Origin of the sequence: Aquitalea aquatica, from assembly GCF_013911085.1 — a bacterium.
GTDB classification, from domain to species: domain Bacteria; phylum Pseudomonadota; class Gammaproteobacteria; order Burkholderiales; family Chromobacteriaceae; genus Aquitalea; species Aquitalea aquatica.
Map to the genome: position 1 here is coordinate 228,750 of NZ_JACERN010000033.1, position 113,219 is coordinate 341,968.

Annotated in this window: 108 protein-coding genes and 1 other RNA gene (2 of these 109 cut by a window edge); 44 read left to right on the forward strand and 65 right to left on the reverse strand. The window is 59.2% G+C overall.

The window, feature by feature from the left end; all coding sequences use genetic code 11:
• On the forward strand, nt 1–778 hold the 3' portion of the coding sequence (locus H2Z84_RS13465) for an Hsp70 family protein (RefSeq protein ID WP_181836428.1). 488 nt of this gene lie to the left of the window's left edge; 778 of the gene's 1,266 nt are visible here — the last part of the coding sequence; its start codon lies off the left edge, out of view; the stop codon is at nt 776–778.
• A 70-nt stretch (nt 779–848) separates the two neighbouring features.
• Here H2Z84_RS13465 and H2Z84_RS13470 read toward each other — a convergent pair whose 3' ends face one another.
• The 8 genes from H2Z84_RS13470 to H2Z84_RS13505 all read right to left on the reverse strand — a co-directional run bounded on the left by H2Z84_RS13470 (nt 849) and on the right by H2Z84_RS13505 (nt 6,706).
• A complete protein-coding gene (locus H2Z84_RS13470) occupies nt 849–1,199 on the reverse strand; it encodes a hypothetical protein (RefSeq protein ID WP_103524561.1) in 351 nt (116 codons plus the stop codon).
• Between the two features lie 120 nt (nt 1,200–1,319).
• On the reverse strand, nt 1,320–2,204 hold the full coding sequence (gene ypfJ / locus H2Z84_RS13475) for a KPN_02809 family neutral zinc metallopeptidase (RefSeq protein ID WP_181836429.1): 885 nt from the start codon (nt 2,202–2,204) through the stop codon (nt 1,320–1,322).
• A 21-nt stretch (nt 2,205–2,225) separates the two neighbouring features.
• Nucleotides 2,226–2,741, reverse strand: coding sequence for a phosphatidylglycerophosphatase A family protein (locus H2Z84_RS13480; protein WP_181836430.1), 516 nt, complete (start codon nt 2,739–2,741; stop codon nt 2,226–2,228).
• The gene (gene thiL, locus H2Z84_RS13485) at nt 2,725–3,681 is read right to left on the reverse strand and encodes a thiamine-phosphate kinase (protein ID WP_181836431.1); all 957 of its coding nucleotides are present in this window, start codon (nt 3,679–3,681) and stop codon (nt 2,725–2,727) included. The genes H2Z84_RS13480 and thiL overlap by 17 nt, the downstream gene beginning before the upstream one ends.
• Nucleotides 3,682–3,749: 68 nt before the next feature.
• Complete coding sequence (gene nusB, locus H2Z84_RS13490; protein ID WP_059287032.1) at nt 3,750–4,196, reverse strand: transcription antitermination factor NusB; 447 nt, start codon at nt 4,194–4,196, stop codon at nt 3,750–3,752.
• Between the two features lie 49 nt (nt 4,197–4,245).
• On the reverse strand, nt 4,246–4,713 hold the full coding sequence (ribH, locus tag H2Z84_RS13495) for a 6,7-dimethyl-8-ribityllumazine synthase (protein ID WP_103523180.1): 468 nt from the start codon (nt 4,711–4,713) through the stop codon (nt 4,246–4,248).
• 95 nt (nt 4,714–4,808) lie between these two features.
• On the reverse strand, nt 4,809–5,915 hold the full coding sequence (gene ribBA, locus H2Z84_RS13500) for a bifunctional 3,4-dihydroxy-2-butanone-4-phosphate synthase/GTP cyclohydrolase II (protein ID WP_103523179.1): 1,107 nt from the start codon (nt 5,913–5,915) through the stop codon (nt 4,809–4,811).
• A gap of 167 nt (nt 5,916–6,082) precedes the next feature.
• Nucleotides 6,083–6,706, reverse strand: coding sequence for a riboflavin synthase subunit alpha (locus H2Z84_RS13505; RefSeq protein ID WP_103523178.1), 624 nt, complete (start codon nt 6,704–6,706; stop codon nt 6,083–6,085).
• Here H2Z84_RS13505 and H2Z84_RS21155 point away from each other — a divergent pair.
• Genes H2Z84_RS21155 through H2Z84_RS13520 form a run of 4 tightly spaced genes read left to right on the forward strand, consistent with a single transcriptional unit; the run spans nt 6,705 to nt 10,144 of the window.
• Entirely contained in the window at nt 6,705–6,923 is a 219-nt protein-coding gene (locus tag H2Z84_RS21155) for a hypothetical protein (RefSeq protein ID WP_220272838.1), read from the forward strand. The two genes, H2Z84_RS13505 and H2Z84_RS21155, sit on opposite strands and share 2 nt — an antisense overlap.
• Nucleotides 6,924–6,960: 37 nt before the next feature.
• Entirely contained in the window at nt 6,961–8,571 is a 1,611-nt protein-coding gene (locus H2Z84_RS13510) for a peptide chain release factor 3 (protein ID WP_181836432.1), read from the forward strand.
• A 16-nt stretch (nt 8,572–8,587) separates the two neighbouring features.
• Nucleotides 8,588–9,436 (forward strand): mechanosensitive ion channel domain-containing protein, encoded by an 849-nt coding sequence (locus tag H2Z84_RS13515; RefSeq protein ID WP_181836433.1) that lies wholly within the window; start codon nt 8,588–8,590, stop codon nt 9,434–9,436.
• Nucleotides 9,437–9,496: 60 nt separating this feature from the next.
• On the forward strand, nt 9,497–10,144 hold the full coding sequence (locus H2Z84_RS13520; RefSeq protein WP_103523175.1) for a TetR/AcrR family transcriptional regulator: 648 nt from the start codon (nt 9,497–9,499) through the stop codon (nt 10,142–10,144).
• A gap of 84 nt (nt 10,145–10,228) precedes the next feature.
• Here H2Z84_RS13520 and H2Z84_RS13525 read toward each other — a convergent pair whose 3' ends face one another.
• From H2Z84_RS13525 to H2Z84_RS13565, 9 genes are all read right to left on the reverse strand, one after another.
• Complete coding sequence (locus tag H2Z84_RS13525; RefSeq protein WP_181836434.1) at nt 10,229–11,326, reverse strand: NAD(P)-dependent alcohol dehydrogenase; 1,098 nt, start codon at nt 11,324–11,326, stop codon at nt 10,229–10,231.
• Between the two features lie 159 nt (nt 11,327–11,485).
• A complete protein-coding gene (locus tag H2Z84_RS13530) occupies nt 11,486–12,637 on the reverse strand; it encodes an ABC transporter permease (RefSeq protein WP_181836435.1) in 1,152 nt (383 codons plus the stop codon).
• The gene (locus H2Z84_RS13535) at nt 12,634–13,788 is read right to left on the reverse strand and encodes an ABC transporter permease (protein ID WP_181836436.1); all 1,155 of its coding nucleotides are present in this window, start codon (nt 13,786–13,788) and stop codon (nt 12,634–12,636) included. The genes H2Z84_RS13530 and H2Z84_RS13535 overlap by 4 nt, the downstream gene beginning before the upstream one ends.
• Nucleotides 13,785–15,812: an ATP-binding cassette domain-containing protein gene (locus H2Z84_RS13540; RefSeq protein WP_220272839.1), complete on the reverse strand. Its 2,028-nt coding sequence runs from the start codon at nt 15,810–15,812 to the stop codon at nt 13,785–13,787. Before H2Z84_RS13540 ends, H2Z84_RS13535 begins: the two co-directional genes overlap by 4 nt.
• Nucleotides 15,731–16,642: an HlyD family secretion protein gene (locus tag H2Z84_RS13545; RefSeq protein WP_181836437.1), complete on the reverse strand. Its 912-nt coding sequence runs from the start codon at nt 16,640–16,642 to the stop codon at nt 15,731–15,733. The genes H2Z84_RS13540 and H2Z84_RS13545 overlap by 82 nt, the downstream gene beginning before the upstream one ends.
• Nucleotide 16,643: 1 nt before the next feature.
• Nucleotides 16,644–17,966, reverse strand: a complete 1,323-nt coding sequence (locus tag H2Z84_RS13550) for a TolC family protein (RefSeq protein WP_181836438.1) — start codon at nt 17,964–17,966, stop codon at nt 16,644–16,646.
• Nucleotides 17,967–18,118: 152 nt separating this feature from the next.
• A complete protein-coding gene (locus H2Z84_RS13555) occupies nt 18,119–19,711 on the reverse strand; it encodes a GMC family oxidoreductase (protein WP_258869401.1) in 1,593 nt (530 codons plus the stop codon).
• Between the two features lie 8 nt (nt 19,712–19,719).
• Nucleotides 19,720–20,235 (reverse strand): twin-arginine translocation pathway signal protein, encoded by a 516-nt coding sequence (locus tag H2Z84_RS13560; protein ID WP_181836440.1) that lies wholly within the window; start codon nt 20,233–20,235, stop codon nt 19,720–19,722.
• Nucleotide 20,236: 1 nt separating this feature from the next.
• On the reverse strand, nt 20,237–21,667 hold the full coding sequence (locus tag H2Z84_RS13565) for a coniferyl aldehyde dehydrogenase (protein WP_181836441.1): 1,431 nt from the start codon (nt 21,665–21,667) through the stop codon (nt 20,237–20,239).
• Between the two features lie 106 nt (nt 21,668–21,773).
• Here H2Z84_RS13565 and H2Z84_RS13570 point away from each other — a divergent pair, with 106 nt between their 5' ends.
• Nucleotides 21,774–22,979: a vWA domain-containing protein gene (locus tag H2Z84_RS13570; protein ID WP_181836442.1), complete on the forward strand. Its 1,206-nt coding sequence runs from the start codon at nt 21,774–21,776 to the stop codon at nt 22,977–22,979.
• Here the strand turns inward: H2Z84_RS13570 and H2Z84_RS13575 are convergent.
• Complete coding sequence (locus tag H2Z84_RS13575) at nt 22,976–25,837, reverse strand: PAS domain S-box protein (protein WP_181836443.1); 2,862 nt, start codon at nt 25,835–25,837, stop codon at nt 22,976–22,978. The genes H2Z84_RS13570 and H2Z84_RS13575 overlap by 4 nt on opposite strands.
• Before the next feature lie 227 nt (nt 25,838–26,064).
• On the opposite strand from H2Z84_RS13575, the gene H2Z84_RS21335 reads away from it, so the two are divergent.
• Nucleotides 26,065–26,196: a hypothetical protein gene (locus H2Z84_RS21335; protein WP_258869402.1), complete on the forward strand. Its 132-nt coding sequence runs from the start codon at nt 26,065–26,067 to the stop codon at nt 26,194–26,196.
• A gap of 61 nt (nt 26,197–26,257) precedes the next feature.
• On the opposite strand, the gene H2Z84_RS13580 is transcribed toward H2Z84_RS21335, so the two are convergent.
• Both H2Z84_RS13580 and acnB read right to left on the reverse strand, forming a co-directional pair.
• On the reverse strand, nt 26,258–29,437 hold the full coding sequence (locus H2Z84_RS13580; protein WP_309545477.1) for a DNA translocase FtsK: 3,180 nt from the start codon (nt 29,435–29,437) through the stop codon (nt 26,258–26,260).
• Between the two features lie 199 nt (nt 29,438–29,636).
• Complete coding sequence (gene acnB, locus H2Z84_RS13585) at nt 29,637–32,231, reverse strand: bifunctional aconitate hydratase 2/2-methylisocitrate dehydratase (RefSeq protein WP_181836444.1); 2,595 nt, start codon at nt 32,229–32,231, stop codon at nt 29,637–29,639.
• 180 nt (nt 32,232–32,411) lie between these two features.
• Here acnB and gcvA point away from each other — a divergent pair, with 180 nt between their 5' ends.
• Entirely contained in the window at nt 32,412–33,356 is a 945-nt protein-coding gene (gene gcvA, locus H2Z84_RS13590; protein WP_181836445.1) for a transcriptional regulator GcvA, read from the forward strand.
• Between the two features lie 17 nt (nt 33,357–33,373).
• On the opposite strand, the gene H2Z84_RS13595 is transcribed toward gcvA, so the two are convergent.
• A complete protein-coding gene (locus H2Z84_RS13595) occupies nt 33,374–34,141 on the reverse strand; it encodes a substrate-binding periplasmic protein (protein WP_181836446.1) in 768 nt (255 codons plus the stop codon).
• 145 nt (nt 34,142–34,286) lie between these two features.
• On the opposite strand from H2Z84_RS13595, the gene H2Z84_RS13600 reads away from it, so the two are divergent.
• Complete coding sequence (locus tag H2Z84_RS13600; protein WP_181836447.1) at nt 34,287–35,291, forward strand: class 1 fructose-bisphosphatase; 1,005 nt, start codon at nt 34,287–34,289, stop codon at nt 35,289–35,291.
• A gap of 105 nt (nt 35,292–35,396) precedes the next feature.
• Entirely contained in the window at nt 35,397–36,194 is a 798-nt protein-coding gene (locus tag H2Z84_RS13605; protein WP_181836448.1) for a response regulator, read from the forward strand.
• On the opposite strand, the gene H2Z84_RS13610 is transcribed toward H2Z84_RS13605, so the two are convergent.
• The 3 genes from H2Z84_RS13610 to ppnP all read right to left on the reverse strand — a co-directional run bounded on the left by H2Z84_RS13610 (nt 36,195) and on the right by ppnP (nt 39,626).
• The gene (locus H2Z84_RS13610) at nt 36,195–37,034 is read right to left on the reverse strand and encodes a hypothetical protein (protein ID WP_181836449.1); all 840 of its coding nucleotides are present in this window, start codon (nt 37,032–37,034) and stop codon (nt 36,195–36,197) included.
• Between the two features lie 151 nt (nt 37,035–37,185).
• A complete protein-coding gene (locus tag H2Z84_RS21340; protein ID WP_258869403.1) occupies nt 37,186–38,775 on the reverse strand; it encodes an EAL domain-containing protein in 1,590 nt (529 codons plus the stop codon).
• A 539-nt stretch (nt 38,776–39,314) separates the two neighbouring features.
• The gene (gene ppnP / locus H2Z84_RS13620; protein WP_124643947.1) at nt 39,315–39,626 is read right to left on the reverse strand and encodes a pyrimidine/purine nucleoside phosphorylase; all 312 of its coding nucleotides are present in this window, start codon (nt 39,624–39,626) and stop codon (nt 39,315–39,317) included.
• Between the two features lie 166 nt (nt 39,627–39,792).
• On the opposite strand from ppnP, the gene H2Z84_RS13625 reads away from it, so the two are divergent.
• Complete coding sequence (locus H2Z84_RS13625; RefSeq protein ID WP_181836450.1) at nt 39,793–40,389, forward strand: hypothetical protein; 597 nt, start codon at nt 39,793–39,795, stop codon at nt 40,387–40,389.
• Nucleotides 40,390–40,400: 11 nt separating this feature from the next.
• Here H2Z84_RS13625 and H2Z84_RS13630 read toward each other — a convergent pair whose 3' ends face one another.
• Nucleotides 40,401–41,549, reverse strand: a complete 1,149-nt coding sequence (locus H2Z84_RS13630; protein WP_181836451.1) for an HD-GYP domain-containing protein — start codon at nt 41,547–41,549, stop codon at nt 40,401–40,403.
• 167 nt (nt 41,550–41,716) lie between these two features.
• Between H2Z84_RS13630 and H2Z84_RS13635 the strand changes: the two genes are divergently transcribed.
• Nucleotides 41,717–42,577, forward strand: a complete 861-nt coding sequence (locus tag H2Z84_RS13635; protein ID WP_181836452.1) for a dienelactone hydrolase family protein — start codon at nt 41,717–41,719, stop codon at nt 42,575–42,577.
• Here H2Z84_RS13635 and H2Z84_RS13640 read toward each other — a convergent pair.
• The gene (locus H2Z84_RS13640; protein WP_181836453.1) at nt 42,574–43,674 is read right to left on the reverse strand and encodes an HD-GYP domain-containing protein; all 1,101 of its coding nucleotides are present in this window, start codon (nt 43,672–43,674) and stop codon (nt 42,574–42,576) included. The two genes, H2Z84_RS13635 and H2Z84_RS13640, sit on opposite strands and share 4 nt — an antisense overlap.
• Nucleotides 43,675–43,813: 139 nt before the next feature.
• Here H2Z84_RS13640 and H2Z84_RS13645 point away from each other — a divergent pair, with 139 nt between their 5' ends.
• From H2Z84_RS13645 to H2Z84_RS13660, 4 genes are all read left to right on the forward strand, one after another.
• Nucleotides 43,814–44,440: an HD domain-containing protein gene (locus H2Z84_RS13645; protein WP_309545478.1), complete on the forward strand. Its 627-nt coding sequence runs from the start codon at nt 43,814–43,816 to the stop codon at nt 44,438–44,440.
• A 217-nt stretch (nt 44,441–44,657) separates the two neighbouring features.
• Complete coding sequence (locus H2Z84_RS13650) at nt 44,658–44,861, forward strand: cold-shock protein (RefSeq protein ID WP_045845074.1); 204 nt, start codon at nt 44,658–44,660, stop codon at nt 44,859–44,861.
• 136 nt (nt 44,862–44,997) lie between these two features.
• On the forward strand, nt 44,998–45,552 hold the full coding sequence (locus H2Z84_RS13655) for a DUF1415 domain-containing protein (protein ID WP_181836455.1): 555 nt from the start codon (nt 44,998–45,000) through the stop codon (nt 45,550–45,552).
• Between the two features lie 79 nt (nt 45,553–45,631).
• The gene (locus tag H2Z84_RS13660; RefSeq protein WP_181836456.1) at nt 45,632–46,384 is read left to right on the forward strand and encodes a hypothetical protein; all 753 of its coding nucleotides are present in this window, start codon (nt 45,632–45,634) and stop codon (nt 46,382–46,384) included.
• 78 nt (nt 46,385–46,462) lie between these two features.
• Here H2Z84_RS13660 and H2Z84_RS13665 read toward each other — a convergent pair whose 3' ends face one another.
• From H2Z84_RS13665 to pflB, 4 genes are all read right to left on the reverse strand, one after another.
• Entirely contained in the window at nt 46,463–47,038 is a 576-nt protein-coding gene (locus H2Z84_RS13665) for a lysophospholipid acyltransferase family protein (protein ID WP_181836457.1), read from the reverse strand.
• Between the two features lie 149 nt (nt 47,039–47,187).
• Nucleotides 47,188–47,457: a hypothetical protein gene (locus H2Z84_RS13670; protein ID WP_124643939.1), complete on the reverse strand. Its 270-nt coding sequence runs from the start codon at nt 47,455–47,457 to the stop codon at nt 47,188–47,190.
• A 127-nt stretch (nt 47,458–47,584) separates the two neighbouring features.
• Nucleotides 47,585–48,358: a pyruvate formate-lyase-activating protein gene (gene pflA / locus H2Z84_RS13675; protein ID WP_181836458.1), complete on the reverse strand. Its 774-nt coding sequence runs from the start codon at nt 48,356–48,358 to the stop codon at nt 47,585–47,587.
• Nucleotides 48,359–48,422: 64 nt separating this feature from the next.
• The gene (pflB, locus tag H2Z84_RS13680) at nt 48,423–50,681 is read right to left on the reverse strand and encodes a formate C-acetyltransferase (RefSeq protein ID WP_181836459.1); all 2,259 of its coding nucleotides are present in this window, start codon (nt 50,679–50,681) and stop codon (nt 48,423–48,425) included.
• Nucleotides 50,682–51,241: 560 nt separating this feature from the next.
• Here pflB and H2Z84_RS13685 point away from each other — a divergent pair.
• On the forward strand, nt 51,242–51,880 hold the full coding sequence (locus H2Z84_RS13685; protein WP_181836460.1) for an Ivy family c-type lysozyme inhibitor: 639 nt from the start codon (nt 51,242–51,244) through the stop codon (nt 51,878–51,880).
• A 13-nt stretch (nt 51,881–51,893) separates the two neighbouring features.
• Here the strand turns inward: H2Z84_RS13685 and H2Z84_RS13690 are convergent, their stop codons facing one another.
• Entirely contained in the window at nt 51,894–52,439 is a 546-nt protein-coding gene (locus H2Z84_RS13690; RefSeq protein ID WP_181836461.1) for a hypothetical protein, read from the reverse strand.
• A gap of 206 nt (nt 52,440–52,645) precedes the next feature.
• On the opposite strand from H2Z84_RS13690, the gene H2Z84_RS13695 reads away from it, so the two are divergent.
• The 4 genes from H2Z84_RS13695 to msrB all read left to right on the forward strand — a co-directional run bounded on the left by H2Z84_RS13695 (nt 52,646) and on the right by msrB (nt 56,396).
• Nucleotides 52,646–53,815 (forward strand): PQQ-dependent sugar dehydrogenase, encoded by a 1,170-nt coding sequence (locus H2Z84_RS13695; protein WP_181836462.1) that lies wholly within the window; start codon nt 52,646–52,648, stop codon nt 53,813–53,815.
• 89 nt (nt 53,816–53,904) lie between these two features.
• A complete protein-coding gene (locus tag H2Z84_RS13700) occupies nt 53,905–55,272 on the forward strand; it encodes a deoxyguanosinetriphosphate triphosphohydrolase (RefSeq protein ID WP_181836463.1) in 1,368 nt (455 codons plus the stop codon).
• 22 nt (nt 55,273–55,294) lie between these two features.
• Nucleotides 55,295–55,930, forward strand: a complete 636-nt coding sequence (locus H2Z84_RS13705) for a histidine phosphatase family protein (RefSeq protein WP_181836464.1) — start codon at nt 55,295–55,297, stop codon at nt 55,928–55,930.
• Nucleotides 55,931–55,997: 67 nt separating this feature from the next.
• Nucleotides 55,998–56,396 carry a peptide-methionine (R)-S-oxide reductase MsrB gene (gene msrB, locus H2Z84_RS13710; protein WP_103523146.1) on the forward strand — a complete coding sequence of 133 codons (399 nt, stop codon included), beginning with the start codon at nt 55,998–56,000 and terminating at the stop codon, nt 56,394–56,396.
• 299 nt (nt 56,397–56,695) lie between these two features.
• On the opposite strand, the gene H2Z84_RS13715 is transcribed toward msrB, so the two are convergent.
• The 6 genes from H2Z84_RS13715 to H2Z84_RS13740 are packed head-to-tail and all read right to left on the reverse strand — an operon-like array spanning nt 56,696 to nt 60,771.
• Nucleotides 56,696–57,583, reverse strand: coding sequence for a metal ABC transporter substrate-binding protein (locus H2Z84_RS13715; protein ID WP_181836465.1), 888 nt, complete (start codon nt 57,581–57,583; stop codon nt 56,696–56,698).
• 9 nt (nt 57,584–57,592) lie between these two features.
• Complete coding sequence (locus H2Z84_RS13720; RefSeq protein ID WP_181836466.1) at nt 57,593–58,468, reverse strand: metal ABC transporter permease; 876 nt, start codon at nt 58,466–58,468, stop codon at nt 57,593–57,595.
• Nucleotides 58,468–59,211, reverse strand: a complete 744-nt coding sequence (locus H2Z84_RS13725; protein ID WP_181836467.1) for a metal ABC transporter ATP-binding protein — start codon at nt 59,209–59,211, stop codon at nt 58,468–58,470. Before H2Z84_RS13725 ends, H2Z84_RS13720 begins: the two co-directional genes overlap by 1 nt.
• Entirely contained in the window at nt 59,208–59,414 is a 207-nt protein-coding gene (locus H2Z84_RS13730; protein ID WP_181836625.1) for a hypothetical protein, read from the reverse strand. The genes H2Z84_RS13725 and H2Z84_RS13730 overlap by 4 nt, the downstream gene beginning before the upstream one ends.
• A gap of 8 nt (nt 59,415–59,422) precedes the next feature.
• Nucleotides 59,423–60,349, reverse strand: a complete 927-nt coding sequence (locus H2Z84_RS13735) for a CobW family GTP-binding protein (RefSeq protein WP_181836468.1) — start codon at nt 60,347–60,349, stop codon at nt 59,423–59,425.
• The gene (locus tag H2Z84_RS13740; protein ID WP_181836469.1) at nt 60,337–60,771 is read right to left on the reverse strand and encodes a Fur family transcriptional regulator; all 435 of its coding nucleotides are present in this window, start codon (nt 60,769–60,771) and stop codon (nt 60,337–60,339) included. The genes H2Z84_RS13735 and H2Z84_RS13740 overlap by 13 nt, the downstream gene beginning before the upstream one ends.
• 151 nt (nt 60,772–60,922) lie before the next feature.
• On the opposite strand from H2Z84_RS13740, the gene H2Z84_RS13745 reads away from it, so the two are divergent.
• Together H2Z84_RS13745 and H2Z84_RS13750 are read left to right on the forward strand one after the other, a co-directional pair.
• Nucleotides 60,923–61,363: a c-type cytochrome gene (locus tag H2Z84_RS13745; RefSeq protein WP_181836470.1), complete on the forward strand. Its 441-nt coding sequence runs from the start codon at nt 60,923–60,925 to the stop codon at nt 61,361–61,363.
• 95 nt (nt 61,364–61,458) lie between these two features.
• Complete coding sequence (locus tag H2Z84_RS13750) at nt 61,459–61,896, forward strand: c-type cytochrome (RefSeq protein WP_181836471.1); 438 nt, start codon at nt 61,459–61,461, stop codon at nt 61,894–61,896.
• Nucleotides 61,897–61,960: 64 nt separating this feature from the next.
• Here H2Z84_RS13750 and H2Z84_RS13755 read toward each other — a convergent pair whose 3' ends face one another.
• On the reverse strand, nt 61,961–62,614 hold the full coding sequence (locus H2Z84_RS13755; protein ID WP_181836472.1) for a cytochrome b/b6 domain-containing protein: 654 nt from the start codon (nt 62,612–62,614) through the stop codon (nt 61,961–61,963).
• A gap of 277 nt (nt 62,615–62,891) precedes the next feature.
• Here H2Z84_RS13755 and tyrS point away from each other — a divergent pair, with 277 nt between their 5' ends.
• The 5 genes from tyrS to H2Z84_RS13780 all read left to right on the forward strand — a co-directional run bounded on the left by tyrS (nt 62,892) and on the right by H2Z84_RS13780 (nt 69,669).
• Nucleotides 62,892–64,169, forward strand: coding sequence for a tyrosine--tRNA ligase (gene tyrS / locus H2Z84_RS13760; RefSeq protein WP_181836473.1), 1,278 nt, complete (start codon nt 62,892–62,894; stop codon nt 64,167–64,169).
• 29 nt (nt 64,170–64,198) lie between these two features.
• Nucleotides 64,199–65,203, forward strand: coding sequence for an NAD(P)-dependent oxidoreductase (locus tag H2Z84_RS13765; RefSeq protein ID WP_181836474.1), 1,005 nt, complete (start codon nt 64,199–64,201; stop codon nt 65,201–65,203).
• A complete protein-coding gene (locus H2Z84_RS13770; RefSeq protein ID WP_181836475.1) occupies nt 65,197–65,985 on the forward strand; it encodes a hydroxypyruvate isomerase family protein in 789 nt (262 codons plus the stop codon). The genes H2Z84_RS13765 and H2Z84_RS13770 overlap by 7 nt, the downstream gene beginning before the upstream one ends.
• A gap of 363 nt (nt 65,986–66,348) precedes the next feature.
• Nucleotides 66,349–67,710, forward strand: a complete 1,362-nt coding sequence (locus H2Z84_RS13775) for a DEAD/DEAH box helicase (RefSeq protein ID WP_113023977.1) — start codon at nt 66,349–66,351, stop codon at nt 67,708–67,710.
• 162 nt (nt 67,711–67,872) lie between these two features.
• Nucleotides 67,873–69,669: an aminopeptidase P family protein gene (locus H2Z84_RS13780; protein WP_181836476.1), complete on the forward strand. Its 1,797-nt coding sequence runs from the start codon at nt 67,873–67,875 to the stop codon at nt 69,667–69,669.
• Nucleotides 69,670–69,741: 72 nt separating this feature from the next.
• On the opposite strand, the gene argS is transcribed toward H2Z84_RS13780, so the two are convergent.
• From argS to H2Z84_RS13830, 10 genes are all read right to left on the reverse strand, one after another.
• On the reverse strand, nt 69,742–71,460 hold the full coding sequence (gene argS / locus H2Z84_RS13785) for an arginine--tRNA ligase (protein ID WP_181836477.1): 1,719 nt from the start codon (nt 71,458–71,460) through the stop codon (nt 69,742–69,744).
• Between the two features lie 173 nt (nt 71,461–71,633).
• Nucleotides 71,634–72,671: an MBL fold metallo-hydrolase gene (locus H2Z84_RS13790; protein WP_181836478.1), complete on the reverse strand. Its 1,038-nt coding sequence runs from the start codon at nt 72,669–72,671 to the stop codon at nt 71,634–71,636.
• Nucleotides 72,672–72,803: 132 nt separating this feature from the next.
• A complete protein-coding gene (locus H2Z84_RS13795; protein WP_181836479.1) occupies nt 72,804–74,297 on the reverse strand; it encodes a DUF3138 family protein in 1,494 nt (497 codons plus the stop codon).
• 129 nt (nt 74,298–74,426) lie between these two features.
• A complete protein-coding gene (locus H2Z84_RS13800) occupies nt 74,427–75,263 on the reverse strand; it encodes an ABC transporter permease subunit (protein ID WP_181836613.1) in 837 nt (278 codons plus the stop codon).
• A gap of 5 nt (nt 75,264–75,268) precedes the next feature.
• Entirely contained in the window at nt 75,269–76,177 is a 909-nt protein-coding gene (locus H2Z84_RS13805; RefSeq protein WP_181836480.1) for an ABC transporter permease subunit, read from the reverse strand.
• Between the two features lie 288 nt (nt 76,178–76,465).
• Nucleotides 76,466–77,566, reverse strand: a complete 1,101-nt coding sequence (locus H2Z84_RS13810; protein WP_181836481.1) for a polyamine ABC transporter substrate-binding protein — start codon at nt 77,564–77,566, stop codon at nt 76,466–76,468.
• 913 nt (nt 77,567–78,479) lie between these two features.
• Nucleotides 78,480–79,823: a prephenate-dependent tRNA uridine(34) hydroxylase TrhP gene (gene trhP, locus H2Z84_RS13815; RefSeq protein WP_181836614.1), complete on the reverse strand. Its 1,344-nt coding sequence runs from the start codon at nt 79,821–79,823 to the stop codon at nt 78,480–78,482.
• Nucleotides 79,824–79,841: 18 nt separating this feature from the next.
• A complete protein-coding gene (locus H2Z84_RS13820; RefSeq protein ID WP_181836482.1) occupies nt 79,842–80,261 on the reverse strand; it encodes a hypothetical protein in 420 nt (139 codons plus the stop codon).
• Between the two features lie 164 nt (nt 80,262–80,425).
• Nucleotides 80,426–80,641 (reverse strand): hypothetical protein, encoded by a 216-nt coding sequence (locus H2Z84_RS13825; protein WP_181836483.1) that lies wholly within the window; start codon nt 80,639–80,641, stop codon nt 80,426–80,428.
• Between the two features lie 40 nt (nt 80,642–80,681).
• Nucleotides 80,682–81,488: a ferritin-like domain-containing protein gene (locus H2Z84_RS13830; RefSeq protein ID WP_309545479.1), complete on the reverse strand. Its 807-nt coding sequence runs from the start codon at nt 81,486–81,488 to the stop codon at nt 80,682–80,684.
• A 182-nt stretch (nt 81,489–81,670) separates the two neighbouring features.
• On the opposite strand from H2Z84_RS13830, the gene fliW reads away from it, so the two are divergent.
• Both fliW and H2Z84_RS13840 read left to right on the forward strand, forming a co-directional pair.
• Nucleotides 81,671–82,114, forward strand: a complete 444-nt coding sequence (fliW, locus tag H2Z84_RS13835) for a flagellar assembly protein FliW (RefSeq protein WP_103525025.1) — start codon at nt 81,671–81,673, stop codon at nt 82,112–82,114.
• Between the two features lie 43 nt (nt 82,115–82,157).
• The gene (locus H2Z84_RS13840; protein ID WP_181836484.1) at nt 82,158–82,736 is read left to right on the forward strand and encodes a DNA-3-methyladenine glycosylase I; all 579 of its coding nucleotides are present in this window, start codon (nt 82,158–82,160) and stop codon (nt 82,734–82,736) included.
• Nucleotides 82,737–82,741: 5 nt separating this feature from the next.
• Here the strand turns inward: H2Z84_RS13840 and H2Z84_RS13845 are convergent, their stop codons facing one another.
• The 3 genes from H2Z84_RS13845 to argE all read right to left on the reverse strand — a co-directional run bounded on the left by H2Z84_RS13845 (nt 82,742) and on the right by argE (nt 85,886).
• Nucleotides 82,742–82,999 carry a hypothetical protein gene (locus tag H2Z84_RS13845; RefSeq protein ID WP_181836485.1) on the reverse strand — a complete coding sequence of 86 codons (258 nt, stop codon included), beginning with the start codon at nt 82,997–82,999 and terminating at the stop codon, nt 82,742–82,744.
• A 193-nt stretch (nt 83,000–83,192) separates the two neighbouring features.
• Nucleotides 83,193–84,581, reverse strand: a complete 1,389-nt coding sequence (locus H2Z84_RS13850; RefSeq protein WP_181836486.1) for a sodium-dependent transporter — start codon at nt 84,579–84,581, stop codon at nt 83,193–83,195.
• 123 nt (nt 84,582–84,704) lie between these two features.
• Complete coding sequence (argE, locus tag H2Z84_RS13855; protein ID WP_181836487.1) at nt 84,705–85,886, reverse strand: acetylornithine deacetylase; 1,182 nt, start codon at nt 85,884–85,886, stop codon at nt 84,705–84,707.
• A 180-nt stretch (nt 85,887–86,066) separates the two neighbouring features.
• On the opposite strand from argE, the gene ffs reads away from it, so the two are divergent.
• Both ffs and H2Z84_RS13865 read left to right on the forward strand, forming a co-directional pair.
• Nucleotides 86,067–86,165, forward strand: an RNA gene (ffs, locus tag H2Z84_RS13860) — signal recognition particle sRNA small type.
• 259 nt (nt 86,166–86,424) lie between these two features.
• On the forward strand, nt 86,425–86,748 hold the full coding sequence (locus H2Z84_RS13865) for a helix-turn-helix domain-containing protein (protein ID WP_059285001.1): 324 nt from the start codon (nt 86,425–86,427) through the stop codon (nt 86,746–86,748).
• A 99-nt stretch (nt 86,749–86,847) separates the two neighbouring features.
• On the opposite strand, the gene H2Z84_RS13870 is transcribed toward H2Z84_RS13865, so the two are convergent.
• Nucleotides 86,848–87,297: a universal stress protein gene (locus tag H2Z84_RS13870; RefSeq protein ID WP_103525019.1), complete on the reverse strand. Its 450-nt coding sequence runs from the start codon at nt 87,295–87,297 to the stop codon at nt 86,848–86,850.
• Nucleotides 87,298–87,416: 119 nt separating this feature from the next.
• Between H2Z84_RS13870 and H2Z84_RS13875 the strand changes: the two genes are divergently transcribed.
• The 4 genes from H2Z84_RS13875 (at nt 87,417) to xerC (ending at nt 90,137) form a co-directional block, all read left to right on the forward strand.
• Nucleotides 87,417–87,845 carry a thioesterase family protein gene (locus H2Z84_RS13875; RefSeq protein ID WP_181836488.1) on the forward strand — a complete coding sequence of 143 codons (429 nt, stop codon included), beginning with the start codon at nt 87,417–87,419 and terminating at the stop codon, nt 87,843–87,845.
• 17 nt (nt 87,846–87,862) lie between these two features.
• On the forward strand, nt 87,863–88,276 hold the full coding sequence (locus tag H2Z84_RS13880; RefSeq protein WP_181836489.1) for a TerB family tellurite resistance protein: 414 nt from the start codon (nt 87,863–87,865) through the stop codon (nt 88,274–88,276).
• A 132-nt stretch (nt 88,277–88,408) separates the two neighbouring features.
• Entirely contained in the window at nt 88,409–89,260 is an 852-nt protein-coding gene (locus H2Z84_RS13885) for an AAA family ATPase (protein ID WP_103525016.1), read from the forward strand.
• Nucleotides 89,253–90,137 (forward strand): tyrosine recombinase XerC, encoded by an 885-nt coding sequence (gene xerC, locus H2Z84_RS13890; protein WP_439823307.1) that lies wholly within the window; start codon nt 89,253–89,255, stop codon nt 90,135–90,137. Before H2Z84_RS13885 ends, xerC begins: the two co-directional genes overlap by 8 nt.
• 67 nt (nt 90,138–90,204) lie before the next feature.
• Here the strand turns inward: xerC and H2Z84_RS13895 are convergent, their stop codons facing one another.
• From H2Z84_RS13895 to apaG, 5 genes are all read right to left on the reverse strand, one after another.
• The gene (locus tag H2Z84_RS13895) at nt 90,205–91,740 is read right to left on the reverse strand and encodes an aminoacyl-histidine dipeptidase (RefSeq protein WP_181836490.1); all 1,536 of its coding nucleotides are present in this window, start codon (nt 91,738–91,740) and stop codon (nt 90,205–90,207) included.
• Nucleotides 91,741–91,960: 220 nt separating this feature from the next.
• Nucleotides 91,961–92,746 carry an iron-containing redox enzyme family protein gene (locus H2Z84_RS13900; RefSeq protein ID WP_181836491.1) on the reverse strand — a complete coding sequence of 262 codons (786 nt, stop codon included), beginning with the start codon at nt 92,744–92,746 and terminating at the stop codon, nt 91,961–91,963.
• A gap of 31 nt (nt 92,747–92,777) precedes the next feature.
• On the reverse strand, nt 92,778–95,225 hold the full coding sequence (locus H2Z84_RS13905) for an EAL domain-containing protein (protein WP_181836492.1): 2,448 nt from the start codon (nt 95,223–95,225) through the stop codon (nt 92,778–92,780).
• A gap of 395 nt (nt 95,226–95,620) precedes the next feature.
• Nucleotides 95,621–97,414 (reverse strand): ABCB family ABC transporter ATP-binding protein/permease, encoded by a 1,794-nt coding sequence (locus H2Z84_RS13910; RefSeq protein ID WP_181836493.1) that lies wholly within the window; start codon nt 97,412–97,414, stop codon nt 95,621–95,623.
• A gap of 99 nt (nt 97,415–97,513) precedes the next feature.
• On the reverse strand, nt 97,514–97,894 hold the full coding sequence (apaG, locus tag H2Z84_RS13915) for a Co2+/Mg2+ efflux facilitator ApaG/CorD (RefSeq protein ID WP_181836494.1): 381 nt from the start codon (nt 97,892–97,894) through the stop codon (nt 97,514–97,516).
• A 105-nt stretch (nt 97,895–97,999) separates the two neighbouring features.
• On the opposite strand from apaG, the gene rpe reads away from it, so the two are divergent.
• The 4 genes from rpe to trpE all read left to right on the forward strand — a co-directional run bounded on the left by rpe (nt 98,000) and on the right by trpE (nt 101,737).
• Nucleotides 98,000–98,680 carry a ribulose-phosphate 3-epimerase gene (gene rpe / locus H2Z84_RS13920; RefSeq protein ID WP_103523611.1) on the forward strand — a complete coding sequence of 227 codons (681 nt, stop codon included), beginning with the start codon at nt 98,000–98,002 and terminating at the stop codon, nt 98,678–98,680.
• Entirely contained in the window at nt 98,680–99,450 is a 771-nt protein-coding gene (locus H2Z84_RS13925; RefSeq protein WP_258869404.1) for an SDR family NAD(P)-dependent oxidoreductase, read from the forward strand. The genes rpe and H2Z84_RS13925 overlap by 1 nt, the downstream gene beginning before the upstream one ends.
• A gap of 20 nt (nt 99,451–99,470) precedes the next feature.
• Entirely contained in the window at nt 99,471–100,139 is a 669-nt protein-coding gene (locus tag H2Z84_RS13930; protein ID WP_181836495.1) for a phosphoglycolate phosphatase, read from the forward strand.
• A gap of 134 nt (nt 100,140–100,273) precedes the next feature.
• The gene (gene trpE, locus H2Z84_RS13935) at nt 100,274–101,737 is read left to right on the forward strand and encodes an anthranilate synthase component I (protein WP_181836496.1); all 1,464 of its coding nucleotides are present in this window, start codon (nt 100,274–100,276) and stop codon (nt 101,735–101,737) included.
• A 72-nt stretch (nt 101,738–101,809) separates the two neighbouring features.
• Here the strand turns inward: trpE and H2Z84_RS13940 are convergent, their stop codons facing one another.
• Together H2Z84_RS13940 and H2Z84_RS13945 are read right to left on the reverse strand one after the other, a co-directional pair.
• A complete protein-coding gene (locus H2Z84_RS13940) occupies nt 101,810–102,634 on the reverse strand; it encodes a hypothetical protein (RefSeq protein WP_181836497.1) in 825 nt (274 codons plus the stop codon).
• 67 nt (nt 102,635–102,701) lie between these two features.
• Nucleotides 102,702–103,406: a hypothetical protein gene (locus H2Z84_RS13945; protein WP_181836498.1), complete on the reverse strand. Its 705-nt coding sequence runs from the start codon at nt 103,404–103,406 to the stop codon at nt 102,702–102,704.
• A gap of 391 nt (nt 103,407–103,797) precedes the next feature.
• Here H2Z84_RS13945 and H2Z84_RS13950 point away from each other — a divergent pair, with 391 nt between their 5' ends.
• From H2Z84_RS13950 to H2Z84_RS13965, 4 genes are read left to right on the forward strand one after another with little or no spacing between them, the layout of a single operon-like run.
• Nucleotides 103,798–105,687 (forward strand): lytic transglycosylase domain-containing protein, encoded by a 1,890-nt coding sequence (locus H2Z84_RS13950; RefSeq protein ID WP_181836499.1) that lies wholly within the window; start codon nt 103,798–103,800, stop codon nt 105,685–105,687.
• Between the two features lie 25 nt (nt 105,688–105,712).
• Nucleotides 105,713–106,660 carry a complex I NDUFA9 subunit family protein gene (locus H2Z84_RS13955; RefSeq protein WP_181836500.1) on the forward strand — a complete coding sequence of 316 codons (948 nt, stop codon included), beginning with the start codon at nt 105,713–105,715 and terminating at the stop codon, nt 106,658–106,660.
• On the forward strand, nt 106,660–107,892 hold the full coding sequence (locus H2Z84_RS13960; RefSeq protein WP_181836501.1) for a multifunctional CCA addition/repair protein: 1,233 nt from the start codon (nt 106,660–106,662) through the stop codon (nt 107,890–107,892). The genes H2Z84_RS13955 and H2Z84_RS13960 overlap by 1 nt, the downstream gene beginning before the upstream one ends.
• Nucleotides 107,893–107,935: 43 nt before the next feature.
• Nucleotides 107,936–108,310 (forward strand): lysozyme inhibitor LprI family protein, encoded by a 375-nt coding sequence (locus tag H2Z84_RS13965; RefSeq protein WP_181836502.1) that lies wholly within the window; start codon nt 107,936–107,938, stop codon nt 108,308–108,310.
• Between the two features lie 41 nt (nt 108,311–108,351).
• Here the strand turns inward: H2Z84_RS13965 and H2Z84_RS13970 are convergent, their stop codons facing one another.
• From H2Z84_RS13970 to motA, 6 genes are all read right to left on the reverse strand, one after another.
• A complete protein-coding gene (locus H2Z84_RS13970; RefSeq protein WP_220272840.1) occupies nt 108,352–109,041 on the reverse strand; it encodes an N-acetylmuramoyl-L-alanine amidase family protein in 690 nt (229 codons plus the stop codon).
• A gap of 110 nt (nt 109,042–109,151) precedes the next feature.
• Nucleotides 109,152–109,955: a TrmH family RNA methyltransferase gene (locus tag H2Z84_RS13975; protein ID WP_181836503.1), complete on the reverse strand. Its 804-nt coding sequence runs from the start codon at nt 109,953–109,955 to the stop codon at nt 109,152–109,154.
• A 3-nt stretch (nt 109,956–109,958) separates the two neighbouring features.
• The gene (locus H2Z84_RS13980; RefSeq protein WP_181836504.1) at nt 109,959–111,281 is read right to left on the reverse strand and encodes an HDOD domain-containing protein; all 1,323 of its coding nucleotides are present in this window, start codon (nt 111,279–111,281) and stop codon (nt 109,959–109,961) included.
• Complete coding sequence (locus H2Z84_RS13985; RefSeq protein WP_181836505.1) at nt 111,268–112,014, reverse strand: class I SAM-dependent methyltransferase; 747 nt, start codon at nt 112,012–112,014, stop codon at nt 111,268–111,270. The genes H2Z84_RS13980 and H2Z84_RS13985 overlap by 14 nt, the downstream gene beginning before the upstream one ends.
• A 6-nt stretch (nt 112,015–112,020) precedes the next feature.
• Nucleotides 112,021–112,929, reverse strand: a complete 909-nt coding sequence (motB, locus tag H2Z84_RS13990; RefSeq protein ID WP_181836506.1) for a flagellar motor protein MotB — start codon at nt 112,927–112,929, stop codon at nt 112,021–112,023.
• An 18-nt stretch (nt 112,930–112,947) separates the two neighbouring features.
• A protein-coding gene (gene motA, locus H2Z84_RS13995) for a flagellar motor stator protein MotA (RefSeq protein WP_181836507.1) crosses the window boundary here: on the reverse strand, nt 112,948–113,219 show its final stretch. It continues 586 nt past the right edge of the window; only the last 272 of its 858 coding nucleotides appear in the window; the start codon falls outside the window, past its right edge; its stop codon occupies nt 112,948–112,950.

Here is a 113,219-nt window from a genome sequence, read left to right on the forward strand (position 1 = left end):
CGAGCCGCTGGCTGCCGCCTTCGATTACGAATCCTCCATCACCCGCGAAGAGCTGGTGCTGATCGTCGACATTGGCGGCGGCACTTCGGACTTTTCGCTGGTGCGCCTGTCGCCGGAACGCCGCGAACTGGACGACCGTCGTGCCGACATCCTAGCCACCGGCGGTGTGCACATTGGCGGTACGGACTTCGACAAGCAGCTGAGCCTGCACGGCGTGATGCCACTGTTCGGCTTCAAGAGCCGCCTGCGCAACAATGCCGAAATGCCGTCGGCGCAGTACTTCAACCTCGCCACCTGGCACACCATCAACTTTGCCTACACCCGCAAGGCGTGGATGGATCTGCAGGATATTCATCGCGACGTGGAAGACCCGCGCGCTTTCGACCGCCTGTTCAAGCTGATCCAGGAACGCGCCGGCCACTGGCTGGCCATGCAGGTGGAAGAAGCCAAGATCGCCCTCTCCGGCAGCGACAACCATCGCCTGGACCTGGAGCTGATCGAGGACGGACTGTACGCCGAGCTGCTGCGCGAGCAGTTCAACCAGACCATCGATGGCATGCTGGGGCAGATCGGCAAGACCATCGGCAGCCTGCTGGCTGATGCCGGCATCAGCGCCAGCCAGATCGACACCGTGTTCTTCACTGGCGGCTCCAGCGGCGTTCCCGCGCTGCGCCAATGCGTGCAGCAACTGCTGCCCAATGCCCACCATGTCGAGGGCAATCTGTTCGGCAGCATCGGCAGCGGCCTGGCCATCGAAGCGAAAAAACGCTACGGCTGATAACGGCTGGTGAATGCAAAAAGGGCTGCCCAAGTGGAGCAGCCCTTTGACAGATTAAGGTGTCGTGAACTCAGCCTTGGCGCTTGCGCGGGGCTTTTTTTGTGGCCGCTGGCGGCAGGTCGAGATCAAACAGCATGCCGGTGCGCCCGGTCTGCGACTGGCAGGCAATCTGCAACGCACGGTTGATCGCTTCCTTCTTGCTCACCCCCCACCACTCGATCATCTTGTCCAGCGACTTCTGGGCATCGCGACTCAATTCCACCGTCACCGACAGCTCCTGCAAGCGGTTGCGGCGCTGTTCGCGGCTGCGGCGCTTGCGCTCGGCCACCGTCATGGCGCGCTCGCCCAGCGGCTTGCGTCCGGGCTTTTTCTGCACGCCGCCAATCAGGTCGAAAGTGTAGTGATCGCAGGGATCTTTCATGGATGGGTGACGGGTCACAATCAAGAGGGGCGCAAGAATACCACAAAGCCGCGCCAGATGGGGCATACAGACCTGTCACCGCATTAATTAGTCGCTCCGCATAACCTGCACCATTGCTGATTACAGCGGATTGGCGCTGAAGGTATCGCACTGTGCGATATCCCCACCATCGAAGCCACGGCGGAACCAGCGCACGCGCTGCTCGCTGCTGCCATGGGTAAAGGAATCCGGCACCACCGCCTGCCCGGCAGAGCGCTGCAGGGTATCATCGCCGATCTTGGAAGCCGCATTCAGCGCTGATTCCAGATCACCCCCCTCAAGGATATGCCTTGCCTTGTCAGCATGGTTGCCCCACACCCCGGCAAAGCAGTCGGCCTGCAACTCCAGCCGCACCGACAGCGCATTGGCCTTGCGCTCGCTGGACTTGCGCCGCAAGGCATCCACCTTATCGGAAATACCCAGCAGGTTTTGCACATGGTGCCCCACCTCGTGCGCAATCACATAGGCCTCGGCAAACTCGCCAGGCGCACCCAGCTGCTGGTTCAGCGTGCGGTAGAAAGCCAGATCGATATACACCTTGCGGTCGGCCGGACAATAAAACGGCCCCATGGCTGACTGGCCCTGACCGCAGGCAGTCGGCGTGCTATTGCTGAACAGCACCAGCTTGGGCTGCTGGTAGCTGGCTCCGCGCTGCTGGAAAATCTGCCCCCATACATCCTCGGTATCCGCCAGCACTACCCGCACCAGCTTGGCCTCGCGCTCCTCTTCCGCCGAATGCACCTTGGGCTGCTGCGGCTGGGTCTGCACTTGCTGATGGCCACCACCACTGAGTGCCGAAATCACCTGCAGCGGGTTGGCACCAAACACCAGCCAGGCCACCAGGCCGATGGCAATCGTTCCCAGACCGATTCCGCCGCCACCCAGCCTGAATCCGGGCAAGCCACCACCGCCCTCATCGCGGCGATCTTCAACATTGTCACTTTCACGGTTGCCATCCCAACGCATGCCAGCTCTCCCTTTATCAAATCAGGCCGGCAGATAGCCAGCCAGCAGCGCCTGCACCAGCAAGGCGAACAGCGCCGCGATGATGTCATCCAGCATCACACCAAAGCCGCCATGTACCCGGCGGTCAAACCAGCCGATTGGCCAGGGCTTCACAATATCAAACAGGCGGAACAGGGCAAAGGCCAGCAGCCAACCAGCCCAACTGGCCGGCGCCCAGGCCAGCACCAGCAGCATGGCCACCACCTCGTCCCACACGATGCCGCCATAATCGTGCACTCCCAGTGCATCACCCGTTACCTGACACACCCACACCCCCAGCACAAACAAGGGCAGGCACAGCAAGGTCAACCCCAGACTACCCATTCCCAGTGCATGCAACAGGAAAAACAAGGGGTAAGCCACCAGCGTGCCCCAGGTTCCCGGAGCCTGGCGCGCCAGACCGCTGCCAAAACCGAAAGCCAGCAAATGCGCCGGGTGACGGGTAAGAAAAGCCCAGTCCGGACGAAATGCCGGCGCCTGTTTATGCGAAGTGATCATAACCTGCCTTGTCCAATGCAATTGCCTGGCCGGTGGCATCCAGCAAACGTGCGCCACTGCCCGCCACGATACGGCCGATACGTGTCACCCGGCAGCCCGCCTGCGCCGCCGCAGCCAACACCGCCTGCCGTGCCGCCAGTGGCGCGGTGAAGCACAATTCGTAATCATCGCCACCAGCCGCCAGAAACTCCAGCCAGCGCGGTCGCTCCGCCTCCAGTGGCGGCAAGGATGGCAGGCTGTCAGCCCAGATTTCCGCCGCCACGCCCGAGGCTGCCAGGATATGCCCGAGATCTGCCAGCAGTCCGTCTGACACATCAGCTGCCGCATGCGCCACACCCAGCAAGGCCTGACCCAGCTCCAGCCGTGGCACCGGGAAATCCAGCCGGCACTGGCAGGCTGCCAACACATCATCCGACAAGCCAGCAGCTGGCAGCCGTCCCAGCCGCTGCGCCACCGCCAGTGCTCCCAGGCCCAGTTCGCCACTAACCCAGACATCATCCCCCTCCCGCGCCGCATCACGCCGCAGCGCCTGGCCTTGCGGGGTTTCACCCATGATGGTGATGGACAGGGTCAACGGCCCACGGGTGGTATCCCCGCCAGCCAGCTCCACGCCATACTGCTCGGCCAAGGCGAACAGCCCACAGCTGAAACCCTGCGCCCAGGCTTCATCCACCTCGGGCAGGGCCAGCGCCAGAAAAGCCCAGCGCGGGCGGGCACCCATGGCAGCCATGTCGGACAGATTGACCGCCAGCGTCTTGTGCCCCAGCGCTTGCGGGCTGACATCGGCAAAAAAATGTCGTCCTTCCACCAGCATGTCTACCGACACATGCAGCTCCTGCCCCGGAGTGGGACGCAGGATGGCGGCATCGTCACCCACGCCCAGCACGGCGGAAGGAGCCGGGCGGGTGAAGTAGTGGCGGATCAGTTCAAATTCGTTCATCGCGTCAACTCCGGGCCCTCATGCAAAAACACCCGCCGTAGCGGGTGTTGATCGGTTCAGTGCCAGGCTCAGCCCTGACGACGCGAACGCTGCGAGGCAACCTCGTCGGCGCGTACATCGGCAGCCAGCTTGTCCAGCACGCCGTTGACGAATTTGTGGCCGTCAGTACCACCGAAAGTCTTGGTGATCTCGATGGCTTCATTGATGATCACCGGGTACGGCGTTTCCGGGTGCTGGGTCAGTTCCAGCGCCGCCATCAGCAGCACGGCACGTTCCACCGGGCTGACTTCTTCTTCGTTGCGCTCGTAGTAGGGACGAATGCGACCGGACAGCACGGCAACGTCTTTCAGTACACCGTACAGCACGGCGCGAAACAGGGTTTCGTCCGCCTTGGCGAAGTATTCGTTTTCGCGCAGGTGTTTTTCAATCAGCGAAGCCGGACGATCCGGATTCAATTCCCATTCATAGATGCCCTGAACGGCAAATTCGCGGGCACGGCGACGGGCGGTTTTCATGTCGGTTTCCTAAAAAGAACAAGTGAGCGGCATCATCCCCAAGGGATGATCAACCGCGCAGCGTTTTATGCAGATTGGCCATTTCCACCGCAACGCGTGCTGCGTCACGGCCTTTTTCCAGCATGCGCACTTCGGCTTGCTCGTCGTTCTCGGTGGTGAGGATGGCGTTGGCAATGGGGATGTCAAAATCCAGACCCACGCGGGTGACACCGGCGCCGGACTCATTGGAAACCAGCTCAAAGTGGTAGGTTTCGCCACGGATGATGGCACCCAGCGCCACCAGCGCATCGAACTTGCCGCTCTTGGCCATGGTTTGCAGCACCAGCGGCACTTCCAGCGCCCCCGGCACGGTAGCCAGCACCACGTCATCCGCGGCCACACCCAGCACCTTCAGCTCGGCCAGGCAGGCGTCGCGCAGCCCGTGGCACACTTCCTCGGTAAAACGCGCCTGGACGATGCCGACCTTGAGGCCGCGACCGTTAAAATCGGAAGAAATGCGCTGGATAGCTTCAAGCATGGGAGTCCTCGCTGCTGAAATTCGGATCAGATAAGCCCCTGCGCGACCGGCAACTACCGGCCCCCAGGGGGAGTCATGACGGAAAACCGGCTATTTTAACCGATTTCGATATGAAAGTGTTCCGGCTGGCAAAAGCCGGTGACTTCAAGATTAAAACCAGCCATCGACGGTACGTTCAGCGGTGGCGACATCAGCTTCATCTTGCCCACACCCAGCGCCTTGAGCATTTGCGCACCGACGCCGAAGGTTTTGCCGTCCCACGGCGAGCGCTTCACATTCTGTCCCAGCGCACGTTGCAGCAGATCATCGCCGGTTTCATCGCGATACAGCAGGATAACCACGCCCTTGCCGGCTTCATCGATGGCTTCCAGCGCACCCGGCACGGTCCAGGAGTGCGGGCGCGAAGTCGGGTCCAGCACATCCATGATGGACAGCGGCTCATGCACGCGCACCAGCGTTTCCTCCGCCTCATCCAGCTGGCCCTTGACCAGAGCCAGATGGGTTTCGCGGGTGGTGACATCACGGAAGACATGCAGCTCGAACGCGCCAAACGGGGTTTCCACCGGGCGCTGGCCCACTTCTTCCACCAGCGATTCGGTACGGCTGCGGTAGTGGATCAGATCGGCAATGGTACCCACCTTCAGGCCGTGGGTCTTGGCGAACTCCAGCAGCTCCGGCATGCGCGCCATGGTGCCGTCGTCGTTCATGATTTCGCAGATCACCCCGGCCGGCTCCAGCCCGGCCAGCATCGGCAGATCGCAAGCCGCTTCGGTATGACCGGCACGGATCAACACGCCGCCATTCTGCGCCTTGAGCGGGAAAATATGGCCGGGCTGCACCAGATCGCTGGCCTTGGCGTTACGTGCCACCGCCGCCTGTACGGTCTTGGCACGGTCGGCAGCGGAGATGCCGGTGGTGACGCCCTCGGCGGCTTCGATGGACACGGTGAAATTGGTACCAAAAGAGGTGCCGTTATTGGCCGCCATCATCGGCAGCTCCAGCAGCTTGCAGCGCTGCTCGGTCAGGGTCAGGCAGATCAGGCCACGCGCATGCTTGGCCATGAAATTGATGGCTTCAGGCGTGACGAACTCGGCCGCCATCACGATATCACCTTCGTTTTCGCGATCTTCCGCATCAGCCAGCACCACCATTTTGCCGGCCTTGATGTCGGCAATGATGTCCTGCACCGGAGAAATAACCATTTGCTACATCCTTTATATAGAGGCGCTGCGCGGCTGGGCCGGGCAGACTGCGAATTCTGACGGCTGGCGGTAACCCTGCCCAGACCGTGAACGGGGCATCCGCCCCGCGCTGTATTTTCACAACATGGAGGCAATCGGCACCCTATCAAGCCGATTCGCCATTTTTTTCAGGCCAATCCCGCGCCATGGCGCTGTGCCAGCACCCGCTCCACGGTATCGACAATGGCCTGGGTTTGCGGATCGACCTCGATATTGATGGCGTCGCCCACCTGGCGGAACTGGATGATGGTGCGCTCCAGCGTTTCCGGAATCAGGTGCACGCAAAAACGGCTGCCTTCGACGCTGCCAATGGTCAGACTGCAGCCATCAATACCGATATAGCCCTTGGCAAACAGATATTTGCCGAACTCTGCCGGCAGCGTGAACCACACCGTGCAATTGTTCGGTGTACGGATCACCTCATCCACCCGAGCCAGGCAGATGATGTGGCCGGACATGGCATGACCACCGATTTCGTCGCCAAACTTCGCCGCCCGCTCCACATTGACCTTATCGCCCACTTGCAGCCCACCCAGATTGGTCAGGCGCAGGGTTTCGGCCATCAGATCGAAAGCCACCCGGTCGTCCTGCACCTCGGTCACCGTCAGGCAGCAGCCGTTGTGAGCAATCGACGCACCCAGTTCGATGCCACCCAGCATGGATGGCGGCAGCCGCAGCACATGGCGACGGAAATCCTGTTTTTCCTCGATGGCCACCACCTCGGCCATACCCTGCACGATACCGGTAAACATGCTTGCTCCTGTTCTGGCCCGCCCGGCCGCCGCGGCAGCCGACAAAACACTCATGATAACCAAATCGCCGCCCAGTGCCGACCCGCTTTCAAGCCTTGGTACAAGACCCAGTCACAACAGCAAAGCTATCTTGCTGATGTCAAAAGAAAAGCTTTTGTCAAAACGACGGCAGAAATTTGCTGCCTGCGAGGTTTTGTTGCGCGCCGCTATCCTGTAAAATCACCGCCTTCTTAAGTCAAGCCTGTTCCTACTCCATGTCCGCAGAATTATCCCGCATTGCCGAGGAAGTGGCGCGCCGCCGCACCTTCGCCATTATTTCCCACCCTGACGCCGGTAAAACCACGCTAACCGAAAAGCTGCTGCTATTTTCGGGCGCCATTCAGATGGCCGGCACGGTAAAAGGCAAAAAGGGCGGCAAGTTTGCCACTTCGGACTGGATGGAAATCGAAAAGCAGCGCGGCATTTCCGTGGCGTCCTCGGTGATGCAGTTCGATTACCGCGAACACACGGTCAACCTGCTGGACACCCCGGGTCACCAGGACTTCTCGGAAGATACCTATCGCGTGCTCACCGCCGTGGACAGCGCCCTGATGGTGATCGACGCCGCCAAGGGCGTGGAAGAGCAGACCATCAAGCTGCTGAACGTCTGCCGCCTGCGCAACACGCCCATCGTCACCTTCATGAACAAGTACGACCGTGAAGTGCGCGATTCGCTGGAATTGCTGGACGAAGTGGAAAACGTGCTGAAGATCCGCTGCGCGCCAATCACCTGGCCTATCGGCATGGGCAAGACCTTCCGTGGCGTGTACAGCCTGCTGAGCGATGAGGTCATCCTGTTCGAAGCCGGCAGCGAAAAGCTGATCACTGACATCGAAGTGATCAAGGGCATCGACAATCCGCGCCTGGACGAGCTGTTTCCGCTGGAAATGGACAATCTGCGCATGGAGATCGAACTGGTCAAGGGTGCTTCCAATGAATGGAATCTGGAAGAATTCCTGGCCGGTGAACTCACCCCGGTATTCTTCGGCTCGGCCATCAATAACTTTGGCGTGCGCGAGATTCTGGATGCTCTGATCAACTGGGCACCGGCACCGCAACTGCGTGATGCCACCGTGCGTGACGTGGCCCCGACCGAGGGCAAGTTCTCCGGCTTCGTGTTCAAGATCCAGGCCAATATGGACCCCAAACACCGCGACCGCATTGCCTTCCTGCGCGTGTGCTCCGGCCAGTTTGAACGCGGCATGAAGATGAAACATCTGCGGCTGAACCGGGAAATCTCGGCCTCCAGCGTGGTGACCTTCATGTCGCACGACCGTGAAATCGTGGAAGAAGCCTTTGCCGGCGACATCATCGGCATCCCGAACCACGGCAATATCCAGATTGGCGACAGCTTTTCCTCGGGCGAAGAACTGGCCTTTACCGGCATTCCCTTCTTTGCGCCGGAGCTGTTCCGCTCGGTACGCATCAAGAACCCGCTCAAGCTGAAGCAGCTGCAAAAGGGTCTGCAACAACTGGGCGAAGAAGGCGCGGTACAGGTATTCAAGCCGCACAGCGGCGGCGACCTCATTCTGGGCGCGGTCGGCGTACTGCAGTACGAAGTGGTGGCCAGCCGCCTGGCCGCCGAGTACGGCGTGGATGCCATGTTCGAATCCGCCAGTATCTGGTCGGCGCGCTGGTTTACCTGCGACGACCGCAAAAAGCTGGACGAATTCATCAAGACCCTGCAGATGAACATCGCCACCGATGCCGGTGGCAATCTGGCCTACCTCGCCCCCAATCGCGTCAACCTGCAACTGACGCAGGAGCGCTGGCCGGACATCGTGTTCCACGAAACCCGTGAGCACGCCGTCAAGCTGAACGACTAGAAAGGCCACTGCCACCATGCAAGATCTGCTCGAGCTGATCCATCAGCTGCGTAACGATTACTCCCACGAGATCGTGCGCTCGCTGATGCTGATCGCCGTATTGCTGCTGATCCGCGTGGTGGTGGGCCGCATCCTGTCCAGCAATGTGAGCGTACCGGTGGAGGAAAGACGTCGCTGGTCGATTTCCACCCGCAACTTCCTGTTCATTACCGGCCTGGCCGGCATCGGCATGATCTGGGCCAACGAGCTGCAAACCATCGCAGTCTCGATGCTGGCCTTTGCCGCCGCGCTGATCCTGGCCACCAAGGAGCTGATCCTGTGCGTATCCGGCTTTGTGGTGCGCCACGCTTCCAACAGCTATAGCCTGGGCGATCATATCGAGGTCGGCACGATACGTGGCCGGGTGGTGGACATCGGCCTCTTGTCGACCACGGTGATGGAGATCGGCCCGCAGCACAATGCGCACCAGATGACCGGGCGCGCCCTGACCTTTCCCAACAGCCTGTTGCTGTCCAATGCGGTGATCCGGGAAAACTACATGGGCGATTATGTGATGCACATCATCAACATCCCCATGGGCTATCACATCCCGCCAGCCCGCGCTCAGCGTCTGCTACTGGAAGCCGCCGAACAGCATTGCCAGCAGCATGTGGAGGCCGCGCGCGAACACATGGAACGCATGGCCGAGCGCTATCTGGTGGATACGCCATCGGTGGAGCCGCGCATCGGCATGCAGGCAGCGGATGAAAAGCGCTACCAGTTGATCTTGCGCATCGCCATTCCGGCCAAGGAAAGGCAACGTATCGAGCAGGCCATCATTCACCAGTTCATGGAACAGTGCTATCCGGACATTCCGGCCAAATAATTAGAGCTGAAACTCCAAACAGCAGTTATAATTCCGACTCGCCCCATCGTCCGGTGCCCCATGAGCAAACCTCGCATCAAAACCTACGACCGCATCATTCTGGAAAGCCTGAAACTGTTCAATGAACAGGGCGAGCGCAACATCACCACCAACCATATCGCCGCTCACCTGGGCATCAGCCCGGGCAATCTGTACTACCACTTCCGCAACAAGGAAGAGATCGTCTACCAGATTTTCCTGATGTACCGCGACTTCATCAACGAACGGCTGGCGGTACCGGAAGCGCGCGACATGACAGTGGCCGACCTGGTCAACTACCTGGACACCGCCTTTCTGGCGATGTGGCAGTTCCGTTTCATGTTCTACGACCTGCCGGGCATGCTGGCGCGCAGCCCGCAGTTGCAGTCGGAGTATCACCAGTTCGTCAATACCGAACTCAAGGGCATTCTGGGCGAACACTTCCGCGAATTCATCCGCCTGGGCCTGCTGAAGATGGACGAAGACGACATCGAAGCGGTCAGCATCAATATCTGGCTGGTGGTGAAGTTCTGGTTTGCCTTCGAGCAGACCTCGCGCCCCAAATCGCCCATTACCGAAGCCTCCGGTCATCGCGGCGTGCGCCAGGTGATGGCCTTGCTCAAGCCCTATGTACAGCCGGATTTCATGGCGGCCTTCCAGCAGCTGAGCGAACGCCACGCTGGCCGCTAACCGCCGCCTGCACAAGAAAAAGGCCGCCGCCCCACGGGACGACGGCCTTTGTTGTTTCAGCCAGCCGGACTGGCCGGCCCATGCTCAGGGACGGATGGCGATCTTCAGCACGCCGTCGCGCTGGTGAGCAAACAGATCGTAAGCAGCTTCGATATCATCCAGCGCATACTGGTGGGTCACCAGCGGCCCCAGATCCACCCGGCCCGAGGCAATCACCCCCATCAGCCGGCGCATGCGCTCCTTGCCACCCGGACACAGCGCGGTGTTGATCTTGTGGTCGCCCAGGCCTGCGGCAAACGCCCCCAATGGAATGGTCAGGTCGCTGGAGTACACCCCCAGGCTGGACAAGGTGCCGCCAGGCTTGAGCACCCGCAAGGCCGAGGCAAAGGTTTGCTGCGTCCCCAGCGCCTCGATGGCCGAATCTGCCCCGCGCCCGCCGGTCAGTTTCATCACCTCGTCCACCACATCGCACTGGGTGAAATTGAGGGTGACATCCGCCCCCATCAGCCGCGAGATCCCCAGGCGGTGATCATTGCCATCCACCGCGATGATGGTGGTGGCCCCCAGCAGGCGCGCGCCGGCCGTGGCACACAGGCCGATCGGCCCTTGGGCAAACACCACCATGGTGTCGCCAATGCGGATATTGGCGTTTTCTGCGCCCTTGAATCCGGTGGACATGATGTCCGGACACATCAGCACCTGCTCGTCGGTCAGCCCATCCGGAATCGGCGACAGATTGGCCTGGGCATCCGGCACCAGTACGTACTCGGCCTGGGTGCCGTCGATAAGGTTGCCAAAGCGCCAGCCCGCCGTGGCCTTGTAGCCGTGGCAGCCACATTTGCCGGAGGCAATCAGATAGCTGCCATCCTGCGAAGCCACGCCATCCTGCGCGGCGTAAGAATTGAAGTTGGGGCAGATGGCCCCGGCAATCACCCGCTGACCTTCCTGATAACCACTGACCGCGCTACCCAGCTTTTCGATGATGCCCACCGGCTCATGGCCGATAGTCAGGCCCGGCGCCACCGGGTATTCACCCTTGAGGATATGCACATCGGTACCGCAGATGGTGGTGGTGGTGATGCGGATCAGTGCATCGTTGGGGCCTACATCCGGGATGGGTTTCTCGGCGATTTCAATCCGGCCGGGGGCGACGAAAACTGCTGCTTTCATCATGCTGCTCATAGTGATCTCCTGTGTGAGAGATGCAATGCACGCAGTACCGCAGCGTGGCAAGGCTGCCAGCGCGCGGCAACATCACCGTCCGTTGCCGGACGGGTATCACACTGAGGCAGCACCATCCGCCAATGGTTTCCCCTACCCCAGCAAAACAGCCTGCCTGGCTCAGCCAAACTGCCTTCTGAACAACAGCAGGCCGCTGCCAAACACCAGCAGGCCGATGCCGCTCATGCCCAGAATGGCTGGCTGCAGTTCTGCCAAGCCCTGTCCCTTTAGCAGCACGCCAAAGGCAATGTCCAGATAGTAGTGCAAGGGCGAGGCATACATCAGCCCGCGCAACCACACCGGCATGGCTTCCGGCGGCGTCCAGGCGCCGGACAGAAACAGCATGGGCGCCAGAATCAGGATAGACAACATCCCTGCCTGTGCCAGATTGCGCGCAATGGTGGCGGCAAACAGCCCCAGCCCGGCGGTGGTGAATACATAGAGGCCGGACAAGGCAAAAAACAGCAGCAAGCTGCCCTTTACCGGAATGGCAAACAGCGGAATCAGGATCAGGAACAAGCTGAGCGCCACGCCACACAAGATGACGCCGGTCATCGACACCACCTTGGGAAACAGGATGCCAAACGGTGACAGCGGCGACACGATCAGCTGTTCCACCGTGCCACGCTCCTTCTCGCGCACCAGCGCGGCAGCCGGCAGCAGCACGGCAAATACGGTGGCGATATTGAGCATCTCGGCCACGCCCATGAACCAGCTGTCCTGCTGGTTCGGGTTGTACCAGACGCGGATGTCGTTCTGCACTGTCGGCAAGCTGGCCGCAGCCTTGTCGTCCAGCCCCAGCCGCCGCATGGCGGACTCCAGTCCGTACTGGCTGACAATCTGCTGGGCATGGCTGGTGGCCAGAAATCCCAACACCGAATTGGTGGTATCCACTTGCATGGCGATGCTGGTGGGCTGGCCGCCAGCCAGCTGCTTGCCGAATTGCGGCGGCACCGACAACACCAGCATGGCACGGCCCTGATCCAGCGCCGCCAGTGCCGCCGTATCCTGCCCCACCGAGCCATCCATGCGGAAATAAGGTGACTGGAAGCGGGACAACAGTTCGCGCGACTGCGGGCTATGGTCCATGTCCTGCACCAGGGTGGCCGCATGATTCAGCGACAGCGACACGCCAGAGGCTGCCAGAAAGATATCGGCGGTAAAGGCATAGACAATGAAGGCCAGCAAGACCCGGTCGCGGCCCAGTTGCTTCAGCTCTTTCACCAGCATCACGGCGAAGCGCCGCCAGGCCAGTTGCCAATCTGCTTTCATGTATTTGGCCTCTTGCTGAATAGTCGATAACCGATGGCAAACAACAGGCAGGCATAGACCGCCAGAATGGCCAGCGGTCGCCACAGCGACAACAACCCCACCCCCTTGAGGAAGCAGCCCACCACGATGTCGGTGTAATACATGGCAGGCATCAGCTGCGCTACCAGCCGCGCACCAGAGCCCAGCGATACGATAGGAATAATCAGCCCGGAGTACAGCACCGCCGGAATCATGGTCACCACCATGGTGACGATCATCGCCGCCACCTGCGTGCGCACCAGCACCGACACCAAGAGGCCGATGCCGGTGGTGCACAGCACGTACACCAGCGTGGCTGGCAGGAAAAACAGCAGGCTGCCCTTGAACGGCACCTGGTATAGCAATACCGCCAGCAGCCACAGCAACAGGATGTTGACGCTGGAAATGGCCACATAGGGCGCCAGCTTGCCTACCAGAAATTCGCCACGGCTGACATTGGAGGCGTAGATATTGAAGATAGAGCCATTTTCCTTTTCCCGCACCACACCCAGCGCCGTCAGGAAGGGCGGCGACAGCATCAGGATCACCATGATCAGCTTGGGGGCCAGCGACCAGATGCTGGACACGCTCTGGTTGTAGAGATAGCGCGACTCCAGCGCGATGGGCGTGAGCTGCGCCAGTGCGTCCTGCTGCGACAGGCCCGTGGCATGCGATACCGCCTGCGCCACGGCTGCCAGGCTGAAGGCGGCATTGATGGCGGTGACATAGCCCTTGGTGGTCATGGCCCGACTGGGAAAGCTGCCATCCACCAGCGTCTGAATGGCGGCCGGCCGCCCCTGCGCCAGGCTCTTGCCAAACTGCGGCGGAATCACCAACACCACCCGCACCTCGCCCGAGCCAATCAACTGCCCGGCCATGCGTTCGTCGCCGGCATAGCCGTGAAAACGGAAATAACGCGAGTCAATAAAGCGGTAAGCATAATCACGGCTGGCGGCACTGCGATCGTGATCCACCACGGCAAACGGGATGTTTTCCACATCCAGCGACAAGCCATAACCGAATAGCAGCATCAACAGCGCCGGCACCACAAAAGCCAGCGAGAAGAACAACCGGTCGCGCACGATTTCGCGCCACTCTTTGGCGGCGATGGCCAAGATACGCTGCAGATTCATGGGCTCCCTTTCTGTGCGGCTTTCTGCGCCTCCAGCTGGCCGACCCGCTGCACGAACACATCTTCCATGCTGATCGGGCGCACTTGCGGCGGCTGCCCCACCCCGAGCCCGCGCAATACCATCCCCAGCCGCTCGGTCTCCAGCGTCAACACATGCAAGGCAGTGCCATATGGCGAGACATTGGCAAAACCAGCCTGGCGCAATGGAGCCACCAGTGCGGCGGCGTTATCCGCGCGAACCTGATAAAGCTGGCCAAGCTCGGTGAGCAACTGCTGCTTCATGGCATGGGGCGAGGCATCCGCCACCACGCGCCCGGCGAACATCAAGGCCAGATGGTCGCAATGTTCGGCTTCACTCATGTAATGGGTAGTCACCAGCATGGCCACGCCATCCAGCCGCGACAGCCGGAACAGGATGTCCCAGAAGGCGCGGCGGCCCAGCGGATCCACCCCGCTGGTGGGCTCATCCAGAAACAGCACCCGCGGCTGATGTACCAGGGCGCAGCCCAGTGCCAGACGCTGACGCAGGCCCATCGGCAAGGTGCTGGCCAGATCGTTTTCGTGACCATGCAGGCCAGCCATGTCCAGAATCCATGCCAGCCGTAGCGCGGTTTGCTGGCGATTCAGCCCGTAGATACCGGCATACAGGCGGATGTTTTCCACCACGCTCAGGTCCAGATACAGCGAAAACGCCTGCGACATATAACCGATACGCGCCTTGATCAGCGCCCCGGCCTGCTTCATGTCGGCTCCGGCCACCATCCCGCTGCCACTGCTGGGTGGCAGAATGCCAGTCAGCATCTTGATAGCCGTGGTCTTGCCAGCACCGTTGGCACCCAGCAAGCCGAAAATTTCACCCTGCCGCACCTGGAAACTGACATCACCCACAGCAACAAAATCGCCAAAACGCTTGCTCAGCCCCTTGGCCTCGATAGCCAGCGCGCTGCTATCCAGTGCTTGGCGTGGTGCGGCCAGCGCGGCCAGAGTCTGCGCCTGCTGGCCGTTAGCACCCGGTGTGGCCAGCAGAGCCACGAATACGTCTTCCAGCTCCGGCTCCAGCACATCCAGCTGCTGGCAGTCCAGCCCAGCCAGCACGGTGCTCACCCGGCCACGGGCCTGCTCTGCCGACATATCGGGCAGAAACAGTCGAATGGCGGGACCCATCGCCTCGCATTGTCCGGCGATGGCACTCAGGCGGCGCATGGCTTCCAGTTGCGGTTCGGCACGGCACAGCACGATGCTACCCGGCGCACGCTGCAGAATCTCCGCCGGGCTGCCCTCGGCCAGTTTCTGCCCCTGATGCAGCACACTCATGCGGGTAAAGCGGCTGGCTTCATCCATATAGGCGGTGGACACCAGCGCGGTCAGCCCCTGGCTGGCGATCAGTTCGGCCAGAATGGCCCAGAAATCGCGCCGGGATACCGGATCGACCCCGGTGGTGGGTTCATCCAGAATGATCAGCTGCGGCGCGTGGATCAGCGTGCACACCAAGCCCAGCTTCTGCTTCATGCCGCCGGACAATTGTTTCATCGGTCGCTGGCGGAAGGCGGCCAGCCGGGTGATGGTCAGCAGTTGCTCCTTGCGCGCGGCCGCCTCTGCGCGTGGTACCAGCCGCAACCGGGCGAAGAAATCAACATTTTCTTCTACAGACAGATCACCATACAGGTTCTGTCCCAGACCTTGCGGCATCAGGCCGATGCGGTCCTTGATGGCCTCGGCGCTACGCTCGCTGTCGAGCAACTGGCCAAATACCTCCAGCTGGCCTTGCTCGTAGGACAAGACACCGGCCACCGCCTTCATCAGGCTGGATTTGCCGGCACCATCGGGGCCGATCAGCCCGTACAGCTCGCCGCGCTGCACGGCCAGGTCAAGGCCGCTGACTGCCAGATGGCCGGCATAGCGCTTGCCAAAGCCACTGGCGCGGATGATGGTGTCAGCCATGGCTACCAGCGCGGCGCTTGCCAGGCCACGCCGTCCTTCCAGCGGATGACTGCATCGGCTGGCAAGCCGGGAGTCAGTCGCCATGCCGGGTTGTTGGCCAGAGCCAGTTTGACCGCATACACCAGCTTGACCCGCTCATCCGGTGTCTGCACCTCCTTGGGGGTGAATTCGGCACGGGCGGCAATATGGCTGACCGTGGCGGCAAAGGCTTGTTGCGGGAAGGCATCGGTATAGATCTGTGCCGGCAAGCCCAGCCGGACCTTGCCGATCTGGTTTTCCGGCACATAGACCTTGAGATAGAGCCGGTTCAGATCGACGATTTCCACCACCGCGCCACCTGCTGCCAGCATCTCGCCCGGCTCGCGCAAGCGCGTACTGACCATGCCGCCGGATGGGGCTTTCAGTTGCAGCTCCTGCAGTACTGCGGATGTTTCGGCCACGGCGGCAGCGGCCTGATGAATCTGCTCGGCCGCCTGGGTACGCTGGCTGCGTGCGCTGATGGCAGCCAGTTGCATCTGCTCGGCATGCATGCGGTCCACCGAGCCGCGGGCCAGCAGGTCGGCAAAACGGGCGGCATCCTTGTCGGCCTGGGCGGCAACGGCACTGGCGCGCTGCTGCTGTGCCTGGGCCGCAGCCAGCGCGGCGCGGGCCGCCGCCAGCCGCGCGGTCAACTCGTCTGAGCTCAGGCGGGCCAGCAGTTGGCCGCTGCTGACCACATCCCCTTCACGCACCCGCACCTCGGCCAGCCGGCCAGGATATTTGGCGGCTACCAGCACGCTATCGCCCTCCAGCCGGCCATTGGCCTGAATCAGCCCCTCCGGCAGGCCGCGATCGCGCGACTGCCACACGCCATAAGCCACCGCCCCCGCCAAGACCAGCCCAAGGCCGGCCCATACCAGCTTGCTCTTGTTCATGTCACAACTCACCGATAGCCCGTTGCAGTGCCACCACCGCCAGGGCGTGGTCATAGCGGGCGTTGAAAAGATTGCGCTGGCTGTCAGCCCGGCGCGCTTCGGCGACCAGTACTTCGGTCTGATTGGCCAGACCGTTGCGGTAGCGATCGCGCTGAATGGCCAGATATTCATCCGCCGACTGCAAGGCAGCCTGCGCCACGCTGATGCGTGCGGCAGCCTCGATCTGCAGGCTGTGGCTGCGCTCGACTTCCAGCCGCACCAGCGACTGTGCTTCGTGCAGCTGGTCTTCCACCGCCATGGCCTGTTCACCGATGCTGCCAGCGCGGGCGCGGATCAGGCCGCTGTCAAACAGCGTCCAGCTCACGCCCAGCCCGACCGAGCCGACGCCCTTGCTCACCAGGTAAGGATTGTTGAGATAGCTGTAGGCGGCATAGGCCCCTACTTGCGGCAGGCTTTCCGCCCGCACGCTGCGGGCGCTGGCCTGCAAGGAGGCCGACCACTCGGCCAGCGCGGCCAGTTCCGGACGCTGGCGCAATGCCTGCTCGCCCAGCAGCCCCAGCGGGCGCGGCTCATCCGGCAGCGTCACTTCGTCCAGCCGCGCCGGCTGGCTGAAGTCGCGCCCCAGCAAACGGTTATAAGCAGCCTGGCTCAGGCTTTGCGCCTGCTGCGCCATAATCTGCTTTTGCCTTGCTTCGGCCACCGCCAGTTCGGCCCCCAGCACATCGCCTCGTGCCACCACGCCTTTGCGGAAGAAATTGTTCACATCACGCTGATAAGCCAGCAAGCTGGCCAGATACTGCTCAGCCACCGTGGCGGCATGGCCGGCCCGCAGCACATTGAAATAGGCTTCGGCCACCTGCAGGCGAAGTGCCTGACGGGCCTGATCCTGCCCATAGCGGCTGGCATTGCTGGCGGCAGCCGCCGCCTGTTGCAGGGCACCAAGCTTGCCGCCGGTGTAAACCGGCAGGCTGAGGCGGGCATTGGCAAAGCGCACATCCTCGTCACTCAGTGGCACATCCACCGCGGCAGGCAAGCGGGCGGCCAGCGCCCCCAGCCCCTGAGTGAGCGGGCTGACATCCAGCCGTGCAGTGGGGGCATGGTCCAGCCGGCTCCAGCCAGCATCGACGCTGAGCGTGGGGCCGGCTGCCGCCTGGGCCGCCTGTTCCTGCAACTGCGCCGCCCCCACCTTGCGCGCCTCTGCACGCAAGCTGTTGCTGTTTTGCTCGGCCTGCAGCCAGGCCTGTTGCAAGGATTCGGCCTGGGCGACTGCCGCTGCGATGACCAGACTGAACAGCCAGCAGCGCGAACCAGAAAAAAATGTCATTGCGGTAATGAACACTTATTCATCAAGATGGTTTCATTGTATTGCGCTGACAGGAATGGCACTTGCGCTGCATCAGTCATGCTGGCCATAAAACGCAAAAAAGACCAAAAAATCTGACAAAATCAGCTATTTTTGGTCTTTTACTCTAAAAATCAGGCCTTGAGTGCATCTCGCAACTGATGAGCGGCACGCAGGGCAAAAGCATAGATGGACAGTTGCGGGTTAGCCCCGATACTGGTGGGAAATACCGAACCATCAATCACGCTGAGATTGCGCAGTTGCCAGTGGCGGCCGTACTCATCCACCACACCCTCCTCAGGCTGGCTGCTCATGGCAGCGCCACCCATCACATGGGCGCTGACCACCCGTGCCAGCAAGGGCTTGAGCGGCAGCTGCATGATCTGTTCGCGCGCGGCCTTCCAGCTGCTTTGCAAATCGGCCTGCTCGTGCAGCACCTGCACTTGGCGCGCCCCGGCGGCAAACTGCAGTTCGGCCATGGTCAGCCAGCTGCGGCGCACCCCATCCCACAGCACATCATTCAACGGGTAGTCCAGCTCCGGCGAACCATCCTGGCGCAAGCGCACCTGGCCGCCCTGACTGTCCGGGTGAAAGCCATCGCGCAGCAAAGCCAGCACCACTTGCAGATGGGGCAGCTGCTGCATCAGCCCCGCGCTGCTTGCCCCAAAACCAGACAAGGTGACTCCCATCAACAAGGGATGTACCGGCGGCACTTCCAGCTTGTAACCCAGCGCGCCATCCAGCGGCTGGGTGTGCATGAAGTGGTCGGAATACACGGTCTGTGGCGCGCCGTTATAGGCCTCGATGCGTTGCGGCATCACGGCACCGGAAACCACCACCGGATGCAGAAAGGTGCGCTTGCCCACCTGCGCCCCACCCAACTGGCTGCGCAGCAGGATGGCCGGGCTGCCGATGGCACCGGCCGCCAGCACCACATGCCTGGCCTTGATGCTGAACTGCTGGCCATTCAGGCTGTGGCCATCAGCAGCCAGCAGACGACCCTCGGCCCCCAGCAAGGATTTGCCATCCGCCGCCGGCAGCAGGCGCTCCACCCTGGCCCGCGTCAACAAGCCTGCCTTGTGCTGCAAGGCGCCGGGAATAGTGGTCACCAGCATCGACTGTTTGGCATTGGTGGCGCAGCCCATGCCGCAATAGCCCAGATTCCAGCAGCCGCGCACATTGCGGCGGATACGACCGTGCTTCAGCCCCAGCGCCTGGCAGCCACGTTCCAGCACGCTGTTATTGGGATTGGGGTCGGTCTGCCAGTCGGCAATGCCCAGTCTGGCCTCGGCCAGGTCAAACCACGGTGCCATGGTTTGCGGATTGAGGCTCTTGAGGCCATAACGCTCGCCCCACCAGTTGAGGGTCTCTGCCGGGGTGCGAAAGGCGCTGGTCCAGTTGACCGTGGTACTGCCGCCCACCGTGCGCCCCTGCAGGATATTGATGGCCTTGTCGGCGGTCTTGCGGCTGGCGGATTCCTGATACAGCTCGGGATAGGCCTTGGCTTCCAGCAGGCGAAAATCACGCGAGGTACGCAGCGCCCCCTCTTCCACCATCAGCACGTCCAGCCCGGCCTGGGCCAGCACTTCAGCCGTCATGCCACCACCCGCGCCGGTACCGATGATCAGCACATCGCAGCTCAGTTGCAGGTCCTGTGTTTGTACTGCACCGTCCAGCACCCGCCAGCCACTGGCCACGCCCTCGGCCACCGGGTCGGGCAAACTCATCTTGCTACTCATGGCAATAGCCCCATGATCTGTTGCGGTTGCTGATAGCCCAGCGCAGTCCAGCTGGCCGGATTGCCAAACCAGGCCGCATTGATCAGTGCATGCAGCGCCTGATAGCCGGAACGCAGCAGCAACAGCGGGCTTTGCTGCCAGCGTCGCAGGAAGGCGGCCAGATCATGCGCTGCCGCCTGTGCCCACGGGCTGTGCACGCCGGCCAGCCAGCGCCGCCCCCAGCGATTACCCAGCAGATCAAACAACTGGCGCAGCTCCTGCTGTACCGCAGGCAGCAGATTAGCGATGGCCACATCCACCCCGCGCACGATGTCCTCCAGCGCCAGCCCGGCCATGCCCAGCATCACCGGGGCCAGGCTGCGGATGATCTGCGCATCACCTGCCTGCAAAAACACAAGATGGCCCTGACTGGCGGCAGGCAGGTCTGGCTGCGGGCTGGCCAGGAAACCGGCTGCCAGCAACACCACGCTGCCGGCCATGCCGGTCTTGATCAATTGACGTCTGGTGATCATCTCAGCCTCGCATCATCAGTCGCAGCAGCCATTGCACGGTGCGGCCATAAGGGGGCCGGGTCATCCAGCTGCCCGACCAGCGGCTCTGCTCGAATACTGGCTTGAGCTTGGAGAAGGTGAGAAAACCTTCATAACCATGGTAATGCCCCATGCCGGAGGCACCGACACCACCAAAAGGCATATCGTGCTGTATCACATGCAGCACTGATTCATTGATGCAAACCCCGCCGGAAATGGTCTGGTGCAGGGTTTTTTCGATACGCAGCGGGTCGCTGTCGAACAGATACAGGGCCAGCGGCCGCGGCCGGGCATTGATGTAATCGAGAGCCTGGTCAAAATTGTCGTAGCAGACCACCGGCAGGATGGGGCCGAAAATTTCCTCGCGCAGCAGCGCGCAGTCAGCCGGGCAGTTCAGTACCAGGGTCAGTGGCAGTTTGCGCGAGCCAGACAGATCTTCGGCGGCCGGGTTGATCTGGCGGATCTCGGCCCCCGCCGCACGCGCTTCACTCAGCCAATCTTGCAAGCGCTGGTAATGACGCTGGTTGATGATATTGCTGTAGTCCGGATTATTGGCCAACGTGGGATAAGCGCGGGTTGCAGCGGCATCCAGCATGGCCAGCAGCCGGTCGCGGTCCTTGGCATTCACTAGCACATAGTCCGGGGCGACACAGGTCTGGCCGGCATTGAACAGTTTGCCGGCAACAATCGACTCCGCCGCCCGGGCAAAATCGGCATCCCGCGCCACCAGCGCCGGCGACTTGCCTCCCAGCTCCAGGGTGACCGGCGTGAGATTGTCGGCTGCGGCGCGCATCACATGGTGGCCCACCGCAGTGGAGCCGGTGAACAGCAAATGATCGAAAGGCAAGCGGGTAAAAGCCTGCGCCAGCTCCGGCCCGCCATTCACCACACAGACCAGATCCGGCTCGAAGTAACGCGCCACCAGCTCGGCCAGCAACTGACCGGTGGCGGGAGTGAATTCCGACATCTTGATCATCACCCGGTTACCCGCCGCCAGTGCACCGATCAAGGGCCCCAGGGCCAGAAACAGCGGGTAATTCCACGGCACTACGATGCCCACCACGCCCAGCGGCTGGGGCAGCACACGATTACGTGCCGGGAGAAACCAGATGGACACCCCGCGCCGCTGCGGCTTCATCCAGCGCCGCAGCTGACGGCGCGCGCTGCGCAACTCCTCCAGGCTGGGAAACAGCTCGCCCAAGCGGGTTTCCACGCTGCTGCGCTGGCCAAAATCGCTGTTGATGGCGGCGATCAGGGCGTCATGGTTTTGCTGGATCAGCTGCTCCAGCGCATTCAGCCAGCTCAGCCGGCGTGCCAGCGCCGGAAAACGCTCGGCGGCAGCGGCGCGGTGCAAGGCGGCATAGGCATCCGGCAAGCCGGCAGCGCTTTCCTGCTGCATTGGCATAACATTCATTGTGCTATCCTCGTGTTGTTCCATCCGGCAAACGGTCGTTTAGAGCCACGACTCTAAAGCCAGAATAGCACCGAGAAATTTCCTTGTCACTCTCCGTGGACTACCCATGCTGATCGATTTCTTTACCGCCCTGCGCGACGCTGGCCTGCCGGTATCGCTCAAGGAATTCCTGACCCTGCTGGAAGCGCTGAAACAGCAGGTCGCTTTTGGCAGCCTGGATGCCTTTTATTATCTGGCGCGCACCACCTTGATCAAGGACGAAAAGCATTACGACCGCTTCGACCAGGTATTCGGCCATTACTTTCAGGGCAAGGAACTGCTGCTGGATGATCTGCAAACCGAGATTCCGGAAGACTGGCTGCGCAAACAGGTAGAGAAATTTCTCAGCGAAGAGGAAAAGCAGCAACTACAGGCCCTAGGCTGGGACAAGCTGATGGACACCCTGCGCCAACGGCTGGAAGAACAAAAAGAACGCCATCAGGGTGGCAACAAATGGATAGGTACCGGCGGCACCAGCCCGTTTGGTGCTTATGGCTACAACCCGGAAGGCATACGCATTGGCCAGGATGGCTCGCGCCACCGCCGCGCGGTAAAGGTGTGGGACCAGCGCGAATTCCGCAATTTCGACAATGCCGCCGAACTGGGCAGCCGCAACATCAAGCTGGCCTTGCGCCGCCTGCGCGAATTTGCCCGCGAGGGGGCGGAAGAAGTGCTCGACCTGGACGGCACCATTGCCGCAACGGCACGCAATGCCGGCCTGCTCGAGCTGAAAATGCTGCGCGAACTGCGCAATACGGTGAAGGTACTGGTGCTGTTTGATGTTGGCGGCTCGATGGACGACCACATCAAGGCGGTGGAAGAGCTGTTTTCCGCAGTCAAAAGCGAATTCAAGCATCTGGAGTATTACTACTTCCACAACTGCGTCTACGAAACGGTGTGGAAAGACAATCGCCGCCGCCAGGGCAGCAGCCTGTCCACCCACGAGCTGATCCACACCTTTGGCAGCGACTACAAGCTGATCTTTGTCGGTGACGCCACCATGAGCCCCTATGAAATCAGCTACCCGGGCGGCAGCGTGGAACACATGAACCCGGAGTCCGGTGAAGTATGGATGCGCCGCCTGCTGCAGCAGTTTCGCCATGCGGTGTGGCTGAACCCGGTGGCCGAGCCATACTGGGACTACACCCAGTCGCTGCAGATGATGCGCCGCCTGCTGCAAGAGCGCATGTACCCGCTCACTCTGGAAGGGGTGGACCAGGCCATGCGCGCACTAAAGAAATCCATGCCGGCCAGTGCCCTGCCCCCAGTCTAGTCGGCAGGAAAACGCTGGCCGTTGCCGTCGAAAGCCCGTACTTGGTCACGACCAGCCAGTTTGGCCTCGTACAATGCCTGGTCTGCCAGCGCCAGCGCCACGCTGGCCTCCTGCTGGTCGCGGGCCAGGCAGCTGACGCCGATACTCACCCGCACCTGCAGCTCGCCTGCATCCAGCGCCACCCGGTGCGTGCGCACGGCTTGACGCAATCGTTCAGCCAGGGCCAGTGCCCCGGCCATGCCACAGCCGGGCAGCAGGACGGCAAACTCCTCACCGCCCAGCCGGCCCAGCACGTCGACCTTGCGCACCACCTGCTGGCAGATGTGGGCAAAGTCACGCAGCACGCGGTCGCCCACGGCATGGCCCCAGCTATCGTTCACCTGCTTGAAATGATCGATATCCAGCATCAGCACCGCTACCGGATTGCTGAAGCGCTGGAAGCGGACAAATTCCTCCTCCAGCTTTTCCATGAAGCTGCGCCGGTTGGCAATACCCGTCAGTGCATCGGTAGTGGCCAGCAGCCTGAGTGATTCCTCTTGCTGCTTGCGACTGCTGATATCACGGTATACCCACAACACACTGCGCAAGCGTCCCTCGATGAAGATGGGCACATGGTCGCGCTCCAGAATACGGCCATCAAGCAGCGGCCACTCTTCGCCCAGCACCACCTCGCGCGAACGCTGCAACTCTTCCAGCCTTTGCAGCAGTCGTTGTGGTTCGGCAAACTGTTGTGCGGCAATGGCAGCCACCTGCGCGCGCCCCTCATGCTGCACTTGCTCCGGCGTATAACCGGGCAGGAATAGTTGGCAGTATTGCTGGTTTACCAGCACCACCTCGCCGTGCTGGTCCTCCAGCAACATGGCACCATGGAAATTTTCGATGATGGCCAGCAATTGCCGCTGCAGGGTGGCAAGCGCCTCTTCGGCCTGCCGGCGCGCGGTAATGTCATGAATGATCGAAAACAACAGGGTGCGTCCGCCAGATTCCACCGGCGATGAATGCACGTCTACCGTCCGCAGCTGGCCATTGGCCAGACGGTGGGTGAAGGTGAAATGATTGTGTGCCTGCTGCAAGGCCACGCCCATGGTGCCGCGTATTCTGGCCTCTTCCATCTGGTTGATATTGCTCATCGGCATGCCCACCAGCTCGCCGCGGCGATAACCATAAAAGCGCTCGGCCGAAGGGTTGGCATCCACGATCACGCCATTGGTCGGATCCACCAGGATCATCACCGCGCCGTGATTCTGGAACAGCATGCGGAAATGCGCCTCGCTGTTCTCCAGCAGCTTTTGCGCCTGCTTATGGGTGGTGATGTCCTGCACGGTGCCGACGATGCGACAGACATTGCCATTGCCATCCACCTCGGTGGCCTGGCCCTTGTCCAGAATCCATAGCACCTCGCCAGTGCGTCGCAACAGCCGGTACTGGATCTGGTACTGACTGGCTTCTCGCTTGAGCAGGGAACGGATATTGTGCCGCACGGTAGGCAGATCGTCCGGATGCACCAGCGCCTGCCATTGCCCCGGATTGTCATGCAGCTCGTGGTAGTCGTAGCCGACCATATTGACCAGCTGCTGGTTGAAATCCAGCCGCCCCAGCGCCACATGCCAGTCCCACAGGCCGATATTGGCGGCGCGCATGGCCATATCCAGCCGCTCCTGGCTTTCACGCAAGGCTTCTTCGGTGCGCTTGCGCTGGGTAATCTCCGAAATCAGCCCGTGCCAGCGTATCGACTGGTCATCCTGCAATTCCGGCGTAACGCGCGCTTCCACCCAGATCAAGCGTCCATCTGGCAGCAGGACACGAAACTCGCTGATCCACGGCAACTGATAGCGCAGCGCCGAATCGCTCTCTTCACGCACACGCTGCTGGTCATCCGGAAACACACGCCTCCATACCAGATCGGCATCCTGCTTTACCTGATCCGGCGTGACGCCAAAGATAGTCAGCACACCGTCACTGACATAGGAGAAGCGGCCATGGCCGCTCGCATCGGACCAGAACTGATAAATCATGCCGGGAATATTGGCGGCAATCTTGGCCAGGCGGTTTTCACCTTCCACCTGGCTGCTGACATCCATCCAGTACCCCTGCACCACCTCGCCGGTCACTTGCTGCACCTGCTCCTCCAGCCAGCACCAATAACCCGCGCCATGCCAGAAACGATAGCGGCGGCTGGTAAAGCCCCGCCCCTGCCCCAGCCGCCAGTTGCCATCAGCCAGGCCGCGCAGCTCGTCCGGGTGCAAATGCTGCTGCCACCAGTCGGGCTCCAGCAGAATGTCCTCGGGGAAATAGCCCAGAATGGATGCCACATTGGGGCTGACTTCCACCACCACTCGCGGCTGCTGTGCATGACAGGCGAACGCTACCATCGGGCCATTGGCAAACAGTGCATGCTGACGCGTCATCAGCTGTTGCAGGCGTTTGAGCTCGGTCACATCCTGCATCACCACCATATAGCCGCCGGCAGCACCCGGCTCGACCATGGCCGTGATGGACAGATTGACGGTGCGCAAGCGACCATCCTTGCCGCGCAGCGGCCATTCCCGCGTCAGACTGCGCCCGGGTTGAACCTCGGCAGTAAATACCTCAACGACACCAACCTCGCGCCCCAGCCGGGCAGCCAGCTGGCGACTCTCCTGCTCCAGCAAGTCCGGCTCCAGCAGCACGCTGGGCAGCACTCGTCCGCACAACTCATCGGCCCGATAGGCCAACAGCTTTTCTGCCGCATGATTGAACAGGATGATCAGGCCATCGGCATCCAGCGCCATCATGGCGGTGTCGGCTGCATTGAGCATAGACAGCAACAGGCCAGCCGTCGGCGGCTGGCCCTGTGGTGCTGCCGCAGATGTTGACATGCTCAAGACGGTCTCCCTGCATCGGTATGCTGATTCATGCTTTACTTTATAGATGATGTTTGGATTGCTCCGCAAAGTGCTATGAAATTATCGCATTTCGCTTGAAAAAAATGGCAATACCCGCATATTTAGCTTGAGCAATCAGCCAGTTGCACCAACAATGAAGGCAGAGGTCAGCCAAACAAGACCTCACCTAGCCGAGGGAAGCCGCCATGGAAACCATACTGATGATCCTTATGATCGCTGCCTGTGCCATCGTACTGGGCATGCTGACCACCCCGCTGGAGAAAAAGCGCGAGCTGATCCCCATCCGTATCCGCAAGGAAGACGAGCAGCCGCGTCGCAGGTCTTCGCGCTAAGCAGACTCACGCGCATGCAAAAAGGCAGCCACGGCTGCCTTTTTGCATGGCACTGCCGGTATCAGAAGTCGCGCTGCGGTACCAGTACCGTGCGGTTGCCATTGCTTTCCATGCCACTGACAATACCGGCCGCTTCCATTTGCTCGATCAGCCGCGCCGCGCGGTTATAGCCTATGCGCAAGTGGCGCTGTACCGCAGAAATCGACGGCTTGCGCGTTTTCAGCACGATTTCCACCGCTTCATCGTAGAGCGGATCGCTCTCGGTGGCTGCCTGAGTCTTGGCGGTGGCTGCAGCCGACTCCTCATCCGCCTCGGTTTCACCAGTCAGCAAACCTTCCACATAATCCGGCTCGCCCCACTGCTTGAGGAAATCCACCACGGCATGCACTTCGTCATCAGTGACAAAAGCGCCATGTACCCGTTGCGGATAGCCGCTGCCCGGCGGCAGGAACAACATATCACCCTGACCCAGCAGGCTTTCTGCACCCATCTGGTCAAGAATGGTGCGGCTGTCGATCTTGCTGGACACCTGAAAGGCAATCCGCGTCGGGATATTGGCCTTGATCAGGCCGGTAATCACATCCACCGACGGCCGCTGGGTGGCCAGAATCAAATGAATACCTGCCGCTCGCGCCTTCTGTGCCAGCCGGGCAATCAGTTCTTCGATCTTCTTGCCGGCCACCATCATCAAGTCGGCAAACTCATCCACCACTACCACAATGAAGGGCAGATTATTCAGCGGCTCCGGGGTTTCCGGCGTCAGGCTGAAGGGGTTAGTCAGGCGGCGGCCGGCGGCCTCGGCTTCGCGCACCTTGTCGTTGTAGCCGGCCAGATTACGCACGCCCAAGGCACTCATCAGCCGGTAGCGGCGTTCCATTTCACCCACACACCAGTTGAGCGCATTGGCGGCCAGCTTCATGTCAGTCACCACCGGCGCCAGCAAGTGTGGAATATCGTTGTATACCGACAGTTCCAGCATCTTGGGGTCGATCATGATGAAACGCACTTCGTCCGGCGTGGCCTTGTACAGCATGGACAGAATCATCGCGTTGACGCCCACCGATTTGCCGGAGCCCGTGGTACCCGCCACCAGCAGGTGCGGGGCCTTGGCCAGATCAATAGCCACCGGCTGGCCGGTGATGTCCTTACCCAGCGCCATGGTCAGGCGCGAGGCTGGCTGCTGGAATACGTCGGCGGAGAAAATCTCTGACAACCGTATCATTTGGCGCTTGGCATTGGGCAGTTCCAGGCCCATGCAGGTTTTGCCCGGAATGGTTTCCACCACCCGGATGGATGCCAGTCCCAGTGCCCGCGACAGGTCTTTCATCAGGTTCACCACCTGGTTGCCACGCACGCCAACGGCCGGTTCCACCTCGTAACGGGTAATCACCGGGCCGGCATAGGCATCCACCACGCTGACCTTGACCTTGAACTCAGCCAGCTTCTCCTCGATCAGGATGCCACGCTCCAGCAACTCGTCTTCCGACACCACGGTGGTGGCTTCTTCGGCCGGGCGCAGCAAATCAAGACCAGGCAGGCAGTCTTCACCGTAGATCACCGGCAGGCTGGAACGATGGGCTGCTGCTGGCGGCAAGCTCCATGGTAGCGCGGCGTCTGCCACGCTAGCTGCAGCCAGCGGTACCGCCGCAACAGCCTCGACGGCAACCTCCTCGCTATTGGCGGTAGCCGCGGCAGCTGGCTGCAACTCGGCCTCGTCCAACAGATGCCACACCAGATTGCTCTCCGGTTTGCTGGCTGGCACTGAAGCTGGCGTGCGCTCACTGATCATCGACCACGGCAAGACGGCTTCAGCTGCAGCCGGTGCGGCCAGCTCCGTCGGCTGGGCCAGGCTATCCGGTGGCACCACCTGCTGTCTCTGCTCGGGCCAACGCCATGGCTGACGCTCCTGCTCTACCTGCGGTGTAATAGTCGCTGCCGGAGATGCATCAACCATCGCCGCAGCCAAAGCAGCAGGCATTGTTGGCGGTGGCAGGCTTTGCGCCTCTTGCAGACTCGCACCGCTCACTGCCAGTTCGATAGCAGATTGCTCGTCAAGAAAGACGCTGGCGTGGTCATTCTCAGCGGGGTTGACTGCAGTAGCGCCCTCCTCCACTTGCGGCAACACTGCTATCTGAGCAGGCTGCTCGATGCTGGCAGCTGCTTCGCTAGTCGCGATCGCAGGACTCGCCAACTCTGGCTGTGCAAGCTGTGCCGGCTGCGTGGCTTCCGGGACGATTACAGGTGCAGGTGCAGGTGCAGGTGCAGGTGCAGGTGCAGGTGCAGGTGCAGGTGCAGGTGCAGCAGTATCGGCTACGCTGTGAGACAAAGGCGCATCGGGGATATCGGCCAGCGACAGGCCTGGCAGTACTGCAGCCTGCTCAGCCGCCGGAGCGGGCTTAGCTGCAGACGGACGCGGCGCGGGCGGGCGGATCCAGCCTTCATAAGCATTGCTGCGGGGCTGTTGTTCGTGCCGTACGATGGCTGGCTCGGGCGGCGGCGGGCTGACGCGTGGTGGTATCGGCTGGGTGATGATCTTGCGCGGAGCCGGATACACCGGCTGCAACACCACCGCCGGCTTGATTACCGGAGCCTCATGACTGCGCCGTTTGCTGTGCAGGGCATTGACCTGGGCACGCACTTCATGCGGATCAATTACTGGCAACTGGCGCGGCTCGGGATGGCCAGACAACGACTGCCGCTGCGCCTGACGACGACGCGAACCGTGGTGCAGATTATTTTGCAGCTCGTCCAGCCCGATGACCGGCAGATTTTCGCCACGTGGCTGGCTGGGTGATCCGGCTTGCAACTTGGATTTGGGCTTGCGATAGCTGCGCTCCAACTCGACATGCGGGAGATCGGCAGCCGGGACAGCTGGCTTGGCCTGCACACGCGGGGACGGGCTGACCGGCGGCGGCGTGAATACCGCGGCAGGCGGGGGGGCAGCAACTATCGGCGCAGCCTCCTGCTCGCTCCGTGAAGGTGGCGGCAACTCGGCCTCATCGTCCGACATGGCGGCGTCAAAGCGGATGGCAACCGGTTCGCGCCTGCGCTCACGAAATGCCGCTGGCGCAATGTCCAGCTCTTCATCATGGCCAGCCCCCAGTACGCGATCCAGCCTCTTCAGCAGGCGCTCACGCTGCAGCGACACCCGCGCACGCCAGGGGTGCTCTGCCCCCAGCTTGCGCCAGGTCACCCCTGCCGCTGCCATACCCAACATCATCAGCCCAAGCACAAACCACACGATCAGCAACCTCTTTCCTCATTCTGCTGCAAGGGCTGACAAGCGAACCAAGGCCCGTCTCACACCGCACAGCAGGGGCAATTCAAAGCGCCGATTGTACCCGGTTTTAACCACGCTTCGCATTGCCGCACCGCGCAAACGGCGGCATAAACAAAAAAACCCCGCACAAGGCGGGGTTCATGTTCAAGCGTCAAACCGGTCAGTTGCTGGCAACAGTGGCAGCGATGTCCTGGTAGTCCTTGATCTTGTCAAAGCTCAGGTAACGGTAAACCTCGGCACCGCTTTCATTGATGATGCCGATGTTGGCCTTGTACTCTTCCACGGTCGGAATCTTGCCCAGCTTGGAGCAGATGGCGGCCAGTTCAGCGGAACCCAGGAACACATTGGTGTTCTTGCCCAGACGGTTGGGGAAGTTACGGGTGGAAGTGGACATCACGGTGGCACCTTCGCGCACTTGTGCCTGGTTACCCATGCACAGCGAGCAACCCGGCATTTCAGTGCGGGCACCGGCCATGCCGAACACGCCATAGTGACCTTCGTCGGTCAGTTGCTGCGCATCCATCTTGGTCGGCGGCGCCAGCCACAGCTTGACCGGCAGGTCGCGTTTGCCTTCCAGCAGTTTGGAAGCCGCACGGAAGTGACCGATGTTAGTCATGCAAGAGCCAATGAACACTTCGTCGATCTTGGTGCCGGCAACTTCGGACATGAATTTCACATCATCCGGGTCGTTCGGGCAGGCCACAATGGGCTCCTTCACGTCGGCCAGATCGATTTCGATCACGGCGGCGTAGTCGGCGTCGGCATCACCCTTCAGCAGTTCACCGCTGGCAATCCACTCTTCCATCTTCTTGATGCGACGTTCCAGCGTGCGCGGGTCGGCATAGCCGTCGGCAATCATGGTCTTCATCAGGGTGATGTTGGAACGCATGTATTCGGCGATCGGTTCCTTGTTCAGATGCACGGTGCAACCGGCAGCAGAACGTTCGGCCGAAGCGTCGGACAGCTCGAATGCCTGCTCAACCTTCAGGTTCGGCAGACCTTCGATTTCCAGTACACGACCGGAGAAGATGTTTTTCTTGCCGGCCTTGGCCACAGTCAGCAGGCCTTGCTTGATGGCATACAGCGGGATGGCATTCACCAGGTCACGCAGGGTGACGCCCGGTTGCAGTTCGCCCTTGAAGCGCACCAGAACGGATTCCGGCATGTCCAGCGGCATCACGCCGGTAGCAGCAGCAAACGCCACCAGACCAGAACCGGCCGGGAAGGAAATACCAATCGGGAAGCGGGTGTGCGAGTCACCACCGGTACCCACGGTATCCGGCAGCAGCAGGCGGTTCAGCCAGCTGTGGATCACGCCATCGCCCGGGCGCAGTGCAACGCCGCCACGGGTGGAGATGAAGGCCGGCAGTTCCTTGTGCATCTTCACGTCCACCGGCTTCGGATAAGCAGCAGTGTGGCAGAAGGACTGCATCACCAGGTCGGCGGAGAAGCCCAGACAGGCCAGGTCTTTCAGCTCGTCACGGGTCATCGGACCGGTGGTGTCTTGCGAACCCACGGTGGTCATTTTCGGTTCGCAGTAGGTGCCCGGACGTACGCCCTGGCCTTCCGGCAGACCACAGGCGCGGCCTACCATCTTCTGTGCCAGCGAGAAGCCCTTGCCGGAGTTGGCCGGATCTTTCGGCAGACGGAAAGTGGTGGACGCAGCCAGACCCAGCGCTTCGCGAGCCTTGGCAGTCAGGCCACGGCCAATGATCAGGTTGATACGACCACCTGCGCGCACTTCATCCAGCAGCACGTCGGATTTCAGCTGGAAGCTGGCAACGGTTGCACCGTTCTTTTCGATTTTGCCGTCGTACGGGTAGATGTCGATCACATCACCCATTTCCAGAGCAGACACATCGACTTCAATCGGCAGCGAACCGGAGTCTTCCTGAGTGTTAAAGAAGATCGGAGCGATCTTGCCGCCCAGGGTCACGCCGCCAAAGCGCTTGTTCGGCACAAAGGGGATGTCCTGGCCGGTAGCCCATACCACGGAGTTGGTGGCGGACTTGCGGGAAGAACCGGTACCCACCACATCGCCCACGTAGGCAACCAGATGGCCTTTTTTCTTCAGGTCTTCGATGAACTGCATCGGACCGCGCTTGCCATCTTCTTCCGGCACGAAGGCGGCACCCGGACGGGTGTTCTTCAGCATGGCCAGATAGTGCAGCGGGATGTCCGGGCGGCTCCAGGCGTCCGGTGCCGGCGACAGATCGTCGGTATTGGTTTCGCCCGGCACCTTGAATACGGTAACGGTGATTTTCTTTTCCACTTCCGGACGGCTGGTGAACCATTCGGCATCGGCCCAGCTTTGCAGTACGCCCTTGGCATTGGCGTTGCCGCCCTCGGCCAGTACTTGCACGTCGTGGAAGAAGTCGAATACCAGCAGGGTTTTCTTCAGGCCTTCGGCGGCGATGCCACCCACTTCGGCATCAGTCAGCAGATCAATCAGCGGCTTGACGTTGTAACCACCCAGCATGGTGCCCAGCAGTTCGGTGGCCTTGGCACGGGACACCAGCGGCGAGGCTACGGTGCCTTCGGCCACGGCGGCCAGGAAGGATGCCTTGACCTTAGCGGCATCATCCACACCCGGAGGTACGCGGAAGGTGATCAGCTCGACCAGCAGATCTTCCTCGCCCTTGGGCGGGTTTTTCAGGAGTTCGACCAGTTGTTCGGTTTGCGTGGCGGACAGCGGCAGGGGCGGAATGCCCATGGCGGCGCGCTCTGCAACATGCTGACGGTAGGCTTCGAGCATAGCTTGGGACCTTTTTGCTTGGGTTGTTTGCAATGAGTCAGCCGCCAGCGTGGGATCAACTGGCGGCAACCGTCCGGGGCAATACGGTTCTACCCCGTTTTGATTGCTGGAAGATTACGCCGTCTGACCGCCAGTGACAAACGAGTAATCGAAACATCGCCTGTGAGTTATACTCACACCATGAGCACTTACCCCCCACTCAACGCGCTGCGGATATTCGAGGCTGCAGCAAGGCTGGAAAGCTTTTCCTCGGCAGCCGACGAGCTGTTCGTTACCCATGGTGCTGTGAGCAAGCAGATCAAGCAGCTAGAGGAATGGCTGGGCGTGCGCCTGTTCGAGCGCGCCGGCGGACGGGTGAAGCTTACCGATACCGGCTGGCGCTACCTGATCCAGGTGCAGGACGGACTGGACCTGATTGCCAACGCCACCTCGCAATTGCTGCAGCCGGACAGCCAGCGGCGGCTTACCGTCAATACCACCCCTACGTTGGCCATGCACTGGCTGATGCCACGCCTGCACGTATTCCGCGAAAGCTACCCCGACGTGGAACTGCACCTGGTGACATCCGACCGTGACATCAGCCGGCTGGACAGCCCGTTTGACATCGCTATCCGCCGCGGCCCCGGCGACTGGCCCGGCCATATCGCCAAGCCATTTCTGGAAGAATGCGAGCTGCCGCTGTGCTCACCCAAGCTGCTGGAACGCAATCCGGTCGACTGCCCGGCCGATCTGGCCAGCCACACGCTGCTGTATGCCGACACCCGCCCCACCGCCTGGCAGCGCTGGCTGACCCTGGCTGGCGTTCCGGAATTGAAACCGGCCAGCAGCCTGCACTTCGACCGTTTCTCGCTGGCACTGCAAGCCGCGCTGGACGGGCTAGGCGTGGTACTGGGCCCACTGCCGATGGCGCAGTCGCTGGTGGATTCCGGCCAACTGGTCGCCCCGCTCTCCAGCCCGGTGGTACCGGTGCGTGACTATTGCTGGATCGTGCCGCGCACCGCATCGGGCGACTCTACCGTCGCGTCCTTTTGTCGCTGGCTGGAACAAGAAGCCGGGCAGATGCGCCCCTTTCCGGCAGCCGGGCTCAACGACAACATGATTGCCCACGCTTTTCCGGAAGACTGACGCTGCAGCAGTTGTACTCAGGGCTGCTGCGGCGTCAGGCCCAGTTGACGCATTTCCAGCGGCGCATTGTCGCGCGGCAGCCATTTATTGTAGATGCGGCGAAAACTCCCGTCTTTCTTCATGGCTGCCATCCCCTCGTACCAGCGCCGGATGGTACGGGACGAGGTGCCACGCGAGAAGGCCAGATAAAGCTCGAGCGACTCCAGCACCCTCACCACCTCCACCGCATCGGCCGGCTGGTGAATACTCTTCAATACCGAAGCCACTACAAAACTCCCCTCCACCCACAAGTCATAACGCCCACCCAGCAGTTTTTGCGCCGACACCTGCGGCGTGGGGGCCAGATCAACCTCGACAAAACCGGCAGACGCCGCTGCATCGGCGAAAATACTGCCCCGATACGCCCCCACTGGCCGGCTGTATAGCCCTGCGCCCAAGGCCAGCAGGTTGCTGGCCTCCCCTTTGCGTGACAATAGCACCGTCTGCGACACCGCCACCGGCCCCAACAAGGTCATGATTTTTTCGCGCGCATCGCTGCGACCCACAGTAAACAGCAGTACATTGGGTGTGCTTTCCAATTCGCGGTAACCCCGCGCCCACGGCACAACCTCGATAGCGGTATTGTCATGAATGCGAGCTTGAATCTCTCGCACCACTTCCACGGCCATGCCATCCGCCACACCATTGCGCTGAAAGGTGATGGGTGGCCATTCCTCAGTGAAGATAGACAGGGCCGAGGCCGGCAAGACCACAGACAACAGAATCAGCAACAGGAGAATCCGCATGGCAGCCATCTCGCTCGGGTGACTGTTTATTCATAGCTGTTAGCGCATGACGATGCAGGCATATTCGTTATAATGTGCGCCTGAGATTGACCCGCTGCGCCTGAACCCAGCCAGTACCGCACACCCACCGAACGCAAGGAACGACATGAGCCGCATCACCCTTTCCCGCTTTCTGATCGAACAACAGCGCAAGGCCGGCACCCTGCCGCCCGAACTGCGTTTGCTGATCGAAACCGTTGGCCGCGCCTGCAAGGCCATCAGCTTCTCTGTCAACAAAGGCGCGCTGGCCGGCATTCTGGGTGAGGCCGGCACGGGCAACATCCAGGGCGAAGCGCAAAAGAAACTGGACGTGATCGCTAACGACTTCCTGCTGGATGCCAACGAATGGGGTGGCAGCCTGGCCGCCATGGCCTCGGAAGAAATGGAACTGCCCTACCACATCCCGGGCGAATACCCGAAGGGCGAATACCTGCTGATGTTCGACCCGCTGGATGGCTCGTCCAATATCGACGTCAACATTTCCGTCGGCACCATTTTCTCCATCCTGCGTTGCCCGGCAGGCATCGACCACCCCACCCCGGAAGCCTTCCTGCAGCCGGGCACCGAACAGGTCGCCGCCGGCTACACCGTATACGGCCCGCAAACCATGCTGGTGCTGACTTTTGGCAGCGGCGTGCACGGCTTTACGCTGGACCGCGAACACGGCTCCTTCGTGCTGACCCATTCCGACATGGTCGTACCGGAAAGCACTCAGGAATTCGCCATCAACATGTCCAATATGCGCCACTGGGAAGCCCCGGTTAAGCGCTATGTGGATGAAATGCTGGCAGGCAAGACCGGCCCGCTGGGCAAGGACTACAATATGCGCTGGGTGGCTTCGATGGTGGCCGAAGTGCACCGTATCATCACCCGTGGCGGCATCTTCATGTACCCGAAGGATGCCCGCGATCCGGACAAGGCCGGCAAACTGCGCATCATGTACGAAGGTAATCCGATGGCCTTCATCATCGAGCAGGCCGGTGGCGCCGCCACCAACGGCTATCAGCGCATCATGGAAATCCAGCCCAAGGGGCTGCACGAGCGTGTAGCGGTCTTTCTCGGCTCCAAAGAAGAAGTCGAACGCATCACCGCTTACCATCAGCAGTCGTAAACCGGTCAACCCTGCCGCCCTGGCAGGGTTTTTTCATTGCCAGCCATGACAGCGCCGCCAAAGCGCCTATATTGGAATATAGCTACACAGAAAACGGGAACGCGCATGCTGTCCATTCAACACTTGATCGTCGCCCTGGCAGAAAGCTCGTCGGTGCAGGCACAAATCATCCGCAATGCCCTGTCCGAACTCGGCATTACGCGCATGGAAGTATTTGAAACCGGGGAAGCCCTGCTGGAATACATCGGCAAATACAAGCCGGACGTGGTCATGAGCGCCTTCCACCTGCCGGACATGACGGCTGGGGAAATGATTTTCCAGATGCGCGGACACCCGGAGCTGCGCGACCTGCCGTTTATCCTGGTTTCCAGCGAAACCAATCCCGACCTGATCGACCCGATGCGCCAGGCCGGCCTGATGGGCATACTGCCCAAGCCCTTCGATCTGCCACAACTGCGCAAGGTCATCAACGACACCTTGGACTTTCTGGCGGCCAACCAGAATGACACCGACAGTGACCTCGACTACGCCGATCTCAACATCCTGGTGGTGGACGACAGCGTGATGGCGCGCCGCCACATTCGCACCGTACTGGAACGGCTGGGTTTCGAAAAAATCACCGAATCCTGGAGCGGCAAGGACGCACTGCCGCTGATAGATAGCACCCTGTTCGACCTGGTACTGACCGACTATAACATGCCGATGATGGACGGCTGTGAGCTGGCCAGCTATATCCGCACCCGCAGCATGCAGAGCTCGGTGCCCATCATCATGATTTCCAGCGAAGAGAACATGGAAAGACTGGCCGCGGCAGAAGCCGCCGGCGTATCCGCCATCATGGGCAAACCATTTGAAACCTCGGCTGTGCGCCAGGTACTGCGCACGCAACTGGCACAACGCTGATCAGCGCGGCATCACCCACACCAGGCGCGCGCCGCCTTGCGCATCGTTGACCGCCTGCCGCCGCCAATAGCCCGCCGTGGCGTACTGGCCAGGCAGAGTGGCAACGCCATCCAGCCGGCAATAACTCACCTCCTGATAACCCGCCTGCAAAAGCTGGCTGCGCCCCTTCTGCCGGCTCTTGGCACAGGATGGATGCATGGCCAGCGCCACGCTGGCTGGCGGAGCCGAGCCTTCCCAGCCGCGCACCAGCGCCAGTCGCGGCTGCGTCATCAAAGCCAGTCCGTTCAATACCGCTGTCAGCAAGCCACGCCACGGGGCGGCTACCGTTGCCACGAACTCCGTCAGTTCCCCCGGATAGCTGACCAGCAAAGCCAGGCTATCCTCGACATCAGCCAGCCAGTCGGCACCTGCCAGCGAGAAATCTGCCCGCAATAGCAGCAAGGCCACTTCCTGGCGATCCGGCACTTGCATGACGAAAGCACCACCCTCGGCACCATCGACATGCAGATAAAACGCTGCCGCCGGCAACTGCAGTCGGTCGGGCAGATTACCGGGCACGCGGGTATGCCTCAATGCCTGCATCAAACCATCTTCCAGATGTGCCATCACCTTGCCATGACGACAGAACTGCCCGTAGGCATCGGCCAGCCGCTGCTCGCTGGCGGTGCGCTCCGCGACCGCCGGATAAACCTGAGCGGCACGCGTCAACTCACGCTGCACCAGCTCCAGCACTTGCTGTTGCGCAGCCGCCTGCAGTACCGCCCGACCATGTAGCTGCCCGACCCGCTTGGCCCACGGCCGTGTGGCAGCATAGCGCTGCACTGCGTAGATCATCTCCATCAAGCACCCCGGACAAGAAAAAAGGGCCGCATTGTAAGCGCAAGTACAACGCAGCCGCCAGTCCGGCACATACCAATCAGCGCTTGCTGCTCTGCCAGAAAGCAAAAAGGCCAGACAGTTTGTCTGGCCCTTCGCATCCATCCGGCTAGCGTTAGCGATCTGTCGCCTCGGCTCGGCCCACACCAGCGGCCGCTGGCACTCTGTCCTGAGTGATGCCGGAGTACAGCCACTGCCGGAAGTGATTCAGCGTCATCGGCTTGCCGAAATAAAAGCCCTGCAGGAATTCGAAGCCTTTAACTGACAGGTAGTTTTGCTGCCCCTGGGTTTCCACCCCTTTGACAATCACCTGCACCCCCAGTTGATGTGAGGTCTGTAGCAGGCCATCCAGGATATTGGTCTTGAAACTATCCTTGCCCAGAGCGGATACATAGCCCTTTTCCACCTTCAGGTAGTCAAAACCCCAACGCCGCAGATAATTGCGGTCGGCGTGGCCGATACCGAAATCATCCAGCGCCAGCTTCACGCCCATCTGGCGCAAATCCTGCACCACCCGGTGGGTGACCTGATGCTCGGGCAGCGGAAAACGCTCGGAAACCTCCAGTACCAGCACGGCTTTTTTCTCACGCAACACCGCCAGCAGAATCTTGCAGTCCTCCACCAAGTCCGGCATCCCCAGATGTTCGGCGGCGATATTGATGCCGACAAAGAAACCGGGCGGCAGGGCAACCTGCTTCAGCTCCTTGGTCACACGCCGGATCAGGTAGCGGGTGAGCGGTACGATCAGCCCGGCATCTTCGGCTGCTGGAATAAACAGATCAGAGCGGATGGCCCCCTGCACCGGATGGCGCCAGCGTGCCAACACCTCCACGCCGACACACTCCCCCTGCTCTGCCGTGACGATGGGCTGGTAGTGGGTAAAAAATTCCCGATTGCGGATACCCTGGGCGATTTCCCAGCCGGTGGAGTTACGTGCCACCTCGCGCCGCAGCAAGGACCAGGCCAGCACGAGGCCCGCCAATACCGCCAGCAACAAGGTATCCGGCCGGCGCAGCAACGAACCTTCCAGCACAGACAGCCAGGACTCCTGCATCACGACGCGGAACTGGCCGCTGGGCGCAGACAAGCTGTAGCTCAGCCCCTGGCCGACACTATCATCCAGCGGCAGCACCTTGCCATCAGCCGCCAGATATTGCTCTCCCAGCACCATATAGGCCTGCATGTCGCCGGAAGCGGCCTGTTGCAGCAGCGCGACAAAGGCATCACCGCCCAGCTCGATCATGCTGACACCATAGCCATGGCGTTGCAGCCGCAAGGAGGCTTTGCCATCGCGGCTGCCATTCAGCAACAATACCCGGCCATCGTTCGGCAGCGCAGGCACATCCTGCCGTGACAAATCAGAAGTACACGCCGTGCCATCGGCGCCCACCCGCAGGGCATAGCGGGCATGCGGGGTGGACTGCACTACCGAGGCCAGCATTTGGCGCGGCAAATCACATGCAGCACTGACCGGCACCGCATCGATGCGCCCCAGCGCGCCATTGGCCAAGCTGATCTGCTGCTCCAGTTGCTGTGTCAGCAGGGCTACACGCTCATGCAGTACGGTGCGGTCTTGCTGCCAGGTCGCCAGCAACGACAACAGCCAGCCAGTCAGCAGGCATGACGCAAGCGCGGCGGAATAAACAACCGCCGGTTTGGGTGACAATGCATAACGCGACCATAGCGTCCTGACTTTTTTAAGCATCCACTTGTTCCAGTCACCATGCCCATGGCTGGTTGATCACGGCAGGTCGCCCGCTAACGGCGCCTGGCCTGGTTATTGTCATCATAGCTCTTATTATCCCCAACCCAAGCAGGACAAGGTTTGCAAGGATATCCTTTCGGATAAGGCAGGAAAAGCGAAGTTTTGCTTAAAACAGCTTACTCAAGCCCTGCCAGCACGTGCCAGCATCCGTGGCAATCTGCCCAACAATACCCACCGGGTAGAGACAGCCTGCCTGCTGCGTGGCAGAAATGCCACCATGGAGCGTCCATCTGCAGATGCAGCAAGCCTGTCAGTGGCCTAGCTGCCAACAATGTACGCCCGACAATGCGGCGTCGCTCAGTGTAACGGTGGAATATGACGAGCATGCTCGACCGAGCGCTCATTACTGCCCCCCATCAGCCACGGCTCCAACACAACAGCCGGCACAGGCCGCAGCAACAAAAATGCCGACAGTCGAGGACTGCCGGCATGGCCGGATCATTTCAAGCGAGGCCGCAGCCTCATGCCGCCTTGACGGCTCAGCCGAAATGACACACGTAGTGCAAGGTTTCCAGGACTTCAATCTGGAAGGAGCTGTCGCCTGGCACATTAAAGCTCTGGCCACCCTGATAGCTTACTGCTTCGTTGCTGCCGGCCAGGGTGATGCGACACTGCCCTTCCAGCAACTCCATGATTTCCGGCGCACCGGTATTGAACAGCAGCTTGGACGGCAGAATCACGCCTACCGACTTGCGAGTGCCATCGGCCAGGGTAATGCTGTGACTGACGCATTTGCCGTCAAAATAAACATTGGCACGCTTGGCCACGCTGACATTATCGAACTGTTCCATGGGTATCCTTTGCTCGTGTTTTTGTTATCAACGATAAAATGATCGGCTAGCATACCCGAATCCGCTCTGACGGCAAGATGCATGAATGTGTCGTTCCCCGCCGCAACAAGGCCGGGCAGCATGACATACTGAGCGCAGTCCAACCCATATCCAGGAGCCAGGAACCATGGCCACCATCCAGCGCAGCTGCCTGCTGCTTGCTGCCTGCCTGCTATCCGCCTGTACAACCATGGCCGATAGACTGCAGGGCAGCATTACCCCGCCCCCCGGCTATGGCTATGCCATCGTATCGCTCACCGCACGTGCATTTGACCAGGACTCGGCCAATACCGGCATGCACATCGTCGACAGTCAGGGCCAGACCGTGGCCAATGGCCGCGCCAGCATGAATACCGATACGGTATTTGGTGAGGAAGGCATGAGCCCGGTCGACGGTCGCCTGCAATTGTTTGCCTTGCCGCCGGGGCATTATCAGGTGGCCGACGCATGGGGTAACTGGATAGAGGAATCCGGCTGGAGCAGCCAGTGGCGCTCGGTCAGCATGCCGATTCATGCTGGCTTCGACGTCAGTGCTGGTAGCAGCGTCTATCTGGGAGAGGTGTTTCTGGACTTGTCACTACGTCCGGAAATGAAGCTGAGCAATCAGCAAAAACGTGATTTCGGCCACATGCGCCGGGTATGGAAGGTACAGGATTTGAGCCACGTAGAAATCCGCCCCTTGCAATTGCCTGTCGCGGCCAACGCTAACACGACCACGCCCTGAACGATGCCTGATCAGCCCAGTCGCGAAGTCCACAAACGGGTCAGGTAGGCCGGCTTCACCGCAGCACTGGCGGCGGCTACTGCCTCGAGTACGCGATAGCCCGACTGGCGGGTATCGCGCAACAGCACATCCGCATAGGGCGGGCCGTCCAGCTTGCGCAAGGCTGCCACTCGCGGCTGATTGGCCTTGTCACCACTATGGGTGACCACAGCAATCTCATTGCTGGCCAGCCGCACAAAGGTGCCTGGCGGATAAATGCCCATTTCCTTGATCAACAAGCTTACCAGTGAGGGCTCGAACTGCCCCAGCTCACCGCGAAACAGGCTGGCCATTACCAGCGAAGGCAGCACGGCATCCTGCTGCAAGTGCTCACACAGATGGTCGACCAACGCCAGCAAGCGGGCATCCGGGTGAATCTCATCGCCGCGCAAACCCGCCGGATAGCCCTGGCCGTCATCCTGTTCGTGATGGGTCTGCACCAGCAAGTGCCAGTGCTCATCCACCACGCCCGCCTCACGCAGAATGGCCGAACTCATTACCGGGTGGGCATACATTTCGTCCTGCTGGCTCTGCGTCATGGCCTGTCGCTGCACACCCAGCTGGTTTAACAGCTGACTGATGGCCACATTCATCGACAAACCTGCGCACACCAGGCTATGCAGCCTGGACGGCTCCAGACCAAGCCGCCGCCCCAACAGGGCCAGCAGCGTGGCCACCTTCAGGCTATGCGAACGGACCGGCACCAGGAACAGCGAGGCCAACATACCATCGCGAAAACGCTGGGTCAGCAACAACAGCTCTTCGGCCATTTCTTCCAGTCGTCCGGCCAAGCCTGGCACTGCCAAGCCATGCAAGAGCAAGGCTTCCAGCCGGCCCGCCATGAAGCCGACTTCCACCAGCGGATTCTTGGGAACCATGCTGGCGGCTTCACGTTCGCGCTGCGCCGCCCGGTCCAGCCGTTCCCGCTCCAGTCTGACCGCCACTTCCTCAGCATCGCCGTGCGCCACATCCATCAGTCGCTCGCGCTGCTCAGGCGTCAGCACATAGTGGCCTTTCTTCAGCAGCAGAAAGCCGTTTTTAGCGTATACATCTACGGTAAGCTGCTCTCCCACGCGCAGAAAACTGCCGGGAAGCTTTATCTTGGATGGCGGCTGGGACATGACAGAGATTGGGTAACCGAATCTAGACTGCAGTATTAGTCAAACAACGCCCTTGACGCCGATATAGCACGAAACAGGCGGATGCTGGAGCGGCATTGTCGCCAAGCCCGCAGCAAACCACAAGTCCTGACTGCAGCAGTTGGCGGGACGCACCGGAGCAAGCTCGCATGGATACTTTCAACCCGCCGCGCCGCGCCTTCATTCAGGGCGCACTGGCCGCAGGTTTTGCACTGGCCGTACAGCCGGTGGCGGCCGGCAGCATCGCCACCGACAGCCGCGCACTGGACAGCGGCCTCGCTGGCATTCCGCTGGACGATGGCATTCTCCCTGTTTATTTCGCCCGCCCCGCAGCCAGCGGCAGCCTGCCTATCGTGCTGGTCGTACAGGAGGTATTCGGCGTGCACGAACACATCCGTGATATCTGCCGCCGCCTGGCCAAGCTGGGCTATCTGGCGGTGGCACCCGAGCTATATTTTCGCCAGGGAAATCCAGCCGCCAGCCCCGACATTGCCAGCATCATCAAGGATATCGTCAGCAAGGTACCGGACGCACAAGTGATGCAGGATCTCGACGCCACACTGGGCTGGGCTGCTGCCCATGGTGGCGATGCCAGCCGCGCAGCCATCACCGGTTTTTGCTGGGGCGGGCGTATCAGCTGGCTGTATGCCAGCCACAATGCGCGCTTGAAAGCCGGCATCGCCTGGTACGGCAAGCTGGAGGGCGCACATGATGCGCTAACGCCGACGCAACCCGTCGACCTGGCAGCCAGCCTGAGTGTGCCGGTACTGGGACTATACGGCGGGCAGGACAACAGCATTCCACAAGACACCGTCGTACACATGCGCCAAGCGCTGCAGCAAGGGCATAGCGACTCGCAAATCGTGGTATATCCGACAGCCGGTCATGCTTTTAATGCCGATTACCGCTCTTCCTACCAAGCTGCCGCCGCACAGGATGGCTGGCAGCGACTGCAAACCTGGCTGAACAGCCATGGCATGCAAGCCAGCAAACCCGCGGGTGCCGACTAGGAGGAAGACTGCTCCAGCATGCGGCGAATCACCTGATTGAATGGGTCCAGCCAGGCGCGTTCGAATTGGTCGTCCGCCGCATTCAGCTCCGCTGCCGCCCGCAGCATGGAGCGGCGTTGTCCGCGATGAGCATGCTTGAGCATTACTGCTTCGAAAGCATCCACCAGGGCCAGAATGCGCGCACCCTGGCTAATCTCACCACTGGCCAGGCCATAGGGATACCCTTCGCCATCCGGCGTTTCGTGGTGTTGCAACACCATCAGTGCCGCCTCTTCCCAGCCCGGCATGCGCCCGAGCAAGCCGGCAACCCAGGCCGGGTGCAAGGCCATTAGCCGGCGCTCGTTATCATTGATCTGTCCCAGCTTTAACCATACGGCCTCCGGCAAGAACATCATGCCGACATCGTGCATATACACCGCCGCCTCCAGTTGCTCGGCATCGACCCAGCCACCAGCCTGACGATTCAACTCCAGCGCCAGCTTGAGATTACGCTCGGTGCGCCCGAGAAACTCCGGCATGCGCTGCTCCAGTTGCAGGGCCAGGGTACGAAACAGCAGCATGTCCTGCTGGCGCGACTGCAACACCGACCGCGCGCCCTCGGCCGCTGCCGGCGCCTCGCTCTTGCCCTGAACCCCCACCATGGCAGCGACCAGCCGGGAACAGGTCGCCAGCACCGATGGCAGTGGCAGGCTTTCCAGCGAACACAGCGCCTCCAGCAGGGTATGCATCTGCGCCTCATCTACCGGGCGCGCACTGGCAACCTGCGCCATCACCAGCTCGATGCGATCCAGCACCAGCATCAATACATCACCCATCACGTCCTGATACAGCAGCTCGCCGCTTCGCAACCGGGCCAGCAAGCCCTCCAGCGCATGGGCAAAAGGCACCACGAACATCACCCGACACAGCCCGGCATCCCCCTTGATGGTATGGATCAGACGGAACAGGTCCCCCACCAACTCGGGCGAGGACGGATTCTGCCCCAGTTGCGAAGCCAGTTTCTCGATCTGCGGTGCATAGTCGGACAGCACGTCGCGAAAGTCCTGAAAGCCTTCCGCGTCTTCCCGCACAAATTGCAGTTGCACTTCATCGCTCATGGCATGCTCACATAGTGGCCGGATGTCATTGCACTATAAATCATCAGACAGCGTCCAGCGGGCACAATCCATCTGCTCAAGCCAAAACCACAGGCGTATGATGAGCGCCCCCAGCTCATTCTTTGCCGGAGTCGCCACAGTGAACCCCTCTTTTGCCGTATTACAAAAACAGATCGATTTCATTCTGGAAGTCGACAAGCTCAAATCCGTACTACGCAAGACCAAACCGCTTGGGCTGGAACGATATGAAAATTCGGCCGAGCACAGCTGGCAGGCCGCACTGCTGGCGCTGAGCATGGCACAGCACGCGCCGCTGCCACTGGACATAGAAAAAGTGATTCGCATGCTGCTGATTCACGACCTGGGCGAAATCGACACCGGTGATGTCATCGTCTACGCCGAAACCGACAGCGCAGCACGCGAAGCAGAAGAGCTGGCAGCCATCCGCCGTATCTGTGGCCTGTTACCGCAAGAGCAGGCCGACGGACTGGTAGCACTATGGCAAGAGTTTGAGGCACGCCAGACTGCCGAAGCGCGTTTCGCCCGCGCCATGGACCGGCTGATGCCCATTCTGCTCAACCTCAGCCGCCAAGGCCAAAGCTGGCGGGAAAACGGCATCAGCAAGCAGCAAGTGCTTGCCATGGCAGTCAGCAAGGTAAGCGATGGCTGCCCGCTGGCCGGCGAGTGGCTGCTGCAGGCACTGGACGCCGCCGAACAACAGGGATTCTTCGCCGCTACTGACTCCGCCGCCGCACAGAAACCATAATTAATACAATGTTTTTCGTCAGGTATGATTACAAACAGGTCGCATTGGCCGCAGAAAATACTTGCCAACATCCACAACAATGGGCAGTATGCCTGCCTGCAGGATGCTCAAGTTGTGGATGTGTAGTTGTCGTAGTGGCATTTAGTCCGTACCTCAGTCGCCATTTCCCTTGAACTTCATGCGTTTTATCAACTTGCTCGTTTTGAGGATAAACAAAATGGCAACCGGTACCGTTAAGTGGTTCAACGACTCCAAAGGTTTTGGCTTCATCACTCCGGATGAAGGTGGCGATGACGTATTCGCTCACTTCTCCCAAATCAATGCTAAAGGCTTCCGCACCCTGGCTGAAAACCAGCGCGTAAGCTTCGACATCGTTGATGGCCCGAAGGGCAAACAGGCCTCCAACATCCAGCCGCTGTAATCTTCTTAAAGATTACTCGCTGATGAAAACCCGGACTCGTCCGGGTTTTTTTGTTTTGGCGCGCCAGACTTGGCGTGCACCGCCTTGCGGCATGCCTTAACATTCACTCCTCTCCGTTATTCCAGAGTCAGTCCTCATGCAAACGCCTACCCACGACGAAGCCATCGCCAGCACGCGCGAATGGCTGGAAAAAGCCGTTATCGGCCTCAACCTCTGCCCTTTTGCCAAGTCGGTCTACGTCAAGAACCAGGTCCGCTTCGTAGTCAGCGATGCCACTGAACCGGCTCAACTGGCCGAAGAACTGGCCAAGGAACTGCGTCTGCTGGCTGACAGCAGCCCGGAAGAAATCGACACCACGCTGCTGATTCACCCCTATGTTCTGCAACGCTTTCTGGATTTCAACGAATTCCAGGACATCGCGGATGCCATCGTGGAAGAACTGGAGCTGGATGGCGTACTGCAGGTGGCCAGCTTTCACCCCAAATTCCAGTTTGGCGGCACCGGCATCAATGACATCGGCAATTACACCAACCGCTCGCCCTGGCCGACCCAACACCTGATCCGAGAAGCCAGCATCGACCGTGCGGTTGAGGCATTCCCCGAAGCTGAGGCGATTTTCGAGCGCAATATCGAAACAGTCACCAAGCTTGGTATCGAAGGCTGGCAAGCCTTGTTCGCCCCCAAGCACTGACATCCCGGTCGCCAAGCCTTATTGCTCATCCGCCAGCCACAGGGTACAACAACACATCTCCCGCCCCACCGAGGTCAATATGAAGATGTTGCGTTGCGCCCTGTCGCTGCTAGCCTGCCTGTTGCTGACACACTGTGGCAGTGCACCGGTACGCAAGCCGGTTCAGGGCGACAGCTTCAGCTCTGCCGAACTGGGACAAAGCGCCGCCAACCGCATTGCCAACCTGGCCATGCGCGACAATCTGGCCAGCCTGCAAACCTTGCTGGATAAGCTTTACCGCCGCAATCCATCGCAGTGGCAGAAAAGTGGTGCCGCCAGCCGCGAAGCCGCCATTGCTCAGGTCATGACGGCCATCCGCAACAACAGCCAGCTGCCCGCACTGGGACAGGTTCGCTCGACAGCCGCGCTGACCACCGCCTTCGACCCGCAATTCAGTGGCGATCGAGCCGGCACCCTTATTTTTGGCCTGGGCAGCATGCTGCTTGACGTCTATGGCGGCCGCACCGAGCTCTATCTGGTGCACGGCCTGGATGCACAACAGCTGGCCAATGCCGCCTACAATGTGGAAGTAGCCTCCTGGCTGCTGGGACGCCGCCAGAATGCCGACGGCAGCCCTTTGCTGCTGGCCAATGAAATTAACAGCCAGCAACGCAATCTTTCGTTTGAGCGCGAAATGGGCAAGATCATGGCCCGACTGGAATTACTGGCCGAACTGTCCGATGAAAAACTGCGGCGCAGTGCCATCGATTTTGGTCAATCACTGGTCGCGGGCCCATTCCTTCAGTTCCTGCCGGTATCCGCAGTCAGCAGTGCCATTCCCGCCGCCCCCTGAAGCCTGGCAGTACCGCAATAAAAAACCCGCCGGGCAAAGCCAGCGGGTATGGATGCAGCCGTCACGGCGATTAGTCGATCAATGCTGATCGGGGTACTTACCCACCTTATCGCAATAAAAGGCCTGAATGCGCGGCATGTCAGCTACGATGTCCCCCGTCGGGTAAAACACCGGCCCAAAGCCGCACACCTTGTGCGCATAATCCATATAAGCCAGCACAATCGGCACCTGCGCACCGCAGGCAATATGGTAGAAGCCGGTTTTCCATTCCTTCACCCGCTGGCGGGTACCTTCCGGCGGAATGGCCACCACCAGCTGCGTCGACTGCTGATAGACCGTCACCATCTGCTGCACCAGCGAGTTGTTACGGCTACGCATGACCGGAATACCACCCAGCCAGCGCATTACCGGCCCCAGCGGCCCCCAGAACAAGGTATGTTTGCCCATCCAGTACAGCTTGGCCCGTAAGGCAAAACAAACGCCCAGCGTCAACGGGAAATCCCAATTGCTGGTATGCGGCGCTGCAATCAATACGTACTTGGGCAAATCGGGAAAACTGCCCTCAATACGCCAGCCACGCAGGCGCAACAGCAGAATGGACAGAGTGCGCATGAAACTGCGCAGGAGCGGAGTATCGAAAATGGTGTAGTGCATGGCGTCCGGCATAAGGGCAGGACCCGCGCTACGGATGGCAGACAGCCCTCCGGTCAGAGGCCTGCCTTGACGATGGAAAACGCGGACTGTACCGGATATGTCCGCGTGGGTAAATCAGAATCATGCCGCTTACCTGCCGCCAGACCCCGTTAGGCACGCTGCAGTATTTCTTTCAGGTCTTTTTGCACATCCCAGAAGGTAACATCGGCATCGTATACGCCCAGACAGGTGGGCTTGGCCAGATAGCGCTGGGCGTTGCGGCTGTCCATGGAGCAGAACAGCAAACGCTCCTTTTCCCAGATCACGATGCACTGACCCTTTTTGGACAGACGATCGATCAAGGTGCTGATCTGCTCGCTGATAACCCGGGCCGAGAGGTTTGCACCATACTTGCCGGCTTTGGAAAATTCATTATTCATCACTTCGGACAATCTTCTCTGGGTTGGTCAATGACTCACCCGTCGTATTATCCGCAGCCGCAAAACAATACCTATCAGACGTTTCGGAAAGATAGCCAGCGTCTTTCAATCAAGGCGCATGGCATGATCAACACACCACCAGACCACGTGCGGCAAACTGTTGCCGTGCGGCAGCGACCATGGCCGCAGACGGTACCGGCGTATTCGCCAAAGGATAATCCAGGCCCAGCTGCGCCCATTTATCGGCACCCATCTGGTGAAAAGGCAGGACTTCCACCCGCTGCACCACATCGCCCAAGCTGGCTGCATGATCAGCCAGGCGGCCGATATCATCGAGATCATCGGTCAAGCCAGGTACCAACACATAGCGCAACCAGATCGGCTTACCCAACCGCTTCAGCCGCTGGGCAAAATCCAGCGTTGGCTGCAGTGGCTGGCCAGTAATCTGCCGATAGCGCTCGGGATCGCTATGCTTGATATCCAGCAACACCAGATCCACATCAGCCAACCAGTCGTCACTGATGCTTTCATGCAGGAAACCCTGGGTATCCAGCGCAGTATGCAGACCGAAGCGCTGTTTGATCGCATGCAGCAACGCACCGACAAACTCGGGCTGCATCAAGGGCTCACCACCAGAGACAGTGACGCCGCCGGCAAACTTGAGAAAACCAGCATAGGGGGCCAGCTCGGCCAGCGCCTCATCCACAGTCAGTTGCCGCCCGGCATGCAGCTTCCAGGTATCAGGGTTATGACAATACTGACAGCGGAACTGGCAGCCAGACATGAAGAAGACAAAACGCATGCCTGGGCCATCCACACCGGCACCGCTCTCGGTCGAGTGCACATAACCGGAAAGCTGGCCGTGACTACAGGGCGCCGTGACACTGTGCTGTTGCGACATGATTCATTCCTGACATGAAAAACCCGCCCGGCGACCATGGTCGGCGAGCGGGCTGACAGCGCGATTACAGGCTGGCGTGGAAGGTACGATTAATCACATCCAGTTGCTGCTCGCGGGTGAGCTTGACGAAGTTGACCGCATAACCGGACACCCGGATCGTCAGCTGCGGATACAGCTCGGGGTGCTCCATGGCATCCAGCAATGTCTCGCGCCGGAACACATTGACGTTGACGTGGAAACCACCGGCTGCAGCAAAGCCATCCAGGCAATGCGACAGGTTGGAGATGCGATCTTGTGCGGTGTGTCCCAGCGCATCCGGGGTAGCCGATGCCGTCCAGCTGATACCATCCAGCGCAGCGGAGTAAGGCAGCTTGGCCACCGAAGCACCAGCAGCCACAAAACCGTGCACATCGCGGCCGTTCATCGGATTGGCACCTGGCGCAAATGGCTCGCCGGCACGGCGACCGCACGGCGTATTGCCAGTTTTCTTGCCGTACACCACATTGGATGTGATGGTCAGCACCGACTGGGTTGGCGTGGCATGACGGTAGAAATACGGCTGGGCCTTGATCTTGTTCATGAAGGTTTCGGTCAGCCACACTGCCATGCTGTCGACGCGATCATCGTTGTTGCCATAGGCCGGATAGTCGCCCTCGATGCGGTAGTCCACCGCCAGGCCGGCTTCGTTGCGGATGACATGCACGCGGGCATGCTTGATGGCCGACATCGAATCCGCCGCCACCGACAGACCGGCAATACCGCAGGCCATGGTGCGCAGGATGTCGCGATCATGCAGCGCCATTTCGATACGCTCGTAAGCATATTTGTCATGCATGTAGTGAATGCAGTTGAGCGCCTTGACATAAGTCGAGGCCAGCCAGTCCATCATCTTGTCGAACTTGGCCATGACTTCGTCAAAATCCAGCACATCGGCCGTGATCGGCACAAAGCCCGAGGCCACCACCGCCCCGCTCTTTTCGTCCACGCCGCCATTGATGGCATACAGCATGGCCTTGGCCAGATTGGCTCGCGCACCAAAGAACTGCATCTGCTTGCCGATGCGCATGGCCGATACACAGCAGGCGATACCGTAATCATCGCCCCACAGCGGGCGCATATTGTCATCGTTTTCGTACTGGATCGAGCTGGTATCGATAGAGACCTGAGCGCAGAAATCCTTGAAGCCCTGCGGCAGTGCGGTGGACCACAGCACGGTCAGGTTCGGCTCCGGTGCCGGCCCCAGGTTGTACAGGGTATTGAGGAAGCGGAAGCTATTTTTCGACACCAGGGTACGGCCATCTTCACCCATGCCGCCGATGGACTCGGTCACCCAGGTCGGGTCGCCGGAGAACAGCTGATCGTATTCCGGGGTGCGCAGGAAGCGCACGATGCGCAGCTTGATCACCAGATCATCAATCAGCTCCTGCGCCTGTTCTTCGCTCAGCGCACCAGCTGCCAGGTCGCGCTCGATATAGATGTCGAGGAAGGTGGCGATACGGCCCAGCGACATGGCTGCGCCATTTTGTTCTTTCACTGCAGCCAGATAGGCAAAGTAGGTCCACTGTACTGCCTCACAGGCATTGACCGCCGGCCGGCTGATGTCAAAGCCGTACTTGGCCGCCATCTGACGTAACTCATCCAGCGCACGGAACTGTTCGGACAACTCTTCACGCTGACGCAGCACGTCCTCGGTGAACACCGCATCGTCCAGCTCGTGGAACAGCTGCTGACGTTCCTTGCGCAGAAAATCCGTGCCATACAGCGCTACACGGCGATAGTCGCCGATGATGCGACCACGACCATAGGCATCCGGCAGGCCGGTAATGATGCCGGACTTACGTGCGGCCAGAATATCGGGGGTATAGGTATCGAACACGCCCTGGTTATGGCTCTTGCGGTATTTTCCCCAGATTTCCTTGATCACCGGATCCAGCTCGAAGCCATAAGCGGCCAGTCCGCTTTCCACCATGCGCAAGCCACCATTGGGCATGATGGCGCGCTTGAGCGGCGCATCGGTTTGCAGGCCGACAATCAGCTCCAGCGACTGGTCGATATAACCGGCGTCATGCGCGGTGATGGAGGTAGCACGATCAGCCGATACATCCAGCACACCCTTTTCCCGCTCCTGGCGCAGCAGCTCACCCAGCACATCCCACAGCTTGCGGGTGCGTTCGCTGGCACCGGCCAGGAAAGTGGCATCGCCGGTAAAGGGCCGATAATTCAGCTGAATGAATTGACGTACATCGACATGGGTTTGCCAGTTACCGGCAGTAAAGCCCCGCCATGGGTCGGCCTGTACGGCATTGTGAGCAATCGCTTCCATGACTACCTCCTGAATTGAAGTCCGAAACTTATCCCTGCAGAAACAATACTACATTCACTATCGAAAATGACTTATTGATGTAAATCAAACTCCGCCACGGCCGATCATCGAAGCCGTACATTCTACCAGTACGCATCGCCAAGCACCTGATAATTCCGCATCCAAACCAGAAGTTTTCTTCTTGTTTTTCAACAAGATAATTATTTTTATAATCTATAAATTCAATATAACCACAGCATACGCCGCAGTAACGACACAACCATTCAGCAGCAAGTCATTGCCACCAGCGCCATCACAGATCAGCGATGCGCTCGCAAATACAAACTAAAAATGTTCGTTTTCAAACATTGAATTTTACATATCAATCTCAACCACCAGACCTGCAATGTCCGTTACGTAATTTTACTACTTCACTGAGCAACAAACCCGCCCGATACCGTACAGCCAGCGTGAACCACGATGGGCAGCCACAAAATGCTGCAGCCAGTAAGCAAAAACAGCAGAGGGGAACCAAGCAGTAACCGAGCACTCTGTACTTGAGTACAGTATTGGAAATAATCATGAACAAATTTCACCTTGCCACCCTACTAGCCAGCCTGTTCGCAGTCAGCGCCTGTACCCAGCAACAGAATGAAGCAGCACAGCAGGCCGCCTCCGCCGCCATCAGTACGGCACATGCCACGCTGGGTGATGCCAGCACACCTCTGGCAACGCTGCGCCAACAGGCTAGTGCCGCTGCTGGTGAGGCCAAACAGCAGGCCGCCCAGCTGGTGGCCGATAATCCGGCGCTGGGCCTGGCAGTATCAGCCGTGCAACAGGGAATGGAAAAATCAGCCAATGCCTTGCAATGGCAGCAGCTGGAAACAAAAGTCGGCAGCTATCCGGCGGATATCGGACTGTATCAAAAAGGCGTGGTAGCTGACGCACTCCACCAGCTACTGGGTAAGAAGATGCCGGTATTCCTGCAAAACATGCAGGTCAGCAGTCCGCTAGGAAAAGACCAGCTACTGTTTGTCAGCGGCAACAAACCGCATCAGGGTGGCGAGGAGATGGCCTATCTGCTGCTGGACCCATCGAGCAAACAGCTGGAAGTCGGCTTGATCGAACAGGGCAAGCTGCGCATTTATCGCAGCGGCCCACCGCTATACCGCCCGGCAGAAATCAACACCATGCTGAGCAATCTGGCCAGCCAGCCCTGAGTCAAGCAGCGACTCAGGCCGCCAGCCCACGCGGCCACAAACGGCCGGTTTTCTCCATATATAAGCGATAGGCATTGCCAGCGCGGTGCAGCATTTCACCTTCTTCACGCCGCACGCTGCCCCGATAGCTCAGCAGCAAGGCCAGCATGCCGCTGGCAGCCACGCCATCCTGCAATAGCAACAGCTGCGCCAGCGCAGCCAGCCATAGCGCCGCATATAGCGGATGGCGGATGCGTTGATAGACGCCACCCTGGCACTGCAGCGTTCCGACTGGTTGCAATAGCAAATCATGCTGGCTGCGCCAGAACAACCAGCAGGCATAGGCCAGCAACAAGCTACCGACTGCTGCGGCCAGTGGCGGCAGCTCAAGCGGCAAGCAGCGCTGCCAACCACTGCAGGCAGCCAGCAACGGCACTAATAGCATGCCGGTCAGAACCGGCCAGCGCAGAATGCACTGCCCCACCACCATGGCATTACGCTGCTGCAATAATGGACGATAAGCCAGCCGCGTCAGCAGCATGATGAACACCCCGGCAAGCTGGATGATGGACCACAGCATAAGCCGCCTCCTTATTGCAAGTTAATAGCAATGATTATCATTTACTATTTTAATCACGGCAAGCCATATCTCGCCAGAGCACACCCCACCGGACAGCCAAACATGTCAGAATCTGCCAAGTAAAATCTGCCAGCCAGCTGCCGTTGCAGCCAGGCAAACCAGCCCCGTAATGCCACCAACCCCCGGTACTAGTGAAAGGCCAAGCCATGCCCACGTTCCGCCTTGCCTGCCTGAGCGTACTGCTAATGTTTTATCTGCCAGCGCAGGCAAGCGCCCAGTGTGTCAGACTACAAGCGGCTGGTCTGCAAACCCTGCCCGGCCTGTGCGCCGAAGTGATTGCCCACGGCCTGAAAATGCCACGCGGACTGACCATATTGCCTAATGGGAACCTGCTGGTAACAGAAATGGTGCGCTGGGATGCTGCGCAAGGCCGGCTGTTACAACTGGCCTCCAGCGCAAACGGCTGGCAGCAAAGCGTGGTAGCCAAAGGCTTTGACCGCCCACACGGAGTGGTACAGGGGCCGGATGGCAAGATCTATGTTGGTGAAGTCGGGCGCATTGTCCGCTTTACGCCAGAGCGGCCAGATGAGCGCGAAACCGTGGCCACCCTGCCTTTGCGCCAGCGTCACCCGCTCACCACCTTTGCCCTGACAGGCAATGGTGATCTGTACGTCAACATCGGCAGCTCATCGGACAATTGCGAAAACGCCAGCCCAGCCGAACAGGCGGCGCAGCGCTGCCCGGAAAGCGAGCAGGATAAAGCTGGGGTGGTCTGGCGTTACCACCTGGACAAAGATGGCAAGGTCAGCGATCTGGGTGTCTTTGCCCGTGGCCTGCGCAACAGCATGGCTCTGGGTGTGCACCCGGCCAGCGGCATTGTCTTACAGGCAGAAAACAGCCGCGACGCCATTCAATTGAAAATGAAGCTGCCCAATGACAATGAATTGCCACACGACGAGCTGAATCTGCTGCAGGCCGGCCAGCACTATGGCTGGCCCTTCTGCTATGACAAGCAGCTGGCCGCTCCGGAGTTTCCTAGCCACGACTGCCGCAATACCCAGCCTCCCTATCTGCTGCTGCCCGCCCATGCCGCGCCACTGGGGCTGACATGGTGGCTATCCCCGCAAGCCCCGCCACGCTTTGCCGGCTGGCTGATTGTCGGTTTCCATGGCTATCGTCAGCACGGCCACCGGCTGATGGCTTATCCGGTGGACAAGCAAGGCCTGCCCAAGGGCAAGCCGCTGGAACTGATCAGCAACTGGAAAGACAGCAAAGGCCCAGGCGGGCCGGTAGAAATACGCGTGGGGAACGATGGTGCGCTTTATCTGACCGATGACCGTCACGGCCAGGTCATCCGCCTGTATGCCGTGCAGTAAAGTAGCGCACATGAAATTGCCGCTCCAGCAGCTTCCCGCACCGCAACAAAGCCCCTATCATCAATCCATCCCGTTTTTGCAGGCCGGCCATGAACCAGACTCAGCAGCAGCAATGGACAGCCTTGCTGTCCACCCAACGTTTCAAGGTGGTACAGGGGGAAATCAAGCCAACCCACACTCCAGCCACCGATGAAGGCAGTGCCGGCCTGCGCAGCGATTTTCACATCGACCACGACCGGGTGGTGTTTTCCAGCGCCTTTCGCCGGCTGGGCCGCAAAACCCAGGTCCACCCGCTGGCACAGAACGACCATACCCATAACCGCCTGACCCACAGCGTGGAAGTAGCCAGCGTCGGGCGCAGCCTGGGCAACCGCGTGGGGGTGATGATGCAGCACGCCGGCGTGATGCCCGCCGGTTATGGCCCATTCGACATTGGTGCGGTGGTGCAGGTAGCCTGCCTGGCGCACGATATTGGCAACCCGCCCTTTGGCCACACTGGCGAAGACGCGCTGCGTGACTGGTTCCGCGACAGTCGCAACGCCCACTTCCTGCAAACGCTGGATGCCGCCCAACAGCGCGATGTACAGACCTACGAAGGCAATGCCCACGGCCTGCGCATGCTGGCCACACTGGAAATGTACAGCCACGAGGGCGGCATGCGGCTGACCGCTGCCGCACTGGGTGCCTTGATCAAATATCCGTGGACATCAGACGCCCCCAAAGCCCTGGCACGTGACAAATTCAATATCTACCGCACCGAACTGCCCTACTTCGAGCGCATCGCCGAAGAACTGCGCCTGCCGCGCAAAGGCCAGCTGGAATGGGGCCGCCATCCGCTGTCCTACCTGATGGAGGCGGCGGACGACATCTGCTATGCCATCCTCGATCTGGAAGACGCTGTGGAAATCGGCATTCTCGACGTACACGAGTTCGAGCGCTTGTTTGCCCGCTTTACCGAATACGAGCGGGTATGGGACATCCACGACGTCAAGCAGAAATGTGCCACACTGCGCGGCATCGCCATCGGTCGCTGCGTGGCGGAAGTGGCCCAAAAATTCATGCTGCATCACAACTCGCTGCTGGCCGGAGAATTCCCCGCCAAAGACCTGATCAACCTGACCGACGCCGAAGTACAAGAGGCACTGATCCAGGCCAAGGAGCTGGCCAGCAACAAGGTCTACCGCCACCGCACCAAGCTGGTGACCGAACTGGCCTCCTACCCCTGCATGGCCACCATATTGGATGTGCTGGTCCCGGCCGTACATGCCTACATCACCAAAGGTGCCGAACAGCTCTCGCCGCGCCAGCACCTGGCGATGGGCTTGCTGGAACAGCACATCAAGCCAGATGACAACCTGTACCAAGCCTATATGAAGGTGCTGGATTTCGTTGGCGGCATGACCGACAACTACGCGGCCAACCTGGCGCGGGAAATTTCCGGCGTCGGTATCCTGTAATCAACCCAATTCGGACACCTCCATGCACACCACCCGCTTCTGCCTGATTCGCCATGGTGAAACCGACTGGAACCGTGAACGCCGTCTGCAAGGCCATCTGGACATCCCGCTCAACCAGCAGGGCATGGCCCAGGCCGAGCGGCTGGCCAATGCCCTGCTGCGCCAGCAACTGCAATTTGCCGCCCTGCATGTCAGCGAACTGACCCGTGCCCGCCAGACTGCCGCCGCCATCAGCCAGCGGCTTGACCTGCCCTTGCAAACTCACCGGGAGCTGAAGGAGCGCCATTACGGCGCTTTCCAGGGGCGTACTTTCGACGAAGCACGCGAACATATCCCGCACGTTTACCGGCTGCATCAGGAACGTGACCTGCATTTCGACCTACAGGGCGGCGAAAGCCTGCTGGCTTTCCAGCAACGCATCATGCACTGCATGCAGCAACTGGCCGAGCAATATGCCGGACAACAGATTCTGGTAGTCAGCCATGGCGGCGTACTGGAAATGATCTACCGCACCGCCAGCGGCAAAGGGCTGAGTGGCGCCCGCGATTTTCCCATTCCCAATGCGGCGCTGAACTGGGTGAGCTATCAGGGCGGCAACTGGCACATTGAAAAATGGGCGGATCAGGCGCATCTGGATGACAGCCTGGATGAAGTCTGAACGCGACAAGCGACAGATTCGCCAGCATGCCGCGACAGACTGACAGCAATCAGCCAAAGGAAAAACCATGAGCACGCCCGAACAGCACAGCGACGCCGAATGGCGCGCCCGCCTCAGCCCCGAGCAATATCGCGTCGCCCGCCAGGGTGGAACCGAGCGTCCTTTCAGCGGCGAACACTACCAACGCACCGAACAGGGTGACTATCACTGCATCTGCTGTGGCAGCCTGCTCTTTCATTCCGCTAGCAAGTTCGACGCTGGCTGTGGCTGGCCCAGCTTCTGGGAAGAAGCCGCCGGCGAACGTATCACCCGCCTGCGCGATACCTCGCATGGCATGATCCGCGTGGAAGTGCGCTGCGCCAACTGCGATGCCCACCTGGGCCATGTCTTTCCCGACGGCCCGGAACCGACCGGCGAGCGCTATTGCATCAATTCGGTGTGCCTGAGCTTTAGCCCCAAACCATAAGCAAATGGACCCGGCCACCACGCTTGGCCTACCCCCTTCAAGCGGTAGCCCATATCACAGTGCCGACGAGTGCTGGAAGCGAATAACACTAAAGCCTTCCCCAGAGAAGAGGCTGAGCATAATTACCTGACATGAAAACGGCAGTGTGGATAAACGGTTTGGACGCGCAAACAGCTTACCCTGTACCGCCGTTCTCACTACTGACGTTTATTTCAAGCGCCCATGATTCTGTGAAAATGCTAAAAAAAAGCCGTCGCAATGGTGCGACGGCTTTTTACATGATACGCAGGCAGCAAGGGTCAGCGAATCGACTTCAGGATGGTTTCCACATTGTAGTGAAACAGCTTGAGGTAATCGCCAGCCGGGCCACTGGGCTTGGACAGCGCATCGGCATACAATTCGCCGCCAATTTTTACCTTGGCTTCGCGGGTCAGCTGCTCCAGCAAACGCTTGTCGGTCATGTTCTCCATGAAGACGGCACTGACCTTTTCCTGCCGCACCTGCCGCACCAGCTGTGCCACACCCTTGGCCGAAGCCTCAGCCTCAGTACTCACCCCCTGGATGGCCAGCAGCTTGATGCCATAACGCTCACCCAGATAGCCGAAGGCATCGTGCGAGGTCAGCATCTTGCGCTTGGCCGCCGGAATAGCCGCAAATTCTTTGGCTGCCCAGTCGTCCTGCTGCTTGACCTTGGCCGCAAACTCCGTCGCGCGGCGGGTGTAATCGGCCTTACCTTGCGGATCGGCCTTGATCAGGCCGGCCGTGATATTGCGGATATACACCTGTACCCGTTGCGGGTCGTGCCAGGCGTGCGGGTCAACCGCATCATGACCATGCGCCTCACCCTCTTCTTCCGGCGCCATGCGGGTTTTGATCCCTTTACCTGCCTCGACCAGTACGCCCTTGAAACTGGAAGCCTTGGTCAGGCGCCCCATCCAGCCTTCCAGCCCCAGACCGTTAGTGACAAACAGCCGGGAGGCCGACAGCTTCTTCACATCAGCAGGGGATGGCTGAAACACATGGGCATCCTGATCCGGGCCAACCAGCGACACCACATCCACCCGATCACCACCGATTTCACGGGCCATATCGCCAACAATGCTGAAACTGGCCACCACCGGCAGCTTCGCCGCCAGCGCAAAGGCCGGCAGGCTCAGCAGCAACAAGCCAAACAGGCTTTTTTTCATGCCATCTCCTCAGGATTCAAAATGCCGCGCACGGATATAGCGCGGTAAGGCACCGCCCGCCGGAGCGAACAGCAGGGAAAACAGATAGAACAGGCCAGCCACCAGAATAATGGCGGGGCCGGACGGCAGTTCGAAGTGGTAGGACAGCAGCAAACCAGCCATGCCGCTGACAAAAGCCACGCTCACCGCCATGACCAGCATGCCCTCCACCGACTCCGACCACAGCCGTGCTGTGATCGCCGGCAGCATCATCAGGCCGACCGCCATCAACGTACCCAGCGCCTGGAAGCCGGAAACCAGATTCAGCACCACCAGCATCAGGAAAGCCATATGCCACAAGCCGCCGCGCGCGCCCACCGAGCGCAGGAATACCGGATCCAGGCTTTCCAACAGCATGGGCCGATAGATAAAGGCCAGGCTGATCAAGGTAACCGAAGCCACCCCGCTCACCAGATAAAGTGCCGCGTCGTCCACCGCCAGTACCGAGCCGAACAGGATGTGCATCAGGTCTACATTGCTGCCGCTCTTGGACACCAGCAGCACGCCAATAGCCAGCGACAACAGGTAGAAAGCCGCAAAACTGGCGTCTTCCTTGATACCGGCAAAACGGGTGGCCAGACCAGCCAGCACAGCGACCAGCACCCCGGCAACAAAACCGCCCAGGCTCATGGCCGGCAGACTGAGACCCGCCAGCATGAACCCCACCGCCGCACCGGGCAGCACGGCATGGCTCATGGCATCACCCATCAGACTCATGCGGCGCATCACCAGAAACAGGCCGATGGGACCACTGCCCAGCGATAGCGCCAGGCAACCTGCCAGCGCACGGCGCATGAAGGCGAAATCCACAAAAGGAGCAATCAACAAGTCATACAGGTGTTGCATCAGACATTGACCCCGTCGACCTGGCAGACCGTAGCGCGGTCCTGCCAGTGGGCTGCGGTATCCACCGCACGTTTCAGATTGGCATCGGTCAGCACCTGCTCGGTGCGCCCCCAGGCCACCACTTCCCGTGCCAGCAGCAGGGTGTGCGGAAAATAGGCCCGCACCTGTTCGTAGTCGTGCAACACGGCAATGATGGTACGACCTTCTTCTTTCCAGCGCCGTACCAGCTCTAGCAAATCGAAGGTGGTCTTGGCATCCATAGCAGTAAACGGCTCATCCAGCAGAATCAGCCGGGCATCCTGCAGCAGGATGCGCGCGAACAGCACACGCTGAAATTGCCCGCTGGACAGCGCAGAAATGGCACGTGGGGCAAAATCCGCCAGCCCCACTTGTTCAAGCGCATCCATGGCCTGCCCCAGCCCGGCACGGCCCACCTTGCCAAACGGCCCGGTGCGATGCCACAGCCCGGTAGCCACCAGATCCAGCACGCTGACCGGCAGCGAGCGGTCGATTTCCGACTGCTGTGGCAGATAGGCAATATCCTGGCGGGCAAAGCCTTGCAGACGAGCATGACCGGAGTCGGGCGTCAGTGCGCCTATCATGGCCTTGAGCAAGGTGCTCTTGCCGGCACCATTCGGCCCGAAAATGGCCGTGGCATCCCCGGCGACAAAGCTGCCGCTGACATGGTGGACCGCAGGATGGCGCTGATAAGATACCGTCAGATTGTCGAGAATGACTGTCATGCGGCCTCCTGCAAGGCCCACAGCACCACGCCCCACAAACCGGCCAGCACCAGCAAGGCCAGCGCCAGACGCTGCCAGGCCGACATGGCCAGCAGGCTGACCGGCGGACGCAGATTGGCCGCCGTCAGATGCTGATGGGCTGCCGCGCCGTGATGATGTGCGTGATCGTGCTGCGCATCATCGTTTGAATGTTGATGTTTCATCTATTCGCTTACTCAAAGCAGGCCTGCAAGGCCGCCTCCACTTTTGCGTTATCCAGTGCCGGGGCAATCAGTTCAAATCGGCTGTCACGCCGCCACGACACCTGGCTGGCACTCCACTGCCCTTCCACCCAGTTCAGCCACACCCAGCTGTCCAGCACCTTGAACACGCCCTTGGCCCTGACCAATCCCGGCAGCAGCTTGGGCAAGGAGTCAAAGAAATCGGTGAGTTTTTCACCGCTGAAAGCCTGCTCTGGCGAGAAGGTCCAGCCAGCAGAATCCCAGCCACTGCCGCTATCGGCGGTAATTGCTGGTCGATAGCGCGGTTTGAGGGTGACAGCGGCATCCAGCCAGCTCACATCCAGCAGGCCATCACGCACCTCGGCCACCACCGACTTGGGTGGAAACAGCTTGCCCGCCTGGGCGCGGAAGGCTTCCAGCGTTTCCACATCGGCCATGTCGGTCTTGTTGGCCACCAGCACGTCGGCAATGGCTACCTGGTCACGGTACAGTGGCTGACGCAGGTAGTCGGGGCTGACAAACTGGCGCGGATCAACCAGCGTCAGCACCGCGCCCACTTCCAGTGCATCGCCCAGCGGCTTGGCGCGTAGCTCGTCGATGACGCCGGCAGCATGCGCCAGCCCGCTGGCCTCGATCAGCAAACGGTCTGGCCGCTCTCGCCGCAACAGGGTGGCGACGGTGGCCGTCATTTGCGGGCCTGCCACACAGCACAGACAACCGCCGGCAATTTCCGCCACGGGCAGTTCGTCGTTCATCAAGGCGGCACCATCGATGCCAACCTCACCGAATTCATTGACAATCACCGCCCATTTTTCCGTGGCCGGACGGGTCGCAATCAGGTGGCGCAACGCCGTGGTTTTACCCACACCAAGAAAGCCGGTAAACAGATTGACGATGGTCTTTTTCATACTCGACATACCTTGCAAAGTCCGGTCAGCATCAGGTTCTGGTGACTCAGGGTGAAGTCGGCAGCCTGTGCGACATCGCGCAAACCGTTCAGCGCCGCCATCACATCGACCTCCTGCACCTTGCCGCAGGTTTCGCATACCAGAATCATGCTTTCGTGCTGACACTCGAAATGGTCACAAACGATAAAGCCATTCAGCGCATCCACCCGATGCAGCAATCCCTGCTCTACCAGAAAATCCAATGCGCGATATACGGTGGGCGGTGCCGCCGCACCGCGCTCTTTTTGCAGGTCAGCCAACACCTGGTAGGCCTTCACCACGCCCTCGTGGCGCAGCACCAGTTCCAGCACCTGCTTGCGCAGCGCAGTCAGCTTGCAGCCACGCTGCTCGCAGTGCAGCTCGGCCGCCTGCAGATATTGATTGCTGTTCATAGGCCCATTCCCGTCATAATTGACAGCATGTTACTGTATAACATCACATTGATACAACCATTAACACTTCGTGGGTATTTCCAGCATGACAGTCATGTTAGCCTGTTGGTCTGCCGACATTCCTGGCAGCCACCCTCACCAAGGAGCCCACATGAAAAAAATCCTCATGCTCAGCCTTTGCGCCCTACTGGCCAGCCCGGTCTTTGCCGCAGATGATCCGGTCGTCGCACGGCAAACCATCTTCAAGCAATTCAAGAAAGATGCCGCAGCCATGGGCAAGATGGTGAAGGGCGATGCCTTCAACAAGGATGAATTCAGCAAACTGGCCGCGCATCTGGACGAAATCGCCCAACAGCCATGGCAGCATTTCCCGGCAGGCAGCGCCAGCGGTCAGGCCAAGCACAAGACCGACGCCAAGGCAGAAATCTGGAGCAAGGCTGCTGACTGGACCAAGGCTGTCGACAACTTCAAGGCCGAAACCGGCAAACTGAAGCAAGTAGCCGCCAACGGCGATGTAGCCAGCATCAAGAATCAGTTTGGTGCAGTGCAAAAAACCTGTAAGAGCTGCCACGACGGCTTCCGCAAAGACTGATAAAATCAGGACTTGATCAGAAAAGTTCAGCGAATCCGCTGAACTTTTTTTATGAAGCCTCCTCACAACGCAGTTCCAACCACCGTAGCGCCCACATGAAACAGACTGTTACCGCCCTGCTGCTTGCCGCACTGGCCATTCCGGCTGCCATGGCCGACTCGCCCGCCGAAATCCGCACTCAAAGCTTCAAGAAGGTGCTGCGCGCCTTCGAGCCCATGGGCATGGTGGTGCGTGATCGCGATCCCTATAACAAAGCCAAATTCATCGTCATGGCTGATGCACTGAAGCAGACTGCCGGCGAGCCGTTCAATCACTTCCCGGCAGGCAGCATTGATGCCAAGAGCCGCGCCAAGCCGGAGATCTGGAGCCAGCCAGCAAAATTCCAGACAGCCCGCGATACCTTCCTGAAAGCGGTCAGCGACCTGGACAGCACCGCCCACAATGGCGACCTCGCCAGCATCAAGAAGAGCTATGGCGTAGTGGCACAAAGCTGCAAGGCCTGTCACGACAGCTTCCGTGGCCCGGAAAAATAAGCAGCAATCCACAATGAAAAAAGCCCTGCGCTGCAGGGCTTTTTTATGGTTCACACGCTGCCATTTACAAGCGGGTCAGCAGGAAAACACCGCCGCCCGCGGCCAGCAAGGCCAGTACCGCCACCAGTCCGGAACGGAAACGCAGCGGCGACACATCGCCAGCCACCTGCTGATAACCGGTCAGCATCGGCTTGACCAGATTCTGCTTTTTTAACACCCGGTATGCCACAATGGCCGCCACATGCATGGCCACCAGCAGCAGGATGAAGTTGAACAGCAATTTGTGAAAACCGGTAATCGATTCGGACAAGCCACTGGCAATCAGCTTGGCCAACGGGCCATCGAAGGTATAGCTGTCCACATCGCTGGCAAACAAGCCACTGGCCACTTGCAATAACAGCACAGTCAGCAAAGCCACCACCATCAGGCCGCCCAAGGGATTGTGTCCTAGCTGTTTCCCGTCTCCTTCGCCTTTCAGGTAGCGACGAATGGCCGCAGGGCCTTTGATGAACTGGCTGAAACGAGCGGTTTCGCTGCCGACCACACCCCAGATCAGGCGAAACAGCAGCAGCGCCGCCACGGCCTCGCCGCACAGCACGTGGTAACGCAGCCAGTCACCGCCCTGCTCACCGCTAAACCACATGCCGGCAAACAATGCCACCAGCGTCCAGTGAAAAAACCGCGTCGGGGCATCCCACACCTTGATCATCTGCACCATCGTCTCCCTCGCTCGGCAATTATCCAAAGTGAAAAGTGTAACCAGCCCGTACGGTACTGCCTACTCCTGAGTCCTTAATCTCTGTTAATACCCTGATGTCGATACCGCCCAAACCAGGCTATTTGCCGGTTTCGGATCCAAAAATTCGCACTTTTCGGGTAGTATTAACCCTTTCGCCGCCCGCCCCAGCGCAGCCAGCCCTGCCCGGAGCGGATGCCGGCTACCGCACTGACAGCCCACTGCGGCTGTGTTTTCACGCATTGAGTTGGAGAATGTAATGACCCAAGCTTCACTGATGGAAGATCTGGAGGCCCGCGGCCTGATCGCGCAAACCACAGACGCCGCTGCCCTGTCCGAACTGCTGGCCAAGGAACAGCTTACCCTGTATTGCGGATTCGACCCCACCGCTGACAGCCTGCACATCGGCAGCCTGGTTCCCATCCTGATGCTCAAGCGTTTCCAGCAAGCCGGCCATCGCCCCATTGCCCTGGTTGGCGGTGCCACCGGCATGATTGGCGACCCCAGTTTCAAGGCCACCGAGCGCAAACTGAACACCCCGGACATCATCGAAGGCTGGGTAGAAAAAATCCGCGCTCAGGTATCACCCTTCCTGTCCTTTGAAGGCGATAACGCTGCGGTAATGGCCAACAATTACGACTGGTTTGGCGGCATGGGCGCGCTGGAATTCCTGCGCGACATCGGCAAGCACTTCTCGGTCAATGCCATGATCAAGAAAGAAGCGGTGCAACAGCGTATCAGCCGCGACGATCAAGGCATTTCCTACACCGAGTTCTCCTACAGCCTGCTGCAGGGTTACGACTTCTCCGAACTGAACCGCCGCCTGGGTTGCAAGCTGCAAATTGGCGGCTCCGACCAATGGGGCAATATCACTGCCGGCACCGACCTCACCCGTCGCCTGAACCAGCAGCAAGTATTCGGCCTCACCATGCCGCTGGTCACCAAGTCTGATGGCACCAAATTCGGCAAGACCGAATCCGGCACCATCTGGCTGGACGCACGCAAAACCTCGCCCTACGCCTTCTACCAGTTCTGGCTGGGCACGGCCGATGCCGATGTGTACAAATTCCTGCGCTACTTCAGCTTCCTGTCGGTAGCCGACATTGCCGCCATCGAAGAGGCCGACAAGGTGCGCGAAGGCAAGCCGGAAGGCCAGCGCATCCTGGCCGAACAGGTCACCGAACTGGTACACGGCAAAGCCGCCCTGGCTGCTGCCCAGCGCATCACCCAGAGCCTGTTCAGCAATGACCTGTCCAGCCTGACCGAAGACGACTTCGCCCAACTGGCACAGGACGGCCTGCCGCACTTTGTACTGAACAGTGCCGACGACAGCCTGATCGACGCCGTGGCCAATGGCGGCCTGGCCAAATCCAAAAGCGAAGCCCGCACCTTTATTCAGAGCGGCGCGGTCAGCATCAATGGCAACAAAGCCGACAGCATCGAGCATCGCTTTACTGCCGAAGACCGCCTGTTTGGCCGCTACAGCCTGCTCAAGCGCGGCAAGAAGAACTACGCCCTGATCGAGTGGCAGGCCTGATTCCGGCCTGATGCCCGATTCGTCGGGCAATGCCACGGCGGCCCTCTTCTGCTCTTGCAGACGGGCCGTTTTTTCATGCCATTACCGCAAGGCTCGACGCTGCGACGGCCATACCACTAGAATTTCGCCATCATCCATTGTCCGCAAAGGCTAGCACCATGGAAAGAATCGGTTTTATTGGCCTGGGCCTGATGGGCCTGCCCCTGTGCCGCCGGCTACAGGCTGCCGGCTTCCCGCTCACTGTCTGGAACCGCTCGACTGACAAGCTGGAGCAGGCTCGCACCGAGGGCATGCAAACTACCACTTCGCTGGTGGAGCTGGCAGCCAGCAGCGACATCCTGATGCTGTGCATTGCCGATGCCACGGCGGTGCAAAGCGTCGTCACTCAGTTAGAGCCTGCCTTGCGTGCCGGGCAGCTCATCATCGACCTGTCCAGCATCGACCCCGACACCACCCGTCATTGCGCAGCACTGGTCAAGCAACAGGGTGCCAGCTGGGTGGATGCGCCGGTATCCGGCGGCGTCAATGGCGCGACGCAAGGCACGCTGGTGGTGATGGCGGGCGGCAGCGAACAGGACATCCGCCGGGCCAGCCAGGCACTACAGCCGCTGGCGCAGCGTATTACCCGCATGGGCGAGGTGGGCAGCGGACAGGTGACCAAGATCTGCAACCAGCTGATCGTGGCGGCCAATGCCATGCTGATTGCCGAGGCAGTGGCGCTGGCAGAAAACAATGGCGTGGATGCCAGCCTGCTGGCTCCGGCACTCGCTGGTGGCTTTGCCGACTCGCTGCCACTGCAAATCCTGGCCCCGCGCATGGCGGCACGGCAGGCCGAGCCGGTGCAATGGAAGGTCACCACCCTATTGAAAGACCTGGACAACGCCGGCCAGCTGTCCAAACAAAGCCAGTCCGCCACCCCGCTGGCTGCACTGGCCAGCCAGCTGATGCGACTGCATGCGGCACAAGGCCATAGCAACGCAGACCTGAGCAGCGTCATTCATCTTTATCAGGAGCAGGAGCAAGCCCCATGCTGAAATTATCGGCCAATCTGAGCATGCTGTTTGCCCACCTGCCCTGGCCGCAGCGCTTTGCCGCAGCCCGTGCGGCAGGCTTTCAGGCAGTGGAAATCCAGTTTCCTTATGAACACAGCGTGCAGCAACTACAGCAATGGCTGGGTGAGAATCAGCTCAAGCTGGTACTGATCAATGCCCCGGCCGGCGACCTGATGCAAGGCGGCAGTGGCCTGGCCGGCACACCGGGCCGGGAGGAAGAATTCGCCGCCGGACTGCAGCAATGCCTGCACTACGCCACCGCTCTGAATGTGGAGGCCGTCAACATCCTGCCAGGGCGGCTGGCTGCCGGCTGCAGCCGTGAACAGGCCATCGCGGTATTACATGGCAATCTGCGACTGGCAGCCGACACGCTGGCCCCGCACCATATCCGCTGCACCGTGGAAGCCATCAACCGCCACGACATGCCAGACTTTCTCATCAGCACGCCCGCCGAGCTGCAACAACTGCCAGCACATGCCAATCTTTACTGGCAGATCGATCTCTATCACATGGCCCGCATGGACGAAGCACTGGAGCCATTGCTGCAGCAACACTGGCCGCGTATCGGCCACCTGCAGTTTGCCGATGTGCCGGGACGCGGTGCGCCGGGCAGTGGCGCACTGGATTTCGCCGCCCTGTTCGCACAGCTTGCCAGCCTGCCCTATCCCTACTGGAGTGGCGCGGAATATCGCGATACCGATGGTGCAGTGCAATGGCTGCAGCCATTACTGGCAAAGCAAGCCATGAATGGCCAGCAGGGCTGAATATTGCAGAAATATGCAATTTTTCTCTTTTTGCGACATCACCTGGCGGTGAATCAATCACTTAGCCAAGCACTTTGCAAAAACAGCTTGCAAACGCTTTAATTTTACCGTAAAGTGCCAACCCTTCTGATTTCCATTTCCACCGGCAGTATTTGCAGCTGTTTCGCAGCATTGCCGGTGTGATGCTTCATCGTCCCTGACCGATATTCCAGGCTTCGTCCACGTAGTGTCTCTTTTGACTGGACTGCTGTTCGCCGCTTGCACAGGTTGGTGCCGATGACCGACAGCCTCTGAAACGAGGCTGCTAACCGCCACATCTCCTGGCCAAGCGACACCGGCTCTACTCCGGTTTGAAAGGATATTATGCATTTCTCCGATCTGGGCATTGCCCCTACCATTCTGCGCGCACTCGAAACTGCTGGTTACACCTCGCCCACCGGCGTACAAGCCGAAGCCATCCCCGCTGCCATCGCTGGCCGCGACCTGCTGGTTTCCGCCCAAACCGGTAGCGGCAAGACCGCAGCCTTCCTGCTGCCGGCACTGACCAAGCTGTCCGAGCGCTCCACTGGCAAGGGTCAAGGTCCGCGCGTTCTGGTACTGTGCCCGACTCGCGAACTGGCCCAACAGGTTGAGAAGAACGCCCTGGAATACGGCAAGGACCTGCGCTGGATGAAAACCGCCTGCCTGGTTGGCGGCGCTTCCTTCGGCTACCAGACCCGCGCCCTGTCCCGCCCGATCGACCTGATCGTGGCCACCCCGGGCCGTCTGATGGACCACATGCGCTCCGGCCGTATCGACTTCTCCCGCCTGGAAATGCTGGTGCTGGACGAAGCCGACCGCATGCTGGACATGGGCTTCATCGATGACATCGAAACCATCGTCAAGGCCACCCCGGAAACCCGTCAGACCGTACTGTTCTCCGCCACCCTGGACGGCACCGTTGGTCGCATGGCTGAAAAGATGACCCGCGATCCGCAGCGCATCGAAATCGCCCGCACCGAAACCTCCGGCGGCACCATCGAAGAACATCTGCTGTACGCTGACGACCTGAACCACAAGCATCGCCTGCTGGATCACATCCTGAAAGAATCGGGTTTTGACCAGTGCGTGATCTTCTCGGCGACCAAGGCCTACACCGAAGAACTGGCCGACAAGCTGTCCGACCAGGGCTACTCTGCCGCCTGCCTGCATGGCGACATGCCGCAAAGCTGGCGTAACCGTACCCTGAACGACCTGCGTCGTGGCCGTATCAAAATCCTGGTTGCCACCGACGTTGCTGCTCGCGGCATCGACGTACCGACCATCACCCACGTAGTGAACTTCGACCTGCCCAAGCAAGCTGAAGACTACGTACACCGTATCGGCCGTACCGGTCGTGCCGGTCGCGATGGCACTGCCATCACCCTGGCGGAATCGAAAGAATTCCACAAGGTTCGCCGTATCGAGCAATACCTGAAGCGCCAGATCACCGAAGGCGTGATCGAAGGCCTGGAACCGACCCGTCGCCCGCCGAAAGGCCCGCGTCGCAACGGCAAGCCGGGTGGTTACGGTGCTCAGGGCCAAGGCCAGCGTCGTGGCAGCAGCAGCAGCGCCGGCAATGGTTATGGTCGCGAGCGTCGCGAAGGCGGCTACGGCCGCGGCACTGGCAGCAGCAGCTACGACAAGCGCGGTCCGCGTTCGTCCAGCGCCAGCCAAGGCCAGCGCAGCACCCAGCGCGCCGACTAAACATCAGGCAGCATCATGAAAAAGGCGATCTCCGGATCGCCTTTTTTCTTGCCTGCCCGATTGCTGTCATTCAAAAAACTCATGCAGGCACCGGTATAAACTGGCTTGTCAGATTACGGCAAGCACACTCAGAATGGGCGTACTACCCGTATCGGAGTTCGCATGACCACCCTCTCCAGCATTCCCCAACGGCTGAGCGCACTGCGTCAGGCCATGCAGCAACATCATATTGATGCCTGTCTGATCCCCTCGTCCGATCCCCACCTTTCGGAATACCTGCCCGCACACTGGCAGGCCCGCCAATGGCTATCCGGCTTCAAGGGATCGATGGGCACGCTGATCGTGACCCTTGACCAGGCCGGCCTGTGGGCCGACAGCCGCTACTGGGAACAAGCGGAACAGGAGCTGCAGGGTAGCAGCATCAGCCTGATGAAAATCCAGACCGCCGCCAGCACCCAGCATCTGGACTGGCTGGCACAGCAGCTGGGCAATGGCCAGACACTGAGTGTAGACGGTGACGTATTAAGCCTGGCCGCAGCACAAGCCCTGCAAACCGCCCTGCATGCCAAAGGCGTGCAGCTGCGCACCGATATCGATCTGGTCGGGCAAATCTGGCAGGCACGCCCGGCACTGCCGGTTGCCGCCATCTACCCGCACGCTGCGCCATTTGCCAGCACCAGTCGTGCGGACAAGCTGCTGGCCGTACGTCAGGCCATGCAACAGGCAGCTGCCAGTCATCACTTCATCTCCACCCTGGACGACATCGCCTGGCTGTTCAATCTGCGCGGGGCCGATGTCAGCTACAACCCGGTTTTCATCAGCCACGCCCTGATCAGCAGCGAACAAGCGACATTGTTCGTCGACAGCAGCAAGCTGGATGCCACACTGCGTGCAGAACTGGCCGCCGATGGCATTGAGCTGGCAGATTACCAGCTGACCAAGAACGCACTCAGCCAGCTGAGCGCCAGCGACCGCATTCTGATCGACCCGCGTCGCATCACGCTGGGCTTGCGCCAGGCAATTGCCACAGACACCACCGTGATCAGCGCCATCAACCCCAGCACCATGCTCAAATCACGCAAGACCGCCGCCGAGGCCGCCCAGGTGCGCAGCACCATGGAGCAGGATGGCGCAGCGCTATGCGAGTTCTTTGCCTGGTTTGAAAACTCGGTCAATCGCGAGGCCATCACCGAGCTGACCATCGACGAGCAGATCACCGCCGCCCGCGCCCGCCGCCCCGGCTTTGTCTCGCCCAGCTTCGCCACCATTGCCGGTTTCAATGCCAATGGCGCCCTGCCTCACTACCATGCCACCGCCGAAGCACACTCCCCCATCAGCGGCGACGGCCTGCTGCTGATCGACTCCGGCGGCCAGTATCTGGGCGGCACCACCGACATCACCCGCGTAGTGGCCGTGGGCACGCCCAGTAGCGAGCAGAAGCGCGACTTCACCCTGGTATTGAAGGGAACCATCAATCTGTCGATGGCCCACTTTCCGCGCGGCACCCTGTCGCCGATGCTGGACGCCCTGGCCCGCGCGCCGATGTGGCAGCACAATATCGACTTCGGCCACGGCACCGGTCATGGCGTAGGCTATTTCCTCAATGTGCATGAGGGCCCGCAAACCATCTCACGTAGCCTGTCAGACCCCAGCATGGCAATGCAGGAAGGCATGATCACCTCGGTAGAACCCGGCATTTACCGCCCCGGCCAATGGGGGGTGCGCATCGAAAATCTGGTGCTGAACGTGGATGCCGAACAGAACGGTTTTGGCGACTTCCTGCGCTTCGAAACCCTCACCCTCTGCCCAATTGACACCCGCTGCATCGAGCACAGCCTGCTGTCACGGCAAGAGGTGGACTGGCTGAACCACTATCACCAGGAAGTACGTACCCGCCTGCTACCCCTGATGGATGGCCCGGCTCGCGACTGGCTGCTGCACACTACTCAGGCGATTTGAGCCTCGGCCAGCCACAAAAGAAAACGCCCTGATATTTCAGGGCGTTTTTCATGTCCGGCCAGCAATACCGGTTTACATGGTTTCCAATACCTTGATACCCAGCAGATCCAGGCCAGTCTTCAGCGTCTTGCCGGTCAGCGCCGCCAGCTGCAGGCGGCTGGCACGCACTTCACCTTCGCTCTTCAGGATGGGGCAGGCTTCGTAGAAGCGCGAGAACAGTGTGGCGATCTGGTACAGATAGTTGGACAGATAATGCGGGTAGCAGCCATCAGCCACCGACAGCAAGGTGTCTTCGAACTGGGCCAGCGCCGCTGCCAGATGCTTCTCGGCCGGCTCGGTGATCACGATGGGCGCATTGGCATCCACGTTTTCTGCCTTGCGGAACACGCTCTGCACACGGGTGTAGGCATACTGCAGATAAGGCGCAGTATTGCCCTCGAAGGCCAGCATGGTATCCCAGTTGAAGATGTAATCGCTCATGCGGTTCTTCGACAGGTCGGCGTATTTCACCGCACCGATGCCCACAGTGGCAGCGATTTCACGTCTTGCCGCTTCGGACAGGTCAGGGTTCTTTTCCGAAACCAGCGCATAGGCGCGCTCTTCCGCCTCGTCCAGCAGCTCGATCAGCTTGACGGTGCCACCAGAACGGGTCTTGAACGGCTTGCCGTCGTCACCCATCATCACACCAAAGCCGACATGCTCCAGCAACATGCTTTCCGGTGCGAAACCGGCCTTGCGACAGATGCTGAACATCTGGGCAAAATGCTGGCTCTGCCGCGCATCCACCACATAGATCACGCGATCCAGATTCAGCACCTTGTGACGGTAGCGCACCGCGCCCAGATCGGTGGTGGTATACAGGAAACCACCATCTTTCTTACGGATGATCACGCCCATCGGCTCGTCATCCTGGGTACGGAACTCTTCCAGGAATACCACCTCGGCGCCATCACTTTCGCTCAGCAGGCCAGCGGCACGCAATTCATCCACGATGACCGGCAGGTCGTCGTTATAGGAGGATTCACCACGCACGTGCTCACGCTTGAGGCCGACATTGAGCTTCTGGTACACCGCTTCGCAATGCTTAAGCGAAATGTCGACAAACTGCGCCCACAGCTTCAGCACCTCGGCATCACCGCCTTGCAGCCGCACCACATAGTCACGGGCGCGGTCGGCGAACTCTTCGCTTTCATCAAAGCGCACCTTGGCATTGCGGTAGAAGGTTTCCAGATCGGACAATTCCAGCGCGTTGTCGCCGGCCTGGCGGATTTCCACCAGATAAGCGGTCAACATGCCGAACTGGGTACCCCAGTCGCCAACATGATTGGCACGCACGACATCGTGACCGAGAAACTCCATCACCCGCGCCAGTGCATCACCAATAATGGAAGAACGCAGGTGGCCTACGTGCATTTCCTTGGCCAGATTGGGCGAGGAATACTCCACCATCACGCGCTGCGGCGCTACCGGGGTAATACCCAGCCGCGCATCTTTCAGGGCAGCTTCGCTACGTCGGGCCAGATATTCAGGGGCTAGATGAATATTGATGAAACCCGGACCAGCGATTTCCACCTTGTCGGCAATGCCTTGCAAGTCCAGCGCCGCCACCACCTTTTGCGCCAGTTCGCGCGGATTGGTCTTGAGCGCCTTGGCCGCACCCATCACGCCATTAGCCTGATAGTCACCGAATTCCGGCTTGGAAGCCGGCTGGATCACCGCCGGCGCATCCGGCGCACCGGCCGCGCTCAGCGCCGCCTGTACCCGTTCATTGATCAATTGCAGAATAGTCATGCATAGCCCCATATTGCTGTGAAAACGAAAAAAAGCCTTCGTTTTCGAAAAAATAACACTGTCGATTGTATGCCCCCCTGCCCTGAGGGGCAATGTTTGCATCGCAGCAAAATGGCGTCTTGTGCGCCAATCCGGGGCAAAATACCGCCATCATGCACCACACCCACCCTGGACTATGAAAGCCAGATGGTTTCGCCGATGGCCGGCAACATGAAATCGGCCGGACTGATCTGCTGCTCACGCAAGGCCATGGCCAGTTCCGCCATCGGCTGCTGTATCGGCTCGTCGGTCAGGATGAAGGTGCCCCAGTGCACTGCCCAGGCCTTGCGCGCTGCAACATGCTTGAAAATGCGCACGGCCTCATCGGGATTGACATGCTGCGCCCGCATGACCTTGCGCGGCTCGTAAGCCCCGATAGGTAGCAGGGCAAAATCCACCGGCCCGATATGCAGGCCGATTTCATGAAACAGCTCGGCCTGATAACCGGTATCACCGGGATACCATATCTTCAAACCCGCCCCTTCCAGCAGATAACCGCCCCACAGCGCCTTGTTCAGGTCACCCCATGGGCCACGATTGCTCCAGTGATGCGCAGGCGTCAGCAGCACACGCAACGCACCACGCTCAACCGCATGCCACCAGTCCAGCTCAACTATCTGCTCGGCCGGCACGCCAGCCGCACGCACGGCCCGCGCCACTCCCAATGGCACCACGAAGTCCGGCGCCCCGCCCGGCTGCTGCGCCAGCCGCTTGAGCGTGGGAAAATCCAGATGGTCGTAATGCAGATGGGTCAGCAAAACCAGGTCAATGCGTGGCAGATCGGGCAAATCAAGCGGCAGTGGCACTTGCCGCTTTGGCCCCAGGTGGCGAAACGGCGATACCCGTGGCGACAGCGCCGGATCAATCAGGACATTCTGCCCGCACAGCTGGATGAAACTACTGGCATGGCCCAGCCAGGTCACCGAGGTACGTTGACGGTTGGCCCGCAGGGCGGCGGACTCACCGCTACTCAGCGGGACCATTTCCGGCCGGTGATCCGGTCGCGGACGCCACCACTGCGACAGCTTCCAGTGCAACAGGCTACCCAGGGTTGGCAGGGTAAAAGGGTAAAGATTGCGATAGCTAGCGGGGCCATGATGCCGCGCCGCCGGCTTTGCCACATACGGTGCACGGTTGAACAGCGAGGCCAGCCAGTCAGGACGTCTGAACATGAAGCATTCCATAAAAACAATTCCCTGAGTGTGCCGCCCCGGCCCGGCTTTGCCAAGTCAAACCGGAAAAAGGGAAAACCATGAAAAATGGCCTCCAGCGGAGGCCATTCGAGCGGTGAAACAGTCAGGCAATCAAAAGCTGTATACAGCTTGGGCGGCAAAGATGTCGTTGCTCTTGCGATAGTTGCCATCGTTACGCAGGAACACGTCGCGATTAGCCCAGTCGTGGCGGTATTCCATCTTCAGGGTCAGCTGATCGGTCGGGTAGAACAGCAAGGCTGCTGTCAAAGCCTGGCGGGTAGCGCCAGCGCAGTCGGTGCCGGTACCACCATTGGCAACGCTATCGTTGTAGCAAGCCTGGGAGATGCCAAAGCCGTTAGTGCCATCCACACCAGCGTAATTTCCGCCGGTCACGCTATTCGTACCCGAGGAAAGAGCAATACCACCGCCGCCGCCACCATTCTTACTGTCATTCAGGTAGTCGTAACGCAAGGTGGCACCCATGCGACCGAACCAGTCAGAATTCCACTTCTGATGGGCCAGCAGCGAGAAGCCATACCAGACGGCATCGCCACCATTCCAGGCAGCCTGTTTCTGCCGGCCATAATCCAGCTCGGCATTCAGCACGCCATCGGTCATGGTGTAGGTGGCATCCAGTTCGGCAAAGTAGTAATTGCTGTACGGGTTGCTAGACGTACCCTGGTAGCCATAGGTCTTGTCGGTATTACCACTGGCGTCGGTATGTGCCACCAGCGACTGACGTCCAACGTTAGCCGAACCGCCGATATCCAGCGCACTACTCCAGGTGTAATCAAAGCGGCCGGTCACACTGGGGGTGTTATTGGCCGATTTGCCATTATTGGTATCCACCGAATTGGCCGAGGTACGGAACTGCTCGTTGGCAATCATGAACTTGGTGGCCCATGCACCATGCGCCCAGTTGAAGCCGGCACCCACATAGCTGCCCGGGTCACTGAAGTCATACAGCAGACCATGGGTAATGGTGTTCATCTGGTTGGACTGCTGTACTTCGTAGCCACCAAAACTATTCATCAGGCCGGCCACCAGCTGGGTGGTGTCGGATACCGGGAAATTGATCATCGCGGTATTGATGATGTTGTTGGTGCCACCGCCATCCAGCAAGGTATTACCCGAACCACGATTAGGCAGGATACTGATTTCAGCACTCGGTGCCATCGGGCCTACCCCGAAGGTTTTCTTGATGTCCAGATAGACATCGCCAAAGGTGCTGTTGGTATAGGCATAACCGCTATTGTGGTTAACGAACTGGAAGCCCGCGCTCTTGCCACTGCGGTTATACAGATAGGTCGGATCCAGGTAGCCGGTCACGCTCAGGCCGGCAATCGGGCCTTCGCTGGCGTCGGTGGTCAGCTTGTCCACCTTCATTTCCATGCCTGCCACACGCTGCTTCAGCTCGGTATTGGCATCATCAGCCTCCGGGGCCTTGGCGGCAGTTGCCGCATTCACAGCTTTCTGCAACTGCTGCATTTGCGCCTGCAAAGCCTCTAACTGGGCCTTCAGCTTGGCGATCTCGTCTCCCTTGGCATCGGCCATGGCTACGCCGGGAAGACCTGCGATCAGTGCACTGATCAACAATTTCTTCATCTCACTTCTCCCTTGTCCTACTGCATGGATACCACGTTGTTTTCACTGCACCTACAAAAAAGGGCAGCAACCGGAATGCTGTGTATCCCTGCTGCTGCCCTGTCGTTGCCTACGACCTGCCTTGCTGGCTTACGCCTGATTGAAGGCTAGTTGCATTTCACGATCACGCTTGCGTTGTACCGAGCGCATATACAGATTGCCTGCCACGACACCCACCGACACCACGATGATGAACAGGGTGGCCAATGCGTTCATTTCCGGGTTCAGACCCAGACGCACACGGGAGAAGATCACCATCGGCAGCGTGGTGGAACCCGGACCGGACAGGAAGGCGGTCAGCACCAGGTCATCCAGCGACAGGGTGAAGGACAGCAGCCAGCCGGACACCAGCGCCTGGGAAATCAGCGGCAGGGTGATCACGAAGAACACCTTGAGCGGACGCGCCCCCAGATCCATGGCAGCTTCTTCCAGCGAACGGTTCAGCTCACGCACACGGGACTGCACCACGATGGCCACATAGGACACGCATAACATCACGTGGCCAATCCAGATGGTGAACACGCCCCGCCCTTCCGGCCAACCAAAAGCCTGCTCCATCGCCACGAACAGCAGCAGCAGCGAGATACCCTGAATCACCTCGGGAATTACCAGCGGCGCATTGATCATGCCGGCAAACAGCGGGAACAGGCGGAAGCGGTTGAGCCGCGCCATCACGAAACCCGCCCAGGTGCCAATCACCACGGCAGCAGTCGCCGTCATCAGGGCAATCTTGATACTGAGCAGGGCGGCATTGATCAGCTCGTCATCCTCCAGCAGTGCCCAATACCACTTGGTGGAGAAACCCGACCACACCGTAACCAGCTTGGACTCGTTGAACGAGTAGATGATCAGCAGCGCAATAGGCAGATAAAGGAAGGCATAGCCGAAGCCAAGTACCGCATAAGACAGCGGCTTGCTGGGTTTCATCGTGCTCATTTCACTTCCTCCATCACTTTCGCTTGGTAATGCTGGAACAAGGCCATCGGCACCAGCAGCAGCAGCACCATGGCGCAGGTCACGGTCGCGGCCATCGGCCAGTCCATATTGTTAAAGAATTCATCCCACATTACGCGACCGATCATCAGCGTGTCCGAACCACCCAGCAGTTCCGGGATCACGTATTCGCCCACCGCCGGAATGAATACCAGCAGGCTGCCGGCGATGATGCCGTTTTTCGACAGCGGCAGCGTCACCTGGACAAATGCCTTCCACGGACGGGCGCCCAGGTCATAGGCAGCCTCCAGCAGGCGCAGGTCCATTTTCACCAGATGGGCATACAGCGGCATGATCATGAAGGGCAGATAGGAGAACACCATGCCGATATACACACCCCAGTTGGTGTGATAGAGCCGCAGCGGGGTATCGATGACCCCCAGCCACATCAGGAACTGATTGAGGAAACCGTCATTCTTGAGAATGCCGATCCAGGCATAAACGCGAATCAGGTAGGAAGTCCAGAACGGCAGCATCACCATCATCATCAGCGTGTCACGAGCAGACTCGGACGCACGGGCGATGTAATAGGCCATGGGATAGCCGATCAGCAAGCACAGCACGGTGGAGACAAAAGCCATCTGCACCGAACTGATATAGGTGGCGAAATACAAATCGTCACCCAGCATGAACTTGTAGTGGCCAATATTAAGCACCAGGGTGAAGACGTCGTCTTCCATCTTGGTCAGCGGCGTATAGGGCGGAATGCCCAGCTGCTGCTGCGAGAAGCTGATGCCTACTACCAGCAGGAAGGGCAGCAGGAAAAACACAAACAAAAACAGGAAGGGAACACCAATGACGGTAGTCCTGCCGGACGGAAACCATCGACTAAAATTGAGACTTTTCATGTTTAGCACCACTTGGCCGGTGGGACCGGCTTGCCAAGCACATCTTTACAGCCATCATATCAAGGCCCTGTCACGACTCGCCCTGATGTGATGACTTACGTTTCACTACAGCCCGGCTCTCCGGAACCAGACTGTAACCCTCACTCCAGTACTACTTTGTCTTAGCCAGCTACTTTCCGGCAATACGGTAGCAGCGGCTGTTGCATCAACCCCTGCGGCACTACACCGAGGAATCGTGCAGGTCAGAACCAGCCGGGTGAACAACCACCCGGCCAGTCAGGACACGGTTTAGCGGCCGGTCTTCAGCTGGGTCCACAGACGGTTCTGCAGACGCATGATGTCAGACGGCAGCGGTTTCAGCAGGAACAGGGTCTTCATGACCGATTCCGGCGGGTAAATGGACGGATCGTTGGCGATTTCCGGCTTCACGAACTTGCGAGCCGCCGCGTTGGCAGTCGGGTAGAACACTTCGTCGGTAATCGCGGCATTGACTTCCGGATTTTCGATGTAATTGATCCACTTGAGGGCGGCATCGACATGCGGTGCATCTTTCGGGATCACCATCACATCAAACCAGATCGGCGCACCGGACTTCGGAATCACGTAGCCCAGCTGGTAGGTACGCTTGGCCTCGGCCGCACGGTGCTTGGCGATATTGACGTCGCCAGACCAGCCCAGCGCCAGGCAGATGTCGCCGTTGGCCAGGTCATTGATATAGCCGGAAGAGTTGAACTGGGTGATGTAGGGGCGGATTTTCTTCAGCAGCTCGAAGGCAGCCTGGTAGTCGGCCGGGTTCTTGCTGTTGGGATCTTTGCCCAGATGATGCAGGGTAACGGCGAATACGTCATTGGCCTGATCCAGCACCGAAACACCACAGCCCTTCAGCTTGGAAACGTATTTCGGGTCAAACAGGATGTCCCAGCTATCCAGCGGGGTGTCTTTACCCAGGATGGCCTTGACCTTGGTGAAGTTATAACCCAGGCCATCAGTGCCATAAGCCCACGGTACACCGTGCGCATTGCCCGGATCAGCATCCTGGATCTTGGCCATCAATGCCTTGTCCAGATTCGCCAGGTTGGGAATCTTGGACTTGTCGAGCTTCTGATAGATGCCGGCCTCGATCTGCTTGGCCATGAAGTTGGAAGTAGGCACCACGATGTCGTAACCGGCGCGGCCGGTCATCATCTTGGCTTGCAGGGTATCGTCGCTGTCGTACACGTCATACTTGACCTTGACCCCGGTCTGCTTTTCAAAGCCAGGAATGGTGCTCTTGGCGATGTAGTCCGACCAGTTGTAGACGTTCAGCACCTTGTCTTCTGCCAGTACGCCCGCACTAGGCAACAGCAGAAGCAGCGAACATAGCACTTTCTTGACAAGTTTCTTCTTCATTACAGGCTTCCTAATGTATTGCAAGACCATAAACTCCCTGTTGTCTGGGGACTCAGGGACCTGATGAACTGCACCTCCTGTTGACCGTCCGGGGATTCTCCCTCAAATCCGGTCAGCGCCAAACCTGGGGCAACAATGGCACGGATATCTATCAAGCAATATTCGTGCACAACATTTATAACCCCATCCTATCCACTCTGGCTATTGCTATCCCAGCTGGACCCGGCAACCGTCAGGCAAGAGACGACGAGCTTGCGGCGTAGGCCACGAGTCGTCCTGTATTTATTGTTTTCGCAGGAAACCTGTGGAAACCGGCTGACAGGGGCCAAGCATTGCGCTGACCGTTTGCTGCCTGTTTCCCGCAAGGGTAGACCTTCCCCATTACCAAGCCTCCTCCACTGTAGATGCCACCTCTGTAATGTTTAATAAAATCCACAATCTGTGGTGAGGTGTTACAGCTTTTTAACCACAAAGACATTTAGCCGCAACATGAATTTATTTTGCAGCGCAAAAAATTCAACACCCAAATGCTCTTGACGGCGGGCAGTGTTTACTATTCTGAACATCTGATCATTTCTACTGGCACAAACCGCCGTACAGAGCAAATTTGCCTATACATATGATCAAAACCACCGCCCAGCCTGATGTTTCAAGGCTTTAGCAAGATCCGGACACGCCTTGTACCTACCCGCTGATTTACCACAGACAACAGTGGCCCTGAACACTCAACGCAGCTGGTCGCCGCCTGGCCGACAAAAAAGATTTTTTCTTGCGCTCCGACAAGCTGAGGCAGATTTGCCACAGATCAAATCCGGTTCGTACTTGCCGTGGCAACAGGCGAAAGAAAAGCGGATGACCCTTGCAGGCAATCCGCTTACGTTTTAGCAACTCTCGTTACCACCACTACATTTGATCAGATCAATCGTGCCAGCAGGGCTTTTTCCATGCCGGCCATGTCGGGAATGCGCACCTGCATGCCATTGCCGGCTGCCAGATCGACAGCTGCACCATTGCGCGTCATCTGCTTGAGCTCGACGATACGGTTGCCGCGCGGATGAATCACTTCGATACGGTCGCCCACGCCAAAGCGGTTTTTCACTTCTACCAGCGCCCAGCCATCGGCATCCACTTCCAGCACATCGCCAACATACTGGCTTTGCTTGGCCTTGGAATGCCCATCCAGGTAGTTCTGGTAATCCTGGGTCTGATGACGTTCCAGGAAGCCCGGGGTGTAGCCACGATTGGCCAGGCCATCCAGCTCGGCCAGCAGGCCCAGGTTGAAGGGGCGGCCAGCTACCGCGTCATCAATAGCCTGGCGATACACCTGGGCGGTACGCGCCACGTAGTACAGGCTCTTGGTGCGGCCTTCGATCTTGAGCGAATCCACCCCGATCTTCACCAGTTTCTCCACCTGCTCCACCGCACGCAGGTCCTTGGAGTTCATGATGTAAGTGCCATGCTCGTCTTCGATGATCGGCATCAGCTCACCCGGACGACTGCCCTCTTCGATCAGATAAGTCTTGTCAGCCAGCGGATGGCGCTCGGCACCACCACAGGCAGCAAAGCTCTGGTTGGCTTCTTCCAGGGCCTTGTTGAAGTCGAGCTTGATGGTTTGCACATCGCCAGCGTCGTCACCCTGGGTATCGTGCATCTTGTAATCCCAGCGGCAGGCATTGGTACAGGTGCCCTGGTTGGGGTCGCGGTGATTGAAATAGCCCGACAGCAGGCAACGGCCAGAGTAGGCAATACACAGCGCACCATGCACAAACACTTCCAGCTCGATATCCGGACATTCCTGGCGGATTTCGGCAATCTCATCCAGGCTCAGCTCGCGCGACAGGATAATCCGCGACACACCCAGCTTCTGCCAGAACTTCACACCCATATAGTTAACGGTATTGGCCTGGACAGACAGATGCACCGGCACCTCGGGCCAGCGCTCACGCACCATCATGATCAGGCCCGGGTCGGCCATGATCAGCGCATCCGGCTTCATGGCGATCACCGGCTCCATGTCCGCCATATAGGTCTTGATCTTGCTGTTGTGCGGCAGCAGATTGCTGGCCACAAAAAACAGCTTGCCGCGCGCATGCGCTTCATCAATACCTGTTTTCAGCTCTTCCAGCTTGAAGTCGTTATTACGCGCACGCAGCGAGTAGCGCGGCTGGCCGGCATAGACGGCATCGGCGCCAAAATCATAGGCGGCACGCATTTTATCCAGCGTGCCAGCAGGCAGCAGCAGTTCCGGGGCTTTCATCATGATGGCTTGGCTTCCTTAATGTGACAGGCAGGCAATGGGCAGCGGCAGTCGGTCTGGCGATACAAAGCCGCGACGCGAGGCATCCTGGTTCAGCCTGTCAGCAGAGTAATATTGCAGCACCACCGCGCGGGCATCTTGCAGCACGTCGTCGCAGATCGCGAGGAAGGCTGGCCAGTCTTCCAGCATGGCCGGCTGCTCTTGGGCGCGGTGATACAGGATGGACAACAAGGACATGGTCAGGGTGTGGTGGTATTTTTCCGCCGCCCCCTGCGCCATGGCAAAACGCGAAAAGGCACGTGCGCAGCGCACTGCCGCTTCGGCAGCCGGGTACTGACGGCGATAAGCCCAGGCAGCATACAAATGCGCCTGGTGGGTAAAGTCGGATGCAGGCAGCGTACTGGATTCCAACTGACGCAAAAACGCCTGATAGTCCATGATTCGGGTATCTCCGAAAACTGTAAAAACAAAAAGGCCCCGCCGTATCAGGGGCCTTTTCTTAATGTTGCGGCGCGATTATGCGCTGTCTGCGCAGCCATCGTCAAGCCTGAAGCCATGCAGCAATGCGACATTAAATCACTGTTTTCAATGCCATTTTTCAGTCAGGGTTTTTGCGATAGCACCCACAGCATCAGCAGCTGCACCAGCAAGGCCGGCAGCATGAGGAACACACAGGCCAGCGTGGCGACCGGAGCGCTGGCAAAGTCCAGCGCACTCAGCCAGCCCGCACACAATACAAACAACAAGGTAGCCAGCAGCAAGCCTATAAGGGCCAGCTTGCGCTGCTGACGCAAGCGTCGCAAAAACCGGTAAAACATGCGGTACTCCATTAAGTGAAATAACCCACCGTGCGGTGGCTCAATCCTTGCCTTGCTGCAGCCATTGCAACTCTGCTTCGGAAAAGCCGGCCAGACGCCGCGCATCCATATTGTAGCTGCCGCGATGTGCCGTCAGATCATACTCTTCGAGCAGGCGGCTGAAGGTTGCCATCGGCTCCAGCGCGCGTTGTCGGCACAGATAATGAAACCAGTGATTACCTACTTGTACGTGGCCGATTTCATCGCGCAGGATAATGTCCAGAATGGCCACGCTGGCTTCATCGCCGATATTGGCCAGCTTGCGTTGCAGTTCGGGGCTGGCATCGAGGCCGCGCGCTTCCAGCACGCGCGGCACCAGTGCCATGCGTACCAACACATCGTGATCGGTGACATGGCAGATTTCCCACAAGCCGTTATGGGCAGGAAAATCGCCATAAGCGTAGCCCAGCTGCTGCAACCTGCCCTGCAGCAAACGGAAATGGCCTGCTTCTTCTGCGGCAATACGCAGCCAGTCACTGACAAAATCATCTGGCATCTCGCGAAAACGCCAGGCGGCATCCAAAGCCAGGTTGACCGCATTGAACTCGATATGGGCAATGGCATGCAGCATGGCGGGCTGGCCTTGCGGCGAACCCGGACGCCGGCGCGGCACCTTGGTGGCATGCACCAGCTCAGGCCGCTCGGGATGGCCCGCCATCGGCAGCCGGGTCAATGGCGCATCTTCACGCTGCAGCTCACCACGCTGCCAGGCAGCATGAATGGCTTCGGTCGCGGCCAGTTTGTCTGCCACATCCGTGCAGAGCAAGGCAGCTTGAATTCGGGAATACAAAGCAGTAGGCATTATCATGGTGCGTCATTCTAGCCGTTTGCACCGGCATCAGGCAGGCTTGTCATCAAATCAGTGCATACCCGCCAGACATCAGGGCCCGCAGTAAGCCAACCGCCCCCATGTCAGATTTTCAGTGCGTAGAGATCGTCGTCGAATAAGGCTTGATGCATAATGCCAACATCTGCCACAGGGAGAATGTCATGCTGTTCAATTCCAGCCAACTTGGTGCTGTAGAAGTGGATGAAAGCACCATCATCAATTTTGACCAGGGCATTCCCGCCCTGGAAAACTGCACCCAGTTCAAACTGTTCCATAATGCCGACAGCAATAATCCCTCGGTGTACTGGATGCAGTCGCTGAACGACGCGGCCATCACCCTCAGCGTCACCCTGCCGCAACAACTGGGTGTGCGCTATGAAGTGGAACTAAACGATGAAGAAGTGGCCCGCCTGCAATTGAGCAAGCCGGAAGACGCGGTCATCCTGGTGTTGCTATACCAGGAGCAGTCCGCTGCCGAAGCCCACCCCGCACTGGGCGAACTGAAAGCAAATATCCGCAACCCGCTGGTACTCAATCTAGCCAGCCGCCAAGGCTTGCAGAAAACCGGCCTGTCCTGCGACATCCTGATGCACAACCTTAGCTGAACCAATATGCCGCCCGGTCCACCGGGCGGTGCTGGAGTCACGCATGACCGCTCTTGCATTGCCGCGCTGCCCCTGGTGTGGCAACGACCCACTCTATATGGCCTATCACGATCAGGAATGGGGCCGCCCCCAGCACGACGATCACAAACTGTTTGAAATGCTGATTCTGGAAGGTGCCCAGGCCGGGCTGTCGTGGATCACCATCTTGCGCAAGCGGGAGGGGTATCGCCGCGCCTTTCACGGTTTCGATCCGCAGCAAGTGGCGCGGATGGGCGAGGATGATGTGGAAAGGCTGATGCTGGACAGCAGCATCGTGCGCAACCGGCTGAAGATCAACAGCGCCATCCGCAATGCGCGAGTGTTCCTGCAATTGCAGCAAGAACACGGCAGTTTTGCCCAATGGCTATGGGCGCATACCGATGGCCAGAGCGTGGTGAATCACTGGCAATCGCTGGCAGAATGCCCGGCTAGTACTCCATTGTCCGACCGCATCAGCAAGGCCCTGAAAAAGGCCGGGATGAATTTTGTCGGCAGCACGGTGATTTACGCCTACCTGCAAGCCACCGGCGTGGTAAATGATCACCTGCTGGGCTGCCACCTGCATCCAGCTTACCCGCACTGACCGACTCAGGCCGCCTTGGTATCAAATACCACGGTGCGGAACAGCCCATCCGCCGAATGAAAGGGATGGGCACACACTACACCCCCATCCTGGCAGAAGGCCATCATGCGCCAGCTCTGGATCAACTCCTGTAATTCCTCTTCCGACCAGGGACCGGCAAAACGATCCGGCACCAGCGCTGACAACTCGCAACACAAGGCCTGCCGCTGCTCCGGCCTATCCAACTGCTGCACACTGAAAGACAGGGTCTTGCCATGCTTCATGACAAATCCTTTCAATCCGAAATGGATATGAGGAGAACCGCCATCATTCCACGATTTATTATTCAGTACTAGTTGAAAGTCTGTTAGACGTGAACAGTAAGTAAAAATACGGCAGGAATACAACGCTTCCACCCATAAAAAAAGGGCCATCCCCCTGGGACGACCCTTTAACACCTTGCGGTATAGCGCTGAATCAGAACAGCTTCAGTCCCTTCAGCATCACCACCAGAATCAGCAGCGGCGACACAAAGCGCACCACCACAAACAGCACACGCACCAACGCCTCATTACGCAGCTGCCCTTCATTCGACAAGGCAGCCTTCAAGCGATCGAAGCCCCATACCCAACCTACAAACAGACACAGGAAAATCCCGCCTAGCGGCATCAGGATATTGGAGGTGACAAAGTCGAACAGGTCGAACATGGTCATGCCGAACAACTTGAACTCAGCCATGCTGCTATTGGACAGCGCGCAGGTCGCACCAATCAGTGCCAGCAGCAACAGGTTGAGCACCGTGGCCTTGGGACGGCTGATACCGAAACGCTCGCTCAACACCGATACCGGCACTTCCAGAATCGACAACATGGCACCGGTGGAGGCAATCGCCGCTAGGACAAAGAAGGCCACCATGAATAGCTGCCCCAGCGGCATGCTGGCAAACACCGCCGGAATGGTAATGAACAACAGCGACGGACCGGCTTCCGGCTTGAAACCAAAGGCAAACACCGCCGGAAAGATGGCGATGCCGGCCAGCATGGAGACGAACAGATCAGCGCACATCACACGCAGGGTGGTCGCTGGAATGTTCTGATCATCCCGGAAATAGCTACCGTAAGTCATCATGGTGCCCATGCCGATGGACAGCTTGAAGAAGGCCAGGCCCACCGCAGTCAGCACCACTCCCGCCGTGATCTTGGAAAAATCCGGGGTAAACAAAAAGGAAACACCTTGCATGGCACCCGGCAGCATCAGGCTGCGCACACCGATCACCAGCAGCAACAGAAACAGCATGGGCATCAGCTTTTTAGTGACGGCTTCGATACCCTTGGCCACCCCCATCAGCAAAATGCCGCCGATCAGCGCCAGCACCAGCCACTGCCACAACAGCGATTGCACCGGGTCGGCAATCAGCGAGCCAAACGCCGCCGAAGTCACCTTGGGGTCACTGGAAAGAATGCCCCCGCCGATGGCCTTGAACACATAGGCAAATACCCAGGCTGCCACTTCAGAATAAAAAGCCATGATCAGGAAGGCCGACAGCACGCCAAAAGCGCTGATCAACCACCAGGGCTGTCCAGCCGGGGCCAGTTTTTTTAGCGCCGTCACCGCATCAGACTTGGCACGGCGGCCCAGCATGATTTCGGAAATCATCACCGGCAGGCCCACCAGCAAGGTGGCACAGACATACACCACCAAGAAACCGGCACCGCCATTGGTACCGGTCAGATAAGGAAATTTCCAGATATTGCCCAGGCCTACGGCTGAGCCCAGCGTGGCCGCCAATACGCCAAAACTGGAGGTAAAACCGTCACGTGCCTTGCTGGCACCCACGGTGGCCGAGGATCTGTTGTCCTGTTTCATTTGGTCTCTCATCACGACAAAAAACAAACCCGCTCAAGCGATAACCTGAACGGGTGCCTCTGGTTCCGGGGTCACCGGAGCCGGAATTCTGAAGTGATTTGTCAGACCATGCAAAATTTTTTGCTAGCCCTGACTGTCGCTGCGACACAACTCGCCAGTCAGACGGCCCAGCCAGTCAAAACAAGCCTGCAATTGACTCTCCTCAATAAATTCGTCCGGGCGATGTGCCTGCTCGATCGAACCTGGCCCCAATACAACGCATGGCATGCCTGCTGCATGGAACACACCAGCTTCAGTGGTATAGGCCACCCCGTCACCACCCTGACAACCACACAGTTTTTCCACGTAGTGCAGTACCTCGCTGCCCGGGGTGGCCTCGAAGGCCGGACAATACACCCGCGGCTCGATGGAAATCATGGCTTCCGGTGCCACCTGGCGCATCTCCAGCAGGAGGTTGTCGGCATAGTCGCGTACCGAATCCACAAATCGCTGCGGATCATCCCCCGGCAGCCAGCGGCATTCAAAAGTGAATTCGCAGTCCTTGGGCACGATATTATTGGCGGTACCGCCATGAATGGTACCGGTCTGCAAGGTAGTGAACGGCACATCATATAATGGTTGATGGTGGCCAAACGAGGCCTCGGTGTCAGCCAGACGTCTCACATGAGTAATCAGCCGTGCGGCATACTCAATGGCATTGACGCCCTGCGGCGTCAGCGAGGAATGTGCCGCCCGCCCCTGCACATGGCAGTGATAGTGAGCGATACCCTTATGCGCCACGACCGGCCGCATTGAAGTGGGTTCACCAATAATGCAGCCGGCCACCGGCACCCCTTGCTGCAGCAGGGCATCAATCAAGCGCGGCACGCCAAGGCAGCCCACTTCTTCATCATAAGACAGCGCAATGCCAATCCCCTGCTGCAAACGCCCTTCCTGCGCCAACCGCACCCAGTCAGGAACATGCGCCAGCAGGCAGGCGATAAAACCTTTCATGTCGGCCGTGCCGCGGCCATACCAGCGCCCATCGCCTTTGTCGGTCAATACAAAAGGTGGCGTGGACCATGCCTGCCCATCCACTGGCACTACATCGGTATGGCCGGACAGCAGCATCAACGGCAAATCATCCGCACCAATGCGGGCAAACAGATTGGACTTGCTGCCGTCATCGTTCAGCGTGCGCTGGCTGCTGACGCCAAATCCGGCCAGATACTGGCTCACCCAGTCGATCAGCTCCAGATTGGAATAGCGGCTAGTGGTATCGAAAGCAAGCAAGGTTCGCAACAGCGACAGATAGGAAGGAGCCATAAGAGTCCTGTGATAATTGTCCGGTCATCCCCGAAGTCTGCCCTGACAGCGCAGGCATCGGCAACCTCATCCTATGGAATGGGTCCGCACCAGCCCCGGACCCTGGCCAATTTTTCCTCGGCCCGCAGCGCAAATGCTTGGCAAAGTGCGGCAAACCCGCTATTATTCGCCTTCTTCTGCGGCGGGTCTCCTCGCATTGTACGGTAGCAAACCTGGTCAGGTCCGGAAGGAAGCAGCCATAGTTACTTAGTGCAAGTGCCGAGGGTCAGGCTCGCCACCCCTCCCTTCCCATATGTACATGTTCACGACATGGCGATACTATTTCACGCCAAATAGCAAAGATTCCATTGTATTTCTAGATAAGAATACGCTAACATAAGAAAAACCAGATGCAAGAAATCATTGAACTTAATGATTTTTTTCGCATCCGAATTATTCCTTATGGATTTTCTTTGCTATTTTTAGGACATAGGGCAGTGTCCTAAACCATACCTATAATTCAATACAATACTGTTTAGCCTTTTAAGAGGAACAACCCATGAAACTCTTTGAAAAAATCACCAACCCGCGTGAAATCCGTCGCAAGCTCGGTCTGAACCAGCAGGAATTCTGGAGCCGTATCGGCGTTACCCAGTCTGGTGGCTCTCGCTATGAAAGCGGCCGCAACATGCCCAAGCCCGTGCGTGAACTGCTGCGCCTGGTACATGTAGAACAGATCGACCTGTCCAAGGTACGCCGCGAAGACTTTGAAATCGTCGAATACCTGAAGGAAACCCATCCGGACCTGTACAAGAGCCTGCGCAAGGCCGTGCGTGCCCAGATGGAAGCCCAGGAAGGCTCGACCGAAGCCACCGCCAGCTGATAGTCCCTCAGAAAAGGGCAGTAGCAAGCAACTCCACGACTGCTTGCTACTGCCCTTTTTCTTGCCTATAGCAGCCGGCACCCACCAGCCGGCATTCGCTTACTCACCAGCATTACGCACCAGCAGTACCGGCACATCAGCTTGCTTCAGCAAACCCTCGGCAACGCTGCCCATCAGGATATGCATCAGGCCACTCCAGCCGTGCGTACCCATCACAACCAGATCCGCACCCCAGCTATTGGCATCATCCAGCAATACGGAAGCGATTTTATCGCCCCAGCTTTCAAGAATCTTTACCTCCGGCGTCAATCCAGCCGCCACAGCCTGCGCTTGCGCTTGTCCCAACACCTGCTCACCGGCCTGCTTGATGGATTTTTGCAGCTCTGCAGCATCCAGGAATTCGGTACCACCCCAGCCAAACTGAGCCAAGTCGACCACATGCACCAGCCGGACGGTACTACCCATATGCTTGGCTAGACGGCAAGCCTCGGCCAGTGCCAAGTTGGACGTATCACTATCATCCACCGGCACAAATATGCGTTGATACATAATCCTCTCCTTTTGGTGTGTTGGTACTATGCATACAGTCTAGCAAACCAGTCCGGCCTGCGGTTGATACAGATTAAGACAGTCGATTAGACTGAATGTCATTTTACCCAGGTGAAATCATGGCCCGCATCAAGATCGCCCTGCCGGAGCAGTTCATTTTTGAAACCGTGCTGGATGTCCGCATCGGCGACATCAACTACGGCGGCCACATGGCTAATGACGCCATTTTGCGCTTGGCTCACGAAGCCCGCTTGCGTTTTCTGAAAAGCCTTGGCTACAGCGAACTGAATGTAGAGGGCGTTGGAATCATCATGGCCGATGCCGCAGTCATGTATCGGGCAGAGGCCTTCCACGGCGACAATCTGCACTTCAGACTCGGCGTCTGCGACCTGAACAAGTACGGACTAGACATCGTCTATCAGGCAAGCGATGGCAACAATGGCAAAGAAGTGGCAAGATTGAAAACCGGCATCGTTTTCTTTGATTACCAGACCCGTCAGGTAAGCACCATGCCGGCGGCCTTTGTCGCCAAACTCAATAAGCTATAACAACAGGAAATTCCGACATGCGTCCATACCCAAGCAACAGTCCGCAAGCCATTGCCCGCCTGCTGGCGATGTTCATGATTACCGACGGCAATATGGATCCGCGTGAGCTGGACCTGCTGGAGAACGTCAACGTCTACGACCTGATCGGCCTGCCTCGCAAACAGTTTGCCCAGGTACTGGTGGACTACTGCGATGATATTTCCGATGAGGCAGAACAGGACGGCACCATCCACCTGCTGGATACCGACCGCATCGAATTCATGCTGAGCGAAGTTACCGACCACAACAAGCGCATTCTCACCTGCGTGCTGGCCATGGATATCAGCAAATCTGATGGCACCATCAGCGACCCGGAAATCGTCCTGCTGCGCCACATGATGAAGGAATGGAACATCAGTCTGGAAGACCTGGAACGCCAGTTCGTACGCTAAGCTAAGCCCCCTCTCCAGCTACCAGCACGGCAGGCCGTTGATCCGGACAACCCAGAACGCCAGTCTGCCAAATGAAAGCCGCCCGGCACACCCTGGCGGCTTTGTGTTGCCATCACAACCGAGCCAACCCACATGAGCACACGTTTTAGCGGCAGCGAACACTACATTGCCACCGATGACCTGATGATGGCCGTGAATGCCGCCATCACCCTGCAACGCCCGCTACTGGTCAAGGGGGAGCCGGGCACCGGCAAAACCATGCTGGCAGAAGAAATTGCTGCCAGCCTTGGCCGCAAGCTGATTGTCTGGCCGATCAAATCCACCACCAAGGCCCAACACGGCCTCTATGAGTACGATGCGGTATCCCGCCTGCGCGATTCGCAGCTGGGCGACGCCAAGGTGCAAGACATCAGCAACTACATCATCAAGGGCCAGCTGTGGCAGGCTTTTGAAGCGGATACGGCACCCGTGCTGCTGATCGACGAGATCGACAAGGCTGATATCGAATTTCCCAATGATCTGCTGCGCGAACTGGACCAGATGGAGTTCTTCGTCCATGAAACCCAGCAATTCGTCCGCGCCAGACAACGCCCCATCATCATCATTACCTCGAATAATGAAAAAGAGCTGCCCGATGCCTTTTTACGGCGCTGCTTCTTCCATTACATCCGCTTCCCGGACCACGAAACCATGCAGGCCATCATCGACGTGCACTATCCGGGGCTGCAGCAGCAATTGATCCGCCAGGCCATGGAAGTGTTCTTTTCCATCCGCGAGCTGCCCGGCCTGAAAAAGAAGCCCACCACGTCGGAATTACTGGACTGGCTGAAACTGCTGGGCAGCGAGAATATCAGCAGCGAAGAGCTGGCCAGCCGGCATGGCAATGCCAGCCTGCCGCCACTAGCCGGAGCCTTGCTGAAAAACGAGCAGGATTTGTCACTGTTTGAACGCCTGGCACAAATGACCAAGCTGCGCCGTGGCTGACATCCTCCCGCTGCTACAGGGCTTTGCCGATCAACTGCGACTGCAAGGGAAAAGCCCGCATACGCTGGATGCTTATTTGCGCGATCTGCACAGCCTGCAGCCACTGCTTGGCGAACGGAACTGTCTACAGGTCAAAGCCGACGACATCCGCAAGGCCATGGCCACCCTGCACGCTCGTGGCCTGGGTAGCCGCAGCCTGGCGCGCAAGTTGTCATCCTGGCGCCAGTTTTACGACTGGCTGCTGCAGCGACAGCTGATCAGTGGCAATCCCTGCCTGGGCCTGCGTGCGCCCCGCCAGGACAAACCCCTGCCCAAAGCACTGCCAGTCGATGGCACGGCTGCTCTGCTGGAGCATATCGAACCAGACGACAGCCTCAGCCTGCGCGATCGGGCGCTATTCGAATTGATGTACTCTTCTGGACTGCGCCTGTCCGAGGCGGTCAATCTGGACTTGCCAGATCTGGACCTCACCGAGCAACTGATGCGGGTACGCGGCAAGGGCAACAAGATACGCCTGCTACCCATCGGACGCACGGCACTGGACTACCTGAAGCAATGGCTGGCAGAGCGTCAAAGCAGCCCAGACTGTGTGGCGGTGTTTGTCGGACGCCATGGGCAACGACTAGGTGGCCGCCAAGTACAAAAGCGCCTGGCAGAGTGGTCGATTCGCACTGGCATGGACCGCCACGTTCACCCGCACATGCTGCGCCACTCTTTTGCCAGCCACATCCTGCAGTCCTCCGGCGATTTGCGGGCGGTACAGGAACTGCTGGGACATGCCAACCTGTCAACCACCCAGATCTACACGGCACTGGATTTCCAGCACCTGGCCAAGGTCTATGATGCAGCCCACCCGCGCGCCAAAAAGAAAGACTGAACACCAGCGCGGTATGGATAAAGAAAAAGCTCCGTGAAACGGAGCTTTTTCTTTACAGCACTACGGCTCAGCGACGCTCGGGCATCGCCGCCAGCACGGCCTTGAGTAATTGCCAGGCCTTGCCCACCGACTCCACCTCGACCCGTTCGCCCGGCGCATGTGCACCACGAATGGTCGGGCCAAAGGAAACCATGTCCATGTCAGGATACTTGGAGCCGATAATGCCGCACTCCAACCCGGCATGAATCACCTGCACGCCAGACTTGGCAGCAAACTCTCGCTCATATACCTGCTGAAACAGTGCCAGCAACGGCGACTGAGGATTGGGCGCCCAGCCCGGATAGCCGCCTTCCATCTCAACAGCAAAGCCGGCCAGCCCAAACAGGCTTTCCACTTCGCGCGCCAGCATCCAGGTACCGGAATCCAGTAGCGAACGCACCATCAGGTTGGCAAATACCTTGCCCCCCTCCACCCGCACCACGCCCAGATTATTCGAGGTTTCCACCACGCCACTCACCCGCTGGCTCATGCGCTTCACCCCATGCGGGGCAGCATGCAGCGCAGCCAGAATGGCTTGCTGATCCTCGATGGCCAGCACCTGGCTAGCCGAGGCTGCTGCCAACTCCATGGTGACGCCCTCATCCACACCGGCCAGCTCGAAACGCAGCAAGGCCTGGAAGGCATCCAGCCTGGCGGCCACTTTGGCGGCATCCTGCTGCGGATAAGCCACGACAGCCTGCGCCTCACGGGCCAGTGCATTACGGGCGGTACCGCCGCTGAAACTGATCAGACGCAAATCGGTCTCTGCCTGCAACTCACGCAACAAGCGAACCAGAATCTTGTTGGCGTTACCACGCCCCAGATGAATGTCAGCACCAGAATGACCACCCTTCAGCCCTCGCACCGACAGCGCGCTCACTGCGTAAGCGGCAGGCAGCTCGGTAGTCTGATAATCGCGGGTAACATTGACATCAACACCGCCGGCGCAGCCCATATAGAACTCACCCCACTCCTCGGTATCAATATTGATCATCATGCTGCCTTGCAGCAGGCCAGCTTCCAGGCCAAGCGCCCCGCCCATGCCTGCCTCTTCATCCAGCGTCATCAGCACTTCAACCGGGCCATGCGGAATATCCTCATTAGCCAACACGGCCAGCCCCATGGCGACGCCGATGCCATTATCCGCGCCCAGCGTGGTGTTTTCCGCCACCAGCCAGCCATCCTGCAGGATAGGCCGTACCGGATCCTTGAAAAAATCATGTTCGGTGCCGGCATTCGCCTGGCACACCATATCCAGATGCCCTTGCAGTACCACGCCCACCCGGTTCTCGTAACCCGGGGTAGCCGGCTTGCGCACAATCAGGTTGCCTGCTGCATCCACAACGGTCTGCAGGCCACGCAGCTCAGCCCAGCCCTTGAGGTAGTCACGCAGTTGTTGTTCATGCTTGGAGGGACGGGGAATCTCGCACAGGGTCTGAAAATGCTCCCAGACTGCCTGAGGCTGGAGTTCGGCGATATTGACCACAATGTATCCTTTGTCTTGACGTGCTGATGGGCATATTACTTCGCCATCATCGATGAAACGTGGCAGAGACTGTTGCATACAGCCCTGTTTTGTACACAATCGACTTTATCACGCCTGCGATGCGGGGTCATGCTGCAATGCAGCCACGCATCGACAAATGACAAACCAGGACAGTGGCACGGCCGGTGCAGGGTGAATCAGGGAAAACAGGACGTTCGTCGCTCAACAACGCCGCGCGACGACAGCAAAATGGCCCGCACCCCGACAAGCGGAGTACGGGCCATGACAGAAGCAAGGGTCAGGCTAGTGCCAATTGCTGTCGTCCACCAAGCAGCGTGGCCGGCCGCATGTAATGATCGAGCAGCAAGCGCATGAATTGATGACTCTTGCAGATGGCATTGCGCAGCTTGGTGATGGTTTCCTGGCTGGGTTGCAGCCCGACCAGGGTAACGATGATTTCCAGCGCTTCCCACGGATGAGCATCGTCATACTTGGCATGCAGCTTCAGCCACTTCATAGCCTTGGCGCGCACTTCTTCGTCAAACAGATTGGCATAGCGATCTTCCGAGCAAACCCGGGCCGACCACTCGCCCGTCGCGCCTTCAATGGCGTAATTGGTAGCCGCCATGGCTACTGCCAGTGATTCACGGTCACACACCTGCCAGCACCACTGACTCAGCGCCAGCGTTTCCAGTGCATGCTGGTTGTGCAGCATGGACTGGATATCCACACCGGATTCGGTCGCCCAGTTAACCCAGTGGTCGGCATGATTCTGCTCGACACGAATATTGCGGATCAGGTAACGCCGGGCCATATCCTGCCCTTCACCTTGGCCATAGCGAATTTTCAGCAAATTCATCGCCATGTACTGGGGAAACTGGTCGATGACCGGCCAGCCGCCGGACAGGAAGGCCTTGTGTATGGAATGCTCCAGGCGCGCTTCCTTCATCTGGGTGAACAAGTCGTGTTCGACCACCTCGCTTTTGAAACGATCGCAGTCATGCACCATTTCCTGCGTCCATTCCGGGTAGCTGGCAACCTCCATCAAGGGACCGGTTCTGACAAATTGATGCTGGTCTTTCATTCTGGACCTCTTTCTCAATTGTGGGCCTGTATCACTCCCCACCGGGCAGGCGGTACAAAACCGACTGCGGCCTGCCATGCAAGGGAGGGATGAACGGAGCGGGCTCGCCAATGAAATACCCCTGAGCGTAATCCACTCCAATACTTTGCAACGCTGCCAGAATCTCTGGCGCACTGACGAATTCGGCGATGGTTTTCTTGCCAGTCACATGGCCGATATGGTTGATCATCTCCACCATGGCCCGGTCCACCGAGTCGTCCACCATGTCTTTGACAAAGCTGCCATCAATCTTGAGGTAGTCCACCTGCAGATGCTTCAGATAGGCAAATGACGACATGCCTGCACCAAAATCATCCAATGAGAAGTGACAGCCCAAACCTTTCAGCTCGCTGATAAAACGGGTGGCCTGCTGCAGATTGGAAATGGCACTGGTTTCGGTGATTTCAAAGCAGATCATCCCGGCCGGGATGTCATAGCTGACAAACTGCCGCCGAATAAAATCGAGGAAATGATCGTCACACAGGGTGGCACCCGACAGATTCACTGCGCAGACATCAATCGACCTATCCCCCAGCGAACGCATATTCCACAAGGTTTCGAAGGTCTGCCGCACCACGATGCGGTCGATATCCGGCATCAAGCCAAAGCGCTCGGCGGCAGGAATGAAAGAGGCCGGCAAAATGATGTTGCCGTTTTCATCGCGCAGCCTCAGCAGCACTTCGACATGCCGCCCCGCGCCCTTGGCGGCAGGCCGCAGTGGTACGATTTCCTGACTGTACAGACAGAAACGCTCTTGCTCCATGGCAGTGCGCAGACGCTGTACCCAGGCCATTTCTACCGAACGCACCGCCAGTTCGGTATCTTTCGAGCTATAAAGCTGAATGCGATTGCGGCCCTTTTCCTTGGCCATGTAACAAGCGATATCTGCAGCTTGCAGCGCCTCGGCCAGCGTGGCACCGGCCTCACCAAGGAAAACCATGCCGATGCTGGCACTGATGGAGAAGGGAATGCCTTCCCACTGGAAGCTGGACTGCTGCACAGCGCGCCGCAAGCGGTCGGCCTTGTCCAGCGCCTCGTCAACCCGGCAATCTTCCAGCAAGACCCCAAACTCATCGCCCCCCAACCGGGCCAGCACATCGGACAAGCCCAGTTGCTCCTGCAGTACTCGACACACCTGGCGCAACAACTCGTCGCCTGCCGCATGACCATTGGTATCGTTGACCAACTTGAACTGATCCAGATCGACAAACAGCAAGGCATGCGAAGTTTCCGTCACCATCAGTCGGCTCAGTGCCCGTGTGACGCGCTGCTCAAATTCCCGGCGGTTATACAGGCCGGTAAGCGCATCATGCGCCGCCTGCCAGGACAAATGATTGATGTACTGCTGCTCAATCGACTTGTCGTGCAAGGCCAATACCAAGCCGTCCACCTGTCCCAGTGAATTGTGAATGGGGGCCACCACCAGTGAAATCATGTGGCTACTGCCATCCAGCCCCTGCAAACGCAAGCTGGGGTAAGTTTGCTTGCTTTCACATTTTGCCCGCAGCTGGCTGGTGGTAATCAGGTCCATGCCACTGCCGGAAAGGTCGATCATCGAGAACACATCCTCGAAGTAACGCCCAATAGCGCCTTTGCCGGCACCACCTACCAGATGGTGTGCTACGGCATTCAGGTAACGCAGCTTGCCGGACAGGTCGATCGTCACCACGGCATCGCCAATCGAATTAAGCGTGGTTTCCGCCCTTTCCTTTTCGGCATGCAACTCAGCCTCAAAGCGCGCGGACTGCCGCAGCAAAACCTGCACTTGCCGCACAGTCAGCAGCAACAAACCGGCCCCGGCCATCAGGTTGACCCACCACAACAAAGTGGTGGCAAACCGCGACCCCTCTCCCAGCACTTCAGAAAAAGAGCGCGCTGGCGCTTTCAGCTCTTCGTTGATATCGGAAACGCGGCGGCTAAGGACCATCAACTCGTCTTCGCCGATATAGCTGCGGGTAAAGCCATCGTGCAGCCTTTCGGCAATGCCGGAAATCTCGACGATATAACTGTCACCGATCTCCCAGTAATGGATGGCCTGACTCAGGTAGCTGACATGACGAAACCACAGAAAAGCATTGATGACGTTGGCAATATCGTCGGGGTGGTTACCGCCCTGCAGCAGCCCGGCTCTGGCTTGTTGTAGATCCGGCTGCGGACGATCCAGCGCCAGTCGTGCCTGCCTATCCCCCAGTTGGATGGCAATAGCCGCCTTGTACGCCTGAAAATCCTGTTCCGAGCGACTGCCCGCATAGCGCGTCAGATAATAGATGGCATCTTTTTGCGCCTTCGACCACAGACCTTCCCCGCCCACGTAGGCACGGATGGTGGACAAGGCATTGAAGCTGAAGGCACTGATCAGCAACAAGGCGCCCACAATAGCGACAAAGGGCCAGACAACCCGTATCAGCCTGCGGCTGCCGTACGCACTCATTGCAGTCATTGCCCCCCGCTGCTGCATTGCTCATTTATGGAATTATCATCCACACCGGATCATTCTTACCACAGATAGCATACCGGAATATGCCTTCGCCGCTAGCTGTCACTGCCTGCCACACCGCCGCCAGTACCGAAGGCAAGCGGATGGATGCCGGCCTGACTGTACATGCGGACTGTCAACCACAGGCCGCGGGACTTATCGATCATTCATTACATTTATTACTAATATTTAAATGTCAATTAAACATACTGTCAATATTGGGCAGTTTGCATCTGACATAGCCATTTAATAGATATAGCCCTATTTTACGCAAGTACTTGTAACAGTTATGTTTTCCCCATACACAATGAAAAAAGCTGCCGAAGCAGCTTTTCACTTAGCAAGCAGCGGGCTGTGATCTAAGTAGCCAATGCACCAGCCTGCTGTTCCTGTTGCAAATGCCACATTTCTGCATAACGCCCACCATGCTCCACCAGCTCGCGGTGATTGCCACGCTCCAGCACCCGCCCGTTTTCCATCACGATGATCTGATCGGCATCGACAATGGTGGACAAACGGTGGGCAATGATCAGCGTGGTGCGATTGGCCGAGATGGCAGCCAGTTCTTGCTGGATGGCTTTTTCGGTTCGTGAATCCAGCGCGCTGGTGGCCTCGTCAAAGATCAGGATGGGCGGATTTTTCAGAATGGTGCGTGCAATGGCCACTCTTTGCTTTTCGCCACCGGATAGTTTCAGCCCACGCTCACCCACCTGAGTATCGTAACCATCGGGCAGGCTCATGACGAAATCGTGAATATGCGCTGAACGCGCGGCCTCCATCACTTCGTCACGGCTGGCATCCGGGCGGCCATAGGCAATGTTGTAATAGATGCTGTCGTTAAACAGCACAGTATCCTGCGGCACGATACCGATATGGGCACGCAGGCTGTCCTGGCGCAGTTGGCGAATATCCGTACCATTGATGCTGATGCTGCCGCGACCAACATCATAAAAACGGAATAGCAGGCGTGACAGAGTGGATTTGCCAGCACCACTGGCACCTACCACTGCCAGCGAACTGCCAGCGGGAATCTCGAAATTCAGGCCATGCAGAATGGTACGCTTGCTGTCATAGCCGAACTCCACACCGGCAAATCGGATGCTGGCCTCGCGCGTATCCAGCAGTTGCGCCCCCACCGCATCATCCACTTCCTTATTGGTGGAAAGCAGGCCGAACATGCGCTCGATATCCGCCAGCGAGTGCTTGATCTCGCGATAAACAAAGCCCAGAAAATTGAGCGGCGCATACAACTGGGTAATGAAGGTAGCCACCAGCACCACATCACCAACCGTCATGGCGTGGTTCACCACGCCACGCGCCGCCAGCACCATGATCAGGGTGACGCCGCTGGCAATGATGATGCCCTGACCGGCATTGAGCATGGACAGCGACACCTGGTTCTTGATGGCGGAGGCTTCCCAGGCTGCCAGATTGCGGTCATAGCGCGCCTCTTCATAGCCTTCATTATTGAAGTACTTGACGGTTTCGTAATTGATCAGCGCATCGATAGCCTTGGCATTAGCTTTTGAATCCAGATCGTTCATGCTGCGGCGGAATACCGTGCGCCATTCGGTCACCACCAGGGTGAACACGATGTAGATGGCAATGGTGCCCAGCGTAACTGCAGCAAACGGCCAAGCATAACGACTGAACAGAATGACCGACACCATGCCGATTTCCAGCAATGTCGGCAGGATGTTGAACACCATGAAATTGAGCAGAAAACCGATGCCCTTGGTGCCGCGTTCGATATCCCGGCTCATGCCGCCGGTCTGCCGCTCCAGATGAAAACGCAGCGACAGGCGGAACAAGTGCTGGAATACACCACGCGCCACACTGCGCACCGCGCCCTGGATGACCCGGGCAAATACCGCATCGCGCAGCTCGCCCAGCACACTGGAAATGAGCCTGGCCAGACCATAACCCACCAGTGCCATTACCGGCACCGCTAGCAGGGTGGCCGGCACGGATAGTTGATCGACGATATCCTTCAGGTAGAGCGGCACCGTGACTGCCGCCACCTTGGCCAAAATCATGCAGCTCAGCGCCAGCACTACCCGGCCCTTGAAAGCCCACAGATAGGGCAGCAGCGTCTTGAGAGTTTGCAAATCGTTGCGGTTGCCCGGAGCCGGACCACTATGGGTGAAGCGCATGGAAACTACCTGTCGGGATGCCGGCCAAGGCCGGCACTGAAAATGAGCAAAGCCACCGACCGGCGGCTCTGGAAAGTATCTGAGCCAATCACTAAGGCATCAGTGCAGTACGCGCGGCGCCACCAGCGTCATTTCGGGGATGGTGACATCGAAGCGTTTACCGTCATCGGCCAGCATCTGATAGCTGCCACGCATTGAACCATACGGCGTTTTCAGGTGCGTGGCACTGCTGTATTCGAAGGACTGGCCCGGCTCCAGCCGCGGTTGCTCCCCCACTACACCCATGCCACGTACTTCCTGCTCCTGATTGTTGGCATCAACAATGATCCAGTGGCGGCTGACCAGTTGCGCGGGCTCGCTGCCGGTATTGGTCAGGCGGATGCGATAAGCGAACACATAGATATCGGTGGCCACGTTGGATTGCTCCGCGATGTAATGCGGCTCGGCCTCCACCTCTATCTGGTAGCTTTTCTCTGGCATGGTATTTTCCTTGTGCTGTTGTACTGCATTTTATCCCGCCTTTGGCCTTGGGCGCGGTAGAATAAACGCCATTTCATGACCCCATCCGTGTTTACAAGGTAGACCATGCGCGACTTCCGTATTGCCCCCAGCCTCCTTTCCGCCGATTTCGCCTGTCTGGGCCAGGAGGTGCGCGATGTCATCGCCGCCGGAGCCGACATCATTCACTTCGATGTCATGGACAATCACTATGTGCCGAACCTGACGGTTGGCCCTTTGGTATGTGAAGCCATCCGCCCGCATACACAAGCCCCCATCGACGTGCACCTGATGGTGAAGCCGGTGGACAGCCTGGTGCCGATGTTTGCCAAGGCCGGCGCCGACATCATCACCTTCCACCCGGAAGCATCCGAACATATCGACCGCACCCTGGGCCTGATCAAGGAATCCGGTTGCAAGGCTGGCCTGGTATTCAATCCCGGCACTTCGCTGTCTTACCTTGATCATGTCATGGACAAGATCGACATGGTGCTGATCATGTCGGTGAATCCGGGCTTTGGCGGCCAATCCTTCATTCCGCATGCGCTGGAAAAAGTGCGCGCCGCCCGCCAGCGTATCGATGAGTATACCGCCAAGCATGGCGGCGAGATCTGGCTGGAAGTCGATGGTGGCATCAAGGTCGACAATATTGCCGCCGTCGCTGCTGCCGGGGCCGACACCTTTGTTGCCGGCTCGGCCATTTACGGCCAGCCTGACTATCAGGCGGTGATTGCCGCCATGCGTGCCGAACTGGCGAAGGTAGCCTGATGCAAGCGGCCATCGTCACCGGTGCCTCGCGCGGACTGGGTCTGGCACTATGTGCCGAGCTACTGCAGCGCGGCTTTGTGGTGGTGGGGCTGGCCAGACAGCATAGCGAGGCGTTTCGCTTGCTGGCTCGGCAATATCCGCAACAGCTGCATTACCTGCGCGCCGACATGGCCGACAGCCCCGCCCTGCACGGCCTGCTGGCCGAGGCTTTGCAATTGCTGCCCATGCAAGCCGTCCGGCAATTGCTGCTGATCAACAATGCTGGCGTGGTCATGCCCATCGCCAGTGCTGGCTTCTACCCGACAGCCGAGTTGACGCAGGCCATCGCCATCAATCTGACGGCGCCCATGCTGCTGACCGATGCCCTGCTGCGACTGAGCGACGAGCTGGACTGTCAGCTACGCATTATGTGCATCTCATCGGGTGCAGCGGTAAAAGCCTACCCCGGCTGGGGCGTCTACGGCAGCAGCAAGGCCGGGCTTGATCACTTCTGCCGCCATGTGGCGGAAGAGCAGCAAGCCTGCGCCAACCCGGCGCTGATTGCCGCCATTTACCCCGGCGTGGTGGACACCGACATGCAGGCGCATATCCGCGACAGCGACCCGGCCCAGTTCCCCAACAAGGGACGGTTCGATGCCCTCAAGCGCGAAGGCGGCCTCAGCACACCACAACAGGCCGCCCGCCAGTTGGCCGATCATCTGCTCAGCGCAGACTTTGGCCATCAACCCGTACTCGACATCCGCCATTTGCCGGATCAAGCCCAGAACTGACACCCTAGCCCTGATATCGTATGAATCTGAAACACATCAAAGCCGTTGCCTTCGATCTGGACGGCACCCTGGTTGACTCCATTCCCGATCTGGCCGCCGCGGCCAATGCCATGCGCCAGCATCTGGGCCTGCCGGCCTTGGCCGAGATGCGCATTCAAGAGCACGTCGGCGACGGCATTGCCAGCCTGGTACACCGAGCCATTACCGATGAGCGCCACGGCGTGGCCGAAGCCGCACTGTGGGAACAAGGCTTCAGCTTTTTCGTGCGCTACTACCACGAGCACCTGAGCGACAACACCAGCGTCTACCCCGGTGTACGCGATGGTCTGGGCCTACTGCGCGCCTTGCAACTGCCACTGGTGGTGGTTACCAACAAATCGGAATACCTGGCCGTGCCGCTGCTGCAGCAACTGGAGCTGCGCGATGCCTTCAGCCTGGTGATCGGAGGCGACACCCTGGCCGAGAAAAAACCCTCGGCTCTGCCGCTGCAGCATGTCTGCGATGTACTGGGTATCAAGACCAGCGAACTGGCCATGGTGGGCGACTCCGAAAACGACATCCTCTCCGCTCGCGCTGCCGGTGCTGCCGCCATCGCCGTCAGCTATGGCTATGCGGATGCCAGCACGCTGCAGGCCGATCTGCTCATCGGCAATCTTGCCGAACTGTACGATTTGATGAAAAATAACTGACCACTACAACATTCAATACGGATTGCATCTGCATCATGACTATCCTGCCCGCACCGGCCAGTTGGCGATGGCAACGCTAAGCCACACCCTGTTTACTTCTTTCGCTTTCCATCCGGTTTCAAGGTAGCTCATTCATGACGCACGACACATTCGACCAGCTGGCCGCAGCTGGTTACAACCGTATTCCGGTTACGCTGGAACTGTTTGCCGACCTGGACACCCCCTTGTCGGTTTACCTCAAACTGGCCAACCAGCCCTATTCCTACCTGCTGGAGTCCGTCGTAGGCGGCGAGCGTTTTGGCCGCTACTCCTTCATCGGCCTGCCTGCCACCACGCGCCTGCGCGTCAATGCCAACAAGGTACAGGTCGAGTACGGCGACAAGGTGATCGAACAGTTCGAAGGCGACCCACTGGCTTTTATCGAAGCCTTCCAGCAGCGTTTCAGCGCCCCACCGGTAGAAGGCCTGCCGCGCTTTACCGGCGGCCTGGTTGGCTATTTCGGCTACGACACCATCCGCTATGTGGAAAAGCGCCTGGCGGCCACCCGCAAGCCTGATGCCATTGGCACCCCGGACATCCTGCTGATGGTGTCGGAAGAACTGGCCGTGGTCGACAATCTGTCGGGCAAGCTTTATCTGATTGTCTACGCCGACCCCGCCGTACCCAATGCGCTGGCCAAAGCGGAAAGCCGACTTGGCCAGCTGCGCGCCCGCCTGCGCGAACCGATGGATATTCCGCTGTCGCTGCCCTCCCAACCCAGCAAGGCGGTGTCCGAGTATGGCCAGGAAGAATTCAAGCAGGCTGTCGCACAATGCAAGCAGTACATCGTGGACGGCGACATCATGCAGGTCGTCCTGTCGCAGCGCATGCAGATGCCCTACAGCGATTCACCGCTGTCGCTGTATCGTGCCCTGCGCAGCCTGAACCCCTCACCTTATATGTTCTTCTACCACTTCGACGACTTCCATGTTGTCGGTTCCTCGCCGGAAATCCTGGTACGGCGCGAACAGGAAACGGTCACCGTACGCCCGATCGCCGGCACCCGTGTGCGCGGCAAGAATCGCGAGGAAGACGAGGCACTGGCGGAAGAGTTGCTGGCTGATCCCAAAGAAATCGCTGAACACGTGATGCTGATGGACCTTGGCCGCAACGACATCGGCCGCGTCGCCAATACCGGCAGCGTCAACATCACCGACAATATGGTGATTGAACGTTACTCGCATGTGATGCACATCGTTTCCAGCGTGGAAGGCAGCGTCAAGCCGGATGTCTCCAATATCGACATCCTCAAGGCCACCTTCCCGGCCGGCACCTTGTCTGGTGCACCGAAAGTGCGGGCCATGGAAATCATCGATGAGTTCGAACCCACCAAGCGCGGCGTCTATGGCGGCGCCGTGGGCTACCTGGGCTTTAATGGTGACATGGACCTGGCCATCGCCATCCGCACTGCCGTGGTCAAGAACAAGATGCTCTATGTGCAATCGGGTGCTGGCATCGTGGCCGACTCGGTCCCCGAATCGGAATGGCAGGAAACCCAGAACAAGGCCCGCGCGGTGATTCGCGCCGCCGAATTGGCCCAAGCCGGGCTGGATGCCTGAGCAACAACACTAGCAGAGCACTGAGCAGCCGTAGGCATGTACAAGCCCCGCAGCAAGATGGCGGGGCTTGTTTTATCTGGCGCTTACCGATGAGGCCACACACTTGTCATCAAGCATAGCGGCCAGGCGACTCTCCCGATAATCCTCTCTCAGCAACATCAGCAGCAAGGAAATCAGCGGCAGAGAAATCAACGGCCATGCCACTAGCCTGAACAATAAAAGACTAAAACCATTTGACCAGGTGTCCTGCATCAACAATAACCAGCAGGCTGCAGAAAACAGGCTCACCAGAATTTTATTCATACAGACAAATAAAATATCACTCCAGGAAAGTACATCTGCATCCATATGCAGCACTATACGGATTATGCTGCCCATCAGATAATAAATGAGCACATCCAGCACTACATACAGCACCCACAGCCACTCTACCCCTTGCAATAAAACTCTTGCCAAAAGACTTAGCATGCCAACCAGCATCACCATCCAACCACGTCGCCAACCTAACGCCACGCCTGCCACATAGACAAAATCGCTACCCAAAAATAAGATCACTCGCAAAGGAAAATATAAAATCAAAGACAGCCCCAGCGACACCAATATCATAGAAATCAGCAACCGTTGCTGATAACACTCCAGGATGGTGGACAAATTCACACCACAGAATTGCCAACACTGCAACAGATATCGCCCGCGCAAATACTTCCAGCACAATACCAATATAAAAAAATGCGCCAGAACAAAGAAGTAATTTCGCAAAATAATATGCAAATGATAACTCATCATTGAAAACAAATCCGTCAGACTATACATCCAATACCCCAAAATAATATTATTGACATATATATTATGCGCAGCAGAATACATCACCTGACAGTCAATCCAGACTGAATACATTCAAACCATCCTGCACTGCAAAATTAATCCTTCATCACCTTCATCGACAGATCACCACACACGCAACTCAACGATAGCACCGTGTGCGGCACTGCCGATAATCACCACGAAAAATGAGTAGCAGGAAAATAATAACCGGCAACGACACCAGTGGCCATGCAATCAGCCGGAACAACAGAATATTAAAACCGGCAAACCATGAATCCTGCATCAATAGTACCCAGCAAGCTGCCGATATGATGCTCACCATGATTTTGTTGACGCAGATGAATAGAATCTCGTACCAAGAAAAATCCTCCAGCCCCACATAAAGCATTCGGTGCAATACACTGCCAATCAGGTAGTAAATCAGTACATCCAGCAAGACATAAGCCAGCCAGATCAAATCATTACCTAGCAAAAATGCCCTGAATGCAGTACATAGTATGGCAACCAGCATGACAGGCCATCCGCGCCGCCAACCAATCAGCACACCCGCCATATAGACATAGTCATTGGCAAGATACAGCGTGATACGCAGGGAATAAAATAGCGCTAGCGACAGCAACAATGAAATCAATACCATCACCATCAACAAGTATTGCTGATATTGTTGAGTTCTTTCAGCGCAGCGCATGCATGGAATTTGCTGACAACATTGCATATATCTGTGCCGCAAACAGCGCCAAGCCAATATCAGTGCAGCAAAATGCATCAGAACAAAGGGAAAATGCTGTAGCAGGACATGCAGATGGTAGCCCATGGTAGAAAAGATATCGGCAAAGCTATACATCAAACACCTCAATCCAATAAGAGCATCACGTGGGCGTGCACGAATGCAGTACCTGTCAGGCCAGGTCAGTCAGCCACCACATTCCACTCAGGAGCCAGCTACCACGGCTATATTTTTGTCTGTGCAATCAAACCCGCCTGATGCCATCCACACTCCTGTCGGCAAAACAAGGCCAACCAATCTAACAAGCAGTTCTGCCCCATATAATAAGAAATTACTTAGATTCATCGACCACGGCACTTCCCGCCAGCCCTCATGACAGATGCTTGCTGTTTGCGCTGGCCGTCAAGCAGGTATAATCAGCCTGCCGCTCCCGCCCCACAGAACTGTCACCCTACTGCCTGACAAGGGCAGCCGCCGGGAACGGCCGACCTCAAGAGAATCTGTTTACATGACCTGTTCGCTCAGCACACTCCGTACCCTCAGCCTTGCCCTGACCCTTGCCGCCGCCCTGCCAGCGCAGGCCGGCAATAACGAAGACCTGCTTGCCGCCCGTGAGGCCTATCGCAGCAACGATATTAGCAAGCTGACTGCCATCGCCAGCGCCATGCCCGCCAGCTATGCACTGCATGACTACCCGTCCTACTGGCTGACCCTCAAAGCGCTGGACCGCGACAACGATGGCCAGGTTGTGGGCTTTCTCAATAGTGTGCGCGAAGGCTGGATGCCGGAAAAAATCCGTAATGAATGGCTGAAAAAACTGGGTAAGCGCGAAGACTGGGGCAGTTTCTCAGCCGAGTGGAAAAAGCTGCCGGAAGAGGCAAGGGATGAAGAATCGACCTGCTACGGCCAGTTGCAGGAACTACGCCAGGGCAAGAAGCCTGATGATCTCAACCGTTTTCTGGAAATGCGCGCCACCCCGGATGGCTGTAACCAGCTGATTACCGCGGCCGCGGCCAAAGGCATGCTGACCCAGGACTGGTTGTGGCGTCGGGTTCGCTTGCTACTGGCCGGCAATTTTGTCACGCAGGCTCGCCAACTGGCTGAAGCGACCAATCTGCCCTTGGACAACGCTGCCTTGAACAACCCGGCCAATGCCAGTGCAGCCAGCCCTGGCGGGCAAGAGGCCATCACCTACGGCATAGTCAGCAAGGCGCGCAGTGACAGCAATGCCGCCGTCAGCCGTTTACTGGCTGCAGAAGGCTCACTGAGCAAGGAGCGCAGCGGCTTTGCCTGGGGCCAGCTGGCCTTGCTGTCGGCGCGCAAGCAACTGATGGCGCAGGCACTGCAATGGTATGCCAAGGCCGACCCGCAACAATTGACCAGCGAACAATGGGAATGGTGGGCACGCGCCGCGCTACGTGGCGAACAATGGGCACAGCTGGAGCAGATTACCCGCGCCATGCCTGCCGCAGTAGCAGGCAAACCAGCCTGGCAATACTGGCGCGCCCGCAGCCTGAAGCAATTGGGACGCGGCAGCGAAGCACCGGCGCTGTTTGCCAAGGCCAGTATTGGCCATCATTACTACGCCTTGTTGTCGCTGGAGGAATTGGGCAATGTACTGTCCACCCCCGCCAACAAAACCGGCCCCGGCACAGCCGACATCAGCGCCATGCGTGCCAATCCGGCCATCCAGCGCGCACTGGCCTTGCTGGATATCAGCAATAGCGTTGGCAAGCCGGAACTGCGCAGCGATGCCCAGCGCGAGTGGCGCTGGGCCATGCGCGGCCGCAATGACATGGAATTGCTGGCCGCGGCGGAAATCGGCCGCCGTGAAGCGTTTTACGACATGGCCATCTACAGTGCCGAGCGCACCAAGGAAGAACACGATTATTCGCTGCGCTACCTCACACCCTATCGCGACATCACCCAGCGCTATGCCCGCCAGCTGGATGTGGACGATGCCTGGGTCTATGGCCTGATCCGCCAGGAAAGCCGTTTCATCATCGCCGCCCGCTCTGGCGTGGGTGCCTCCGGCCTGATGCAGCTGATGCCGGCCACCGCCAAATGGGTGGCCAAGAAGATGGGACTGCGCAGCTATTCGGTCACCGACATCGACACCAATGTGCAGCTGGGCACCTGGTATCTGCGCTATGTCCGTGACAGCCTGTCCGGCAACGAAGTCATGGCCACCGCAGCCTACAATGCCGGGCCGGGACGCGCCCGCACCTGGCAAGATAGTCGCCCGCTGGACGGGACCATCTATGCTGAAACCATTCCCTTCAGCGAAACCCGTGATTATGTGCAGAAGGTCATGGCTAATGCGGCTTACTATGCCAGTACCTTTGGCCATGCCAATATTTCGCTGAAGACCCGCATGGGCACCATTCCGGCACGCTGAACCACAGCGGCACAAGGAGAAAGCAATGCAAGATCGACGTATCTGCCTGATCGGCGGCAGCGGCTTCATCGGTAGCTATATTGCAGAGCGGCTGGCCGAACAGGAAGCCGCGCTGACCATCGCCACCCGCAACCGTGACCGCCACAAGGCAGCGCTGATTGTCCTGCCCAAGACCGAAGTGGTTTCCACCAATGTGCATCACCCGCTGGCCCTGCAGCAGCTGCTGGCCGGCCACGACACGGTGATCAGCATGGTGGGCATCCTGCATGGCACGCGCAAGGCCTTTGAACGCGCCCATGTCGAGTTGCTGGACAAGATCATCGCCAGCTGCCACAAGCAGGGAATACGCCGGCTGCTGCATATCAGCGCATTGGGGGCGGATGTCAATGCGCCCAGCGACTACCAGCAAACCAAGGGCATCGCCGAACAGCGGTTGCGCGAAAGCGGGCTGGACTGGACCATTCTGCGGCCATCCGTGGTATTTGGCCGTGGCGATAGCTTTCTCACCCTGTTTGCCGGCCTGCTCGACAAGCTGCCGCTGCTGCCCTTGGCCGGAGCCAATACCCGCTTTGCCCCGGTCTGGGCCGATGATCTGGCACGCGCAGTGGTCGCCTGCCTGCAAAACCCGCACAGCGTGGGCCAAAGCCTCGATCTGACCGGCCCGCGCAGCTATACCCTGGCCGAGCTGGTGCGCTATGTCGGCCAGCTGCGTGGCACACCGCGCCCGGTCATCGGCCTGCCGCAAGGAATTGCCATGCTGCAAGCCGGGCTGATGGAGCTGCTGCCCGGCCCCACCCTGATGAGCCGCGACAATGTGCGCTCACTGGCCGTGGACAATGTCAGCCCGCAGCCCTTCCCCAGCGCCCTGCTCGGCTTTGCCCCGACGCCGCTGGAAGTCGTGGCGCCTCAATACCTGGGCCAGGATGAATTCAATCTGATCCTGTCTGATTACCGCAGGGAAGCCGCCCGCTGATGCAGGTCTATATTGTCGGCGGCGCAGTGCGCGACCGCCTGCTCGGCCTGCCGGTCAAGGATAGGGACTGGGTGGTGGTGGGAGCCAGTGTCGAAAGCATGTTGCAGCAGGGCTATAAACCGGTAGGCAAGGATTTTCCGGTTTTCCTGCACCCGCATAGCCACGAGGAATACGCGCTGGCGCGCACCGAGCGCAAAACCGGCAAGGGCTATCACGGCTTTGCTTTTCATGCTGATGAAAGCGTGACGCTGGAACAGGATCTGGCCCGGCGCGACCTTACCATCAATGCCATTGCCCAGGACGATCAGGGGCAGTTGATCGACCCCTACCACGGGCAACAGGATCTGCGCGCTGGCGTGCTGCGCCATGTCAGCCCGGCCTTTGCCGAAGATCCGGTGCGCATTTTGCGGCTGGCGCGCTTCGCCGCCCGTTTCGGTTTTAGCGTTGCCCCGGAAACCATGCAGTTGATGCAGAACATGGTGGCCGCTGGCGAAGTGGACGCACTGGTGGCCGAGCGGGTATGGCAGGAAATGGCCAAGGCCTTGCAGGAAGACAAGCCCTCGCGCTTCTTCCTGATTTTGCGTGAGTGCGGTGCGCTGCAGCGCATTCTGCCGGAAGTGGACGCCCTGTTCGGCGTGCCGCAACGGGCCGATTACCACCCGGAAATCGACACCGGCGACCACGTGATGCGTGTGATCGACATGGCAGCCAGCATGCAGCAGCCATTGGCCGTGCGTTTTGCCGCACTGACCCACGACCTGGGCAAGGCGCTGACTCCGGCCGACATCCTGCCACGGCATATCGGGCACGAGGCCCGGGGCGAACAACCACTGTTGGCACTGTGCTCACGCTTGCGCGTACCGGCCGAGTGTCGTGACCTGGCGCGCATCACCGTGCTACATCACACCAAAGTGCATGCCACCGCTCAAATGAAGCCAAGCACCATCCTGCGCCTGTTCAAGGATTGCGATGCCCTGCGCCGGCCGGAGCGTTTCCGCCAGATGCTGGCCGCAGGAGTAGCCGATGCCCGTGGCCGCCTGCATTTTGAAACCGATCTCTATCCGCAAGCCGGCTGGCTGGAGCAACTGCTGACAGCGGCGTTAACCGTTGATGCTGGTAGCATTGCCAAGGCCTGTTGCGAGCCGGGACAAATTGCAGCTGCCGTCGATAGTGCCCGTACTCAAGCCATTGCCAGCGCTCGAATTACACTTGGCCTGCCCGATAAAGCTTGATGCAGACAAGCTGAACTTGCCGTACAACCCACTGGAGAACCCGATGAGAATCTGTCTGAGCCTGATTTTTCTGGCCTTGAGCGCCAGCGCCCTGGCCAATTCGGCCTGCGACAAACCCAAGAACGATTTTGATGGCCTGTACTGCCTGAACAAGGTCTATAGCCAAGCCGACAAAGACCTGAACGAGAGTTATGGCGAACTGGCCAAGATGCTGGATGCTGATGGCAGAAAACAATTGAAAAGCGGACAGCTGGGCTGGATTCGCCAGCGTAACGCCGATTGCAGCTATAGCGATCAGCGCGGCTTTTTCGTCAACCTGGATTGTGCCACCCGCACCACCATCGACCGTCTGCAATTCATCAATGACCGCAAGCGCGAGTGCAAGAGTGCCGGCTGCATGAACAGCAAGCTGCAATAAAGCTGCCTCACCCTGCCCGCCTCCCGGCGGCAGGGTCTGCCTTATGGCGCAGCAGATGCCGGCTGGCAGCGCACCGCACCCGCCGCCACTGCCCGCGCCAGCTTCAGCGTCACCGCCGGCTGCGCCAGCCTTGCCTCCTCGGCCGGATTGACGATCACCCCATGCTCCACCAGCACGGCTGGCTGCGTCGCCGTTTTCAGCACCACCAGATCATCAAACCAGTAAATACCCAGCGCCGCATCCGCCAGCGGCCGATTTTCGCCGGCAATGGCTTCTGCATGGTGCAGGGTGGGTCGCTCGCCCGCTTCCTGCAGTGATAGTGCAATCTGCCGGGCGCAGGCCAGGCTTAGTTCGGCAAAGGGGTTCTTGCGTGAGACAAACAGCGAGTAACCCTGAAAGCGACCGGCCTCGGGTAGGTATTGCGGCTGCACCGAGTCGTGATGCACCGACAGCAGCAATTGCCGCCCTTGCGCCAGTTGCGTGCGCTCGCTCAGTTGCCTGATATCCCCTGCCGCACCGATCAGCAGCACGTCGACTCCACGTTGCTGCAATTGCTCCACCAGCAGCAGGGCCATGCGCCGGTTGAAGCTGAACTCGGTCTGCCCGCTGGCACTACGCGCGCCCGAGGCCTGCAAGGAATGGCCGACATCCACGGCAACCGTTTGCACGGTCTGAGCCAGGGCGGGTATAGCCAGGCTTAGCAGCAGGATCAGGCTCCAACACAGTCTCATCAGGAATCCACCTTGTAAAAATAACAGCCGCAACCCAAAAAACCGGCGCTAGCGCGCCTTACCCTATGGACGCAGCGCCATTGTGTTCGCTGCGCCCAAACGCAAACGGCTCAGTGGGCGGCGGCCAGCTCCAGCTGGCGCACTCGTTCGAACAGGCAGACGGTGGCCGCCATCGCCACATTCAGCGACTCGGCATGCCCCGGCATGGGGATACGGATGCGGGCATCGGCCAGCGCCAGCAAGGCCGGCGAAACACCGGCACCTTCATTACCAAACACCAGCGCCACCGCTCCGGTCAGATCCTGGCTGTACAGCGAGCTGCTGCCATCCAGATAAGTCACCAGCTTGCGCCCGGCGAAGCCACGCATGGCCGGCTCCAGCTCGACCTGTTCATGAATGCTGAGTACAAAATGCGCCCCCATGCCGGCACGCAGCACCTTGGGGGAATAGACATCAACACAGCCTTTGGACAGCAGCACCTCGCGCACGCCAGAGGCGGCAGCACAGCGCAGGATGGTACCCAGATTGCCTGGGTCCTGGATATCTTCCAGCAGCACCCGCGCCGCATTGGCCGCCGGGGCCGCCGGTTGCGGCCGGGCACACAGGGCCAGCAGCTCGGGCGGCGTGGCCAGGGCACTGGCCTTGGCCATGATGGGCTCGGGCAGGATGGCCAAGGCACAGCTCGCCGGCAAGGATGCCAGCAAGGCCGCCACCTCGACATGAGCCAGTGCCTGGGCATTGACATAGACACGCTGCGGCAGCAGGCCGGCCTCGAGACAGGACTGGGTCAAATGAATGCCTTCCAGCACCATCAGGCCCTGCTTGCGCCGCTCGCGGCTGTTCTGTACCAGCCGCGCCAGCTGTTTGACTTCGTCGTTATGGGGAGAGCTTATGGTTTTACCGGTGTACTGCATGCATCAATGGTGCGGCGTCAGCCTGGCCACCAGTTCCTTGAAGCGGTGATAGCTGGTGTCGTCGATATCGCGGCCACTACGGCCATTGTCGACATAGAACACCCCCGCCAGCCGATGGCCCAGATACAGGCTCATGATGGCGAATTCGCTATCTCCGATATGTTCGAAAAAATCATCTTCGTACTTGCGCACCAGCTGGTTACGCACGCTTTCCGGTGCATGGAAACTCTGTGCCTTGCTGGTGAGCAGGGCAAGAAAACTGCCGGGCTCCAGCTCCAGCGGCAGTTTGCGCAGCGCGTGGCCTTCGGCCAAGCCCACCTGGTATTTCAGGCGCAGGCTGTGGCTGTCGTGATCGTAGCGATAAAACAGTACCCGCTCGAATTTCAGGTCATTGGACAGATGGCGAATCGATTCGCGTATGCCCTGCTCCAGTTGATCGGGATTGGTCAGTGCCACCGCTTTTTTCAACTCCGGCCGCTGGTATTCTCCCTCAATCAGCAGAATGGAACGCGCCGGGTAGGTGTAAGCTACTGCACGTGGCTGTCGTGCCACTGTCAGACAAGCTTGCACTACGCCCAAATAAACCTGCTGCGGCGTGGCCCCAATCAGCTTGGCAACCAAATCCAGTCCTACATTCCATGACGAGCGCCACCAGCCCTGCTCCAGCGAGTTGGCGGTAGCCATCGCCAGCTTCAGCAGCTGCTTGCGTTTTGACGGTGCACCGCTGCCCAGTAGGTTCAGCAATCCTGCCGGCAGCGGAATGGCCTGAACAAACTGCTCCAGCACCTTGGAGTAGTCACTGCCGAAATGGTCGGCGACTTCCTGCAGCAAAGGCTTGTCTGGCAGCTGGTTACGGTAGATCAGATACAGGCAGGCTGGCAGATTGTAGATCAGCGCAGCAACAAAGCAGTCTTCCACCTTGTGCTCGCCGGAAATCGACAGCCATTCCTTGATGATGAGTGCCGCCACCCGGCTGCGCCCCAGCCAATCTTCCACCGCCTCCACCACCTCGGCATCCAGCTTGTCCGGGACTGGCTGCATGGCACTGAGTTTGCCGAAGCGATGTACCACCGCCTCCAGCCCCATCAGCATCAGCGTCTGCTCGACCGAAGGGATCGATTCATTGCGCTGCAAGGCACGCGAGCCACCCACCACGCGCAGCAGGTCGAACAGCAGTAGCGGATCGGACAGGCAAAGATTGGCCAGATCAGTAAAGCTGATCAGATCATTGTGACGCGAGCAAGCATCCCTGACCTCGAGCAAGGTAGAGGGAAGAATCGGCCAGCGCCGTTCGGCGATGGACTGAAACCAGTTAGCGAGATCCATGGGGGTGGCACCAGATCAGCAATTCTTTCTGCAGCGGTCCGCCAAGCGGAATCCGGCTATCAGGTTGGACATCGGGAACCATGAAGGTATTGCTCACCAGCACGGAGGCTGGCATGCCTTCGGCCAGAAACTTGCGCCAGACCCGGGGCATGGGTGCCGGCGACAAGAAGGCATACACCGCGTCATAGTCCCCCCAGTGTTCTTTCCAGAAACTATGGCAGGCAAAGCGCAGTCCCGCAGGGCGACCGGCCCGCCACCAGCGCAGCCGCGCCAGCAACCAGCTGCCCCAGGCGTTTTCCAGCGCCAGAATCTGCAGATCGGGCCGCAAGGCCACCAGCTGCATTGCCAGACGGCCATCACCGCAGCCAGCTTCCAGCAGGCGGGCGCCATGCGGCAGGTATTGCGCCAGCCGGTCCGCCACTTCCGGCGCAGAGCGATACAGAGGAACCCGCTCGGTCAGTGCATTGCGTCCCAGCGCCACCGTCAGCAGCAGGCCCAGCAGATACACCCAGCCAGGCAAGCCTTGTTGCTGCAACAGCACCACCGCCGGCAGAAACAGGCCATGCACCAGCTTTTGCCAGCCCGCCATGCGCCAGACATAGGCTAGCAAAGCCGCACACAAACCCTGCAGCACCGACCAGGCCTGTGGCTGCAGGGCCGGTGCGATAAAAAACCAGGCAGCCAAGGCTGCCAGCAACTGCACCGTCAGATGGCGAAGCCAGAACCAGCGCATGCAGGCTTATTCGGCCTTGGCCGGGGCGGCGGCGTTTTCGGCCGGGCCGATAGGGCCGATCGGCTCCTGACTCAGCTGTGTCTTGACACCATCATTGAGGATGGCGTGTTCGGCCTCCTGATTCAGCACCACGATGGTAATGCGGCGATTTTCCGGGCTGAACACATTGCTCTTGATCAGCGGATTGGCTGCTGCCACCCCGACCACGCGCATCACCTTGTCTTCCTGCAAGCCACCGGCCACCAGTTCGCGCCGTGCGGTATTGGCCCGATCAGCCGACAGCTCCCAGTTGCTGTAACCGCTCTGGCCATTGCCAAACGGCGTGGCATCGGTATGCCCGGAGATGCTGATGCGATTAGGCAACTGATTCAGCTGCTGCGCCAGTTGCTGCAGCAATTCACGGGTATGCGGCAACATGCGCGAACTGCCGGAATCGAACATGGGGCGGTTCTGCTCGTCAACGATCTGGATCTTCAGCCCTTCAGGCGTCATTTCCAGCTTCATCTGGTTCTTGTAATCCTTCAGAACCTGACTCTGTTCCACGCTGGACTGGATCTTCTGCTGCAGCTTGTCCAGTGCCTGCTTTTCCATCACCTTGCGCTCTTGTTCCTTGCTGCTCTTGTTGACCTGGCCAGCCTTCTTGGTCAGATCGTTACCGCCACCCTTCACCACCGAGGTAGCATCGCCGGCGCCATCGCCACCAGACATCGCCACCTTGAGCGGCGTCTTGAAGTATTCGGCAATACCGTTAAGGGTGCCTTGCGAGGCCGAGCCCAGCAGCCACATCAGCAGGAAGAAGGCCATCATTGCCGTCACGAAGTCGGCATAGGCAATCTTCCAGGCACCGCCATGATGGCCGTGCCCACCTTTTTTGATGCGTTTGACAATAATGGGGCGTTGCGATTCGTCAGCCATGTTCCAACCCTGTTGCGCTTATTTTTTGGCCTGCTTGACGTGATCTTCCAGTTCCTTGAAGGAAGGACGATCCATCGAAGTCAGCACCTTGCGGCCAAACTCCACCGCCACCTGCGGGGCATAGCCGTTCAGACTGGCCAGCAGGGTCACCTTGATGGTCTGGAATACCCGGGTGCCATCACCCAGCTTGTGCTCCAGAATGGTCGCCAGCGGGGCCACAAAACCGTAGGCCAGCAAAATACCCAGGAAAGTACCCACCAGGGCATGAGCAATCAGCATGCCCAGCTCTG

What these genes read in the sequence shown, in the direction of transcription:
- H2Z84_RS13865 (WP_059285001.1), top strand. Translation starts at nt 86,425, where the DNA reads ATGAAACTCTTTGAAAAAATCACCAACCCGCGTGAAATCCGTCGCAAG.
- trpE (WP_181836496.1), top strand. Translation starts at nt 100,274, where the DNA reads ATGACGCACGACACATTCGACCAGCTGGCCGCAGCTGGTTACAACCGT.
- H2Z84_RS13905 (WP_181836492.1), bottom strand. Translation starts at nt 95,225, where the DNA reads ATGACTGCAATGAGTGCGTACGGCAGCCGCAGGCTGATACGGGTTGTC.
- pflA (WP_181836458.1), bottom strand. Translation starts at nt 48,358, where the DNA reads ATGTCGCAACAGCACAGTGTCACGGCGCCCTGTAGTCACGGCCAGCTT.
- H2Z84_RS13755 (WP_181836472.1), bottom strand. Translation starts at nt 62,614, where the DNA reads ATGGTGCAGATGATCAAGGTGTGGGATGCCCCGACGCGGTTTTTTCAC.
- H2Z84_RS21335 (WP_258869402.1), top strand. Translation starts at nt 26,065, where the DNA reads ATGATCCTTATGATCGCTGCCTGTGCCATCGTACTGGGCATGCTGACC.
- H2Z84_RS13970 (WP_220272840.1), bottom strand. Translation starts at nt 109,041, where the DNA reads ATGAGACTGTGTTGGAGCCTGATCCTGCTGCTAAGCCTGGCTATACCC.
- H2Z84_RS13805 (WP_181836480.1), bottom strand. Translation starts at nt 76,177, where the DNA reads ATGAAAAGTCTCAATTTTAGTCGATGGTTTCCGTCCGGCAGGACTACC.
- gcvA (WP_181836445.1), top strand. Translation starts at nt 32,412, where the DNA reads ATGAGCACTTACCCCCCACTCAACGCGCTGCGGATATTCGAGGCTGCA.
- H2Z84_RS13575 (WP_181836443.1), bottom strand. Translation starts at nt 25,837, where the DNA reads ATGTCAACATCTGCGGCAGCACCACAGGGCCAGCCGCCGACGGCTGGC.
- acnB (WP_181836444.1), bottom strand. Translation starts at nt 32,231, where the DNA reads ATGCTCGAAGCCTACCGTCAGCATGTTGCAGAGCGCGCCGCCATGGGC.
- thiL (WP_181836431.1), bottom strand. Translation starts at nt 3,681, where the DNA reads ATGAACGAATTTGAACTGATCCGCCACTACTTCACCCGCCCGGCTCCT.
- H2Z84_RS13625 (WP_181836450.1), top strand. Translation starts at nt 39,793, where the DNA reads ATGGCCACCATCCAGCGCAGCTGCCTGCTGCTTGCTGCCTGCCTGCTA.
- motB (WP_181836506.1), bottom strand. Translation starts at nt 112,929, where the DNA reads ATGGCTGACGAATCGCAACGCCCCATTATTGTCAAACGCATCAAAAAA.
- ppnP (WP_124643947.1), bottom strand. Translation starts at nt 39,626, where the DNA reads ATGGAACAGTTCGATAATGTCAGCGTGGCCAAGCGTGCCAATGTTTAT.
- argE (WP_181836487.1), bottom strand. Translation starts at nt 85,886, where the DNA reads ATGGCTCCTTCCTATCTGTCGCTGTTGCGAACCTTGCTTGCTTTCGAT.
- pflB (WP_181836459.1), bottom strand. Translation starts at nt 50,681, where the DNA reads ATGGAAGCGATTGCTCACAATGCCGTACAGGCCGACCCATGGCGGGGC.
- H2Z84_RS13700 (WP_181836463.1), top strand. Translation starts at nt 53,905, where the DNA reads ATGAACCAGACTCAGCAGCAGCAATGGACAGCCTTGCTGTCCACCCAA.
- H2Z84_RS13820 (WP_181836482.1), bottom strand. Translation starts at nt 80,261, where the DNA reads ATGGACTATCAGGCGTTTTTGCGTCAGTTGGAATCCAGTACGCTGCCT.
- H2Z84_RS13610 (WP_181836449.1), bottom strand. Translation starts at nt 37,034, where the DNA reads ATGGAGATGATCTACGCAGTGCAGCGCTATGCTGCCACACGGCCGTGG.
- H2Z84_RS13745 (WP_181836470.1), top strand. Translation starts at nt 60,923, where the DNA reads ATGAAAAAAATCCTCATGCTCAGCCTTTGCGCCCTACTGGCCAGCCCG.
- H2Z84_RS13845 (WP_181836485.1), bottom strand. Translation starts at nt 82,999, where the DNA reads ATGAAGCATGGCAAGACCCTGTCTTTCAGTGTGCAGCAGTTGGATAGG.
- H2Z84_RS13530 (WP_181836435.1), bottom strand. Translation starts at nt 12,637, where the DNA reads ATGAAAGCAGATTGGCAACTGGCCTGGCGGCGCTTCGCCGTGATGCTG.
- fliW (WP_103525025.1), top strand. Translation starts at nt 81,671, where the DNA reads ATGCTGTTCAATTCCAGCCAACTTGGTGCTGTAGAAGTGGATGAAAGC.
- H2Z84_RS13780 (WP_181836476.1), top strand. Translation starts at nt 67,873, where the DNA reads ATGACCACCCTCTCCAGCATTCCCCAACGGCTGAGCGCACTGCGTCAG.
- H2Z84_RS13570 (WP_181836442.1), top strand. Translation starts at nt 21,774, where the DNA reads ATGCTGATCGATTTCTTTACCGCCCTGCGCGACGCTGGCCTGCCGGTA.
- H2Z84_RS13875 (WP_181836488.1), top strand. Translation starts at nt 87,417, where the DNA reads ATGGCCCGCATCAAGATCGCCCTGCCGGAGCAGTTCATTTTTGAAACC.
- H2Z84_RS13825 (WP_181836483.1), bottom strand. Translation starts at nt 80,641, where the DNA reads ATGTTTTACCGGTTTTTGCGACGCTTGCGTCAGCAGCGCAAGCTGGCC.
- H2Z84_RS13750 (WP_181836471.1), top strand. Translation starts at nt 61,459, where the DNA reads ATGAAACAGACTGTTACCGCCCTGCTGCTTGCCGCACTGGCCATTCCG.
- H2Z84_RS13670 (WP_124643939.1), bottom strand. Translation starts at nt 47,457, where the DNA reads ATGAATAATGAATTTTCCAAAGCCGGCAAGTATGGTGCAAACCTCTCG.
- tyrS (WP_181836473.1), top strand. Translation starts at nt 62,892, where the DNA reads ATGACCCAAGCTTCACTGATGGAAGATCTGGAGGCCCGCGGCCTGATC.
- H2Z84_RS13650 (WP_045845074.1), top strand. Translation starts at nt 44,658, where the DNA reads ATGGCAACCGGTACCGTTAAGTGGTTCAACGACTCCAAAGGTTTTGGC.
- H2Z84_RS13540 (WP_220272839.1), bottom strand. Translation starts at nt 15,812, where the DNA reads ATGGCGACTGACTCCCGGCTTGCCAGCCGATGCAGTCATCCGCTGGAA.
- H2Z84_RS13515 (WP_181836433.1), top strand. Translation starts at nt 8,588, where the DNA reads ATGCAAGATCTGCTCGAGCTGATCCATCAGCTGCGTAACGATTACTCC.
- H2Z84_RS13885 (WP_103525016.1), top strand. Translation starts at nt 88,409, where the DNA reads ATGAGCACACGTTTTAGCGGCAGCGAACACTACATTGCCACCGATGAC.
- H2Z84_RS13850 (WP_181836486.1), bottom strand. Translation starts at nt 84,581, where the DNA reads ATGAAACAGGACAACAGATCCTCGGCCACCGTGGGTGCCAGCAAGGCA.
- H2Z84_RS13555 (WP_258869401.1), bottom strand. Translation starts at nt 19,711, where the DNA reads ATGAGTTTGCCCGACCCGGTGGCCGAGGGCGTGGCCAGTGGCTGGCGG.
- H2Z84_RS13720 (WP_181836466.1), bottom strand. Translation starts at nt 58,468, where the DNA reads ATGCAACACCTGTATGACTTGTTGATTGCTCCTTTTGTGGATTTCGCC.
- H2Z84_RS13600 (WP_181836447.1), top strand. Translation starts at nt 34,287, where the DNA reads ATGAGCCGCATCACCCTTTCCCGCTTTCTGATCGAACAACAGCGCAAG.
- H2Z84_RS13965 (WP_181836502.1), top strand. Translation starts at nt 107,936, where the DNA reads ATGAGAATCTGTCTGAGCCTGATTTTTCTGGCCTTGAGCGCCAGCGCC.
- H2Z84_RS13695 (WP_181836462.1), top strand. Translation starts at nt 52,646, where the DNA reads ATGCCCACGTTCCGCCTTGCCTGCCTGAGCGTACTGCTAATGTTTTAT.
- H2Z84_RS13655 (WP_181836455.1), top strand. Translation starts at nt 44,998, where the DNA reads ATGCAAACGCCTACCCACGACGAAGCCATCGCCAGCACGCGCGAATGG.
- H2Z84_RS13775 (WP_113023977.1), top strand. Translation starts at nt 66,349, where the DNA reads ATGCATTTCTCCGATCTGGGCATTGCCCCTACCATTCTGCGCGCACTC.
- H2Z84_RS13955 (WP_181836500.1), top strand. Translation starts at nt 105,713, where the DNA reads ATGCAAGATCGACGTATCTGCCTGATCGGCGGCAGCGGCTTCATCGGT.
- H2Z84_RS13870 (WP_103525019.1), bottom strand. Translation starts at nt 87,297, where the DNA reads ATGTATCAACGCATATTTGTGCCGGTGGATGATAGTGATACGTCCAAC.
- msrB (WP_103523146.1), top strand. Translation starts at nt 55,998, where the DNA reads ATGAGCACGCCCGAACAGCACAGCGACGCCGAATGGCGCGCCCGCCTC.
- H2Z84_RS13630 (WP_181836451.1), bottom strand. Translation starts at nt 41,549, where the DNA reads ATGTCCCAGCCGCCATCCAAGATAAAGCTTCCCGGCAGTTTTCTGCGC.
- H2Z84_RS13940 (WP_181836497.1), bottom strand. Translation starts at nt 102,634, where the DNA reads ATGTATTCAGTCTGGATTGACTGTCAGGTGATGTATTCTGCTGCGCAT.
- H2Z84_RS13480 (WP_181836430.1), bottom strand. Translation starts at nt 2,741, where the DNA reads ATGATCACTTCGCATAAACAGGCGCCGGCATTTCGTCCGGACTGGGCT.
- H2Z84_RS13685 (WP_181836460.1), top strand. Translation starts at nt 51,242, where the DNA reads ATGAACAAATTTCACCTTGCCACCCTACTAGCCAGCCTGTTCGCAGTC.
- H2Z84_RS13560 (WP_181836440.1), bottom strand. Translation starts at nt 20,235, where the DNA reads ATGATCACCAGACGTCAATTGATCAAGACCGGCATGGCCGGCAGCGTG.
- H2Z84_RS13830 (WP_309545479.1), bottom strand. Translation starts at nt 81,488, where the DNA reads ATGATAATGCCTACTGCTTTGTATTCCCGAATTCAAGCTGCCTTGCTC.
- H2Z84_RS13660 (WP_181836456.1), top strand. Translation starts at nt 45,632, where the DNA reads ATGAAGATGTTGCGTTGCGCCCTGTCGCTGCTAGCCTGCCTGTTGCTG.
- H2Z84_RS13790 (WP_181836478.1), bottom strand. Translation starts at nt 72,671, where the DNA reads ATGTTCAGACGTCCTGACTGGCTGGCCTCGCTGTTCAACCGTGCACCG.
- apaG (WP_181836494.1), bottom strand. Translation starts at nt 97,894, where the DNA reads ATGCCAGAGAAAAGCTACCAGATAGAGGTGGAGGCCGAGCCGCATTAC.
- H2Z84_RS13705 (WP_181836464.1), top strand. Translation starts at nt 55,295, where the DNA reads ATGCACACCACCCGCTTCTGCCTGATTCGCCATGGTGAAACCGACTGG.
- ypfJ (WP_181836429.1), bottom strand. Translation starts at nt 2,204, where the DNA reads ATGCGTTGGGATGGCAACCGTGAAAGTGACAATGTTGAAGATCGCCGC.
- H2Z84_RS13840 (WP_181836484.1), top strand. Translation starts at nt 82,158, where the DNA reads ATGACCGCTCTTGCATTGCCGCGCTGCCCCTGGTGTGGCAACGACCCA.
- H2Z84_RS13740 (WP_181836469.1), bottom strand. Translation starts at nt 60,771, where the DNA reads ATGAACAGCAATCAATATCTGCAGGCGGCCGAGCTGCACTGCGAGCAG.
- rpe (WP_103523611.1), top strand. Translation starts at nt 98,000, where the DNA reads ATGCGCGACTTCCGTATTGCCCCCAGCCTCCTTTCCGCCGATTTCGCC.
- H2Z84_RS13690 (WP_181836461.1), bottom strand. Translation starts at nt 52,439, where the DNA reads ATGCTGTGGTCCATCATCCAGCTTGCCGGGGTGTTCATCATGCTGCTG.
- H2Z84_RS13810 (WP_181836481.1), bottom strand. Translation starts at nt 77,566, where the DNA reads ATGAAGAAGAAACTTGTCAAGAAAGTGCTATGTTCGCTGCTTCTGCTG.
- H2Z84_RS13735 (WP_181836468.1), bottom strand. Translation starts at nt 60,349, where the DNA reads ATGTCGAGTATGAAAAAGACCATCGTCAATCTGTTTACCGGCTTTCTT.
- H2Z84_RS13525 (WP_181836434.1), bottom strand. Translation starts at nt 11,326, where the DNA reads ATGAGCAGCATGATGAAAGCAGCAGTTTTCGTCGCCCCCGGCCGGATT.
- nusB (WP_059287032.1), bottom strand. Translation starts at nt 4,196, where the DNA reads ATGAAAACCGCCCGTCGCCGTGCCCGCGAATTTGCCGTTCAGGGCATC.
- H2Z84_RS13770 (WP_181836475.1), top strand. Translation starts at nt 65,197, where the DNA reads ATGCTGAAATTATCGGCCAATCTGAGCATGCTGTTTGCCCACCTGCCC.
- H2Z84_RS13925 (WP_258869404.1), top strand. Translation starts at nt 98,680, where the DNA reads ATGCAAGCGGCCATCGTCACCGGTGCCTCGCGCGGACTGGGTCTGGCA.
- H2Z84_RS13930 (WP_181836495.1), top strand. Translation starts at nt 99,471, where the DNA reads ATGAATCTGAAACACATCAAAGCCGTTGCCTTCGATCTGGACGGCACC.
- H2Z84_RS13950 (WP_181836499.1), top strand. Translation starts at nt 103,798, where the DNA reads ATGACCTGTTCGCTCAGCACACTCCGTACCCTCAGCCTTGCCCTGACC.
- H2Z84_RS13880 (WP_181836489.1), top strand. Translation starts at nt 87,863, where the DNA reads ATGCGTCCATACCCAAGCAACAGTCCGCAAGCCATTGCCCGCCTGCTG.
- H2Z84_RS13510 (WP_181836432.1), top strand. Translation starts at nt 6,961, where the DNA reads ATGTCCGCAGAATTATCCCGCATTGCCGAGGAAGTGGCGCGCCGCCGC.
- H2Z84_RS13900 (WP_181836491.1), bottom strand. Translation starts at nt 92,746, where the DNA reads ATGAAAGACCAGCATCAATTTGTCAGAACCGGTCCCTTGATGGAGGTT.
- trhP (WP_181836614.1), bottom strand. Translation starts at nt 79,823, where the DNA reads ATGAAAGCCCCGGAACTGCTGCTGCCTGCTGGCACGCTGGATAAAATG.
- H2Z84_RS21340 (WP_258869403.1), bottom strand. Translation starts at nt 38,775, where the DNA reads ATGCTTAAAAAAGTCAGGACGCTATGGTCGCGTTATGCATTGTCACCC.
- H2Z84_RS13635 (WP_181836452.1), top strand. Translation starts at nt 41,717, where the DNA reads ATGGATACTTTCAACCCGCCGCGCCGCGCCTTCATTCAGGGCGCACTG.
- H2Z84_RS13945 (WP_181836498.1), bottom strand. Translation starts at nt 103,406, where the DNA reads ATGTATAGCTTTGCCGATATCTTTTCTACCATGGGCTACCATCTGCAT.
- argS (WP_181836477.1), bottom strand. Translation starts at nt 71,460, where the DNA reads ATGACTATTCTGCAATTGATCAATGAACGGGTACAGGCGGCGCTGAGC.
- ribH (WP_103523180.1), bottom strand. Translation starts at nt 4,713, where the DNA reads ATGCTTGAAGCTATCCAGCGCATTTCTTCCGATTTTAACGGTCGCGGC.
- H2Z84_RS13910 (WP_181836493.1), bottom strand. Translation starts at nt 97,414, where the DNA reads ATGCGCTTCACCCATAGTGGTCCGGCTCCGGGCAACCGCAACGATTTG.
- H2Z84_RS13545 (WP_181836437.1), bottom strand. Translation starts at nt 16,642, where the DNA reads ATGAACAAGAGCAAGCTGGTATGGGCCGGCCTTGGGCTGGTCTTGGCG.
- H2Z84_RS13520 (WP_103523175.1), top strand. Translation starts at nt 9,497, where the DNA reads ATGAGCAAACCTCGCATCAAAACCTACGACCGCATCATTCTGGAAAGC.
- H2Z84_RS13665 (WP_181836457.1), bottom strand. Translation starts at nt 47,038, where the DNA reads ATGCACTACACCATTTTCGATACTCCGCTCCTGCGCAGTTTCATGCGC.
- H2Z84_RS13765 (WP_181836474.1), top strand. Translation starts at nt 64,199, where the DNA reads ATGCCACGGCGGCCCTCTTCTGCTCTTGCAGACGGGCCGTTTTTTCAT.
- H2Z84_RS13725 (WP_181836467.1), bottom strand. Translation starts at nt 59,211, where the DNA reads ATGACAGTCATTCTCGACAATCTGACGGTATCTTATCAGCGCCATCCT.
- ribBA (WP_103523179.1), bottom strand. Translation starts at nt 5,915, where the DNA reads ATGGTTATTTCTCCGGTGCAGGACATCATTGCCGACATCAAGGCCGGC.
- H2Z84_RS13975 (WP_181836503.1), bottom strand. Translation starts at nt 109,955, where the DNA reads ATGCAGTACACCGGTAAAACCATAAGCTCTCCCCATAACGACGAAGTC.
- H2Z84_RS13730 (WP_181836625.1), bottom strand. Translation starts at nt 59,414, where the DNA reads ATGAAACATCAACATTCAAACGATGATGCGCAGCACGATCACGCACAT.
- H2Z84_RS13960 (WP_181836501.1), top strand. Translation starts at nt 106,660, where the DNA reads ATGCAGGTCTATATTGTCGGCGGCGCAGTGCGCGACCGCCTGCTCGGC.
- H2Z84_RS13550 (WP_181836438.1), bottom strand. Translation starts at nt 17,966, where the DNA reads ATGACATTTTTTTCTGGTTCGCGCTGCTGGCTGTTCAGTCTGGTCATC.
- H2Z84_RS13980 (WP_181836504.1), bottom strand. Translation starts at nt 111,281, where the DNA reads ATGGATCTCGCTAACTGGTTTCAGTCCATCGCCGAACGGCGCTGGCCG.
- H2Z84_RS13505 (WP_103523178.1), bottom strand. Translation starts at nt 6,706, where the DNA reads ATGTTTACCGGTATCGTGCAGGGTATGGCCGAGGTGGTGGCCATCGAG.
- H2Z84_RS13595 (WP_181836446.1), bottom strand. Translation starts at nt 34,141, where the DNA reads ATGCGGATTCTCCTGTTGCTGATTCTGTTGTCTGTGGTCTTGCCGGCC.
- H2Z84_RS13535 (WP_181836436.1), bottom strand. Translation starts at nt 13,788, where the DNA reads ATGAATCTGCAGCGTATCTTGGCCATCGCCGCCAAAGAGTGGCGCGAA.
- H2Z84_RS13605 (WP_181836448.1), top strand. Translation starts at nt 35,397, where the DNA reads ATGCTGTCCATTCAACACTTGATCGTCGCCCTGGCAGAAAGCTCGTCG.
- H2Z84_RS13640 (WP_181836453.1), bottom strand. Translation starts at nt 43,674, where the DNA reads ATGAGCGATGAAGTGCAACTGCAATTTGTGCGGGAAGACGCGGAAGGC.
- H2Z84_RS13470 (WP_103524561.1), bottom strand. Translation starts at nt 1,199, where the DNA reads ATGAAAGATCCCTGCGATCACTACACTTTCGACCTGATTGGCGGCGTG.
- H2Z84_RS13985 (WP_181836505.1), bottom strand. Translation starts at nt 112,014, where the DNA reads ATGCGCTGGTTCTGGCTTCGCCATCTGACGGTGCAGTTGCTGGCAGCC.
- H2Z84_RS13800 (WP_181836613.1), bottom strand. Translation starts at nt 75,263, where the DNA reads ATGAAACCCAGCAAGCCGCTGTCTTATGCGGTACTTGGCTTCGGCTAT.
- H2Z84_RS13795 (WP_181836479.1), bottom strand. Translation starts at nt 74,297, where the DNA reads ATGAAGAAATTGTTGATCAGTGCACTGATCGCAGGTCTTCCCGGCGTA.
- H2Z84_RS13715 (WP_181836465.1), bottom strand. Translation starts at nt 57,583, where the DNA reads ATGAAAAAAAGCCTGTTTGGCTTGTTGCTGCTGAGCCTGCCGGCCTTT.
- H2Z84_RS13565 (WP_181836441.1), bottom strand. Translation starts at nt 21,667, where the DNA reads ATGAATGTTATGCCAATGCAGCAGGAAAGCGCTGCCGGCTTGCCGGAT.
- H2Z84_RS13895 (WP_181836490.1), bottom strand. Translation starts at nt 91,740, where the DNA reads ATGCAACAGTCTCTGCCACGTTTCATCGATGATGGCGAAGTAATATGC.
- H2Z84_RS21155 (WP_220272838.1), top strand. Translation starts at nt 6,705, where the DNA reads ATGCTTGCTCCTGTTCTGGCCCGCCCGGCCGCCGCGGCAGCCGACAAA.